The sequence below is a fragment of the bacterium genome, from assembly GCA_036504735.1.
Classification (GTDB): domain Bacteria; phylum Electryoneota; class RPQS01; order RPQS01; family RPQS01; genus DASXUQ01.
On record DASXUQ010000017.1, the window covers coordinates 1 to 115,343 of the forward strand.

Annotated in this window: 71 protein-coding genes (1 of these 71 running past the window's edge); 39 read left to right on the forward strand and 32 right to left on the reverse strand. The window is 58.8% G+C overall.

What is annotated here, in order from left to right; genetic code table 11:
• The first annotated feature begins 157 nt into the window (after positions 1 to 157).
• The 5 genes from VGL38_12790 (at position 158) to VGL38_12810 (ending at position 6,574) form a co-directional block, all read left to right on the forward strand.
• Complete coding sequence (locus tag VGL38_12790) at positions 158 to 1,417, forward strand: MFS transporter (GenBank protein ID HEY3296296.1); 1,260 nt, start codon at positions 158 to 160, stop codon at positions 1,415 to 1,417.
• A 109-nt stretch (positions 1,418 to 1,526) separates the two neighbouring features.
• Complete coding sequence (locus VGL38_12795) at positions 1,527 to 2,075, forward strand: hypothetical protein (protein HEY3296297.1); 549 nt, start codon at positions 1,527 to 1,529, stop codon at positions 2,073 to 2,075.
• Positions 2,076 to 2,116: 41 nt separating this feature from the next.
• Complete coding sequence (locus tag VGL38_12800) at positions 2,117 to 2,950, forward strand: hypothetical protein (protein ID HEY3296298.1); 834 nt, start codon at positions 2,117 to 2,119, stop codon at positions 2,948 to 2,950.
• 855 nt (positions 2,951 to 3,805) lie between these two features.
• Positions 3,806 to 5,473, forward strand: coding sequence for an MFS transporter (locus VGL38_12805; GenBank protein HEY3296299.1), 1,668 nt, complete (start codon positions 3,806 to 3,808; stop codon positions 5,471 to 5,473).
• Positions 5,474 to 5,782: 309 nt separating this feature from the next.
• Positions 5,783 to 6,574 (forward strand): nitrilase-related carbon-nitrogen hydrolase, encoded by a 792-nt coding sequence (locus tag VGL38_12810; protein HEY3296300.1) that lies wholly within the window; start codon positions 5,783 to 5,785, stop codon positions 6,572 to 6,574.
• Between the two features lie 225 nt (positions 6,575 to 6,799).
• On the opposite strand, the gene VGL38_12815 is transcribed toward VGL38_12810, so the two are convergent.
• Positions 6,800 to 8,545, reverse strand: a complete 1,746-nt coding sequence (locus VGL38_12815) for a C10 family peptidase (protein HEY3296301.1) — start codon at positions 8,543 to 8,545, stop codon at positions 6,800 to 6,802.
• A 613-nt stretch (positions 8,546 to 9,158) separates the two neighbouring features.
• Here VGL38_12815 and VGL38_12820 point away from each other — a divergent pair.
• Positions 9,159 to 10,358 (forward strand): hypothetical protein, encoded by a 1,200-nt coding sequence (locus VGL38_12820; GenBank protein HEY3296302.1) that lies wholly within the window; start codon positions 9,159 to 9,161, stop codon positions 10,356 to 10,358.
• 1 nt (position 10,359) lies between these two features.
• Here the strand turns inward: VGL38_12820 and VGL38_12825 are convergent, their stop codons facing one another.
• On the reverse strand, positions 10,360 to 10,854 hold the full coding sequence (locus VGL38_12825) for a hypothetical protein (GenBank protein ID HEY3296303.1): 495 nt from the start codon (positions 10,852 to 10,854) through the stop codon (positions 10,360 to 10,362).
• Between the two features lie 362 nt (positions 10,855 to 11,216).
• On the opposite strand from VGL38_12825, the gene VGL38_12830 reads away from it, so the two are divergent.
• Genes VGL38_12830 through VGL38_12840 form a run of 3 tightly spaced genes read left to right on the forward strand, consistent with a single transcriptional unit; the run spans position 11,217 to position 14,445 of the window.
• A complete protein-coding gene (locus VGL38_12830) occupies positions 11,217 to 12,527 on the forward strand; it encodes an efflux RND transporter periplasmic adaptor subunit (protein ID HEY3296304.1) in 1,311 nt (436 codons plus the stop codon).
• On the forward strand, positions 12,527 to 13,228 hold the full coding sequence (locus VGL38_12835) for an ABC transporter ATP-binding protein (GenBank protein ID HEY3296305.1): 702 nt from the start codon (positions 12,527 to 12,529) through the stop codon (positions 13,226 to 13,228). The genes VGL38_12830 and VGL38_12835 overlap by 1 nt, the downstream gene beginning before the upstream one ends.
• Positions 13,228 to 14,445: an ABC transporter permease gene (locus VGL38_12840; GenBank protein HEY3296306.1), complete on the forward strand. Its 1,218-nt coding sequence runs from the start codon at positions 13,228 to 13,230 to the stop codon at positions 14,443 to 14,445. The genes VGL38_12835 and VGL38_12840 overlap by 1 nt, the downstream gene beginning before the upstream one ends.
• A 131-nt stretch (positions 14,446 to 14,576) precedes the next feature.
• On the opposite strand, the gene VGL38_12845 is transcribed toward VGL38_12840, so the two are convergent.
• A complete protein-coding gene (locus tag VGL38_12845) occupies positions 14,577 to 17,096 on the reverse strand; it encodes a GAF domain-containing SpoIIE family protein phosphatase (protein HEY3296307.1) in 2,520 nt (839 codons plus the stop codon).
• Between the two features lie 803 nt (positions 17,097 to 17,899).
• On the opposite strand from VGL38_12845, the gene VGL38_12850 reads away from it, so the two are divergent.
• The 21 genes from VGL38_12850 to sucB all read left to right on the forward strand — a co-directional run bounded on the left by VGL38_12850 (position 17,900) and on the right by sucB (position 56,530).
• Positions 17,900 to 19,900: a T9SS type A sorting domain-containing protein gene (locus VGL38_12850; GenBank protein ID HEY3296308.1), complete on the forward strand. Its 2,001-nt coding sequence runs from the start codon at positions 17,900 to 17,902 to the stop codon at positions 19,898 to 19,900.
• A gap of 137 nt (positions 19,901 to 20,037) precedes the next feature.
• On the forward strand, positions 20,038 to 23,142 hold the full coding sequence (locus VGL38_12855; protein ID HEY3296309.1) for a TonB-dependent receptor: 3,105 nt from the start codon (positions 20,038 to 20,040) through the stop codon (positions 23,140 to 23,142).
• Between the two features lie 15 nt (positions 23,143 to 23,157).
• Entirely contained in the window at positions 23,158 to 25,623 is a 2,466-nt protein-coding gene (locus VGL38_12860; GenBank protein HEY3296310.1) for a hypothetical protein, read from the forward strand.
• The gene (locus VGL38_12865; GenBank protein ID HEY3296311.1) at positions 25,620 to 26,723 is read left to right on the forward strand and encodes a hypothetical protein; all 1,104 of its coding nucleotides are present in this window, start codon (positions 25,620 to 25,622) and stop codon (positions 26,721 to 26,723) included. Before VGL38_12860 ends, VGL38_12865 begins: the two co-directional genes overlap by 4 nt.
• 2 nt (positions 26,724 to 26,725) lie before the next feature.
• Positions 26,726 to 27,793, forward strand: a complete 1,068-nt coding sequence (locus tag VGL38_12870; GenBank protein HEY3296312.1) for a PorV/PorQ family protein — start codon at positions 26,726 to 26,728, stop codon at positions 27,791 to 27,793.
• A 24-nt stretch (positions 27,794 to 27,817) separates the two neighbouring features.
• A complete protein-coding gene (locus VGL38_12875) occupies positions 27,818 to 29,680 on the forward strand; it encodes a hypothetical protein (GenBank protein ID HEY3296313.1) in 1,863 nt (620 codons plus the stop codon).
• Between the two features lie 266 nt (positions 29,681 to 29,946).
• Positions 29,947 to 33,726 (forward strand): T9SS type A sorting domain-containing protein, encoded by a 3,780-nt coding sequence (locus VGL38_12880; protein ID HEY3296314.1) that lies wholly within the window; start codon positions 29,947 to 29,949, stop codon positions 33,724 to 33,726.
• Between the two features lie 109 nt (positions 33,727 to 33,835).
• Entirely contained in the window at positions 33,836 to 34,387 is a 552-nt protein-coding gene (locus VGL38_12885; GenBank protein HEY3296315.1) for a flavin reductase family protein, read from the forward strand.
• Positions 34,388 to 34,647: 260 nt separating this feature from the next.
• Complete coding sequence (locus VGL38_12890) at positions 34,648 to 38,631, forward strand: PAS domain S-box protein (protein ID HEY3296316.1); 3,984 nt, start codon at positions 34,648 to 34,650, stop codon at positions 38,629 to 38,631.
• A gap of 497 nt (positions 38,632 to 39,128) precedes the next feature.
• On the forward strand, positions 39,129 to 43,274 hold the full coding sequence (locus VGL38_12895; GenBank protein ID HEY3296317.1) for a PAS domain S-box protein: 4,146 nt from the start codon (positions 39,129 to 39,131) through the stop codon (positions 43,272 to 43,274).
• Between the two features lie 49 nt (positions 43,275 to 43,323).
• Entirely contained in the window at positions 43,324 to 45,081 is a 1,758-nt protein-coding gene (kaiC, locus tag VGL38_12900) for a circadian clock protein KaiC (protein HEY3296318.1), read from the forward strand.
• 98 nt (positions 45,082 to 45,179) lie between these two features.
• Positions 45,180 to 45,482 carry a circadian clock KaiB family protein gene (locus VGL38_12905; GenBank protein ID HEY3296319.1) on the forward strand — a complete coding sequence of 101 codons (303 nt, stop codon included), beginning with the start codon at positions 45,180 to 45,182 and terminating at the stop codon, positions 45,480 to 45,482.
• Between the two features lie 15 nt (positions 45,483 to 45,497).
• Positions 45,498 to 45,878, forward strand: coding sequence for a circadian clock KaiB family protein (locus VGL38_12910; GenBank protein ID HEY3296320.1), 381 nt, complete (start codon positions 45,498 to 45,500; stop codon positions 45,876 to 45,878).
• On the forward strand, positions 45,850 to 47,685 hold the full coding sequence (locus tag VGL38_12915) for an ATP-binding protein (protein ID HEY3296321.1): 1,836 nt from the start codon (positions 45,850 to 45,852) through the stop codon (positions 47,683 to 47,685). Before VGL38_12910 ends, VGL38_12915 begins: the two co-directional genes overlap by 29 nt.
• Positions 47,682 to 48,437: a response regulator gene (locus tag VGL38_12920; GenBank protein HEY3296322.1), complete on the forward strand. Its 756-nt coding sequence runs from the start codon at positions 47,682 to 47,684 to the stop codon at positions 48,435 to 48,437. Before VGL38_12915 ends, VGL38_12920 begins: the two co-directional genes overlap by 4 nt.
• 658 nt (positions 48,438 to 49,095) lie before the next feature.
• A complete protein-coding gene (locus VGL38_12925; GenBank protein HEY3296323.1) occupies positions 49,096 to 49,338 on the forward strand; it encodes a helix-turn-helix domain-containing protein in 243 nt (80 codons plus the stop codon).
• A 583-nt stretch (positions 49,339 to 49,921) separates the two neighbouring features.
• On the forward strand, positions 49,922 to 50,713 hold the full coding sequence (locus VGL38_12930; protein HEY3296324.1) for a M48 family metallopeptidase: 792 nt from the start codon (positions 49,922 to 49,924) through the stop codon (positions 50,711 to 50,713).
• A gap of 128 nt (positions 50,714 to 50,841) precedes the next feature.
• Positions 50,842 to 51,738 carry a DMT family transporter gene (locus tag VGL38_12935; protein HEY3296325.1) on the forward strand — a complete coding sequence of 299 codons (897 nt, stop codon included), beginning with the start codon at positions 50,842 to 50,844 and terminating at the stop codon, positions 51,736 to 51,738.
• 18 nt (positions 51,739 to 51,756) lie between these two features.
• Positions 51,757 to 52,314, forward strand: coding sequence for a manganese efflux pump (locus tag VGL38_12940; GenBank protein ID HEY3296326.1), 558 nt, complete (start codon positions 51,757 to 51,759; stop codon positions 52,312 to 52,314).
• A 233-nt stretch (positions 52,315 to 52,547) separates the two neighbouring features.
• A complete protein-coding gene (locus VGL38_12945) occupies positions 52,548 to 55,265 on the forward strand; it encodes a 2-oxoglutarate dehydrogenase E1 component (protein ID HEY3296327.1) in 2,718 nt (905 codons plus the stop codon).
• A 104-nt stretch (positions 55,266 to 55,369) separates the two neighbouring features.
• On the forward strand, positions 55,370 to 56,530 hold the full coding sequence (gene sucB / locus VGL38_12950) for a dihydrolipoyllysine-residue succinyltransferase (GenBank protein HEY3296328.1): 1,161 nt from the start codon (positions 55,370 to 55,372) through the stop codon (positions 56,528 to 56,530).
• Positions 56,531 to 56,779: 249 nt separating this feature from the next.
• Here sucB and VGL38_12955 read toward each other — a convergent pair whose 3' ends face one another.
• Positions 56,780 to 58,099 (reverse strand): peptide MFS transporter, encoded by a 1,320-nt coding sequence (locus tag VGL38_12955; protein ID HEY3296329.1) that lies wholly within the window; start codon positions 58,097 to 58,099, stop codon positions 56,780 to 56,782.
• A 530-nt stretch (positions 58,100 to 58,629) separates the two neighbouring features.
• Here VGL38_12955 and VGL38_12960 point away from each other — a divergent pair.
• From VGL38_12960 to VGL38_12980, 5 genes are all read left to right on the forward strand, one after another.
• Positions 58,630 to 59,085 carry a hypothetical protein gene (locus VGL38_12960; protein ID HEY3296330.1) on the forward strand — a complete coding sequence of 152 codons (456 nt, stop codon included), beginning with the start codon at positions 58,630 to 58,632 and terminating at the stop codon, positions 59,083 to 59,085.
• A gap of 28 nt (positions 59,086 to 59,113) precedes the next feature.
• A complete protein-coding gene (locus tag VGL38_12965) occupies positions 59,114 to 59,575 on the forward strand; it encodes a hypothetical protein (GenBank protein HEY3296331.1) in 462 nt (153 codons plus the stop codon).
• Positions 59,576 to 59,747: 172 nt separating this feature from the next.
• Positions 59,748 to 60,527: a hypothetical protein gene (locus tag VGL38_12970; GenBank protein ID HEY3296332.1), complete on the forward strand. Its 780-nt coding sequence runs from the start codon at positions 59,748 to 59,750 to the stop codon at positions 60,525 to 60,527.
• A 2-nt stretch (positions 60,528 to 60,529) separates the two neighbouring features.
• Entirely contained in the window at positions 60,530 to 63,316 is a 2,787-nt protein-coding gene (locus VGL38_12975; GenBank protein ID HEY3296333.1) for a carboxypeptidase-like regulatory domain-containing protein, read from the forward strand.
• 262 nt (positions 63,317 to 63,578) lie between these two features.
• Positions 63,579 to 66,293 carry a pitrilysin family protein gene (locus tag VGL38_12980; protein HEY3296334.1) on the forward strand — a complete coding sequence of 905 codons (2,715 nt, stop codon included), beginning with the start codon at positions 63,579 to 63,581 and terminating at the stop codon, positions 66,291 to 66,293.
• 95 nt (positions 66,294 to 66,388) lie between these two features.
• Here VGL38_12980 and VGL38_12985 read toward each other — a convergent pair whose 3' ends face one another.
• From VGL38_12985 to VGL38_13035, 11 genes are all read right to left on the reverse strand, one after another.
• On the reverse strand, positions 66,389 to 66,802 hold the full coding sequence (locus VGL38_12985; GenBank protein ID HEY3296335.1) for a bacteriohemerythrin: 414 nt from the start codon (positions 66,800 to 66,802) through the stop codon (positions 66,389 to 66,391).
• A 129-nt stretch (positions 66,803 to 66,931) separates the two neighbouring features.
• A complete protein-coding gene (locus VGL38_12990) occupies positions 66,932 to 67,342 on the reverse strand; it encodes a bacteriohemerythrin (GenBank protein ID HEY3296336.1) in 411 nt (136 codons plus the stop codon).
• 136 nt (positions 67,343 to 67,478) lie between these two features.
• Positions 67,479 to 68,873, reverse strand: coding sequence for a Glu-tRNA(Gln) amidotransferase subunit GatD (gene gatD, locus VGL38_12995; GenBank protein ID HEY3296337.1), 1,395 nt, complete (start codon positions 68,871 to 68,873; stop codon positions 67,479 to 67,481).
• 103 nt (positions 68,874 to 68,976) lie between these two features.
• Positions 68,977 to 69,627: a RibD family protein gene (locus VGL38_13000; GenBank protein HEY3296338.1), complete on the reverse strand. Its 651-nt coding sequence runs from the start codon at positions 69,625 to 69,627 to the stop codon at positions 68,977 to 68,979.
• 66 nt (positions 69,628 to 69,693) lie between these two features.
• Entirely contained in the window at positions 69,694 to 70,827 is a 1,134-nt protein-coding gene (locus tag VGL38_13005; protein ID HEY3296339.1) for an aspartate--ammonia ligase, read from the reverse strand.
• Between the two features lie 213 nt (positions 70,828 to 71,040).
• Positions 71,041 to 72,981, reverse strand: a complete 1,941-nt coding sequence (gatE, locus tag VGL38_13010) for a Glu-tRNA(Gln) amidotransferase subunit GatE (GenBank protein ID HEY3296340.1) — start codon at positions 72,979 to 72,981, stop codon at positions 71,041 to 71,043.
• Between the two features lie 1,077 nt (positions 72,982 to 74,058).
• Positions 74,059 to 75,348, reverse strand: coding sequence for a Ni/Fe hydrogenase subunit alpha (locus VGL38_13015; protein HEY3296341.1), 1,290 nt, complete (start codon positions 75,346 to 75,348; stop codon positions 74,059 to 74,061).
• On the reverse strand, positions 75,338 to 76,117 hold the full coding sequence (locus tag VGL38_13020; GenBank protein ID HEY3296342.1) for an oxidoreductase: 780 nt from the start codon (positions 76,115 to 76,117) through the stop codon (positions 75,338 to 75,340). The genes VGL38_13015 and VGL38_13020 overlap by 11 nt, the downstream gene beginning before the upstream one ends.
• 1 nt (position 76,118) lies before the next feature.
• Positions 76,119 to 76,952, reverse strand: coding sequence for an FAD/NAD(P)-binding protein (locus VGL38_13025; protein HEY3296343.1), 834 nt, complete (start codon positions 76,950 to 76,952; stop codon positions 76,119 to 76,121).
• A 20-nt stretch (positions 76,953 to 76,972) separates the two neighbouring features.
• The gene (locus VGL38_13030; GenBank protein ID HEY3296344.1) at positions 76,973 to 77,428 is read right to left on the reverse strand and encodes a cyclic nucleotide-binding domain-containing protein; all 456 of its coding nucleotides are present in this window, start codon (positions 77,426 to 77,428) and stop codon (positions 76,973 to 76,975) included.
• The gene (locus tag VGL38_13035; GenBank protein ID HEY3296345.1) at positions 77,415 to 78,566 is read right to left on the reverse strand and encodes a 4Fe-4S dicluster domain-containing protein; all 1,152 of its coding nucleotides are present in this window, start codon (positions 78,564 to 78,566) and stop codon (positions 77,415 to 77,417) included. Before VGL38_13035 ends, VGL38_13030 begins: the two co-directional genes overlap by 14 nt.
• 407 nt (positions 78,567 to 78,973) lie before the next feature.
• On the opposite strand from VGL38_13035, the gene VGL38_13040 reads away from it, so the two are divergent.
• On the forward strand, positions 78,974 to 81,499 hold the full coding sequence (locus VGL38_13040; protein HEY3296346.1) for a M14 family zinc carboxypeptidase: 2,526 nt from the start codon (positions 78,974 to 78,976) through the stop codon (positions 81,497 to 81,499).
• A 141-nt stretch (positions 81,500 to 81,640) separates the two neighbouring features.
• On the opposite strand, the gene VGL38_13045 is transcribed toward VGL38_13040, so the two are convergent.
• Positions 81,641 to 84,613: a PEP/pyruvate-binding domain-containing protein gene (locus VGL38_13045; protein HEY3296347.1), complete on the reverse strand. Its 2,973-nt coding sequence runs from the start codon at positions 84,611 to 84,613 to the stop codon at positions 81,641 to 81,643.
• Between the two features lie 94 nt (positions 84,614 to 84,707).
• Positions 84,708 to 86,114 carry an NADP-specific glutamate dehydrogenase gene (gene gdhA / locus VGL38_13050; protein ID HEY3296348.1) on the reverse strand — a complete coding sequence of 469 codons (1,407 nt, stop codon included), beginning with the start codon at positions 86,112 to 86,114 and terminating at the stop codon, positions 84,708 to 84,710.
• Positions 86,115 to 86,789: 675 nt separating this feature from the next.
• Here gdhA and VGL38_13055 point away from each other — a divergent pair.
• Positions 86,790 to 87,653 (forward strand): metallophosphoesterase, encoded by an 864-nt coding sequence (locus tag VGL38_13055; GenBank protein ID HEY3296349.1) that lies wholly within the window; start codon positions 86,790 to 86,792, stop codon positions 87,651 to 87,653.
• A gap of 23 nt (positions 87,654 to 87,676) precedes the next feature.
• Here VGL38_13055 and VGL38_13060 read toward each other — a convergent pair whose 3' ends face one another.
• The 11 genes from VGL38_13060 to VGL38_13110 all read right to left on the reverse strand — a co-directional run bounded on the left by VGL38_13060 (position 87,677) and on the right by VGL38_13110 (position 105,975).
• A complete protein-coding gene (locus tag VGL38_13060; GenBank protein HEY3296350.1) occupies positions 87,677 to 88,360 on the reverse strand; it encodes a hypothetical protein in 684 nt (227 codons plus the stop codon).
• Positions 88,361 to 88,461: 101 nt separating this feature from the next.
• Entirely contained in the window at positions 88,462 to 91,653 is a 3,192-nt protein-coding gene (locus VGL38_13065; GenBank protein ID HEY3296351.1) for a PEP/pyruvate-binding domain-containing protein, read from the reverse strand.
• Entirely contained in the window at positions 91,646 to 93,403 is a 1,758-nt protein-coding gene (locus VGL38_13070) for a PEP/pyruvate-binding domain-containing protein (GenBank protein ID HEY3296352.1), read from the reverse strand. Before VGL38_13070 ends, VGL38_13065 begins: the two co-directional genes overlap by 8 nt.
• Before the next feature lie 149 nt (positions 93,404 to 93,552).
• Positions 93,553 to 94,839, reverse strand: a complete 1,287-nt coding sequence (locus VGL38_13075; GenBank protein ID HEY3296353.1) for a Glu/Leu/Phe/Val dehydrogenase — start codon at positions 94,837 to 94,839, stop codon at positions 93,553 to 93,555.
• A gap of 127 nt (positions 94,840 to 94,966) precedes the next feature.
• Positions 94,967 to 95,224 carry a hypothetical protein gene (locus VGL38_13080; protein ID HEY3296354.1) on the reverse strand — a complete coding sequence of 86 codons (258 nt, stop codon included), beginning with the start codon at positions 95,222 to 95,224 and terminating at the stop codon, positions 94,967 to 94,969.
• 327 nt (positions 95,225 to 95,551) lie between these two features.
• Positions 95,552 to 98,230, reverse strand: a complete 2,679-nt coding sequence (locus tag VGL38_13085; protein HEY3296355.1) for a Ser-Thr-rich GPI-anchored membrane family protein — start codon at positions 98,228 to 98,230, stop codon at positions 95,552 to 95,554.
• 87 nt (positions 98,231 to 98,317) lie between these two features.
• Entirely contained in the window at positions 98,318 to 101,389 is a 3,072-nt protein-coding gene (locus VGL38_13090; protein ID HEY3296356.1) for a C25 family cysteine peptidase, read from the reverse strand.
• A 298-nt stretch (positions 101,390 to 101,687) separates the two neighbouring features.
• Positions 101,688 to 102,392 (reverse strand): hypothetical protein, encoded by a 705-nt coding sequence (locus VGL38_13095; GenBank protein HEY3296357.1) that lies wholly within the window; start codon positions 102,390 to 102,392, stop codon positions 101,688 to 101,690.
• Entirely contained in the window at positions 102,389 to 103,105 is a 717-nt protein-coding gene (locus VGL38_13100; GenBank protein HEY3296358.1) for a hypothetical protein, read from the reverse strand. The genes VGL38_13095 and VGL38_13100 overlap by 4 nt, the downstream gene beginning before the upstream one ends.
• Positions 103,106 to 103,133: 28 nt before the next feature.
• Positions 103,134 to 104,519, reverse strand: coding sequence for a hypothetical protein (locus VGL38_13105; GenBank protein ID HEY3296359.1), 1,386 nt, complete (start codon positions 104,517 to 104,519; stop codon positions 103,134 to 103,136).
• 16 nt (positions 104,520 to 104,535) lie between these two features.
• Positions 104,536 to 105,975 (reverse strand): hypothetical protein, encoded by a 1,440-nt coding sequence (locus VGL38_13110; protein ID HEY3296360.1) that lies wholly within the window; start codon positions 105,973 to 105,975, stop codon positions 104,536 to 104,538.
• Positions 105,976 to 106,227: 252 nt separating this feature from the next.
• On the opposite strand from VGL38_13110, the gene VGL38_13115 reads away from it, so the two are divergent.
• A complete protein-coding gene (locus tag VGL38_13115) occupies positions 106,228 to 107,187 on the forward strand; it encodes an NmrA/HSCARG family protein (GenBank protein HEY3296361.1) in 960 nt (319 codons plus the stop codon).
• Positions 107,188 to 107,342: 155 nt separating this feature from the next.
• Here VGL38_13115 and VGL38_13120 read toward each other — a convergent pair whose 3' ends face one another.
• Both VGL38_13120 and VGL38_13125 read right to left on the reverse strand, forming a co-directional pair.
• Positions 107,343 to 109,235, reverse strand: a complete 1,893-nt coding sequence (locus VGL38_13120) for a S8 family serine peptidase (protein ID HEY3296362.1) — start codon at positions 109,233 to 109,235, stop codon at positions 107,343 to 107,345.
• Between the two features lie 1,267 nt (positions 109,236 to 110,502).
• Positions 110,503 to 110,739, reverse strand: a complete 237-nt coding sequence (locus VGL38_13125; GenBank protein HEY3296363.1) for a hypothetical protein — start codon at positions 110,737 to 110,739, stop codon at positions 110,503 to 110,505.
• 642 nt (positions 110,740 to 111,381) lie between these two features.
• Here VGL38_13125 and VGL38_13130 point away from each other — a divergent pair.
• Positions 111,382 to 112,503, forward strand: coding sequence for a right-handed parallel beta-helix repeat-containing protein (locus VGL38_13130; GenBank protein HEY3296364.1), 1,122 nt, complete (start codon positions 111,382 to 111,384; stop codon positions 112,501 to 112,503).
• Positions 112,504 to 112,574: 71 nt separating this feature from the next.
• Here the strand turns inward: VGL38_13130 and VGL38_13135 are convergent, their stop codons facing one another.
• Together VGL38_13135 and VGL38_13140 are read right to left on the reverse strand one after the other, a co-directional pair.
• Positions 112,575 to 114,014 (reverse strand): PQQ-dependent sugar dehydrogenase, encoded by a 1,440-nt coding sequence (locus VGL38_13135; GenBank protein ID HEY3296365.1) that lies wholly within the window; start codon positions 114,012 to 114,014, stop codon positions 112,575 to 112,577.
• A 64-nt stretch (positions 114,015 to 114,078) separates the two neighbouring features.
• On the reverse strand, positions 114,079 to 115,343 hold the 3' portion of the coding sequence (locus VGL38_13140; protein HEY3296366.1) for a PQQ-dependent sugar dehydrogenase. 247 nt of this gene lie beyond the right edge of the window; 1,265 of the gene's 1,512 nt are visible here — the last part of the coding sequence; its start codon lies off the right edge, out of view — the gene reads right to left on this strand; its stop codon occupies positions 114,079 to 114,081.

A 115,343-nucleotide genomic window follows, 5' to 3' on the forward strand; every position in this document is an offset into this window, starting at 1 on the left:
AAGGATGAAGGATGAAGGATGAAGGATGAAGGATGAAGGATGAAGGATGAAGGATGAAGGATGAAGGATGAAGGATGAAGGATGAAGGATGAAGGAAAGACTGCTCCACATCCTCTGCATTTTCGCTTTTTCGGATTTTTGCTTTTGAGGTTTTACCGTGCCTGTTGAACAGAATGCCGTTTACCGCCGTGTAAGGACGACCGTGTGGCTGCCGCTGGGGTTCGTGTACGCGTCCTATTACATGTGCCGCTACAATATCTCCTTTGCTGCGTCCACCATGACCAGGACGTTTGGGTGGAGCAATCAGGAGTGGGGCTGGATCACGGCGGCGGGGTTCTGGCTGTATGCACTGGGGCAGTTTGTCAACGGGCAGATTACCGACCGCGTGGGCGGACGTAAGGCGATTCTGGTGGGAGCCATCGGCACGATTGCCATGAACTGCGCGATGGCGCTGGGCACGGACATCGGAGTGCTGGGCTACTTTGTGGTGATGTGGGGAGCGAACGGTTACTTTCAGGCCTTCGGCGCACCGTCGATTGTCAGCGTGAACGGCAACTGGTTTGCGCTGAGGGAGCGCGGCACTTTCAGCGGGATTTTCGGGATGATGATTCAGCTTGGCCGCTTTGCGATTACGCTGCTGGGCGGCTGGCTGATTGCGACGTCGGATTGGACGACGATCTTTTATGTTCCGGCGGCGATTACCGCCGTGTTTGCGGTGATTGGCTGGTTTGCGATTCGGGATCATCCCGAAGAGTTCGGCTTCGAACCGCCGGATATGGGAGAACAGGATACAGGCGCGGGCACGCAGCCGCTGGGGATTGCCTACACACTGAAGAAGGTACTTTACAGCCGCGTGTTGTGGATTATCTCTTCGGCGTATTTCTGCACCGGCATTGTGCGGCACGGTTTGGAGCAGTGGTTCCCGAAGTATTTGCAGGAGGTGCAGCATCTCGCGACGGATTCGGCGGCATTTCAGATCCGCGCGCTGGCGATGCCGGTGGCGGCGACGCTGGGAGCCTTTGCGGCGGGCATGGCATCGGACAAACTGTTTGGTGCGCGGCGCGGGCCGCCGACGGCGATTATGTACTACGCGCAGTTCGTGCTGCTGATTCTCTTTTACTATACCAGCGGCCCCACGACGGCGGCGGTGCTGCTGATTCTGCTCTCGTTTTTTGTGAATGGCCCGCACAGTCTGCTGGGCGGCGCGGCGGCGATGGATTTCGGCGGGCGCAAGGCGGCGGGCAGCGCGGCGGGAATGATCGACGCTTTCCAGTACATCGGCGCGGGCATTGCCCAGCCGGGAATCGGCTATGTGATCGACACGTTTGGCTGGAGCGGCTGGCTGGTGAGCCTTTCGGGGTTTGCTTTGATTGGGGGAGTGCTGATGACGGTGTTGTGGAATAAGAGGGCGGGGTAGGAGGGATTGCGCATTCAAGCTTCTTTAAAGATACACAACATTGGAAGGTAGAACCAGGCGCAGCAATGAAAATCGTTTGCTGTGGCCTCACCCAAACAGGAGATTATCAATGACGGACAAACCTAGGAACAAGGAAATCGAAGCCCTTGAGAAATTAGCTGAGGCGTTCGAAAGTCTGGATCCTGCAGCGGCTCTGCGGGTGGTCAAGTATGTTCTTGACATGAAATCAATCTCGCTCGAGACTTTTGCCTCGCCTCCTCAACAGTCAGCGCACAAATCGCCTCCGCTGCCCGAGGAAACGCATGTAGACAAGAACAAACAGACTATCCAGAAACCGAGAGCGAACTCAGACATTCGATCGTTTGCGCAAGAGAAGAGTCCGAAATCTGAGAACGAGCGAGCACTAGTGGTGATGTTCTATCTCTCGGAAGTCCTAACAGGTGAGTCGAAGGTAGACGAGTTCAATGCATCGGTACTGGAACCATACTTCAAGCAGGCGAAGCTACCGGTGCCAAAACACCTGAGGCAGGTTCTTGTAAACACCAAGAATGCGGGGTATATTGACCAAGCCTCAGCGGGCCATTATAAACTCAACGCGGTTGGCTACAATCTGGTTGAACATAAGCTCCCAGCGAATACTGAGCCAAAATCTAAGTAGTTGGTGATCAGTTATGTCATTGACGAGGAGAGACTGTAACCATGCCAGCAGATTACGACAAAGATTGGCGCTCATTTGTAGACGACTTGACTGGCCTTTGGGTCGACATTAAGAAGATGACCTCCAGAAATATTAACTCGAAAGAACTCCGAAATCGTGGTCGATCATTGGTCCAGACCTATTTCAGAACAATACGCAGCGATCTTGACGCCATCGGCATCGCAGACGAGCTTGCGCAATTCGACAGCGACTTTCAACAGCTACTTGTTTTGACCAATGGACAGAATGCTAGACAAAGCTACTTGAAGTGCTTGAACAGACTAAAAGTCTGCACGAAGAGCCTTGACGTAAGTCGCGAATTAGCCATCGCCGCAACTATTCGGAAAAGCAAAGCCGACAATGGTGCTCCGATGTCCGGGGCCGAGGAGGAAATATCGAAGACTCTACACAGGCTCGTGCCTACTGCGGCGCGATGTTATGATCAGGTTGTTGCGGATCTACACGCGACTTCCAGAGTTTCGTGGCGAGGTACGGCATGTGAAATACGAGAGTGCTTGCGGGAAGTTCTTGACCATTTTGCTCGAGACGAAGACTTAACCGCTCAACCCGGTTTCAAGGTCGAACCGAACACATCAGGGCCAACAATGAGGCAGAAAGCTGCGTTCATCATGAAATCGAGAGGCGATCCTGATGCTTTGCGTCGACAAATCACTGGGCAGGCACACGACATTGATGAGATGTTTGCGAAATTGACTCGAAGTGTCTATGAACGTGGCTCACTCTCCACGCATACAGAATCTACACACGACGACGTGAAGCGGCTCAAAAGAAATGTGGACGTCGTAATGGTGGAACTGCTTAAGCTGACATTTTAACGAGGGGAGCGCCAGCATCGCTCCCATGCGCGACAACACCAGTCGGGAGGGTGGCGGAGCCGAATAAAGGATGAAGGATGAAGGCGGAGGGATGAAGGAATGCGAAGAAGGCTCGAACCTGAAGAAGGTGGCGGGCCTTTTTTATGCAGAACCCCCTTCTGATCCCCCCTTTTTCAAAGGGGGAAGGTCAGATGAAGAGCCCGCCAAGGCGGGCGCTACAAGCGCCTTGCCCCGCTTGTGGTGAGATCTCGGCTTCGCCGGACCTTCCGGCACTACATTCAGAATGTGGCGGCGCGGAGGCCGCCACCTAATAGGTGCGGTACCTGTCTCCCACTTTCGTCAGAATGTGGCTTCTTTCAGAATGTGGCGGCGCGGAGGCCGCCACCTAATCGCACAGGCTTAGACAATCCGGGCGGGATGGAACCCGCCGGCTAATCGGTGCGTCTTCCTTTCTATGCCAGAAACAGAAAACCCCATCGGGATATTACTTCGACGGGGCGAAAGCTCTGTGTGGCTTTTTTTCCGCAGTGACGCACGGCGGTAAACTTTTGAACGTCACGTCTGATTGTCGTTGCGTGGCGGAGCTTTTTTGCTCTTATAGTCCGCTTGTTGTTGTGCCGTCCTGCTTGAATCTGAGGCACAATATAAGGGCCGATCTGCTCTAAGTCAACTTGATCAGCGGGAGCACAATCTGGATCGAAGCTATTAGAACTGCATCACGGTGCCGAATTGGGGAGATTCGGCCTCTTAAACAGGGGAAGAGACGGCCACCGGGTTTGTACTTTGAGCAGGATTTGAGTAACTTGAACACGATTGATCCGGCCCCGGTTTGCTTCCGCTAAAGAGTTTAATCCCATGCACTTCGACCGTTCCCACCTGACTCAACCCGGTTTCCGCACGCGGCGCGCTCAGAACTGGGTCTCCCTCGGCCTCCTGTATGCGGCCTATTATATGTGCCGCTACAATATTACCATTGCCAATCCCATCCTGCGGGAGACCTTCGGCTGGTCGAAAGAACAGCTCGGAATGATCCTCACGGCGGGTTTCTGGGTGTATGCCGCCTCGGTGTTTCTGAACGGTCCGATTGCCGACCGCATCGGCGGACGCAAGGCGATTCTGTTCGGCGGGACGTTCGTCATTCTGTTTACGCTGCTGTTTGGTTTGGCACCCGGCTTCTTTGGTGTGCCCAATGAACTGCGGCAGCTCGGCACGCAGTATGAACCGCTGAAGGCACAGGTGTGGAATCAGCCCACCGTGATCATGAAGCGCGGCGCAATTTACAAAGGGAACGCGAGCGAGCATGTGGGGGCGGAGGATTCGCTGGCGCTGCTGGCCTCGGGCGTGAAGAGCGCGGAGATCAAAGACTATTTCCGCGTGCCGACCACTGTTTTGAAGGCCACGCCGCTGAATTCCTTTGAGCGCATTCAGGAATTCCATAAACTGCTGCCCAAGGATTTGCAGAGCGCCGATCCCGCGCGGGTGGCCATGCTGGAAGCCTTCGGAAAATCGGCGACGTTTCTGCTGTCGATCTTTATTGCGCTGTGGATTTTCAACTGCTATTTTCAGTCCTTCGGCGCGCTGTCGATTGTCAAGGTTAATGCGGCCTGGTTTCATGTGCGGGAGCGGGGAGTGTTCGGCGGAATTTTCGGAATCATGATTCAGGCGGGGCGGCTGGGAATCATGACGCTGGGCGGGATCATTGTCACCATGATGGCCTGGGAATATGTGTTTTTTATTCCGGCGATTGTGCTGCTGGTGATTCTGATTGTGGGCAAGTTTGCCATTGCCGATGCGCCGGACCGCGCGGGCTATGCCTACCTTGATCCGGGAGACGGCAGCGATCAGGAGAAGGACGTCAAGGTCGATTACAAATACATCGCCAAGAAGGTGTTCACCAGCCGGGTGATGCTGGTGATTGCGCTGGCGGAATTCTGCACGGGCTTTGTGCGGCACGGCATCGACCAGTGGTTTCCGAGCTTTATGCGGGAAGTGCACCATGTGGCCTTCACCTCAGCGGCCTTTATGCTGACGGCGGTGGGCATGCCCATCGGCGCGATTTTAGGCGGACTTTTAGCGGGAACGATGTCCGACAAGGTATTCGGTTCACGGCGCCCTCCGGTGGCGGCGCTGTTCTTCTTTGGGCAGGCTCTGGCGCTGCTGGGATTGCATTTCAGCCAGAGTTGGGGGCCGATTGCTTCGATCTGGATGTTTATGCTGGTGTCGATGTGTATTCAGGGCACGCACAGTCTGCTTTCGGGTGTGGCCTCGATGGACTTCGGCGGCAAAAAAGCGGCAGCCTCGGCGGCGGGATTTTTCGACGGCATGCAGTATCTGGCGGGCGGCATTGTGGGCTTTGGGCTTGGCTGGTTTCTGGACACTTTCGGCTGGGCCAACTGGACATGGGGGATCATCGGCTTCAGCCTGCTGGGCGGCATCCTGATGCTCACGCTGTGGAATGCGCGTCCCGCCGGACAGCTCTCTTTGGATTTTGCGAAGAAGAAAGCCGCGGTTGTAGAAGAGTAAAGTTGGGCTGAGACGTGAGACCAGAGACTTGGGCCCATGTTCAGTTGCAACAATAGGCCGGATGCCTGCATCCCATAGAATGAGCGGGTAACCGCAGCCCGCGCGCCGCTGAGGAGAGTCACGGCGCATCGCTCCTTGTCGCAAAAGGCAGTTCCTTACCGGGGCTGCCTTTTGTCGGATTCAGACGCTGCCCGGGGCGAGCGCGCCACCGCAGTTTTTACATAGGCGGCCTCCCCACAGGAGGCCGCTTTTTTGCAGGGAAATTGCTATATTAAGCCAAGGTTCTGAGCAACGTGATTAAGGTGGCCCATGCGTATCGGCATCGTTCAAACGTCCCCGGTTTTTGGCAACAAAGCGGCTAATCGCAAAGAAATTGAAGAGCTGACGGCAGAGGTCCGCGCCGACCTGTGGGTGATGCCCGAACTGGCTCTCACCGGATATGAGTATCTGGACCGCGAGGAGGCACGGACGCTCTCCGAAGAGGTCCCCGGCGGCGAGACGTGCCAGTGGCTGATACAGTTTTGTGCGGAGCGGAACTGCCATGCAGTGATTGGACTTGCCGAGCGCAGCCATATGCATGTGTTCAATGCGGCGGTGCTGACTGGACCGGAAGGCGTAGTGGGTCAGTATCGCAAGCTCCACCTTTTCGACCATGAGAAGAAGGTGTTCGATCCGGGCAATATCCCCTTTACGGTGTTTCCGGTGGGATCGGCGCGGGTCGGATTGATGATCTGCTTCGACTGGCGCTTTCCGGAAGCCGCGCGCACCCTGGCGCTGCGCGGCGCGCAGATTATTGCCCATCCTTCCAACCTCGTGATGCCTTACTGTCAGCATGCGATGGTGACGCGGTCGCTGGAAAATGCCGTGTTCTGTGTGACGGCTAACCGTGTGGGCACCGAGCGCCGCGCGGGACGGTGTCTGACGTTTACCGGGCATTCGCAGATTGTCTCCTCGAAGGGAACCGTGCTGGCCGATGCGCCGGGCAATGAGCATGGGGTGGCCGTGGTGGAGATCGATCCCTCCGCGGCAGACAACAAGCGCGTGACCATGTGGAATGATTTAGTGGGGGACCGGCGGGCGGACTTCTATGAGAAAAACTGAGCGTTGTACGCTGAAAGCTGAATAAGGGCGACCCGTGGGGGCCGCCCTCTTCTTTATGCCCAAGGAGTAAGGTCAGGATTTGTTAACGCAGGCACAAAAACACACGCGCCGACCAAAGGGTCGGCGCGTGTGGCCTAACGCGGGCGCGGGGGATGCGCCCGTTTTATCTTGCCCCAGCCTGCGGAACCGGGACCAGAAGAAAAGGCTGAAAATCTGAAAGGCGCTCTACGGCGTGGTTGAAGAGGTGACCGTGTAGTAGCGCAGGTCGAATACGGGATCGGTGGTGTAGGTCGTATCGGACGTGCTGCCGACGAAGGTGGAATAAGGGCCGCCGGCGGCATCACTGCTGTAGATCCGGTAGTAAGCTGAACCGGTATCATGCCAGGCGAGGCGAAGGCCGTCGCTGACCACCTGTGCGGTGATCTGTGGCGGTGCGGCGGATTGGGCGGCGAAATTGGCGTCGGAGGTATCACTGATCGCCGGATTCGTGACGCTGCTGATGCGGGCGCGGGCCGCCTGACAGGTAGGGGCAGTGACCGTCCAGAGGTAGGTGCCGGAATTGGACGTGCTGGCCGTGAGGGTTTCCCAACTTCCCGCAGGATAGTTGCGGTTGAGTTCGATCTTTACATTGCCGGTGACATTCTGGGAGGTCCACTGGATAGTGTGCTGCTCTCCGACTTCCAGCACTTCGCCGCCGTTGGGGCAGGTCAGCGTCAGGTCGGACGGTATCGCGCCTGACGGACGAATATGCCGCACGACATATTCCACGCTGGGGCTGCAGCCGGTCCAGGTGCAATAGAGGTTGTCGACCGTGTACCACGTGGTATGCCCGTCATTCCAGCCGTAATTCAGATGGATCTGATTGCCGCCGGAAACACGCCAGCCGTCACAGACGATGGAGTGGGACTGGATGCGGTACTGCATGGGGCGGCCGATATTCAGATCTTCCTGCAGCATGGTAAACCACGCCGCCGCGGTGCTGTAGGCATTGCGGTATTGAATCTCGATCCCGCCGGCATAGCCGAAGTAGAGCGGCAGAATGCTGGCGACGGATGCCGTGTTAGCACCCGAGCCGCACACACCATAGTCCATATTCAGCGCCACGCCGACTTCGTAGGACAGTTCGGCCACGGCGGTCTGCTCTGCCGCCGTTTCGCTGCCGACATAACTGTCGAGCATATTGCCCCAGTCATAGCTGTCACTGTAGGTGGCCGAGAGAGTCGCTCCCGGGATATTGCTGCCGCAGGACTGGTCGCCGTTCCACGCATAGGAATGCGAGCCTGTGCCCGCGGCGGGATAACCCCAGAAGGCCAGAATCTGCGCGCATGCGGTGGCGACACAGCCGACGGCACAGTGGCCTCCGCCCTGTCCGAGTGGGCAGAGATTATTGAAAGGAGCATTCTGATGCCAGCTTGTGGTGACCAGCGGCTGGATGTCATCGATGCTGTAGCGATGATCGCGGTTGGGGGTCGAGGATTCGGCGCGGCTATTCTGTGCGGCGAGCGATGCGGAAAAGTCGCTGTAGGACGCCGTGTAGGCCTGCCACAGCGAGCGATCATGCTCGATCTCGGCGGTGACTGCCGTCCATTCGACGGGCGGCGTCGGAGTGCTCAGGCAACTGCGGACCAGACCGATCTTGGCGTGGAGTTCTTCCCGCACCAGAGCGGCAAAGCCGCCTGCATCATTCGGCGAAAATGCGGATTCGGACGAGTAGGCGGTTACCGGCGGAAGTTCACGGCAGGCAGGCAGAAGGATGTACCCTCCGGACGGCACCGACAGGAAATAGCCGACGACTTCACCCTTTTCGATAATTTCCTTGGCCGAAGCAGGGTTAAAGTCCGGTGCAGCCTTCCAGCCCCAGTCCATCTCCTGTCCGAGATGCAGCCAGTTGTTTGCCACGGTCACCACGTCGGAGGTCGTTACGGGCGTCTGGCACTTGGCCTCGCGCGGCGCAGAAAAAATGCAAGCCACAATTCCTGTGGCTATCATTAACCGTTGAAACAAAGTCATCCTTCTCTGTCCAACCATTTCATTTGGCCGGGCATCAGGCCGCCCGAGGCACAGTACGTCTCTGATAGGTATCGCGGCGGCTGAAGCATTTTCATACCGCGAAGTCTTTCACGTCCTTCGACTGCCGGACAGTCGCGTTGAGTTGCTGTATGCTGTGCTATGGTGCTTATTCTAAGTTAGTCTGTCAGACAAGAAAGTCAAGGATAAAATGGCCCCTCATCTATTCAATAGACTATGTTCATCCTAATAAACACAAATCGTCATTAGCAATTTTTGTGGAGGAATGCTCACAATCCGCTATAGAGTTGTCCCTGTAGTTACGCAAAAGATTTGTGTTGACAAGATTCCAAGAGACATCACAGGGTCGCGACTGTCCTGAATCGAGATTCTTGCTCTGAATTGAGTGTCGACGCGTTGTAATCTGGCCGCCGCAGGTTGCCGGGAATTCACCTGTTCGCGGTGGGGCTCTGGTAAGTTGCTGATTTTATGGTGATCCGCACGGGCACATCGCTTGCCAATAGAGAGCTGAAGGATTTTCCGAACGGATCATTCGACTCAATGGTGGAAAATAAGCATGCGTAACGTTTGCCGTTGGCTTCTCGTTGCGGTGCTGAGTGGTGCCGAAGGCCTCTTTGCCCAGTCCCCATCCAGCGCGGACAGTTTGAACAAAGTGATTGCCGATCTGAAGATCCGGATGCAGGTCCTCGAAGAGCAGATGGCGGGCTTTGAGGATCAGACCCTGATTGCCGGACGGGATGGCGCGGTCTATTTGCCGCGGCGGAAACTGGCCAAGCTCCGGGTGGATCCCGTTTTGGAGAAGCCTACAGGATTCGAGTCGAAGCTCAATGTCTCCGGATTCATGGACGGCATCTTCACATCCAATCCCGGCAGCAGCCACGAAGGGCATGCCGGATTCAATCAGATCGAACTGGATTTGTCCCATCCCCTGAATGAGCGCACATCCACCGCGCTCTCGATTTGCTATGCGGATGGCAGCTTCGGAGTGGGTGCGGCGACCATCAGCTATACGCTCATCAAAGCGGGAGCAGACGACGGGCATAGAAATAGGCGAGTCACGGGCTGGGATGTCAGCGCCGGACAGTTTGACGTGCCCTTTGGCCTGGACTATCAGGTGTACAGCTCCATGGCCCGCAAAGCGGTAACCATGCCGGTGGCTGTGGCTGAAACCCATGGTGGCTGGAACGACATCGGAATGACGACGACCGTTACGTCACCTTACGGGACGATCAATGGTTACGTGGTTAAGGGATTCGAGTCGCGCCTTTGGCGCGGTGAGGGAGCGGTGCCGGAAGGGCTTGCTGAAGATGACGAGCGGTGGAGTGTGGTTGCTCCCAGCGTGAGCAGCGGCGTACGCCTGAATATCACCCTGCTGCCAGGGTTGGAAGGTGGCGGCTCACTGGCGCACGGCTGGGAAAGTCGGGGCGCGGGAGCGATGAGCATGACCGGACTCCATGTGCAAGACACGTGGAGAAGTCTCTCGGCCAAGGCGGAAGGAATTGTACTGCGCAAGGGCGACAAAGCGAGCGCGCAATACTCGCGCGGCGGCTACGCCGAATGGATGCAGCGTGCGGGCCGTGTGTATCTGCTGGAGAGATTCGATTATGTGCAGCGGGACAATCAGGCCACACGCCGCTATTACAGCGCAGGTCTGGGGGTTGAAGCCGGTGCGGGAATTGAATGCCGCACCGAATACCGCTGGAGCCGAACCGCCGGATTGCGGCAACTCTGCGTCCAGATCGCCGGATCGTTCTAAATTACCGGGGCGTCACACGAATGCGGTTGCCATTCTTCAGGGACGGCAGTTCGCGCAGTCCCGTTGATGCCGGGCCGCGAAGGATTGCGCCGGTCAGAGCATAGTGAGTACTGTCGCACGGGCAGACGAATTCCTTGCCGTGGACGGTCGCGTTGCAGCCGCCCTGAGCACAGCGGCTGTCCAGCGCATAGAATATTTGGTCTTCGATGTGCGTCAAATAGATGGGCCGGCCCAGCGACGATCCCTTGAGGACGACACACGAGCTGTCATCCTGCAGGGTACGGCACTCGTTCAGATCGAGGATCAGGTTGCCGCTATCATCCACCACGTAAGAACAGGTGGGAGCCCCTGCGTGTTCACGCGCTGTAGGAGGGCGTGGAGAGACCGTGCCGGTCTCGCGTCCCGCCCGTTTGGCGTGATTGCAACCGACGCCGGTACACAGGCATATCGCTAAAAAAATCAGCGCACAACAGATCCGAAAGAAAAAACGCCGCATTCCTGCCTGATACATATCCCGCCCGCTGTAAGATCCTTTAGCGCAATCTAAGGCTTTCACCTTGCTTTTGCAAGAGGAACGCCGTAAATTCATCTATTACTATCCCTATCCAAGTCTAATAAACAGCCTTGAAGCGAGAGTCTTTGCTGACGGGCTGGGCGGAATTGTCCAGAATTAGTGTTAACCCCCCGTTTTGTTCCTGCCGCGTGAATTAATCCTTTTTTCCTGTCGGGTGTCAAAGAGTTAAGGGCCCGTATGGCGGGACTTTCGCATTTTTGCGCGGGATCACTTACGGAAACCTTTCACAAGTTCCCGCGTATTAAAACGGCAAAGCAATTTTTCCTTCACCTGAACAGGTTTACATGAATCGCTGGGTTATTATCATCATTGCTCTTGTGGTTGTCGGCGCCGGCCTCTATTTCTGGAGATCGTCCGCTGCCCACGCCAAAGCTGCTACGCCCTATCGCATGGCCGTAGTGGACCGGGGCAATGTACAAACGCAAGTCACGGCTACCGGGACGGTCAGTGCCGTCACCACGGTGCAAGTCGGATCGCAAGTGTCCGGCACGATCAAGAATCTGTATGTGGACTTCAATTCACCCGTAAAAAAGGGCGAGGTGGTGGCGCGTCTCGATCCGACCTTTTTGCAGGCGGCGGTGAACGAATCCAATGCCAATAAGGAGCGCGCGCAGGCGACACTGTCGCAGGCGGAGCGGGATATGACGCGCACGCAGGATCTCTTCGACAAGAAATTGGCTTCACAGGCGGACTTCGACAACGCGAGGACGGCCGTTGACGTCGCCAAAGCCGGCCTGGCGCAGGCGCAGGCACAGCTCGACCGAGCGAAGATAAATCTGACCTATGCCGTAATCACGTCGCCGACAGACGGCGTGGTGATCTCGCGCAGCGTGGACGTGGGGCAGACGGTAGCCGCATCGTTGCAGGCGCCGACGCTGTTTACGATTGCACAGGATCTGCGGGAGATGCAGATTGAGACCGATATTGACGAGGCGGACATCGGCGGACTCAAGGAGGGCATGGAAGCGACGTTCACGGTGGACGCCTTTCCCGATCAGACCTTTCAAGGGCAGATTCAGCAGATTCGCTATGCCGCGCAGACCAATTCGGGCGTGGTCACCTATCCGGTCATCATTTCGGTGTCGAATCCTGATTTGAAACTGCGTCCCGGCATGACGGCGAATGTGACCATCGTCACCGCCGAGCGTGATGACGTGTTGCGCGCGCCGTCGGTGGCGCTGCGATTCCGTCCCGCGGACGCACCGGCAGCGAAGAAGGACACGATGCGCGCGGTAAGGGATACGACGCGAGCGGTCCGCGACACGACCCGGGGCGCGATGCGGGACAGCACGGGCGCGGGACGGGGTGCGGGGGGACGCGGCCAGTGGCGGGGGCGGTCAGGCGATCACGCGGGCGATGGTTCGCGCCGGATGTCGACGCTGTGGGTCAGAGGCAAGGACGGCAAGCCCGAGCCCCGGCAGGTGTCTGCCGGCTTGAATGACGGCAATCATGTGGAAATTATCAGCGGCCAGATTGCGCCGGGCGATTCGGTGATTGTGGGAACGGTCGGCGGCACAGCGGCGACTAATGCCAACAGCAACCGGATGCCGGGCTTCGGCGGGCCGGGTATGGGTGGAGGAGGCCCGCGACGCTGATGGAATCCAACGGCAACTCGGTGATCTCGATCCGCGATATGGTGAAGGTTTACCGTATGGGCGAAACGGAAGTCCGCGCCTTGGACGGCGTATCGCTGGAAGTGACGCCGGGCGGATTTCTGGCGATTATGGGCGCGTCCGGCAGCGGCAAGTCCACGCTGATGAATATCCTTGGCTGCCTGGACCGTCCCTCTTCGGGCAAATACTTTTTGAGCGGCGAAGAGGTCTCGCGCCTCTCCCGCAATGCTCTGGCCCGGGTGCGCAACCGATTTATCGGCTTCGTGTTTCAGGGATTCAATCTGCTCTCGCGGACGTCGGCTCTGGAAAATGTGGAACTGCCGCTGATTTACAACAGCGAGATCAGCGCGCACGAGCGGCATGAGCGGGCGAAGGAAGCCTTGACACGGGTAGGTCTGGGCGAGCGGATGGACCATTATCCGTCCCAGCTTTCCGGCGGACAGCAGCAAAGAGTGGCCATTGCCCGCGCGCTGGTCAACCGCCCGGAACTTCTGCTGGCCGATGAGCCGACGGGAAACCTCGACACCAAGACCAGCATCGAAATCATTGATCTGTTTCACGCTCTGAATCGTGACGGCATGACGATTGTGCTGATCACGCATGAGCCGGATATCGGCGCTTATGCGCGGCGAAGAATCACCCTTCGCGACGGGCAGATTGTGAATGACGAAGGGACGGCCTGATGAATGTACTCTCTCTGATCCGTGTGTCGCTGCGGGCGCTGCTGCGGAACAAAATGCGGTCGATGCTGACCATGCTGGGGATTGTGATCGGCGTGGGAGCGGTGATCTCGATGGTGGCGATTACCACCGGTGCGCGCAACAGCGTGCAGGCGCAAATCTCCTCTCTGGGCGACAATGTGTTCATGATCTTTTCGGGATCTTTCAGTCAAGGCGGATCGCGCCAGGCCTCGGGCAGCCGCTCCAATCTGACGACCGAAGACGTGGACGCGCTGGGCGCGCAGTGCCCGGACGTGCGCGCGATTTCTCCGGCGATCCGCCAGGGCGCGCAGTTGGTGTACGCCGATCAGAACTGGGCGACACAGGTGTGGGGCGTTTCGCCCACCTACACCGACATCCGCAAGTATGACATCGCCAACGGCCGGGGCATGACCGATGCGGACATGCGCGGCGCGGCCAAGGTATGCCTGGTCGGACAGACGGTGGTGGACAATCTCTATCAGGGCTCGGACCCGGTGGGGACGACGATCCGCATCCGCCGCCTGCCGTTTGAGGTGGTGGGACGGCTGGCAGCCAAGGGGCAATCGGCGATGGGGCAGGATCAGGACGACATCGTGCTGATTCCCTTCACCACGGCGGCCAGAATGCAGGGCGGGCAGACGCGCGTGAACATGATTCTCGGTTCGGCCACCAGTGGAGCGACGCTGACCTCGGCAGTGGATGAGATGACCGACGTGCTGCGCACACGGCACCATATCGCCCGCAACGAGGATGACGATTTTATCATCCGCACACAGGCGGACATTGCCAGCACCGTGGAGTCTTCAGCCAAGACGATGACGATTCTGCTCGGGTCCGTGGCGCTGGTCTCGCTGCTGGTGGGCGGCATCGGCATTATGAACATTATGCTGGTATCGGTGACCGAGCGCACGCGGGAGATCGGCATCCGCATGTCGGTGGGGGCGCGGGGGCAGGACATTCTGTTCCAATTTTTGCTGGAAGCGGTGCTGCTGTCCGCGATCGGCGGCCTGCTGGGAATTGCCCTGGGCAGCGGGGTGTCGGCGGCCATCAGCAAGTTTGCCGGATGGCCCTCGGACATCTCGCCGGTGATCGCGTTCATTGCGCTGGCCTTCTCCAGTCTCGTGGGCATCTTCTTCGGATTCTATCCGGCCAGAAAGGCGTCTTTGCTCGACCCGATTGAGGCGCTCAGATACGAGTAAGAAAATGCTGAAATGCTGAAAAGCTGAAAGGCTGAAAAGCTGAAAGGCTGAAAATGCAGAAAACCCCCGGCCATGTGGCGGGGGTTTTCTGTTGGAACGGAGAGGATCAGCGGAAGGCCGTGTGGGGATTGCTACCCGGTCACCTTCGCCGCCAGCAAGGTGAAATCATCTTCGAGCAGATCGGAGCCGGTGTACTGAAGAACGCGGCGTTCGAGGTCGTCCAGAATGGCATCGGGCGGATGCGTGGCGTGTTCCCGCAGCAGAGTGCGGATGCGGTCTTCGCCGAACTCCTCGCTGTGTTCACTCATGGCTTCGCTCACGCCATCCGTGTACATCAGCAGGACGTCGCCCTTTGACAGGGGAACCGTGGCCTGATGGTAAGCAAACCCGAGGAATGTGCCCAGCAGCAGGCCTCCGACATCGAGGGCCTCGGTGACGCCGTCCCGCCGCAAGAGGAGCGGCGGATTGTGGCCGGCATTCACATAGGTAAATTCCATCCGGACCGGGTCGAACATGCCGACGAAGAAGGTGATGAACTGCTCAGGCGGGGTGTTGCGGTGAATCAGCTCATTGATCCGCGAGACGATGTCCGTCAGCGGAATGCCCATGCCCACGGCGGTGCGCAGCGATGCCTGCAAGTTGGCCATGAGCAGAGCGGCGCCCGCGCCCTTGCCGGAGACGTCGCCGACGGCGAGCACCGTTTCGCCCGTAGGCAGCGGAATGATGTCATAGTAATCGCCGGCCACTTCGAGGCAGAAGCGGCAACGGGCGGCAACGTCCAGACCGGGACAGTAGGGAATCTGCCGCGGCAGAAAACCGTGCTGCACGCGCCGCGCCATTGCGAGCTGTTCTTCGAGCCGTTTCTTGCCCACGTTCTCCTCGAGCAGGCGAATGTTCTCACTGGCAAGCGCCACTTGCGGAGCCAGAGAATCGAGCAGCCGCAGCTCTTCGGCGGCGTAGTCATCGCGCTCGGTTTTCATGCCGAGGCCCAAAAAGCCGATCAGGCGGGTATGGGCCAGCAGCGGCAGCACCACGGCAATGCGCCGCTGGGCCAGCCAGTCCGATTCCTCATCGGTGAGCTTCACCCGGGACGTGGCCACGGCCTCGTCCACCATGATCGGCTTACGCTCGCGCTCGAGGCGGTCGGCAAGATCGCAACCGGCATGGAAGGGGGTATGCTCGAAATCCCGGCAGAGAAACGCGCCGTTTTCCTGTGCCCGGACCAGCGGATAGACGCCTTCTACCATCAGGCCGTCCTGCAGATGGACCTCCAACTCTCTCCAAAAGGTGCGGGCATCGGTCATCATGTAGGTATGCTGCAGGAAGTCATGGAACAGATCCCGCAATCGCCGCCGTTCCGGATAGAAGCGGTCGACGATGAATTCCCGTGCTCGCCGTCCTCCCAGCACGAGGCCGAGCGAGACCAGGGTGAGCACCACGCCGCTCCAGACACTGCCCAACGCCGACGCCTGCCGGGCAAAGGCGCTGCCGGCATAGCCTGCCACGGCGAGCACAACCAGCATGCCCGTCATGGCTATCACATAGCGCGTGCCGCGCCGCAAGCGGGCTTCCACTTCCAGCAGGCGGTAGCGTCCCAAGGCATAGACATACGACACGGGTGACAGCAGCAGCCCCAGAAAGGAGATATTGACCACGACCATTCCGCGCTTCTGGTCGGCAATCAGCCACTCGTGGAAGACCTGCGCCACCAGCATCAGCAGAAACAGCAGCGCCAGCCCCGTGCCGGTTCCCCAGAGGACAAGGCGGGTCTGGCGTTTTTCGATGCGTTCGGTGGCTTTCCAATGGCGGATGCCGAGGATGATCATCCCGCCGGCGATCTGCGCGGCCAGCATCAGCAGGGCGATCAGGTTAAGGGGCAGCGCCACTTTCAGAACCACCACCGCGCCGATCGCCGCCAGCAGCAGGGCGGAGGGGACATAGCAAAGGGAATAGGCGAGGACGGGATGTGCGCGAAGCAGGTGGACGGGCCGCGGGAACTGCAGGGTGAGATTCAGCCAGAACGCGCCGAAGAGGATCGAGAACTGATGCAGGATCTGCTGCAGGATCGGTTGATAAGGGATCTGGAAAGTCGCCCAGCGGCCGGAGAGCGTCTCGATGCTGCTGATCATGAAGGCCGTCATGGCAAACGAGAACAGGGCGAGCGCGCGCACTCCCGCCGAATCGGGCCGGGCAAAGAAGGCCCAGAGGGCTACGGACATGAAGAGCAGCGCAATCAGAAAACGCAGGCTCTGCAGCACGGTCAGCAGCAGAAATTCCGCTGTGGTGGGCAGGCGGAGCATGATTTCGGTGTGCAGCCGTTCCCCATTATGGAGATATTCGAGGGGAATCATCAGTCCGGGCGGTTGCGGAGAGTCCATGAAGCGGTACCACCGTTCCATGGTCGCGGCGCTGTCCGCCAGTGTGACTAAGGTGTCTCCTTCGGCGGGCACGGATCCGATGCACTCCGCCGGGTCGGCGTGCTGGAATACGACGATGCCGCCGGATAGAAGCTGTGCGGAACTTTGGCACGTCGCGGCCTGGCGCCAGACGGCGACCTTTTCGGCGGCCTGGGTGATGAACAGGAACAGGTAAGCCACCAGTCCCAGTCCAACGACCGCCGTAAACCTTTTGACGAACTGTTTGTGTGCCAAAGGAGAATCCGATCTACAGAAGGGTAGCCTCAATTTACAAGACGGCGCGGCGAAAAGCAAACGCAGGCACTCACGATTGGGAGTGCCAAGGGCCGCCGAATGTTGCGCTATGAAATTGATAAAGTAAGGTATAGGTTGCGGACCCTCTACAACCATTCCTGAGCGCGTGCCGGAAGCTTTTCCACGCGGCACTCCGCCCATGTGGGCATGGCACAGGCACCCTTAGGCGAGAAGGGACAGATAAGGAAGCGGCAGGAACGCCGGAAGTGTCGGATTCAAGGGGATATAGCCCGGAATCTTCGCCTAAGGTTTCCTCTCTTTTAGAGCGTACTCAACGTAGGGGTTTTAGGAGACGTAGAAGGGAGCACTTATGTTCAGTAAGAAAGATTTGTTAGGCATAGTTGGCTCAACTTAGCTGACATATTAAGAGATACTTAGAATAAACAAGATCAATATCCGTGGATAATGGGACGGATCAGAAGTTGACAGGTTAGACATTGTTTGATATACTTTTCTCAAAGATGAGGCGACCGGAAACGTTAAGATGACTTAATTTTTTGCTTGACAATGAGATGGGTTCGCATTATTTTAATAGTTGACATCTTTTGGCACGGTGGCGGGGGTGTTTTGTGAGAGGCGTGCGGTTGGCCTTGCGTACCCCGCAGAGGGGAGAAGCCGGACCGGAGCTTGACACAAGCGGTCTCGCCGGCAATTGACTTCAAAACAAGGAATGTAATGGACGGGCACTATTGCTGAATGACTGCTTATAGTCGTTGCTAAACCCTTCAAGATTGGAGGACGTTATGCTCTCGAGACGTTTCGTGCGTCTAACCGCGGTGTGGGCGCTTGCGTGCGCTGTTGTTCTCATGGCAGGCATGGTGTATGCGCGGGCTCCGCAGAATGCGGGAGTACAGGACTTGGTGCGTTCGATTCCAAGGCACGGGCATGGAAGCACCTTGGATGAAACGTACGGCCAACTGCGGTATATCAAGACCACCGATTTCGGCGCGACTTGGTCGAGCCTGCAAACCGCGGGCGATTTTGGAAGCATCACGCTCCGGGTAACCAACCAATATCCGGATTTCCAGACGGTTGTTACGAACGACAACAATATCTGCTACGTGCTGATGGATTCCACCACGCATGCCGTGTACTCGGTTACAGGGCCGAACTTTACGCCTGTCGTGGTCATGCAGGAAGGCAATAACGACCTTCACAGCGTGGGTGGGACCAATCCGTCCGGCTGGACCAGCGTCGGCAAGACTCCCAACGGCGACCTGTTCGCCATCATCTGGGGGCGCAACGCTTCGGGCGCCAACACCTTCTGGGGCGCCAAGTCCACCAATAACGGCGCCTCGTGGGGTACACCCTTCATCGTCGCCAGCACGCCGCAGATCGACTCTACGGCCCAATATCCGCATCTTTCGCAGGTGAACAGCGCCACCAACGTGTTCATGATCTTCCAGCAGATCGGCACGAGCGGATATCCCCAATATCTTGGGCGGATTCCGGTCGCGGGCGGCGCGGCCACCATCACGCAGATTGGCATCTCCGGCGAACCGACCCGTAACTACTATGTCGGCGCCAGCGAGCCCATCGCCTATGACGACGTCAACAACTGGCTGATTTGCACGTTCTGGAATCAGGCCGCCTCGGGCGATATCGTCTACTACTCGAGCAACCAGGGACAGAGTTGGTCCTCTTCCAACATCGCGTCCGCGGTTCGCTATCCCTCCGTCGCCGTAAACACGGCATCCCAAACTCCCTATGTTGTCAGCAATACCGGTCCGCCGGCCCCCGGTGCGGTCCACCATGCGTGGTTCAGCTTTGACCAGCTCGGCTATGGGGGTGGAAGCTGGGTTGTGCCTCCCCAAAACCTGGCCGACGCTCCCGGTCCGTATGACGGCTCGCGTCCGATCCTTTACATCAACGAGATGTACTGGTGGGATGCCAACCGCGGTGTGGCTTCGAACAACATCTGGGGCGCTGTAACGCCGGAAGGTTTGATCACCGAGCGCTCCACCGACGGTGGCACGACGTGGATCGACCAGACGCAGCAGTGGGATTCCCGTGTCGACAGTATTGCTTCGACCACCGCAACCATGAACCAGCTTGCGGGCGGCACCAACGGCGTGGCCTACATCACCACCAGTTTCCGCTATGCTCCGGTGGACACGATGCCGCCGGATATCCAGAACCCCGTGCTGCTGACTCCGGTCAGTTCCCACGGTCCGTTCGTGGTCAGCGCCGTGATTACGGATCCTTCGGGCATTGGGGCCTCAACGATGAACTACCACTGGGTGCCGGCGGATGCCGACACCGACCGGGTGCTGCCACAGGACAGTATTGTCGGCGACACCTATTACTACCATATCCCCGATTCGGCCAGCAACGGACACCGCTGGGCCAATGGCGATACCATCTGGTTCTACGTGGACGCGACGGACAACAACAACAACTACGGCGCGCATTGGATGCAGGCCATTGTTGTCGGTTCGGCGTTCCTTGGTGTGAGCGATCACCCGATGAACAGCGTCAACAGCTTTGCGCTGCTCGATAACTATCCCAACCCCTTCAACCCCTCGACCCAGATCAGCTTCGACCTTCCCGCCATGTATCACGTGACGCTGAAGGTGTTCAACAGTTTGGGCCAGCAGGTGGCGACGGTGGTCAACGGCCAACTTTATGAACAAGGCCGGCATACGCTCACCTTCGACGGATCCCAGTTAGCCAGCGGCATCTACTTCTACACTCTGTCCGCCGGGCCCTACTTCGCTTCGCACAAGATGGTGCTGCTGAAGTAGTCGCGGATCGATTGCTTTTGCCCCGGAGGCGGCGCAGGCCGTCTCCGGGGCGAAGCCCTGCCTGCCCTGTGATAATCTCCACGAACTTGTACGATAAGGTGTGACAAACGGCCCTTGTGAGGGTCCGGAGGTAAACCGTGAAACGGATTTTATGGCCACTGCTCGTGGCGATGTCCGTTTGTTGGTCCGCATCGGTGCTGCTGGCAGCGACCACCGGCAAGATCGCCGGCAAAGTGACGGATGCGGCCACGAATGAAGCGATTCCCAGCGTCAATATCGTGATCGTGAATACCACGACCGGAGCATCTACCAACGAGAACGGTGAATACTATGTTTTGAACGTTCCCGTGGGCACTTACGAACTCCGGGTGACCGCGCTGGGGTACGAAACGCAGAACATCACGGGCGTTCAGGTCCTGGCGGACCAGACGCGTACGGTGAACATCGCCCTCAAGCAGTCGGTGATCCAGGGAGAAGAAGTCACCGTGGAAGCCCAGCGGGATGTCATCCAGCGCGACGTGGCGACGACCGTGAGATCTGTGACTTCCAACGAAATCACGCAATTGCCCGTGACGACCTACCGGGAAGCGCTGACGCGCGAAGCGGGTGTGGTCGGCCAGGGCAACAATATCCATATTCGCGGCGGACGTCCCGACGAAGTGCTCTATCTGGTGGACGGCATGCAGGTGCGCGACCCGCAGTTCAATGTGCGCAGCCTCGACGTCTCCGATCAGTCTATCGGCGAAATGCAGGTGTTGACGGCAGGTTTCAACGCGGAATACGGCGAAGCCCAGTCGGCGGTGGTCAATTTGATCATCAAGGAAGGTGATCCGGTGTATCACGGCCATGCACAGCAGGTCAATGATTTCCCGGGGCTGTCCGGCTCGCACACCCTGCCGCAGACCTATGATCCGCAGACGCGCGCGCTGGTGGTGGACCCGACCAATCCTCCCGGGCATAAGATTTCCAATTACCAGGGCTATACGTATTCGGAAGCGTCGCTCTCCGGGCCGGAACCGATTACGCAGAAACTGCTGCCGCGGCTGGGGATGCGCATTCCGGGCTCCATGTCCTTCTTTGCCTCGGGCGCGGCGTGGGGGCAGAACACCAACGATAACGGGGTGATGATCAACACCGATTCGTGGTACCGGCATCCGCTGTGGAACCTGGGAAGCTTCGATGTCCGGCGCAATCAGTCCTACACCAATTCGGCCATCAAGCTGACGTATGCGCCTCAGCCGAAGTTCAAGTTCAACCTGCTCTGGAACCAGGATCAGAGCTGGGTCAACCCGTACTCGTACCGCCTCTCGCGGCGTTTTCCGCAGGACTACACTCCGGAGCAGATCTCCGCGGGCATGCATCAGTTGGCGGCCATTCAGGGGCTGCGATCCGACGCCGGCTCGTTCGCGCAGAATTTCGGCAAGGATGATGACGGCGACGGACGGGTCGACGAAGAAGCGCTGAACTGGGTGGATGACGACGGCGACGGTCTGATCGACGAAGACTTGCAGCCGTATTCCTTCAATGCCAACGATGCGGTGCGCACCGATCGCGGCCAAAACCAGCAATTTGCGCTGACCTTCAACCATGCGGTCAATCAGAAGACCTATTACACGCTGCACTTGAGCGCGTACGATACCCAGCGCTCCCGGCAGGGGCAGAACAAGGCGCCCAGCGGATACGGATTGGCTTCCGAGCCCTTCACCGATCTGCCGGATGCCACGGGCCGCAAGAACGGGCGCTACGACATCGGCGAGCCGTTTGTGGATCAGAACGGCAACCACATGTGGGATTACAACAATCCGACCAATGCCTATCCGAGCGTGGACGGCTTCCACATCGGCGGCACGGGGCTGGTGGGCACCACCGGACAGCTCGTGCCCGACTGGGCGCACTTCTCCTCGCGCGTCTACTCTTTCAAGGGGGACGTGAGCAGCCAGGTGACGCTCCGCCATCTCGTGAAGGCCGGTCTCGAGTACAACTACTACAACACGGCTACGCAGGATCTGCCCTATCCGTCGGTGTCTACCAACGGCGGCGGCATCTATACGGACATCTACCGCTACTATCCGTCGGCGGCCGCGGCCTACGTGCAGGACAAGGCGGAGTTCCGGGACATCATCGTGAACGCCGGACTGCGCATGGACTACTGGGTGATTCCCGGCGACTTCCTCCAGCATCCGTTCGCCCAGCAGGGTGCGCAGAGCTATATCGATTACATTCCCCCGAAGAAGAGTGGCGAGACCTACCTGTCGCCGCGCCTTGGCATTGCGTACAGTGTGACGGAGAAGGACGTCTTCCACTTCAACTACGGCTACTTCTACCAGCGTCCCGCGCAGGACTTCTTCTTCACCGGAGTCAACCAGCTTCAGACCGGCGGCACGCCGATCCTCGGCAATCCCAGTTTGAAGCCGCAGCAGACCATCGCCTACGAGTTGGGCGTGCGGCACCAGTTCGGCGCGGACTTCCTGCTGGATGTCTCGACGTATTACAAAGACATCAATAACTGGATCAACACGGCGTCGGAAAACGAGCTGTTCTACGCGCTGTACCGCCGGATCATCGTCGGCTCGAACGCCGCCATCTATTACAACGCGGACTATGCGTCGACGCGCGGCATCGAGTTCAACGTCTCCAAGCAGTATGGATCGCATCTGGCGGGACGGTTCACCTACACGCTGGCGTTCGCCAATGGCCGCAACTCGTATGACATCGGCTCGCAGGTGACGCGGTCCAACTATTCGCCGCCGCCGCGGGAAACGCCGCTGGCCTGGGATCGCCGCCACCAGCTCGTGTTCAACCTTTCCTATGACACTCCGCTGGCGGGCCAGCCGTTTACGACGAAATGGCTGCAGTCGGGCTGGAACGTCAACCTGATATCGCAGGCGCTGTCGGGCCTGCCGTTCACGCCGACCTATTCCAACGGCTCGGATATCATCGGACAGGAATTTTCGCAGAGAAGCCCGTGGAATTTCCAGACCGACGTCAACGTGACGCGGGCGTTCAAGCTGGGCGGCCTCGGGTGGAGACTGCTGCTGCAGGTGCGCAACCTGTTTGACAACGTGAATGTGCTGGGCTGGGACATCAACCCGAACACACTGGATACATTCTATAATGGCAATCCGGGCTATGTGAACGACCCCGTGTCGCCGAACTTCGGTCAGAATCCCAAGAGCGGGCCGAACCCTGATGCCTACGGCTTTCGCCGGGAAATCCGGGCCGGCTTAGCCGTAGAGTTTTAAGGGAAGAAGGCACATATGAAAGGTACATTCCGCAGACCTTACGGCGCGCTGACCGCACTTCTTGCAGTGGGACTGCTTTGCGCCGCGCTGATGGCCCGTACCGTCGTGGACATGACCACCACGGACTCGCGCCCTCCGGCGCCGAGGTTCCTCGATGACGGTGGTCAGGGGACCAATATCGGGCGGCCCAACGGCGTGGATCCCAACGCAATCCCGAGCCTGATCGAGCATGATGTGGGCAACGTCCGTACGGCTCTGTCCAATTCCGGCGCGCTGGGCAATCCCGAGCAGACCACCACCTATCATGGTTGGGAGTGGCCCATCCGGAGCGGGAATAACTTCCTGTTCGGCGCCGGTCTGTGGGTCGGCGCGGAACTCAACGGAGTCCACCGCGTTTCGACGACTAACGACGGCGATAATGGAACGAACGAATTCTGGAACGAGCATATCGGGACCATTCCCGCCTCGCGTCTGAGTATCAATAACGGCGATTGGTTCATCACATCCAAGAGTTTCTCCACGTTCAACGGCAAGGATTACCTCCAGGGGGCGAAAGGCGCGGATGATGACCGTGACTGGAGCCAGGCTACGGATGATTGGGACCTGAATGGGCGGGCATCGGACAACTGGGATCTGGGCGGCGGCTACATCGGCTTCAACGACGACGGCGATGCGTCGACGGATGAGGATAGTGTGGTGGCCGTCAAATTCCACGTCCCGCAGAACATCGACGTCGATGCCGACTCCAACGGTGTCGGCGGCAAGGTGTGGGATACGGGGCGGAGCGGCGATTACAACCGTGACGGCAACGCCGGCTACGATCCCGAACCGCACGTGGACGAAGATCCCGCGGGCGACATTTCCCACGACCGGATCGACAATGATCACGACGGCCTGGTGGATATGGATGATCCCGATTATGACGGCGACCTGAACGTGGGCTTCCTCGACGACGACAACGATGGCCACGATGATGAAGACGGCAACGCCCGCGGCGCCCAGGAATATTTCTGCGCCTACCATGATATTATCGACCTGAACCACGTGCGGCATCCCGACGGCGACGGTCACACCCCGCTGAACATCGAAATTCTTCAGCGCTCGTATGCCTTCCCCGAGGCCTATGCCCAGGACTTCATCCTCGTGGATTACCTGATTCGCAATGTCGGACAGTTGCCGCTGCAGAATGTCTACATCGCCATGTTCGCCGATCCGGATGTCGGAGCGGCGGGCGAGGGCGGCGACCTGGCCTCGGCGCACGACGGCAACTTCTACGACACGCTCAAGATCACCGATACCGAAAAGGTGCCGATCATGCTGCAGGGCAAGTTCGGCTTCTGGCACGGCGCGCCCACACCGGGCGTGTTCGGCATCGAAGTGGTCAAGACGCCGATTTCGCTGGGCGAACTGGATGTGACCTTCCAGAACTATGACCGCCTGACCGGCGGCGACCCGGCGACGGATGCCGACAAGTACACGGTCATGACGTCGGGAGTCATTGCCGACACATCGTCAGCGGCGGGAGACAAGCGCATGATGCTGTCGTTCGGCGCGCGTGGCGGCGGCTTTACGATTCTGCCGGACAGTACGCTGCCGATCACCATCGCGATGATCAGCGGCCGGGATCTGGCCAGCGTGAAGGCTGCGGGACGGTCCGCCTACAGCATGTACCTGCACGACTTCACCGGCCCGGCGGCGCCCGATGTGCCGCAGTTCACGGTGGATGCCTACGGGACCTTCGCGCGGATCCGCTGGTCGAACAATTCGGAAGCGTCGGTCGATCCCTTCTACGGCGTGCCGAATTTTGAAGGCTACACCATCGAGCGCTCCACCGACCAGATCAACTGGCAGACCATCGCGTCCTACGACCTTATCGACACGCTGCCGCCGCCTTTCGAGTGGTCGAATTTCAACCTCGGCATGCCGCGTGACACGCTGTGGCTGGACTCGGCTCACACACATTTCCAGTATTTCTTCATCGACAACAACCTGATTCCGGGGCACACCTACTATTATTCCGTGCGCGCGTTCAGCAAGGGCGCGGCCGGCGCGGGGATTCTGTCTTCGGGACGCACCGGCAATATTCAGCAGGCGGCCATCGCCCGCACGGCACAGACCGGCGCACCGGCGGATTTGAAGCAGATCTACGTGTTCCCCAATCCGTACCGAGGCAGCCATCCGGGCGAATCGGGCGGCCAGGTGAACACGGCGCGGCAGATCACCGAGTATCCGCGCAAACTCTTCTTCATGGGTCTGCCGGCCAATACGATTCCCGGCCATTGCAAGGTCAAGATCTACTCCCTGGCCGGAGACTTTCTGGCAATGCTGGACCATTACAATGGCACCGAGATGGAGCAGTGGAACCTGAATACCTTTAATCAGCAGGAAATCGCAAGCGGGATCTACTACTACATCGTCGAGTATACCAAGCCCACCGGCGGGACCGACCGCACTATCGACAAATTCGTGGTGATCAAATGAACGACACGCGATATACCTCTCCGCCCTTCCGCCCGCGTTGGCGGGCCCGAAGCGCACGCCGGATTCTGGCGGCTGCGGCCGTGCTCGGCGCCATCAGTCTGTGGGCACTGAACTGGGGATGCAGCGACCCGCGGCATGAGCCGCTGGCGCCCGCCGAACCGGGATACACCGAGACGATCAATCTCTGGAACAACACCTCGACGGGTACCGATGGCGTGGCCCCCGCGACGTTCAGCGTGGCGCAGCAATTGGCCACGGTCAATGTTCCCGGCGTCAGTTCACCCGCGCGGCTGACCGTGGCAACGTACATCCAGCCGGATTGCCAGATCTACCGCCGGTTGCAGATCATGCAGGATTCGGTTCCCTACATCCGCGACAGCCTGATTGTCCCGGCCCTGGTGGCCCTGACGAATTTCAAGACTCCGTTGATTGCGGACACGGTGGTCAAAGCGCGGATCGACTCCGTTGAAGCGCAGATGCGAGTTCTGACCGGCACCATCGGCGTCGCCGTCAGCACCACCGATTCCCTCACGCAGTTCACCTATCACGGACGGACTACGCAGTGCGACAGCGCGCTGTACCGGGTCGACATCGCCAATGCGGCATCCGTGGATTCCGCGCTGGCGGCCCTCCGCGCCGGGTTTGCGGCCGTGAATGACACTCTGGCGCAATTGGAAATGCAATTCGAAGCCTTTGTGCTGGATACGACGCGGCTGGGTCAGGAACTGGTCTACCTGAATACGCTGCTGGACAATCGGTATATTCTATCCGTGGCACTGGACAGCACCAGCACCTTCTACGTTCCGAATGCCGTGTACGTGGATTCGGCGGGCCGCCTCGGCGGTCAGGCGATTTACGCCGCGGCGATTGATTCGGCGACCGGCTACATCGGGCGGGGCTTTACGCTGCCTCTCGACCGGCTGCCCGCGGCGGATATCTCGCATTTGGGACGTACTTTCGAGGTGAACTGGGCGGTGTGTTTCCCCGGATCAGACCGGCCATGTCTGAGCCCCGGGCCCCATACCCTCTACGTGCGGATTCCCGGACGGAACGCGCGGGTCACCGGAACCATTGTGCTTGTCTATGCGCAGAGGACCTAACCATGATTAGTCCGAACCTACTCCGCCGCACCCTCGTGCTTACGCTTGCGGCCGTCTTCGTCCTGTCGCTTCCGGCCCTCGCGATTACCAAGGTAGGCACCACGTCCATGCAGGTGCTCAAGATCCAGATGGACGTGCGTGGAATTGCCATGGGCAATGCGATGGTTGCTTCGTCCTACGACGCGCAGAGCGTGTGGTCCAATCCCGGCGCTCTGGCAGACATGCGGAAAGGCCAGTTTGTGGCCACGCAGATCAACATGCCTGCCAATATCGAGCTGATGGGCTTCGTGCTGGCGCACCAGTGGGGCGACTACAGCGCCGTCTCGCTGCACGCGATAAACCTCTTTACCAACGATATGATGGAACGCACGTGGGAGCACCCTGAAGGCACCGGGCGGAAATTCAACGCGTCGGACGTGGCCATCGGCGCCAGTTATGCGCGGCGGCTCACCGACCGGTTCAGCCTCGGCGCCAACGTGCGGTATCTGCGCAGCGCTCTGGCCGACAACACCTTCAACGGCGTGGCCGTGGATCTGGGCACGCTGTACAAGACCAGCCTGCGCACCCTGCGGCTGGGCATGTCCATTCAGAACCTTGGCCCCAACGTGCGTTACTCGGGCAGTTTTGCCGATTACCGCAACGCGGTGGTCAACGGCGGCAACATCGTGAACGTCAAGTACACGAGCGCCAGCCTGCCGGCGCTGTTCCGTCTGGGCGTCGCCTTCGATCCGTTTGTGATGTTCGGCCTGTCTATGGACTCGACCTACAGCGGGGAATTGTCCGCTGAAATGAACCACCCCAATGATGCGCGCGAACGCGTGAACCTGGGCGCGGAGGTCGGTTACAAGAATATGTTCTTTATCCGGGCCGGCGGCAAGTTCGACTATGATGAAGAGAGTTTTGCCGCGGGTTTCGGACTGAAGATCCCGGTGGTGGACGGATACAAAGTGACCTTCGACTACGCGTACGCCTACTTCGGACGGCTCACACAGGCCGTGCAGAGCAGTCAGTCGGGCTGGGACGCAATTCAGGGTCAGCCGCACCGTCTGGCCATCGGATTCCAATGGTGACCTTCAAGCCGTGAGGACCTCATAATGAAAAGTTTGAAAGCACTACTCATCGTAGCGATCGGACTGAGCACATGGCTTGCAGGTTGCAAAGTCAAGAATCCGGGAAGCGCGATGGGGAACAATCCACCGACGACGACCTTGTCGGTTGCCCCGCGCGACAGCGCGGTGGTCAATTACTTCATAACGCTGGCCTGGTCGGGCAACGATCCGGACGGCAATGTGGCCTTCTATCGGCTGTATGTGGACAGCGTGCAGATCGGCACCACCACGGCCCGGGATACCACACTGGCTTTTTTCTCCCCCCAGGACTCCACTCCCACGCTGCACAGTTTTTCGGTGCAGGCCGTGGATGACCAGGGCCTCGCGGATCCGAATCCGCCGCTGCGGCGTTTCTTCACGCTCAACCGGGCGCCGACCACGACCTTCGGGAGCGTGGGCATTGCGAATCACGACACTCTGGGGACGAATTTCCGGGTCAGCGTAAGGTCGAACTCGCCGCGTCCGTCCAGCACACAGTACTCCGTCAGTGTGGACAACCAGACGGACTGGTCGGCGTGGACGGCGGATTCGATCTTCGCCTTCGCGTCTCCCGATTTGCTCACCGATCCGTTCTTTCCGCCGGGAGTCTTCGGGATCTCCAACGCGTCACTGGCGCCGAATCAACAGCATATCATTTATATACGGTCGCAGAATGCCGGTGGCGCGGTCAGCAACGTTGCCGCAGACACCGTCTATGTGGGGTCCGGCCCGGCGTTCCAGCCCGTCATGGATCCCACCCTGTCGGCCACGTATGGAGGGAATGCCTTTTATCCGGACGGATCCGAGTATTATGTCCAAGCCACCGGACAGACGGTCAGCATCGGCTTTGTTGCCCATGCCCCGTACAAAGGCGAGATCAATGCTTACCGTTACCGTACCGGACAGTTTACCGGCGGTGACGTTTCGTGGAACAACTGGAGCAATTGGCAAACTCGCACGACGATCGACACGACGGACCTGCTGCCGGGCGACTACCCGTTCCAGTTTATGGCCCGTGATCTTTCCAATGACTTCACGGACACCCTGACCTACGTCGTTCACCTTGTCCAGCAGGTTTTGTCGGACAGTGTGATTATTGCGGCGGACACGCGGAACGGAAACGGCACGCAGGGTCAGCCGACGCAAAATCAGGTCAACACTTTCTACGCGTCGATTCTGGACGCGGGCAACGTGACCAAGCACCGGGTGGTACAGGTAACGGTGGACGCCGCGAATCCCGATCTGTCCCGCCAGAACCGTACCTATCTCTCGCCTTACGACGTGCGCAATGCCGGACTGGTGCTGTGGCACATGGACGATCCGGGCACGGCGGACACGACCGTCGGAAACGCGCGCCAGCGGATCCTCAATGACTACACGGCCAAAGGCGGCCGAATAATCCTGTCCGGCTGGAACATTCTGGCAAAATTTCAGGAAGATCCGGGCGACACGGTGGCTTTCAGCGCCGCATCGTATGCCACCACACGGCTGAAGATCTTCTCCGGCTGGCGGACGGGATCGCGCCCGAACGTTGTGGGAATGGACGGTGCAAATGGCTTCCCGGGTGTGCGTTTCGACTCCACGAAGGTTAGCTCCCGGTTGGCCGGAAAACTGCCCAACTGCTGGACGTTTGATGTGCAGGGCCAGGACATCGTGACCGGCCTCATGGCCGTGTCCGATTCGACGTCCAACCCCCGCTATCACCGGCCGTCGGCGTACATTTACAACCTGAGCTTCCGCATTGCCGTGTATGGGGTTCCGCTCTATTTCTGTTTTGACAGCGACGTGCAGAACCTCTTCTACAACCCGAATGATCCGACGCATAGCGTGCTGACGATCATGACACAAGGTCTGCAACCGGCCATGTGAGGCTGAATCAGAGGCAATTTTCTCAAGAACCCGCAGGAACATGGCGGGTTCTGTTTTTTAGACAGATGAGTCGTAAGTATAACCGATTGATAATTAAGCATCGTGACCCACCGATGCAAACCGTATCCGCGAAACTGCACTCTTTGCAATTGTAGAGTGCCTTATGTATATTTTTTTGTCGGCCTTAGGATAGCCGAAGGCATAACATTTGCAGCATCACGCATTGAACAAGGCGGGACCTTGGGCTGAAACTAAAAGGAGAACGTATGAAGACGGTTGTTCGAAATGTTGTGATCCTCGCACTGTGTATTCTGGCGTTGACCACCCTTGCGGCGGCGGCGGACCAGGCGGGATCACACATGATTACGCGCCAGCACAACGGCGCTGCGGAATCGTGGATCCAGACCGTGGATCCGGCGGTTCCTTGGACATTGAACGCCACGGCTTACCCCGGTCATGCCGGTGGACGCCGCGCGCTCGATGAGACGGGGCAGATGCTGTGGGAAACTTCTCATCCCACAGGCCTGATGGACAACGTGGCGTTATCCGATGACGGATCCGTCGTGGCCATTGGCGTGACTCTTAACGAGTTTCAATTGCAGGTATACGACGGCGTAAGCGGCTCGATGGTCTACAGCAAGGCCGGAGTCGACGGTGCGGGATCCGTGGCCGTGTCCGGCGCGGGTGACGTTATTGCCTATGCCAATGGGCATTCTTTGTACCTGATGTCGGCAACGGATTCCGTGCCGATCTGGACCGCGGACATGGGCACGCAGGCGCTGGCGGTGGTCGGCATGTCGCGTCAGGGCGATCACATTGTCGCCTGCGAAGCGCAGACCACCCAGAATCAGGACAGCGTCCGCGTTTGGGCTTTCGAGCGGGCGTCCTCCACGCCGCTCTGGACGCACGCGTTCCCGATCGCCGCGGTTGGCGGCTGGTACGGCGTGAGGTTCTCCAGCGATGGATCCCGCGTCGTAGTGACGGGAAATGCGCGGATCTGGGTGTACGACCCGACCTCCGGCGCGCTGGTCTGGACAGTGGAAGCGAACAATACCCAGTATCCGGCAGAAATTTCCGGCAATGGCCGTGTGATTACGACCGGCAGCAACGGCGGCACGTTCCGCGTGTTTGGCTGGGATACGGGTGCAAACACCTACGTGATGCTGTTCCGCTATGCCTTTACGGGCGGTTCGTCCAACTGGGCGACGGCATCGGCCGTGTCCGGTGACGGCTCGACCGTGGCTTGCGGTTCGCTGCAGTTCATCGGCGCCGGTTATGCCGGTTACGTGGCCGTGTTTGACACCTACGGCGGGGGCATACCGATTTATCTGTCGCCGACAATGTATGACCTCGTCGCCGATGTCGCGATTTCCGACGACGGTCTGACGATTGCGGCTTCCTCTTGGGGCGATTTCGCCAATCCGGCGAACCCCAATATTCTGGTGATGGACAAGTACAATCCGACTCCGTTCTTCAGCTATGCGCATCCGGGATCTCCCAATGCCATCGCGATCAATCCGACCGGAACGCGCGTCGTTGCGGGCGGCAAGGCTGTGCACAACCGCCAGTTCGGCAACGGCGGCCATGCCTACCTGTTCTCGGCGGATCTTGAAGGCGGCACGGTGACGGGTACGGTGACGGTCAACCATTCGCCGGTCTCTGCCGGTGTTATCGTGGAAGCCGTGGGCCAGCACCGCATGGCGCTGACCAACGATGCGGGCGAGTACTACATTTATAACGTTCCCGCCGGAACCCACACGATCTCGGCGCACAAGCTGGGCTTCACCAGCGCGACGGTCTCGGACGTGGTGGTGACGGATGGCGGCACGGTCGCTGACATAAACTTCACGCTGGATACCGTCGGCGTGGCTCCGGCCAACCTCTCGGCGTCGCAGGCGCAGCTTACCAGCGTCCACCTCGCATGGAATCCGATGACGCTGCGCGGACACCAGCAGCGCGATTTCGATCATCGTCTGGCTGTCGGCGACGAGCCGCTGGACCCGACCCGCGGACCGGTGGCTTCGGCCAAGTCCGGCCCGAAAAACGCCACCAAGAGCGGCTGGCAGAATGCCCGCCATTCCGCACTGGATGACGCTCTGGACGAACCGGACTCGATCCGCGTCTGGCGCGGCACGACACAGGGTGGACCGTATGTCCCCGTAGCGACCATTGATGGCGCCTCCGTTGCCTACGACGACAGCTTCCACGTGTTCCCCACGATCAACTACTATTATGTGACGACCGCGATCTACCCCACCGGGGAGAGCGTCTATTCCAACGAAGCACAGGGCCGTCTTGACGCGTCCTATCTCGTGTACAATCCCACAGTCCCCCCGCTGACCACGGCCGTGACCTTTGACGGTGTGCTGTCCCCGAACGAATGGGCGGATGCCATTCGCATCGACGCGTCGGACGTCTTCGGTTATGACGGTCCCAATCCGCCGCACTCGGTCTACCTCTATATGAAGTACGACGACACGACGGACAAGCTGCTCATCGCCTGCGAAGACCACAACCAGGCCACGCTGGATGACGGCGAAGGCTTTGGTATCTATGTGGACGACGACAACAACAACGCCTGGAGCTACAACAACGTCGGCTCCGAAGGCAACTACTGGGCCTACTATTACAGCTCGGGCGCGACGCTGCGTTATCGTTCGCTCTCCGGTGGCCCCTACGGCTCCAACTACTACGTGTTCCCGAACCCGCAGATCGGTTTCTCCGCGGCGGCCGGCTATGTAACCGGTGAAGTGGCGATCCCCATGGGATTCCATCAGCCCTATGAAATCGCGCTGTACGGCCCGAACCGGACGGCAGGTATCGGTTTCTTCATCACCAATCGTCAGGGCGGCGGCACATTGTTCGACGGCTGGTGGCCGCAGAATATGCCGACCGTCGTATCGAACCCGGATTACTTCGGCAACTGCTCGATTCAGGCGACTCTGTTTGTTCCGCCGGTTCCGCCGAGCGCTATCAGCGTTGCAGCGTCCGGCCCGAACCTGCGCATTTCCTGGACCGATCCGACGACGGGCATTGACAGCCTTCCGCTGCACCAGCAGCTCGACGGCGTCAATATCTACCGCAACGGCGAGTTCCTCGACGTGGTAGCTCCCGGAACGCAAACCTACCTCGACGCGGACGTCGTGTTCGGCGCGTGGTATGAGTATTCGCTGGCGGGCTTCATTCCCGAAGCCGACAGCAGCTTCGTCGGACCGCATTCGCTGCCCGTGGGCGGCTTTGCCGGCACCGAGCCTCCGGCCATCCAGAATCTCGTGCAGGATGACGGCGTGTTCGACACGTGGACCTACGTGACGTATCCCGATGACGGCAACCGCATGGGTGAGAAGTTCGGCATGCCGGCCACTCACTCCAAGGTGTACACCATCGAACTCTACTTCAACAACACTCATCCCATCGGCGTCGGCATCAATTCCAACGATGCCAGCATTCCGGGCGATGCGCTGGCCGGACCGTACACGATTACGCCTCCGGTGGCCAACCAGTTCTTCACGTTCCACATTCCGGGTCTCGATCAGCCTACCGTTCAGTCCCTCGATTCCTTCTGGGTGACGCTGAACTGGCAGCCCGATTCTCCGCTCGATCCGTATATGGGCGTGGACAACACGCAGCCGATTCAGGGCCAGAGCTACTACTACACGAACACATCCAACTGGATGCCGATCGCGTGGGGCAACTGCATGATTCGCGCGGGCGTCGGCGATGCTCTGATCAACGGCACGAAGGGCGACGGCACTCCGGCAGTGGCGCATCAGTTCCGTCTGATGACCAACTATCCGAATCCGTTCAACCCGGAGACGATGATACCGTTCGAACTGGCGGAATCCGGCCAGGCGTCCCTGACCATTTACAACGTGATGGGCCAGAAGGTTGCCACGCTGATCAGCGGTGTGCAGCAGGCGGGTTATCACGTGGTGCAGTGGAAGGGGCATGATGATCTGGGCAGTTCCGTCGCCAGCGGCGTCTACCTGATGCGCCTCGAAGCGGGCAACCACGTCGCGACGCAGAAGATCATGCTGCTTCGCTAATCATCTGCAGGTAACTCAGAGGGCTGAGGGATAAGGGATGAACAAGATCCCTTGGCCTCAGCCCTCTTCTCTTTTCAGGTCGACGGCAACCTATTCTGCGAAAGGCCCCATGAAAACATCCTTGCCGCCCTTTGTGCATTCCTTTCCGGCCCCGGCGGTGCTGGTAGGATGCGGAACCGTGGACCGGCCCAATCTGATTACGATCTCCTGGTTTGGAACGGTCTGCTCCGAGCCGCCGATGATCAGCATCTCCATCCGTCAGTCGCGGCACAGTTACCGTCTTGTGCATGAGAGCCGGGAGTTCACGGTGAATATCCCGCGGGCCAGCGATCTGAAAGCGGTGCATTACTGTGGCGCGGTTTCCGGCAGAAGCCTCAACAAGTTCGACGAGCTGGGCCTCACGGCGGTGCCTTGCCCGCCGCTGGAAAACGCGCCGATGATCGCCGAGTTCTTTCTCGTCCTCGCCTGTCAGGTGAAACATGAGATTCACCTCGGCTCGCACCACATGTTCATTGCCGACGTCGTCGGCATACACGGAGAACGGCAGGCAGGTGATTTGCCGCACAGACCGCAACTCCGCCCCCTCGAGCAGATTGCCTATCTGGACGGCAAGTATTGGGGCCTGAAAGCCATTGAGCAAAGTCCGCTTAAGAAGGGTTGAAAAGAAGATAAACGAACAGCCGGCTTGAAAGGCCGGCTGTTTTGTATGGACACATTGAACATATGGATAGGTTATCATGGATATTCCGGTCAGAATATCCAGCAAATTTGTGGATGGATTCTTGCTTCGTGAACGAGAGTATCCTGTGCGGTCAGTTGCCCTACGGCAACCTCGTACACTAAAAACTTAATAGGTAAGACTTTATGGGTGCGTTGCGACGGTGGGTTACGCAGTGGGCGGACAAAGAAGGTTTCCGGCCAATGATCATTTTGTGGCTGGGGGTCAGTGTGACTTTGCTGTTCTTTGTCGCGGCTGGAGTGAGCGTTTGGAAAGCGAACTTCAGCATGATCCACGCCGAAGCCAGTGCGAGTGCCTTGCATGATCAGCTAAGGAGCCTAAGCTCCGACCACGAGCGGCGCTCCAATCTTCTCATGGATGCGGTGGAACAGCGTGATACCGTGTCCTGGGCAGATACCCCGCCGGATATGGCGATTGGTGTGATCGGCGCGCTGACGTTGATGGATGCGAGCACAGCCCTTACTTCGGCACGCAGCTACGTTGCGCCACTTCGGCTGGCAGCCGTACAGCTGCTTCACATGCAGGACACTGCCGTGCGTCTGCTCGGCAGCGGGAACTATGCTGCGGCACGCACGCTCATGGAGAGTGCGGCGTATGTCGCCGAGTGCCGCACTCTGCATGAGAACGTGCGCGCCATCATGCGCATCGCGAACGCACAAACGGATCGCGCCAACCGGATTTTTACGGCGCACCTGATGTGGATCAGCGTGGTCGCCAGCATCTTCTTCCTGGCGTTGACTACCGCCTGGCTGGCCGTAATGCGCCTGATGAGCAGCCATCTCGATGTGCGCAAAAAAACGGAAGCGGACCTGCGGGAGAGTGAGGAGAAGTACCGCACGCTGATCGACGCGCTGCCGCAGGCTGTGCTGATCGCCAAGGACGGGATCTTTGTCTTCTGCAATCCGCGTGCCGCCGTCATCTTAGGCGCTACCGGCGCCGGGAGTCTGATCGGCCTTCCCGCGGAAACGATTGTCCGTGAAGAAGACCGGGAGGGGCTGCTGGCGAACGTTGCGGCGCAGGCGCGACAGGATAGCGATCTGCCGGACCATTACACCGTGATGCTGCGCCGGCTGGATGGCTCCGAGTTTCCCGCCGAAGTGTTTGTGCGCTCTGTTTTGTACAAGGGTGCCGTGGCGGCCCAATACGTGCTGTCGGATATTACGGAACGCCAGCGTGGCGAGTCTGCGCTGCGCGAGAGCGAAGAGAAATACCGCACCCTGATCGACTCCCTGCCGCATTCGGTGGTGATCCTGCAGGATGGCAAAGTCGTTTTCGCCAACAACGCAACCGCGGCGGCGCTGGGCTTTCAAAGTTCACAGGACTTGATCGGTCTGGACCGGGATGCCTTTGTGGCGCCGCGGGAGCGGGAACGCCTTAACAGTTATACCACACGGCGTGTTGGCGGCGAGGGCGGGGCGCCCGATCACTACTCGGCAACTCTGCGCCGGCGCAATGAAGAAGAATTTCCCGCCGAGGTGTTTGTTCAGACCGTGGCGTACGGCGGAAAGCCGGCGTTGCAAACCGTGATTCTGGACGCGACGGAACGGCAACGGGCGGAGCATGCGCTGCGGGAGAGCGAAGAGCGATTCCGCAATCTGTCGGATACCGCGCCGGTATTGATCTGGATGGGCGGCGTCGGACGTCATACCTTCTACTTCAACAAATCCTGGCTGCGGTTTACGGGACGCTCCGTCAGTCAGGAATATGGCCACGGCTGGAAGCAGGACGTGCATCCGGACGATCTGCCCCGCTGCATGGCTGCCTATGAAAGCGCCTTCGAATCCCGCACCGCGTTCACCGTCGAATACCGCCTGCGCCACATGGATGGCACGGATCATTGGGTGCTGGACACCGGCGTGCCGCGTTTTACGATCGACGGCAATTTTGCGGGGTACGTCGGATCCTGCGTGGACATCACCACGCGCCGGGGAACGGAAGAGGCGCTGCGCGAAAGCGAGCGACGGTTCCGCGAATTGGCGGATCTGCTGCCGCACACCATTTTTGAATCGGATGATCACGGTGCGCTGACGTTTGCCAACCGCAAGGCCCTGGAGGTCTTCGGCTACAGCGTGCAGGACATTGAGCGTGGCCCGAATCTTCTGGACATGTTGATTCCCGCCGACCGCGAACGCGCGCGAGAGAACATGTCGCGGATCATGCGCGGCGAGACCCTGCAAGGCAGTCAATACATGGCCCGGCGCAAAGACGGCCAACCGTTCCCTGTGGTGATCGATTCCAACGTGCGCATCGAGGACGGCAGGCCCTGTGGTCTGCGTGGCATGGTGATCGACGTTACCGAACGCCAGCGAACGGAAAATGAACTTCGGCACCTTAACCGCGCGCTCAAAACCACCGGTGAGTGCAGCCAGGCAGTGGTCCATGCTACGGACGAGGCCGCATTGCTGCACGACATCTGCCAGATTATGGTCCAGAGCGGCGGCTACCGCATGGTCTGGGTGGGCAAGATCGACCAGAATGGCGACAAGACCGTTAAGCCGGCCGCGTTTGCGGGCAAAGAGCAAGGGTATCTGGAAAGCATCACCATTACGTGGGACGACAGCGTGGCGGGCAACGGGCCGACCGGCATGGCGATCAAGACCCTGAAGCCCTGGGTCAACCGGGACGTCGCCGGCACGGACTTCAATGCGTGGCAGGAAGAGGCCTTGAAACGCGGCTATCGCTCCTCGGTGGCGCTTCCGCTGGTCGGCGATGGGCGCTGTTTCGGTGTGCTGAGCATCTACTCGGCCCAGACCGACCATTTCGATCCTGCAGAGGTGAAACTGCTCAGCCAGCTCGCCGACGATCTGGCGTACGGCATCACCGCGCTGCGGGTGCGGCAGGAGCAGATGCGCACCGAAACCGCCTTGCGGGAAAGCGAAATCACGCTGCGCCGCACCTTCGATCAGTCGCCCATCGGCGCGGGCATTGTTTCTCTGGAGGGCCACTTCCTGCGCAGCAATGATACACTCTGCCAGATGCTCGGCTACACCCGCGAGGAGTTGGAAACGCTGACCTACGTCGAAATCACTCACCCGGATGACTCGCCGCGCGACATGCGTAACGTGGCGCTGCTGGCGACGGGTGACCTCGAACTGTACGAAACCGACAAGCGTTATATCCGTAAGAACGGCACGGTGATGTGGGGCCATCTCTCGCTCAGTGCCGTCAAGGATCCGGCGGGCAAGGCCGTCTATTACCTGCCGATGGTGCAGGACATCACCGAACGCAAGCGGGTAGAAACCGCCTTGCTCGAGAGCGAGGAACATTTCCGCACGCTCTATGATCAGGCGCCGGTGGGCTATCAGTCGCTGAATGAAGAGGGCTGCCTGATTGACGTCAACGAAACCTGGCTCAGCACTCTCGGCTATTCCCGCGAGGATGTTCTGGGACACTGGTTCGGGGACTTCCTTGCCCTGGCCGACAAGGATCTCTTTCGTCAGCGCTTTCCCATGTTCTGCAAGATCGGCGAAGTGCACGGCGTGGAATTCGACATGATCCGCAAAGACGGCTCGCGCATGACTGTCTCCTATGAAGGCCGCATCGCCCGGAACATAGACGGCGGCTTCAAACAGACCCATTGTATCTTCCATGACATCACACGGCGCAAGGACGCGGAGAATCTGCTGCGTGAGCAGGCGGCGGCGTTCGACGCGGCCATGGACGGCATGGCGATTCTCGACTCGCAAGGCCGCTATCTGTATTTGAACGGCGAGCACGCGCGGCTCTATGGCTATGACAGTCCCCAGGAACTGGTCGGCAAGAGCTGGATGGTGCTGTATGATGACGAGGAATTACGGCGGATGAAGACGGACGTGATCCCCGAGGTGTGGCGCAAGGGATGCTGGCACGGCGCGGCGGTTGGCAAACGGCGCGATGGCAGCCGGTACCGTCAGGAACTCTCCCTCTGCCGGACAGAGACCAATGGACTGGCTTGCGTGGTGCGCTACATCAGCGAGCGGGACGTCGCCGATCTTGAACCCTCCCCGCCTTCCGGCAAGCAGGAACGCGCCGTATCGCCCGAGGAGATCGAGTATCTCGCCGCCAAAGTCCTTCGGCAGCTCGAAGCTTTCGGCGGCTACCCCTGCAAAACGGAAGATCCTAACCTCCCGGCGGCCTCTCCAGAGGCACCGTCAGCGCAGGACGCCGCGCCGCCGACGAAAGAGTGAGCGCCGCAAGCGGGTGGGAAACCGGGCAACTCCTGTGCGAGTTGGTCATAATCCACCAATAGACCATAGAAAAGCCGCTCTGACGGATTCGAGCGGCAAAATCAAGGAACATTTGTCAGGCAAGCTCACCGCTTGCCTGACTTTTTTGTGCAAAATCATGTTTGCCTTCTACCGCTTCACCCTTGCTTTTCCCCCTGTCAAACTGTAGATTTCGAAGTCGTTAATTCAGCGAACGTTGGCCCACATTTTTTGATATAGTTAGAATAATTGGAGCCGCGTTGAATCGCCGAATTCACTGTTCCTCCATCCGTTTTGAGCCGTGGGTAACCTTGCGATTCGAGGAGCCATCCGCAGCCCTCTTTCCTTCCGTCCGAGTATGGAGTTGATGACTCATGAAGATGAAGCCGAAGACAATGCCAAACACTTTAGTCAGGAAACCGCGCAAAACAGCAAAGGAAGCCAACACAGACACTTCAGACTCGTTGCTCCGGAATGTTTTGGCAGATGCGCCCGTCGCCTTGTGGGCGGTGGACAAAGACGGGCTGTATACGGTTTTTGAGGGGCGGGCCCTGCAAGAGGTCGGGCTGAACCCGGAGGAGCGCATCGGGCAGTCGATTTTCGAGATTTTTGCAGACCGCCCCGATGTTCTGGACCCGGTGCGCCGCGCTTTGGCTGGAGATGAGTGCTCCGCCGTGCTTGAGAATCGCGGCGCTGTGAGTGAGACTCGCTTTTCCCCGCAGAGGGATACTGCGGGCAACATCATTGGGGTGGTGGCTGTTTCCACGCTGATTACCGAGCGGGTGCGGGCTGAAGCCGATTTGCGCCGCGTGAACCGCGCGCTCAGGCTGATCAGCGAATGCAATCAGGCCTTGGTGCGCGCAACGGATGAAAACACTCTGCTGCAGGACATTTGCTACCTGCTGGTGGAGCACGGCGGCTACCGCTTTGCCTGGGTGGGGTACGCCCAGCGTGACAGCGGGAAAACCGTCTGGCCCATCGCGCACGCCGGGGTGGAAGATGGCTACCTCGATACGGTGAATATTACCTGGTCCAACACACCGCATGGGCGGGGGCCAACCGGCACGGCGATCCGCACCGGCAAGCCTGTGGTCTCACGGTTCATCGCAACCGATCCGGTCACGGCACCCTGGCGCGAGAACGCGCTGAAACACGGTTACCAGTCCTCCTTTGTGCTGCCCCTTGCCGTCCATGGCGAGACCTTTGGCGCTCTCACCATCTTTTCGAGTCAGCCGGACGCCTTCGACGAGTCCGAACAGCGTCTCCTGTCCGAACTGGCGGGCGACCTTGCTTTCGGCATTATCGCGCTGCGTGACCGCGTGGCGCGCGAGCGCGGAGACGAACTGATCCGGGCCGCTAATGAGCGGCTCGAGCAGGATGTGCAGGAACGCACCGCCGCGCTGGAAGAACTGAATACCGAACTCGAAGCCGAAGTTCGCGAGCGGATCCGCACCGAGGATGCGCTCCGCGAATCCGAGCTGAAATACCGCATCGTCGCCGACAACACCTACGACTGGGAATTCTGGCTGGACGCCGAAGGCCAGTGCATCTACGTCTCGCCGTCATGCGAACGCATCAGCGGCTACAGTGCGCGGCAATTTGCAGCCGATCCGCAGCTGAACACGAGCATCGTACATCCTGAAGACGCCGCCGCATTCCAGCGTCACTGCAACGCGGCGCTGCGGGGCGAGAGCACGCCGCCGATAGAATTCCGGATTATGCGGCACGATGGCGAGCTGCGCTGGATCGAGCAGGCCAGCCTGCCCGTGTTCGACAGCGGTGGCAGGTTTCTGGGCACGCGCGGCAGCAATCGGGATATCACCGAGCGCAAGAGAGCGCAGGACGAACTGGCCAGCGTGGCGCTGTTCCCGGCGGAGAATCCCAGTCCGGTGCTGCGTATCGGGCGCGGCGGACAGTTGCTCTACGTGAACGCCGCCGGCCAGACGCTGCTGCGGGAGGAAGGCTGCACCCCGGATGAGCCCGTAACGGATCGTCTGCGGAACATGGCAAAGCAGGCACTGGAACAAGAGGAGAAACGGGAGACGGACTATGTTTGCCGCGACGGGCATTTCCTGATTATCTCCTGCATGCCCGTGCCGTCTCGCGGCTACGTCAACCTGTATGCCCGGGACATCAGTGAACGGCGGCGGATAGCGGAAAAACTGCGGGAACGCGAAGCCGCATTGCGCGTCGCCCAGCGTGTCGCCCACATTGGCCACTGGTTCTGGGACCCCGCTACCGATGAAGGGTTTTGGTCCGAAGAACTGTTTCGGATTTATGGCCGTGATCCCAACACCGGAACTCCCAGCTATTACGCGGAAGATGTGCGGCGTTCCTACGCTCCGCAGAGTCTGGAGGCCTTGAATGCCGCCGTGCAACGCGCCCTGCAGAACGGATCGCCGTGGGAACTCGAACTGGAGTTGGACACTCCGGACGGCCGGCATAAATGGCTGGACGCACGCGGGGAAGCCGACCGGAATGGCGAGGGCAAAATTGTCCGGCTGTATGGCACCGTGCAGGATATCACCCAGCGCAAACAGGCCGAAGAGGCGCTGCGGGAAGCCGAAGAACGGCTCAAACTCGGACTGGAAGCCACCAATATCGGCATGTGGCATTGGGATGTTCCGAAGAATGTGGCTACCTACACACCCACCTGGTACACCATGCTGGGTTACGAGCCCTATGAATTGCCGCAATCCACCGAAGCGTGGGAAAAGCTGCTTCACCCGGACGACCTCGGACCAACCAATGAAAAGGTGGCCGCGGCCTGGCGCGGAGACGTCAAGGAATTCGAAACAGAAGTTCGTATGAAAGCCAAGTCGGGAGAGTGGCGCTGGATCCTCAGCCGCGGCAAGGTAACGTCGCGCGACGCCGGGGGCAAGCCGCTGCGGATGATCGGCACTCACACGGATATTACGGCACTGAAGGAAACCGAGAACAGCCTGCGCTGGGAGCTGCAGGTGAACGCCGCGCTGGCCAATCTGCATTCGCCGCTTGTCAGCGCGTCCACTGCCGTGCGTGACATCGCCGACGCCGTCCTCAAACAGGCTCAGGACCTCACAGGCAGCCGTTTCGGCTTCGTCGCGACGATTGATTCGCTTACCGGCGAATGCCGCACCCACGCCATGACCGGCGACGCGCGGAAGGTGTGTGGAATCCGCACGGAACCCGGCTCGCTGATCTTCTCGCGCGGCGCGGACGGCCAATATCATGGATTATGGGGACACTGCCTGAATACGCGGCAGGGCTTTCTGACCAATGCTCCGGCGTACCATCCGGCTTCCGGCGGTGTGCCGGATGGCCATATCGCCATCAAGCGCTTCATCGGCGTGCCTGTCCATCTGGAAGGGAAACTGATCGGCGCGCTTTGCCTGATCAATTCCGACCGCGATTACACGGAAAGGGATCTGGTGGCGATCCAGCGGCTCGGCGACGTCTATCTGCTGGCGGTGCAGCGGATGAAGTCCGAGGAAGCCTTGCGGGAGAGCGAAGACCGCTACCGGAGCCTCGTCGAAACCGCGCCGATTCCCATGATCATGAGCAGCAAAAGCCGCATTATCCTCGCCAATCGCGCCTTCCATACGCTGATCGGCACGGATCAGATTGAGGATGATCTGGATCTGGAGATGCAGCGTTTCGTCCACCCGAAAGATTACGACAAACTCGCCGCCATTAAGCAGACGGTCCTCTCCCGGCGCGCGAAGACCGGCGTCGTCGAATTCCGCATGAAGCGGCTGAACGGCGCGATCCGTCATGTCGAAGCCGTGGCGCAGCCGATTGACCGCAACGGTGTGAACAGCACGCTGGTGGTCTTCCGGGACGTCACCGAACAGAAACACGCCGAGGACCTCATCCGCAAACATGCCATAGAGCTGGAGCGGCAGGTGGCCGAGCGCACGGCCCACATTCAGAAACTCGAACGACTGCGGGTAGAGGCCGAAAAGCAGGCGGCGATTGGCCGCATGGCGGCGCGGATCGCCCACGAGATCAACAACCCGCTGGCCGGCATCAAGAACAGCTTTCTGCTGGTGAAGAAGGCGATTCCCCCCACCTTCAAGCACTACGAGTTTGTGGGCCGGATCGACAAGGAACTGGACCGCATCGCCCGCATCGTCCGCCAGATGTTCGAAGTCTACAAACCCGAACGCAGCGCTCCTGCGCCGGTAGACGTTCCCGAGGTGCTGCGGGACGTGACGGCGCTGCTCCAAGGCAACGCGCGCGCACAGGGCGTCACGCTGGAAATGGATGCGTCCGGTGTGGACGGCACGGTTCACCTCCACGAAGACTCGCTGCGCCAGGCGCTCTTCAGCATCATCCAGAACGCCATTGAAGCGTCCGGGGCCGGCATGGTCGTCCGCATCAGTGCCACCGCGCGAGATCAGGTGCTGTCCGTTTCGGTTGCCGATCAGGGCTGCGGCATTCCGCCGGAAGTGGGCGCGCGGATTTTCGAACCCTTCTTCACCACCAAGGATGATCTGGTGTCGGGCGGGCTCGGCCTGGGCCTGTCCATCACCAAGGGCGTGGTCGAAGCTATGGGCGGCGTGCTCAATTATGAAAGTGAAGTGGGCAAGGGCACCACGTTTCAGGTGATCCTGCCCAATCAATCTGTCCAAAGGACCGCATAATTTTTCGCGGCGCCTGCCGCCGCAATTTATAAAGACGGAGTCAATGTTCATGGCGAAGAAGAAGATTGAGGCTGACCGCACCTTGGGAGCACTCGCCAAGCTGCCGACAGGAATTTCGGGATTCGACGAAATTACGGGAGGCGGCCTGCCGGAGGGGCGCATCGCGCTCATCACCGGCGGACCGGGAAGCGGAAAGACGCTGTTCAGCATGGAATTTCTCGTGCACGGCGCGGTGGATTTCGGTGAGCCCGGCCTGTTTGTGGCCTTTGAAGAGACCGCCGAAGAGCTGGAAAAGAACGTTGCCTCGCTGGGCTTCGATCTGAAGGACCTCGAGCGGCGCAAAAAACTGCTGGTGGATTACATTCCCATCGAACGCAGCGAAATCGAAGAGACCGGCGACTACGACCTCGAAGGGCTGTTCATCCGGCTCGGCATGATGATCGATTCCATCGGCGCCAAGCGCGTGGTGCTGGACACGCTTGAGGCGCTGTTCTCCGGCTTTCCCAATGAACTGATTCTGCGCGCCGAACTCCGCCGCCTGTTCCGCTGGCTGAAGAGCAAGGGTGTGACCAGCATCGTCACCGCCGAGAAGGGCGGAGGCGCCCTCACGCGCCACGGGCTGGAAGAGTATGTGTCCGATTGCGTGATTGTGCTCGACCATCTGGTGAAGGAAAACGTCGCTACGCGCCGCCTGCGCGTCGTCAAGTATCGCGGCTCGCGCCACGGCACCAACGAATATCCGTTCCTTATCGGCAGTACCGGCCTTTCGATTCTGCCCATTACGTCGCTGGAACTGAACTACAACGTCTCTTCGGAGCGGATCTCCAGCGGCGTGCCGCGTCTCGACACCATGCTGGGCGCCAAGGGATTCTACCGCGGCAGCAGCATTCTGGTATCGGGGACCGCTGGCACCGGAAAATCCAGTTTCGCCGCCACCTTCGTCGATTCCGTCTGCCGGCGCGGCGAGAGCTGTCTCTACCTTGCCTTCGAGGAGTCTCAGCATCAGATCATTCGCAACATGCGCTCCATCGGCATCGACCTCGAACAGTGGGTCAGGAAGGGACTGCTGCACTTCCACACCGTGCGTCCCACGCTCTATGGTCTGGAAGCTCATCTGGTGTCCATCCACGATCTGGTGGTCAAGTTGCAGCCGTCAGCCGTGGTGTTCGACCCCATCTCCAATCTGATCAGCGTGGGCGATACCACCGAAGTGAAGTCCATGCTCACGCGGCTGATCGATTATTTGAAAATGTGCCAGGTGACGACCTTTTTCACCAACTTGAGCATTGACGCAGCGAACCACGAGACGGCGGATGTGGGGGTTTCCTCCCTGATGGACGCATGGATTGTGCTACGCGATACGGAGAGCGAAGGCGAGCGTAATCGCGTCATTCATATTATGAAAGCGCGGGGTATGCCCCATTCCAATCAACTCCGCGAATTTCTGCTCACCGACAACGGCGTCGTGGTCAAGGACGTCTATATCGGTGAAGGCCGGGCGTATACCGGATCGGCGCGAGTCAAGCAGGAGGCGCAGGATCTTGCCGATGAGATCCGGCGCAAGCAGGACGTCGAGCGCAAGGTGCGGGAAAATGAGCGTAGCCGCAAGGTGATCGAGGCTCAGATTATCGCGCTGCAGGCGCAACTCGAACGCCAGGCGGACGAAGCGGAGCAATATATAGAGCAGGAGAAGAGCACCGAGCGCCTTGCAGACGAGAATCGCCGGCGGCTGGCGGCTTCCCGCCACAGCGATGACTCGGAACCGGCGCCGGAAGGACGAAGGAAAAATGGGAGAAGACAAGTATGAGTAAATCCGCCGCGACCACAGACGCCAAGAGCAGCGGCGCCAAAACCGGCAGCCGTTCTTCGAACTCATCGAAAGCCAAGTCCCCCGGAACGCCTATTATCAAAACCGAGTTGCCAAGTAAGGAAGACTTCTGGGAACTGCGGCTCTATGTGGCCGGACAAAGCACCAAGTCCCTGACCGCCTTTGCCAATCTCAAACGGATGTGCGAAGAGCATCTCGAAGGCAAATACCGCATTGAAGTCGTTGACCTGCTCGAAAATCCCCAACTGGCGAAGGGAGACCAGATCCTGGCCATCCCCACCCTCGTGCGCAAATTACCCGAACCCCTGAAGAAGATTATCGGCGACTTATCCAATACCGAGCGCACCTTGGTCGGCCTCGACATCCGTCCGCGTTCGTAAGGAAAGACCTGACTCATGACAAAATCCATCAGCGCGGTGACCCAGCAGTTCGAGGCTGCCCTTAAGAAAAGTACTCGCGAGGGAGAATCCTATGTGCTGCGGTTATACGTGGCCGGAACCACGCCCCGCTCCACGAGTGCCATTCGGAACATCAAAGACATCTGTGAAGCGCACCTCAAAGGACGCTACGACCTCGAAGTGATCGACATCTATCAGCAGCCGGTGCTGGCCAAAGGCGAACAGATCATCGCCGCGCCCACGCTGATCAAACAACTGCCTATGCCGCTGCGCAAGTTTATCGGCGATATGTCGGATACTGAAAAAATTCTGGTCGGTCTGGACTTACGACCGAAAAAGGATACCGCAAGTGCTGGAAGAAAAGAAGAAAATAGCTAAACGGGACCTCGACGGCGGAAGCGATGAGATGGCCGAACTTCGCGCCCGGCTCGAGGAGGCCGAGGAGACATTGCGCGCCATTCGCGAAGGCGAAGTGGATGCGGTGATCATGTCCGGCGCGCGGGGCGATCAGGTCTACACCCTGATGGGCGCCGATGCGCCCTATCGCGTGATCCTGCAAACCATGAGCGAGGGCGCGTGCACGCTCGATGCTGCCGGAACCGTGATGTACTGCAACCGCCGCCTGGCCGAGATGCTCAAGCTGCCCATCGAACAGGTCATCGGCTCCGATGTGTTCCGTCATATCCCACAGCAGGATCGCGGAAGCTTTGGCGCGTTTCTCAGTCAGGCGGGCAACCAAGCGGTTCACCATGAGGCCTCGCTCCGGCTGGCTGGCGGGGACACGCTGCCGGTGCTGTTGTCCGCCAGTCCCCTCGCGTTGGATGGCACGCGGCATGTCTGCGTCATTGTGACGGATCTTACCCAGCGGAAACAGATCGAGGAAGAACTCCGCTGCGCCCGCGATGAACTGGAACTGCGCGTGGCGGAGCGCACCGCCGAGCTGACCGAAACGAATTTCCGGCTCGAACAAGAGATTCAGGAGCGCACACAGGTCGAAGAGGAACTCCGCCAGAGTGAAGATGAACTCCGCCGCAGCGAACACAACCTGATTCAGGCGCAGCGCATCGGCCACACGGGAAGCTGGGAGTGGGACGTGCGCACGAGTGACGTCTTAGCGTCCGAGGAGTTTCACCGCCTGTTTGGCATGGGAAAAGAGGCCGCGCTCTCGCTGCCGACGCTGCTGGCGCGTGTTCACCCGGAAGACATGGACCTGGCGACGAGTATGCTGGAGAAGGTGCGTGCGGGTCTCCCTCGGGTAAATGTTGATATCCGGCTCCCGCTGCCGGACGGCGCGGTGCGGATCCTCAACGTCGAAGGTGAAGTCACCGACGCCGATGCCGCTGGCAAACCGCGCTGCATGGCCGGTACCGTGCAGGATGTCACCGAGCGCAAGCGCGCTGAAGATCAGATCCGCCGCTACAACGAAGAGCTGGAGCGGCAGGTGGCCGAGCGCACGGCCCACATTCAGAAACTCGAACGGCTGCGGGTGGAGGCGGAGAAGCAGGCGGCGATTGGCCGTATGGCGGCGCGGATCGCCCACGAGATCAACAACCCGCTGGCCGGCATCAAGAACAGCTTTTTGCTGGTGAAGAAGGCGATCCCCCCCACCTTCAAGCACTACGAGTTTGTGGGCCGGATCGACAAGGAACTGGACCGCATCGCCCGCATCGTCCGCCAGATGTTCGAAGTCTACAAACCCCAGCGCAACGCCCCGGCGCTGTTCAGCGTGTCCGATGCCGTGCGCGATGTGGTGGCGCTGCTCCACGGCAATGCCCACGCCAAGCACGTCACGCTGGAAATCGGAGCGGAAGCCGCTTCTGCCGTGGTGTATCTGCACGAAGATTCGGTGCGCCAGGTGCTGTTCAGCATCATCCAGAATGCCATTGAAGCGTCGCCGGAAGGCGGAACTGTTCGGATTGGCGCCGAGTTGCAGGATCATATGTTGAAACTGGATATCGTGGATCAGGGCTGCGGCATTCCGCCGGAGGTGGGAGCGCGGATTTTCGAACCGTTTTTCACCACCAAGAATGAACTGGCCTCCGGCGGTCTCGGCTTGGGTCTGTCGATCACCAATGGCGTGGTGGAAGCCATGGGCGGCCATCTCAGTTACGAAAGCGCAGTCGGCAAGGGGACGGCCTTTAAGGTCACTCTGCCGCTCAACCATACCAACAAGGAAGTCCAATGATGACCAACGGAAAAATCCTGATCGCGGATGACGAAGAAACCTTCCTGATTTCGACATCCGCGCTTCTCACGGATGAAGGGTATGAATGCGCTACAGCTTCCAATGCCGCCGATGCGGCCACGCTGCTGCGCGACAATGAATTCGATCTGCTCATCGCCGACATCAAGATGCCGGGCAATGCGGAACTTGAACTGGTGCACGAACTGCCGATCCTCGCCGAGGGTATGCCCGTGATTCTCGTCACAGGCTATCCCACGGTCAATACCGCCATTCAATCCATTCGCCTGCCTGTGGTGGCCTATCTGATCAAGCCGGTGGACTTCGGAGAGCTTCTGGCTATGGTTCACAGCGGCGTAGAATACACCCGGGTTCACCGCGCCGTCAAGAACACCCGCAGCCGTCTCGGGCAATGGGAGGCCTCTCTGCATGATCTGCAGCGGGGATATGAGGTATCGCCCAAGGTGAACTCCGCCGGATCGGTGGACAGTTTTCTCAAACTGGCTCATGATAACATCATGCGCTCGTTCGGTGACCTCCTCAATGTCTCGCGGGCTCTTGCCAATCAATCAAAAGTGCAGTTTGTTTGCCACCTCGCCAACTGCCCGAAGCTTCAGATGTACGAGCAAGCCATTGAAAATACTGTAAAGACCCTTGAACGTACGAAGTCCGCATTTAAGTCTAAAGAATTAGGAGATTTACGGAAGAAGCTTGAGGAGCTTCTGGAGAGCGAGAGGCGCGCCGAGAGTGTCTAAGTGGCAGAGCCTCGTGCCGCTTTGCCTCCTCCAACTGCTTCCCACGTTCGCCAAAACGTCCTAAACATCTATTTAAACACAGTATTTACTTATATTAATACTGTGTTTGAGAGCCCACTCGAACTCTCTTGGAGTACCACGACCCGCGCAGGGGTCAACCGAACTTTTTTAGATTTTCTTGTTCAAGCTACTTGACAAAGTGCTGGTAGGTCTATTATATTGTGTCAGCATACGGTTTGACAAGGTTCGCGGCTCGCGCGGACCGCCTTGTCGAGTAGGTACAGGCCTGCAAGTCGAAGGCGCAACCCTCCCCATTTCTGCCTCTAAGGGCATCCGACATGGGTTGTAGGTTGGGCCTTTTTTGTTGTCTTTAAATTTCTGTAAAGTTGCATTATTTAAATAGATAAAGCCCCACTTAGGGCGATTGGAACTTGCGCTGGCCGGAGGTAGTTATGCTAAGACAGGAATGGGAATATATTACTCGAGTATTCGGATTTACCGGTGTGACGCTTGGTGTGATCTTAGCCCTGCTCCTTCTTGCAGTTACCAAGTAGCTGGCGCACGTCAATGGCGACCCCAAGCCGTATCAGGCCTTGGGGAGGACTTCTAAGGTGTTCACAAAATCAGGGCTGATATACAAAGCAGGAAGGGTAGTACCATGGCTTCTTTCAACGAAGGACTATTGACACTGGAAGATGCAGCGCGTCTGCTCGGCGTATCCAAGATTACATTGCGTCGCTGGACGAGAAGCGGGTCGCTGGGTTGTGTTCGGGTTGGCCAGAGAGGGGATCGTCGCTTCCGTCGGGAAGATCTCGAAGAATATGTTTCGACTCGCGTGCGTTCCAGTTCCATGATCTCCGAGAACGTGCCGCGTACTGATATTACGGCGGTGGCTGGATAAGCAGAGGAGAGGGAGAAGAGGGGATTTACCGGCGGGAGGGAATTTCACCGATGGGATGGGATGCGGCCAATCTGGTATCCCCCGTCCCATCGGGAAAATACCCGCCGCAGCGCAGGATGCCCGGACTGCGGAGCCGGACATCCACACCATCGAACCGGTTGACCTGCTTTCCTATGAAAGCGGTTCTGGATATCGGTGGTTGAGGCTGGTGGTGGGCGGAGATTCACGTGAAGGCTGTATGCAGGTAGCTTTTTCTCGTATAATAGCAATGGTCGGATGGCGCTTTCTTATCGGTCCGGGTCAAATAGGTTCCTTATGATTTCCGCCCGCCGCAGCCGTTGAATCCTGACTCTTTACATCCATCGTTGATCGGAAGCCGCCACACCTAAGGGTGGGGCGGGAAATAGGCAAGGTTCGAAGGGCTTGGGACAATCCTGAGCCCTTTTGATTCCGCGCGGTGCATGAGTTCGTCATAGTTGACTTTGTTGACGGGAAGGCCTATCTTGTTGTTCGAAAGAACAACCGAACATTTTGAGGCCCGCCTATGTTGATTTCCATTTATTCAGCCATAGTAAAGACCATCATGAAACGTGCACATGTCTTGACTGTGATTGCCACGCTACTTGTAATCAGCGTGATCGTAGCCGCCTGCTACACCAATCCCCTGACCAAGCGCAAGGAGTTCATGCTCTTCAGTCCCCAGGAAGAGGTCAGCCTTGGCATTGCTACGTTCGATACCCTGAAGCGTCAGACTCCGATTTCGACGGATCCCCAGCAGGTCGAGGCCGTGCGGCGGGTGGGCCAGCGCATCGCTTCGGCGGTCACGCTGCCCGGCGCCCAGTGGGAATTCGTCTGCTTTAAAGATGATAATACGGCTAACGCCTTCTGCCTCCCCGGAGGCAAGATCGGTGTCTACACCGGCATTCTGCCTCTTACGCAGGATGATAACGGCTTGGCCGTGGTGCTGGGCCATGAAGTCTCCCATGCCGTTGCGCGGCACGGCGGAGAGCGCATGAGCCAGCAGCTTGCTCTTCAGCTCGGCGGGGTAGGTTTGGCCGTGGCGCTGCAGCAGCAACCCCAATTAACGCAGCAGCTCGCCATGGCCGCCTACGGAGTCGGCACCACCGTGGGCGTCGCCCTGCCCTTCAGCCGGCAGGAAGAATCCGAGGCCGACCATATGGGCCTGCTGACCATGGCCAAGGCTGGCTATAACCCGCAGAATGCCATTACGTTCTGGCAGCGTTTCAAAGCCTACAGCGATGCTCACGGCGGACAGCCTCCCGCATTTCTTTCCGACCATCCGCTGGACTCGAAACGCATTGCCGATCTGCAAAAGGAACTGCCCGAAGCCCAGAAGCTCTATACCGGGAGATAGTGACGGCTCCATGCGTGGATGCTAATCCTGAATTTTCCCGAAGACTAAGTTAATCAAGCCTCGCTCCAGTTGGTCATAAGACCGCTAGGGCGAGGCTTCGACACATTATCGCTCCTCCGATCCGCCCCATGCTGTCTTCCATCCCTCATTTTGGTGAAATCCTCTCCCTGTCCACTGCCGTGGTCTGGGCCTTTGCGGTCATCCTGTTTAAGAAGAGCGGCGAGACGGTCCATCCCATCGCCCTCAACCTGTTCAAGAATACACTCGGCGTACTGCTGTTCATTCCTACGCTGTGGCTCGCCGGCGAGGATTTCTTCCGTCCCGTTCCCGTGCAGGACTATCTGCTCCTCCTGCTGAGCGGCGCGCTGGGCATCGGCATTGCCGATACCTTCTTCTTCATGAGCCTCAATCTGCTGGGCGCGGGCCTCTCGGCGATTGTAGACTGCCTCTACAGTCCGTTCGTGATTGCCACGGCCATGCTCTGGCTGGGAGAGCGGCTCAAGCTGCTGCAGATTGTCGGCGTGTGCCTGATCGTCTCGGCGGTGCTCGAAGCGACGCTGCGCCGCCACTCGTCACATATTTCCCGGCGGAATTTGTGGCTGGGTATCCTCTTCGGCGCTCTCTCCATGGCCATTATGGCGGTGGGAATCGTCATGGTCAAGCCGCTGCTGGAGCAGTCGCCGGTGCTCTGGGTTACGGAGGTGCGTCTGATCGGCGGCGCGCTGACGCTCTGCATCGTCCTGCTCTTCCATAAGCAGCGCCGCGACATTCTGAAATCTGCGCTCATCTCCCGGGGTTGGGGGTATATGTTCAGCAGCTCTTTCATCGGCGCCTATCTGTCGCTGATGCTCTGGATCGGCGGCATGAAGTACGCCCAGGCCTCCGTGTCCGCCGCGCTGAACCAGACCAGCAATGTCCTTGTCTTCGTGTTTGCCGCGATCTTCCTCCATGAACGCATCACGCGCCAGCGAGCCTTCGGTATCCTGCTTGCCGTAGCCGGCGTGTACTTGGTGACGTTCGGATAATTACACCGATGCCTGACCTTGCAAATTCTTGAAATTCTCATCCTCTCGTTAGCGTTGTCCGCTGATGCCTTCACCGTGGCCACCTCCATCGGCGTCCGGCATCGCAGTGCGCGGCAAATCTTTCGCCTCGCCTTTCACTTCGGCCTCTTTCAGAGCCTGCTGGCGTTAGCGGGCGCGCTTGCGGGCACGCTGTTCGTTTCGCTGATGTCGAACTTCGACCATTGGATCGCCTTCGCCCTGCTGGCGCTGATCGGCCTGCACATGATTTACGCTGCCATCAAGCACACGCCCGAAGAGTACGCCAACGTAGATCTGACGCGGGGCTTCTCTCTGGTTGGGCTGTCTCTTGCCGTCAGCATTGACGCGCTGGCCGCTGGAGTGGGCATTCCCGCCGCCGGAGGCTCCTTCTGGCTGGCTGTAGTGATGATTGGCCTCACTGCCGCCGCCGCGACGCTTCTGGCCATGCTGGTTGCCGGACGCATTGCTGACCGCGTGGGCAAAGGACTGGAAATCGCCGCCGGACTGGTGCTCATCGGCTTAGGCGTCTGGACCCTCTACACCCATATGACACCATGAGGAAGATAGCGTAATTTAAGCAATAATAGCGCGCTATGATTTCACCCAAATCCCTGTTTGTTATCCCGGAATCCCATACCGTTTATGTCAGTATAAAAGGCAGACAATCTGGATGCCCTCTTCATACTCCCCTTTCCCAATTCTATGGGGAAAGGGGCGGAGGATAGAGGTCTTCCCTTTAACCCATTAGCCGGCACGCTCCTGCGTGCTGGATTCCCGATGTGCACTACTCTATGACGAACGATTTCTCTTTTATCGGCAATGCGGAACCTTCGGTCATTGAAGGGTTCTACGAAGACTACCTGAAGGATCCGGCATCCGTCGACGTAAGCTGGCGCTCTTTCTTCGAGGGCTTTGACTTTGCGCGCCGCACCTTCGGCGACGGCATCGCACAGGCGCCGGAGATGTTCGTCAAAGAGTCCCGCGTGCTGAGCCTCATCGGCGCCTACCGCACGCGCGGCCATCTGTTCACGCGGACCAATCCGGTGCGCACCCGCCGCAAGTATGAGGATCCGCTGACGCTGGAGAGCTTCGGCCTCGCCAAGAGTGATCTGGGCACCGTCTTTCAGGCCGGACGTGAAGTGGGCCTTGGCCCCGCGCCGCTGAGCGAAATCGTGGCGCTGCTGGAGCAGACCTACTGCCGCAGTGTCGCCGTGGAATTCCGCTACATGCGGGATCCCAAAGTCGTGAGCTGGCTGCAAACCCGCATGGAGTCCTGCCGCAACACGCCGAACTTCAGCCATGAAGAGCGGCTGCATATTATCGAGAAGCTTACCGAAGCGGAGGTCTTCGAGAAGTTCATGCACACGCGTTTCGTCGGGCAGAAGCGGTTTTCGATTGAAGGCGTGGAATCTGTTGTCCCGGCCATTGACGCGATTGTCGAAAAGGGCGCGGACCTCGGCATCGAAGAGTTTATTATCGGCATGGCGCACCGCGGGCGGTTGAATATTCTGGCCACCATTCTGGACAAAAGCTTCGCCCGAATCTTCGCCGAGTTCGAAGGCAAGGGCTACACGCTGTCCGAATACGCGGGCGATGTCAAATACCATCTCGGGCACAGTTGCGAAAAACTGACCCGCGGCGGCAAACGCGTACGGCTCAGCGTGGCGCCGAATCCGTCCCATCTTGAAGCCGTAGACCCCGTGGCTGAAGGCATCGTGCGCGCCCGTCTCGATCAGGAATATCGCGGCGACGTACGGCGCATAGCGCCCATCCTGATTCACGGCGACGCCTCGCTGGCGGGGCAGGGAATTGTCTATGAAGTGTTGCAGATGTCACAGCTCGACGGCTACGGCACCGGCGGCACCATTCACATTGCCCTGAATAATCAGGTCGGCTTTACCACCAACTATCTGGATGGCCGCTCCAGCACCTACTGCACGGACGTTGCCAAGGTCACACTCTCTCCGGTCTTTCATGTCAACGGCGACGACGTCGAAGCGGTGGTGTATGTCATCAACCTCGCCCTCGAATTCCGCGAGGCCTTCAAGCGCGACGTCTTTGTGGACCTGCTCGGCTACCGCCGCTACGGCCACAATGAAGGCGATGAGCCGCGCTTCACGCAGCCCATCCTCTACAAGACCATCGCCCAGCATCCGCACCCGATTGAAATCTACGCCAACCAACTGGCCGAGTCCGGCGCGCTGGACATCAGCGTTTCGCAGAAGCTCGACGAAGAATTTCGCGTCTATCTGGATCAGCAGTATCAGGCTTCGAAGGACCTGACGCTCGTTCCCGATACGACCTTTCTGGCCAGCACATGGAAGCCGTACCGCACCGCCACGCACGCCGACTTTCAACAATCGCCCGAGACCGGCGTCGAGCTGAAGGATCTGAAGCGGATCGCCGAACGCATGAACACGCTCCCTGAAGGGCCGAAGTTCTTCGCCAAAATTCAGAAGATCTTCGATGAGCGCCAGCGGATGATCACTGAAAACCGTCTTGACTGGGCGTTGGGTGAACTTCTCGCCTACGCTACGCTGGTGGCGGGCGGTGTGCCCGTGCGCATTACCGGGCAGGATACCGAGCGCGGCACCTTTTCCCATCGACATGCCGTGGTGAAGATCGAGGACTCGGAAGAAGAATATATTCCGCTGGAAAACGTCAGCGAGAAGCAGGCCAGTTTCCGCATCTACAACTCGCCGCTCTCCGAATACGGTGTGCTGGGTTTCGAATACGGCTATGCCCTTGCGCTGCCGCGCGGCCTGACCGTCTGGGAAGCGCAATACGGTGACTTCGCCAGTGGCGCGCAGACCATCACCGATGAGATGATCTCCAGCGGCGAAACCAAGTGGCAGCAGATGAACGGCCTCGTGCTCTTTTTGCCGCACGGTTATGAAGGCCAGGGGCCGGATCACTCCTCGGCGCGCATGGAACGCTACCTCTCGCTCTGCGCCGATGACAACATGCAGGTCGTGAACATCACCACGCCCGCCAATATGTTTCACGTGCTCCGCCGCCAGGTCTACCGCCCCTTCCGCAAACCCTTGGTGGTGATGACTCCCAAGAGCCTGCTCCGCCATCCGCAAGCCGTCAGCCCGCTGGAAGATTTCGCCGTGGGCACGCGCTTTCAGGAACTGCTGGACGACGTCACCGCGGATCCCGCCGCTGTCAAGCGCGTGCTGATGTGTTCCGGCAAGATCTACTATGAACTTGTGGACAGGCAGCAGAAGCTGAACCGCAACGATGTCGCCATAGTGCGCATCGAACAGCTTTATCCCCTGCCGGAAGACCAGATCCAGGCCACTGTCAACCGATACAAGTATGCTCGCGAGTATTTTTACGTTCAGGAAGAGCCTGAAAACATGGGTGCCGGGCCGTTCATGCATGACTACCTGAATGTGCCGTCCCTGAAAATCATCGCCCGCCGCCGCTCAAGCACCACGGCCACCGGATTCCCCGCGCAGCATGTTGCAGAGCAGCAGGCCATTCTGGAAAAGGCATTTGCATAGCGCCGGATACGTTTGTCATCCTGCATTTGAAGACAAATGCAGGATGACAACTAAGTGTCTGTTTCTCACGATGAGTTTAGAACATCACCACAACGGACATACACATGATCGTTGAAGTCCACATACCCAGTCCCGGCGAATCCGTCAATGAAGTTACGCTCTCCAGTTGGCTGAAGAAGAGCGGCGACATTGTGCGCAGGGATGAAGAACTGTTCGAAGTGGAATCGGAAAAGGCGACGCTCTCCGTCGCCGCCTCCGACGCAGGCAAGCTGGAAATCCTTGTGCCCGAAGGCGAGACCGTAAAGGTCGGCGCGGTAGCGGCAAAGATTGATACCAGCGTCGCCGCGCCCGCAGGCGGTGCCGAACCGCCCAAGCCGCAATCCGGCAGCGCTCCCACTCCGAAGCAGGCCGAGAGCGGCAGGAAATCTTCTGCACCCACTCCGGTTGCCGCAGCCGCCGCGCCCAAGCCCGCGCCCAAACGCGAGGCCGCCTCGCCACCTGTTGCCACGGGCAATGGCAGCCCGCCGCCACCGGTTGAACATGAGCCGGTGATCGTTGAAGGAGAGCGTGGTATTCGCCGCCAGAAGCTTTCTGCGTTGCGCCTTAAGGTCGCCGAGCGGCTGGTCGCCGCCAAGAACCAGACCGCCATGCTCACCACCTTCAATGAAGTGGACATGAGCGCCATCATGGCCGCGCGCGCCAAGTACAAGGAGCAGTTCCAGAAGGAATACAATGTGTCTTTGGGCTTCATGTCCTTCTTCGTAAAGGCAGTCTGTGAAGCCTTAAAGGATTCCCCGCCGATCAATGCCATGATCGAAGGCGAGGAGATCGTCTATCATGATTACGTGGACATGGGCATCGCCGTCAGTGCGCCGCGCGGTTTGGTGGTTCCCGTCATCCGCAACGCGCAGTCCCTGACCTCGGCCCAAATCGAAGCCGAGATCGCCCGCCTCGCCGACCGCGCCCGCCGCAATCAACTGACCCTCGATGAGATGACCGGCGGCACGTTTACCATTTCCAACGGCGGAGTGTTCGGTTCGCTGCTGTCGACGCCGATTTTGAATCCTCCGCAGAGCGGCATCCTTGGAATGCACAATATCGTCAAGCGCCCGGTCGTCGTGGATGATCAGATCGTGATCCGTCCCATGATGTATCTGGCCTTCTCCTATGACCATCGCATCATTGATGGCCGCGAGTCCGTCACCTTCCTCGTCCGCGTCAAACAATTGTTGGAAGACCCGATGCGGCTGCTGCTGGAAGTGTAAGCGCCAAACACAGCAAAATACAAAACGGCTCAGGAGTACTCCTGAGCCGTTTCCGTTTCTCGCGGGAACGGGGTCTGTCCCCATCCCCCAACAAATACTAGCCAGCACGCTCCCGCGTGCTGGATGCCTTGGTGGTCGCGGCCCTCGGGCTGACGGCCGGAGGCCGCCGCTAGGGTTCATCTCGGAAGGGACCGCGCGTTCTCCACATAAAACTCCTAAGACGCCGAGCAGGCGACCCGGGTGCAGGCGTCACGTCTGCTGCGCCATTTCTCTTTCCATCTGTTCCGCTTCCGAAATCGTGCCGTGCAATTTGCGAAGCACCAGCATCAGCACCGCAAAGGCGGCCAGAGATGCAACCACGAGGATCAGGAAGAACGTGCTATGGTCCATCCTATCCCAGAAGCCGCCAATGAGCCCCGCCAGATAGCTTCCCAGCGCCGTGAAGGCGAACCACGTTCCCATCAGCATGCCCGCCATGCGCGGCGGCGCCAGCCGCGACACCAGCGACAGCCCCATGGGTGACAGCAGAATTTCCGCCACCGTAATCACCCCGTACGTACCCACCAGCCAGCCCACGCCCACCCGGCCATGGTCGCCCCCCGACCATCCCGCCAGTGTCATCACTCCGTAGGCCGCCGCCGTCAGCAGCATGCCCAGCGCAATTTTCGTCGCCGTTGCGGGCTCCTTGCCGATCTTCCGCAACCGGTTCCAGAACCACACTAAAAGCGGCGTGAGCAGCAGAATGAACACCGGATTCACCGACTGGAAGATCTCCGGCGAGATCGTCGTTTCGGTGTTGTCACGCGCCCAGAAGGTCAGCGTGAAGCCGTTCTGCTCAAAGACCATCCAGAACACCACCACCACGGCAAAGATCGTCAGCAGGGCCACGATGCGGTCCTTCTCCTGCCGTTTCGTCAGTTGCACCGCTTTTCCCGTAGGCTGATTGGCCCGCTCTGCGGCGCTGATCTCCCCGCTGGCTACCGTCTTGCGGAAAATCGTAAACACCGCCAGCGCGATAATCATTCCCACACCCGCCGCGCCGAACGCATAATGCCAGCCGAAGTTGTTCCGCAGATAGGAGGCCACCAGCGGCGAGAAAAACGCTCCCAGATTGATGCCCATGTAAAAAATATTGTAGGCGTCATCGCGTTTCTCCGGCATGTCGCGGTACAGGTTGCCCAGAATCGTCGAGACATTCGGCTTGAACATCCCATTGCCCGCGATCAGAAACGCCAACCCTGAAAAGAAGAATGTCAGCGGCGTAAACGCCAGGCACAGATGCCCGATGCCCATCAGCACACCGCCGATCAGAATCGCCTTGCGGAAGCCCAGATAGCGGTCCGCCAGCCAGCCGCCGATCAGCGGCGTGAAGTACACCAGGCCGATGTACGCGCCGTAAATCTGGCCGATGGTGCCCGTGCTGAAATGCAGACTCTCATCCATGTAAAGAGCAAGAATGGACAACATGCAGTAAAAACTGAATCGTTCCCACATTTCCGTGAAGAACAGCACCGCAAGGCCGGGGTGGTGCCGGCGGCGCACTGCAACCGCAGGAGGGGCAATGGTCATTAGAGGCATCCGCAAATGATGAGGTTTTGAAACAGGACAAAATACGTCCTTGAATCTATGAAGTCAAGTGACCAAGGCGATAAACTATACTTCATATACCCCTTATCGGAGCAAGGGCGCAACGATATGCTGTAGCATCTGTGCTCATCGGCCTTCGCTGACCGCGATTCTCCTGGGAGCGTAACTCTTTACCGACGAAAGGAAACCTTCGGTATTTTTTGCACAAAGTGGCCGATTCACAACCTCTCCGGCACCGCAATTTGCAAGGGTCGTCAGAACCCCGATCCTCCCTCCCCCGGCTAAGTGCTTGTTGCTTGGCGGAGTACAAACCATTTTCTCAACTGTCATAACCCGCAGGCCGATAATGTGAGTAGCTGGAGTGGAATTTGGTAAACCGCATTGCGCACTCAATGTGGTTTGCTCGCACCTATTTCTGCGGGATCCGGCATCATCGGTGTGGTATGGCCGGAAACTGCGTAACCCCCAAACAACATTACGGGAGGCAAAGAATGAAATCGTATGCAGCATTCTTGACGAGCATTGTATTGATCTTTGGTTGCGTCGGGCTGGTCACAGCCTCCAACACATCCAATCATCAAGTGACCGTACACGTAGATGCGATTAATGAAGCGGCGGTAACCGGTGGTGATATTACTCTCACCATTAATGCCGCCACTGCAGGTTCGCAGCCGAATAACGCGACGGACGCCACGTGTCATCTGAACTGGACCACCAACGAAGCGGGTAAGAAGATCACCGTCGAGACCGATCAGGCCGCCCCGGTGTACACGCTCAAGGTGACCGCCACGGCGATCAGCGGCGGCACCGCTGCCGCCCAGGTGACCGTCAGCAATGTCGCGCAGGACTTCGTCACCGCCGTGGCCACCACGATTGGAACCTGTACTCTGAGCTATGTGGCCTCGGCCACCGCCGCGCAGGGAACGGGTGAGGATGTCCACGTGGTCACCTATACCCTGACCAACTAAACTTGAGGACGGAAGCGGATACCCAGCGATGAAGATCGCCTTCCATAGCGTTTCCGTGCTGACCGCTATTCTGCTCTTGACCGCCGTGGTTCGAGGAGCCGACCTTGCCGTGTTAAACGGTGACGTCGAGCTAACGGTCTCTTCGGCCACGGCGGGACAGCAACCCATTGCGGCAACCAGCGAAACCTGTCAGCTCCAGTGGACGACACTGGTGGCCGACGCCACGAAGAAAATTACCGCGCAATCCAGCCTGGCCACTCCCAGCTTTGTGCTGACTGTGAACGCGGTAAGTATTTCCGCCGGGGATGGAACGGCGGCTGGACCTGTCACACTGAGCACTTCGGCCGGGGATTTGATTGTCAACATCCCGGCCGGAGTGCTGGTGTCGGACCCCGGAACCTGTACTCTGCGCTATACGGCCTCTGCCACTGCTGCGAACGGCACCGGATCGGACAGCCATACAATTACTTTTACAATCGTCGATCAGTAGGAGCACGGTGTACATGCGACGGCTACAAACTGCATTAAGTGTGGGAAACCAGACGTCCCCATTCGTCCTCCCTCTGACAAGGGGGTTCTGCTCTCGTCTCCTTCCCCTGCTTCAGGGGGGGAAGGCCGGGGTGGGGGTGGGGGAAGGCGGACGGGGGTGGCTTTTTAGCTTTTTGGCTTTTTGGCTTTTAAGCTTTTGCCTTCCCGCTTCCGCCGGCGTCGTCATCGGCTCGCTGACTCTGGAGCGGGAAGCGCGGGCGGGTGAGACCTATCAGGGTTCGGTGGTGATGACCAACAATGAGGACACTCCGCAGGATGTTATCATCTACCAAACCGATTACCTGTTTGCCAGCGACGGCAGCAACCAGTACGGCAAACCCGGAACACACACGCGCTCCAATGCCAATTGGATTACCTTCAGTCCCCGGCAACTTCAGGTTCCGCCGCACCAGAGTTCACAGGTCAGTTATGTGGTGCATGTTCCTGTGGATAGCGCGCTGACCGGCACCTACTGGAGCATGATCATGGTGGAGGAAGTGCCGCCGCCGCTGCCCGACAGCATGCTGCAACTGGCGCGCAACGTCGCCGCCGTGCGGCAGGTCATGCGCTATGGAGTGCAGTGCGTCACCCACATCGGCGAGAGCGGCGCGACCAAAGTCACCGTAACCGGCGCACGGCTGGAAGAACTGGAAAACCACAAGCGCGAACTGCAGGTCGATGTCGAAAACACCGGCGAGCGCTGGATCGTCCCCGCCGCGTGGATGGAACTGTATGATACCGAAGGCCGCTATGTAGGCCGCTTCGAAACATCGAAGAAACGAATCTTCCCCGGGACGTCGGTCCGCTTCCACATCGAGTTGGACGGAACCTTTTCCGGGAGATATAAGGCGCTGGTGGTGCTGGACAACGGCGACCAGAGCGTCTTTGGCGCGAAATACAATTTGGAATTCTAAGTGTGTTGATGCGACGGCCTTATCTGATTGCGTATCTTCTGCTGCTGATCTCCGCCGCGGTGTGCCAGGCACAACCGCCTGCGGTGTCCGCAGCAGATTCCGCGCGTCTGGAGATCGTCGCTCCCAAGCTCCTCACCCGGGCTTTTGTCGTATCCAATCCTTCGGAAAACCGCCGCAAACTGATCGAACAGCTTGAACTGCCCGAAGGCTGGCGCACCGTGGCGCAGGACAACTCCTTCACTCTGCTGCCCGGCGCACAGGATGTGCGCCTCGTTGCGATCTCGGTTCCCCTTAGCGCGCTGCCCGGTCCCTACAAGGTCACCTACATGGCGCAGGACAGCGCCGATGCAACTCAAAGCGCGCAGGCCCAAACCGAAGTGCTCGTGCTGCCGGTCTTTAAACTGGAAATTGCCACACGTGAGACGCCGCGCCGCGTGATTGCCGGTCAAGACTACACCGTACAATTTGCGGTTACCAGCCGCTGCAATTCGCCCACTCCGGTCTCTGCCGTACTGACCGGCAGCGGCGGCTCAACCTTCGTGCTCAGTGACAGCGTCTGGCTGGCAAACCCCGGCGAATGCAAGTTGCTCACGGCCGTCGTGCGAACCGATCCCCGCTGCACCGCCGCGTTCACACAGCGTCTGACCCTTAAGCTGAGAATCTCCGATCATGAAGCCCGGCAGCGGGAATCCACCGCGCATTCGTTCGTGGACGTGATTCCCCGTGGCACGCCTGCGGGAGATTTCTACCATCGAGTGCCGTCTCTGATTGCCGCCCGGTTTGTCAGCGAAGCGGGACGCAGTGGATTTCAGGTGGAGTATTCGGGCAATGGCTCGCTCGATTCCCGCGGCGCCACACGCATCGGCTATCTGCTTCGCGGGCCGCGCGACCTTACGCAGCACACCTACGGCCTGCAGGATGAGTATTATGTCTCGGTGGAAAACCGTATCGGCGAGGCGCGGGCCGGAGATCTGTCGTTCAATCTGTCGCCGTTGATGGAGCAGAACCGCATGGGCCGCGGCGCCCGCGCGCGTGTCAGCAATGGCCCGTTCACCGCCGGCGGCTATGCCTTCCGCATGCGGCCCAAGTATGCGGATCTGCAGGAATCCGCCGGATTCATCGGTTTTTGTCCCAGCCCGCGCCTGAGCATCTATGCAAATTACCTGCAAAAATCCTCCCGCGCACTCAATGGGCAACTGCTGGGGCTGTCCTCGAGCATTTCGCCTGTTCGCGGCATGAATCTCGATCTGGATTTCAGCGCCGACGCCGCCGCATCGAAAAGTGTGAGCCCGCAGAACAGCGCCCTCTTCGCGCGCTTCAATGGCGGCCTTGGCGGTCTGCGCTTGTCCTTCGAGCGAGTCTATGCCGGACGCGATTTCTCCGGATACTATCACGATGAAAACCACTCGGCTCTGTCCGTGTCTTTCCCGGTGGCTCCCGGAATGCAGTACCATGCGTCCTACCGCTCTGTCGCGCAGAACCTGAGCCGGGATACCCTCCGCGCGACCGCGCTGCGCGAGGCCGATGTTCAGTCGGGCATCAGCGCCACCTTGCCCCTCCGCATCGCCGCGAGCCTTGACGTCGAGAAGCTCACGCGCACCGATGAATTGCAGCGCACCGATCTGGATTATGACGAACGCGCCGCCACGATGCGGCTGCGCCAATCTTTCGGAGTGGTGTCGCTGACCGGCTCCGCCAAGCGCGGCCTGTGGAACAACCACCGGCTCAGCCTCTCGGGTGACGTCGAGCGCTACGGTCTTGGCGTCACTTTCGCGCCGGATAAGCGCCAGACTTACAGCGCAGGCTTCCAGACGGGAAATTCCAGCGTGGGCAGTGGCGGGCATCGCAGCCGCTCGCTCAATCTTGCCTCCACGCTATGCCTTGCGAACCGGCTGACCTTCAGCGCCAACTTCCAGACCACAGGCTTCGACGATCCGGCGGCATTCCAGAATGACCAGTTCTCGGCGGAACTGCGCTGCGAAACCTTCCGGCGGCAGGCAATTACACTGCGCGCCCGCAAGGTCAACTATGGGCCAACCGGCATCCGCGACGGCTTCTCCTGCATGGCGGGCTATGAGATTCCCATCGGCGTCCCGGTAAGCAGGCAGAACGATGTCGGCTGTCTCAGAGGCAAGGTTTTCGATTCGGAAGATCCCAAACAGAAGGGCGTGGCCAATATCGTGCTGATCCTCGACGGCCTCACCGCCATCAGCGACAGCCGGGGATACTATGCGTTCCCCTCCGTCAAGCCCGGCGTACATTACCTTCAGGTGGATCATGCCAGCATGGGCTTGCACCGCATTACCACCCAGCCCGTACCGGTGGAACTCAAGGTGCGCGGCGGGAAGACGGAAATGCTGAACATCGGTATCGAACGCGCCGGGTCCGTCAATGGCCGGATGACGCTGCTTTCCAAGGGAGGAAACAGTGCCCGCGGCTACCTCCTCGAAGCCGATAGCGCCGCTTCCTCCAAGGCCGAGCCCACCCTGCAGGTCGCAACGGGTCTGGCCAATGTCGAGGTCCTGCTCTACCGTGACGGCGAATCTTTCCGCGCCGCCAGTGACCGCGACGGCAATTTCGCCTTTACCGGCCTGCGCCCCGGCCGCTGGCTGCTGAAAGTCACCCCGGAAAGCCTGCCGGCCTTCCACCAGCCCGAACGCAGCAACTACGAGGTCTTCGTCCAACCCGGCAACCCCGAAGACCTGACCGTCCGCGTCATTCCCCGTACCCGCTCTCTGATCATCGTGGACCAAGGCACCGTTCCCATCACCACCTCTTCCCGCAAATAGCCTCAAGGTTCACCCAACCCGAATCGGCGCTTTGTGATCGCCGAGCCGGGTTGAGCCGGATCGCGTGTCCACATCGACCATGTACACAACCCGGCCGAAACCCCGTGTCACTGCCTATTGTACATAAATTCAAATGACTGCGCACTTCTCCCTCGTGACTTCTACCGAATTTATCCGTAAATTATGGTCCGATCTGCAACTTTTCCCTCCGGAATCGCTCCTACTTGTAATACCTTTTTCCCTAACACGTTCGAGGATGTGCATGAAGAGTCTCTCCTGGGTTGTGGCCGCTGTGCTGATCTTCGCACTGGCCGCCGCCGCGCCTGCCGCCAAGCTTCCCGAATTGAAGTTTGTCAAGGACACCCTGTCCAACGGCCTGCAGGTCATCTACTATGAAGACCACACGCTCCCCACGGTGGCCATCAACACCTGGTACCACGTCGGTTCCAAAAACGAAAAGCCGGGCAAAACCGGATTCGCGCACCTCTTCGAGCATCTGATGTTCGAAGGCTCCGAGCATCGTGCCGGCGATTTCAGCTTCGAAAAAGTCGGTGGCTCGGACAATGCCTCGACCAGCGAAGACCGCACCAACTACTTCGAAGTCATTCCGTCCAACTATCTCGAGTATGCGCTGTGGATGGAATCCGACCGCCTGGGATTCCTGCCTCCGGCCATCACGCAGGAGAAGCTCGATATCCAGCGCGACGTCGTCAAGAATGAACGCCGCCAGCGCATGGACAACCAGCCCTATGCCAAGGCCGAAGAACTGCTGTTGACGGCGATCTATCCGCCCAGCCATCCCTATTCCTGGCCCGTTGTCGGCAGCATGGAAGATCTTTCCCGTGCCAGCCTCGATGACGTCAAGGACTTTTTCCATACCTACTACACACCGAACAATGCGTCGCTGATTATCGGCGGCGATTTTGACCTTGCCGCCACGCGCAAGCTCGTCGACAAGTATTTCGGATCGATTCCCGCCGGACCGCCCATTGACCGTACGACCGGATGGATTCCGCAGATTGACGGCGTCAAGCGCGTCACCGCCGAAGACCGCGTCAACCTTCCCCGCTACCACTGCGCGTGGACCAGCCCCGCCAACTTCAAGCCGGGCGATGCCGAACTCGACATGCTCTCCAGCGTCCTCGCCGCCGGCAAGACCTCGCGCCTCTACAAGGCTCTCGTCTACGACAAGCAGATCGCGCAGGACGTCAGCGTCTATCAGTCCAGCAATGAACTGAACGGCACCTTCGACGTCGAAATCACCGCCAAGCCCGGACACAGCCTCGAAGAGATCGAAGCCGCCTCCGATGCGATCCTGAAGGACGTCATCGAGAAGGGCATCACCGCCGAAGAACTGCAGAATGCCAAGAACGGCTATGAGACCCAGTTCATTCGCCGCCTGCAGCGCATTGGCAGCTACTACAGCATTACCGACATCGCCAATGAGTACAACACGTACCTCGGCGATCCGAACAAGTTCCAGTGGGATCTCGACCGCCACATGAATCTCACTCCCGCGGACCTTCAGCGCGTGGCCCGGCAGGTGCTGGATTTCAACCGCCGCGTCATCGTCAATATCGTTCCGCAAGGTGACTTCAAAGCCGCGACGGACGAGCTTGACCGCTCCAAAGCTCCCGCCGCCGCTGCGGAACCGTCCTTCGCTCCGCCGCCCATCCAGACGGCCACGCTCTCCAACGGTCTGAAGCTCTATCTGGTTGAGAAGCACACTCTGCCCCTCGTGCAGGCCAATATCGTCATCAAGGCCGGCTGGGCCGACGATCCCAATGGCAAGCTCACCAGCGCCCGCCTCACCGCCGAACTGCTCGATGACGGCACCACCACTCGCAACGCGCTGCAGATTTCCGAAGATGCCAAGAAGATCGGCGCCACGATGGGATCGTCCAGCAGCATGGATGGCTCGTTCGTCAGCCTGAACGTGCTCAAGAAGAACCTCGATCAGGGTCTTTCGCAGATGACCGACGTGCTGCTTCATCCCAATTTCCCCAAGGAAGAACTGGAGCGCCAGCGCAAGACCTATCTGGCCCGCCTGCTGCAGGAAAAGAAGGAGCCGATGTCTCTGGCCAGCAAGGCCTACGCCAAACTGCTCTACGGCGCGGATCATCCCTATGCCCAGACCGGTTCCGGCACCGAAGCATCGCTGAATTCGATTACCCGCGAAGACCTCGTCGCCTTCTACCAGACCAACTACGTGCCCAACAACGCCGCGGTCGTGGTCGTCGGTGACATTACCATGGCCGAAGCCAAGGACAAATTCGAAAAGGCTCTGAAAGACTGGAAGCCCGGCAAAGCCAACGTACGCGAGATTCCCGAGCCGCAGGCTCTGACCTCCACCAAAATCGTTCTGGTGGACAAGCCGCGCGCTCCGCAGAGCGTTGTGATCGTCGGCAATCCCGGCATCAAGCGTTCGGATCCCGATTACGTGGCCTGTGACGTCGTAAACAACGCTCTCGGCGGCACATTCGGCAGCCGTTTGAACACCAACCTGCGCGAGCAGAAGGGCTACACCTACGGTGTGCATTCGCAGTTCGCCGCCCGTCGCGGCACCGGCCCGTTCCTTGCCAGTGCGATGGTCAAGACTGACGTCACCGACAAGTCCGTGACCGAGTTCATCAAAGAACTGCGCGACATCACCGTCTCGCGGCCGCTCTCCGATGAGGAACTCACGGCGAGCAAGGACAATCTCATCAAGGGCTATCCGCAGGATTTCGAAACCTTCAATGCCCTCGCCGGACAGCTCAACAGCATTTTCCTCTACAATCTCCCCGCCGATGAATGGACCTCGTACGTCGGCAAGGTGAAGACGGTGTCCTCGGATGTGGCCTCCGGCATTGCCAAGAAGCACATCCATCCCGACAACCTGCTGATCGTCGTCATCGGCGACCGTCAGAAGGTTGAAACGGAATTGAAGAATCTCAAGCTGGGTGACGTCACCGTCCTCAAGCCCGAAGACCTGTAAAGAGAACAGCGCAGCGCCGCCTGGCGGTGCGCATTAAAAATCAAAAGAGGCTCAGGATTCGTCCTGAGCCTCTTTGCATGGGATAAGGGTGGAAATTACCGGCGGTTCATTTCCGCCGTCTGCAGGGTCAACTCCCTGTCCATTCCGCCGATATGGTCAATCAGCCAGTCGCATAGCATGGTCTGCAGCTTCAGACAGACGGTCTCGGAGGTGCCTTCACTCTTCACGAACTCGTCTTTTAGGGCGAAGTATTGGCGCACAAAGTCCGCATGGGCGGCGTGGTGCGCTTCGAAGTTCGGCATGTGCTGCGCTTTCATGAAGCGCTCCTCGTTGCCGAAATGCTTCAACACGTAGTCTTCAAGAAACGAAAAAATGTCGCCGAGTGACGACGTCCCCGGTTCTTTCATTATCGCATCCAGCAGCACATTGACGCGGTTGAACAACTCCTGGTGCTGGATATCCTGCCATTCCAGCCCTGTCGAGAGCCGCGGATTCCATACTAAGCTCATAGGTCGTCTCCGTGTTCACATAGTTTGTCAGCCTGACTCTCGCAAAATCCGTGCTTCAACGTTCCCGACACATAAAAGACGGCTCAGGATTTCTCCTGAGCCGTCTTTGCCTCAGCCGGAATCGAGGGATTACTTTTTTCCCAGCGCGACCGTCTGGTCCGCCAGCTCCTTATCGAGGGTCCCGATATGGGTGGTCAGCCACTTGCTGAGCATCGTCTGCAATTTCAAGCAGACGCTGTTTTGCGACGTGCTGGTGTTGAATTCCTTCTTCAACTCCGTATAGGTGCGGATGAATTCTTCGTGTGCCGCCTTGTGTTTAGCGTAGCACGTGAGACTATTCAGTTTCATAAAGCGCTCCTCGTTGCCGAAGTGCTTTACGACATATTCTTCGAGAAACGTAAATACTTCGCCGACGGAAGTTACTCCCTGCCCGTTGAGCATCGCATCCAGAAGCCTGTTCACGCGTTTGAAGAGTTCCTGATGCTGCGCATCCTGCCAATCCAGTCCCGTCGACAGGCGGGGATTCCACACTAAGGCCATCTGCTGACTCCGCTTTGGTAAAAGGTGTGCTCCCGCTTTTGCAAATTGTGTGCTTGAACCCTATGAACCCGCGTCACCCTTTAGCAACAAAAAAGCCGCCTTCGCAGGCGGCTTTTCCACAGGCCGTTTCCCGGGCTCAGCGCCGGTTTTTAAGCAGATACTGCTCGATCTCCGGCAGGCCGCCCTGCATAATCATATAGCCGTCAATCGGCTCGCGCTCGGTCAGTTCGCCGCAGATCGGTGTCAGCATCAGCTTCTTCACCTCTTCGCGGTCGTGGGTATGTCCCAGCGCCCAGCCGAGCTTCACATACGCCGTTTCGGGAATCATGTTCCCCGCGGGGATGACGCCGAGGTCCATGATGTCGCGCCCGGTGTCGTAGACATACATCTGCACATAACCCCACAGCGTCTCCACGCACATGTAAATATGCACGCCCGCGTCTATCGCGCGTTTGATGGACGGGTAGAGGGGCTTGTTGAAATGCCCCAGGCCCGTTCCCGCGAACACGATGCCCTTGTAGCCGTTGTCCACCAGCGAATCGATCATGTCCGGCTTCATATTCGGATAGTAATACAGAATCGTCACCCGGTCATCGAACACCGCGTCCAGCTTCAGTGTGCGGCTCTTGTCGCGCTTGCGGTAATCGGTCTTGATGTGCCGGATCTCGCCGTTGCGCACCGTGGCCACGGGAGTGTCGGAAATGGTGCGGAAGGTCGAGCGATACGACGAGTGCATCTTGCGCACGCGCGTGCCGCGGTGCAGCAGATCATACTGGTCCGATGTCGGACCGAACATGCACACCAGCACTTCGGCGATATCCCCGTGCGCGGCGGCGTACGTCGCGTCAATCAGGTTCAACGCTGCGTCCGAGGAAGGACGGTCCGAGGAACGCTGCGAGCCCACCATCACAATCGGCACCGGCGGATCCTGCACCATGAACGTCAGCGCCGCCGACGTGTAGTGCATCGTATCCGTGCCGTGTCCGATCACAATCCCGTCCGCGCCGTTCTCGATCTCTTCCTTGATCGCGTTCGCCGTGCCGATCCACGCTTCCGGAGTCATGTTCTCCGAAAAGATCGCATAAATTCGTTTTGTCGTCAGGTTGGCGATGTCCGCCAGCTCCGGCACCGCGCCGTACAGTTCTCCGGGCGAGAACGCCGGAATCACCGCGCCCGTACGGTAGTCGAGGCGGCTGGCAATCGTGCCGCCCGTTCCCAGCAGCGTCACGTTCGGCTTGACCGGATCGTAGGGGAATTCCTTCTCGGGAATCTTGTAATTGGCCTTCTTGTAGCCGGTCTCTTTTATCGTGCGGACACGGTCCACATTGATGCCGACATTATACCCGGTGCACAATTTGAGCACAATGTGATGCGGATTGCCCGTCTCCGCGCGCGGCAGAATCAGCCCTTCAAAATGCCCGTCGAGCGTCTCGATCTGGACATCCGACCACACGCGCACCTTGTTCTTTTTAAGCACGCTGAGTGCCGGATCGCGATAGCCCGGATAATCCTGTTGCTGTTGTTCAGTCATGGTAATCTATAGTCTCGTAGAAGAAAAATCAAACAGTCGCCGTCATGCCGCCGAAACTCTGTCGTAGGGGTACGACATGTCGTGCCCGCGTTTCCAAAGTATCCTACTTCTCCACCCGGTACCTCACCCACACCACGCCGCCCGGCAGCTTCTCGCTGTGCGTCAGCGTCACCGGCAATTCGCTGTGCACCGTGCGGAACAGCGCGCGCGCCCCGTCCCCCGCCAGAACCGGACTGATCAGCAAACTAATTTCGTCCACCAGCCCTTCGCGCAGCAAGATACCGTTCAGCACCCCGCCGCTGTCCACGCGCACGGTCCTTACGCCGTACAGATCGTGCAGCGTCTCCAGCGCGCTCTTCAAATCCACCTGCTCTTTGCCCGCAATCACGCACACCACGTTCTTCTTCGACAGGTATTCGCAGTGGGCAGGAGGTGTTGCCATGGACATCAGCGCCACGCCGCCGCGCCAATAGGACTGCTTCAACAAATGCTCCCAGCAGCGGACTCTCCCTCTGCTGTCAGGGATCACCAGCAGCGGCCGTTCGTCATGCGCACCGCTCGCGCGCGGTGTCACCTTGCGCGGATCGTCGACATTCGCCGCACTGGGCGAGGCCAGAATGGTCTCGCTCCCCGCCAGCGTCGCGTCTTCCTTCCACGTCCCCGCGAGTTCATAGAACAACCCGACGTCGGGCGTAAAACCATCGATACGTCCGTCTAAACTGACAATATTATGCAGAACAATTTTGGGTAGCATAAGAATATGAGCACAGGGGCGGGCACTTCGGCCCGCCCCTGTCTGGGATGAACCGTTGTGTATCTCCTATTCGAGCACAAAGATATTGCGCTTGGCGCAGAGGTCCTTCAGAACCTTCGGCCATACCGTGACGCTGACTTCGCCCAGGTGAGCCTTTTTCAGAATGGACATCGTCGTGCGAGCCTGGCCGATGCCGCCGCCGATCGAGAGCGGAATCTCATCGTTCATGATCGCCTGATGGTACGGCAGCTTAAGGAAGTCAAGCTGGCCCGTCGCTTCGAGCTGCTGCTTCAGGGTATCTTTGGTGACGCGGATACCCATCGAGGTCAGTTCGTGGCGGCGCTTCGTCACATGGTTCCACACCAGAATGTCGCCGTTGAGCCCGTGCATCAACTGGCCATTCTTGGTGACCGTCGGCGTAACCCAATCGTCATAGTCCGCGGCGCGCATTTCGTGCGGGTAGCCATCCTTCAGCGTCCAGCCGATGCCGACAATAAATACGGCGGGATACTTTTCGGAGAGCACCTTCGTTTCGCGCTGCTTGCGCGGCAGATCGGGATACATATCCAGCAATTCTTCGGCGTGCAAAAAGACCAGTTCCTTCGGCAGGTTCGGCCACTTCGGGTCCTTCAGTTTCGGGAACTCGCTCTGCACAAAATCCTCGGCGTCCGTCAGAACTTTCCATTCCTTGCGGACGATGTCTTTGAGAAACTCGAGATGGCGATCCTTGTCTTCGATCACGCGCTCCCAGTCCCACTGATCGACGTATGCGCTGTGATCGTGGTCAAGGAAATAGTCCTTGCGCACGGCGCGCATGTCGGTAATAATGCCTTCGCCCACCTTGCAGTTGAACTGCTTCAGGGCGACCCTCTTCCACTTGGTGGCGGCTTGAACCACCTGGGCGTCAATCGGGTTCTTGTTGTAATCGTTGTTGATGTGGAACTGGATCGGTGTGCGGGAGCCATCCCGATCCAGATAGTCATTGACTCCGCTCTCCACATCTACGATGAGCGGAACTTCCACGTCGAACAGATTCAGAGCCTTGCACATCCCGTCCTCGATGAAGCGTTTCAGCTTCGAAAGGGCGATCTGCGTTTCCTTGGGATCCAGCAGCGAGCGGTAGTCCGTGGGAAGAACCTTTTCCACGTCCTCATAGGTACCAATACCTGGTCCAGCGAGATCAGCTTTCTTGTCTGCCATTGTTTTCTCCCAAAAGATTGTGTGAATGAGGGTACGTTAACTATCCGCAAGCCGATCTCATTTAGCCGGCGGATGAAAAACAGTCATTCAGAAATCAGTCAGCGATCAGTAAGCATTCTCCTTTCTAAGAGTCCCTTCCCCTTTCAGTGGGAAATGGGATTCCTTTCCTATACTCCGCAGTAGGGGTACGCCATGCCGTGCCCGTCTTATCTGTTAAACGTGTCCGTTCGCTTCAATCTTCTTCTTCAGCATCTCCGCCACCTGCTTTCCGGGGATCCGTCCTGCCGGCCTCTGCAATTGGCCCATCAGCCAGCGCACACGGCCCTCGATGGTCTTGGCGCGCGAGGGTACCCGCAGCATGCCGTCTACCATCGACGTCCATTCGGCTTCATCCAGCGGAACCAGATGCTGCTTGGCGGCAATGGTCATCCATTCGGTGCCCGAACGGCGGCTGCGATACTGAATCAGCAGCGGCACCGCTTCCCACAGCAGTTCGCCCTTCCGCAGATGCTCGAACAGCTTGCGCCAGGCGTCTTCGGGAATCTTGTCCGGATTGCCGCCGCGGCGCTTGGCCGAGCGGATATCCTGCACCAGCACGCGCGCCACACGATTGGCGGGAATGCGTCCGTCCTCTTCGATCTTCCAATACAGTCCGAAATACGGCGACATCACGAGCTGCTCGGCCAGCACCGCGCTCATGCCCGTATCCAGCAGGCGCTTGCGCTGATCCCACCGCGTCGCGGGCAGATGCTCGCGGATGCGGTTGACGCGTCCGGTGGAAATCACCGTCGGCGGAGTGTCCGTATCGGGATACATGCGGTTCGGTCCTGCCAGCAGTCGCTCGAAATCCGTCCAGCCACCCTTGCGCGCCTGACGGGTCTCCGACGGCACTCCCTGCGTAGCTTCCCGAATGCGCCCCACGATCTCGTTGATCGCTGTCGTCACGTCCTCATCCGGTCCCCACACCACGATCACCGCGTCATCGAGCCGCGCATTGGTGATCGAACGCACCGCGGTGCGTTCTTCGGGGAAGAGCGAGAACTCGCCGTCCGTGTCCGTGTGGAACATGTTCGGCTTCTCATCGAGGCAGGCAATCACGCGCACGCGCCCGGCGACTTCATGCGCGAACGTCCGTCCCGGCTGCACATCGGTGGACAGCAGTCCGGCAATGCCCATTACCTTCACCGCTACCATACGCTGCCCGGTTTCGTGGGCCTTGGCCAGCTTGGCCGTGCGGAAATGGATCTGCTCCTTGGGAAGCTCGTACACGGCGTACTCGAGTGTGCTCTCCGTGATCCGCCGCTGCTTCAGCATCTCGCGGATGTCCAGCAGCCGCTTCTGGCGGAAGGCTTCCACCGAGACCAGTCGCGGAAACATGGGAATGCGCGGCACGCCCTTGATCTCGACTCGGGTGCTCCCGTTAATCGAGACATTCACATCCTGCCGCACGCTGCCGATGCCGCGCCGCACCTTGCCCGTCGACCTCAGGATCTGCGAGATGATGTGTCCCGCTTCGGCTACCTCGTAGGGATGCCTCATCTCCGCCTCGGTCACCACTTCAATCAGCGGCATGCCTAAGCGGTCGGTGCGGAACTGAATCGTGTGCCGCTCATCGGAGACTTCCCGGCACGAATCCTCCTCAAGGCCGAGCTGGACAATACCCAGCCGCCTGTCCTTGAAGGGAATGTTGCCGGTGACGCCCACCAGAGTGGTGCGCTGAAAGCCCGTGGGAATGGAGCCGTCGAGGTACTGCTTGCGGGCAATATGGGCCTCACCCACGATCTGGCAGTCGAACAGCATCGCGATTTCCAGCGCGATGTCCACCGCTTCCTGATTGATCGGGAAGGGCGGGGTGTCGTCCATCTCGTAGGTGCAGACCGACTCCTTGTTCAGGAGGTAGACGATCTCTTTTTTGGTTTTGAACTCCATCAGCGCGCAGGGATCGTACTCTCCCAGTTCGCTAAGGGTGGGACGCATGTGTCTCAGGACCTGTGCATCCACTTTCTCGGAATAAAGTCCTGCGGGGCAATTGCAGAACAACTTACGCTGTGTCAGAATCTGATGATGGACTTCAAGCCCGCAGCGAAAGCCCAAGGCCTTATAGTCTAAATCGAGGATCTGGTACGGATTATCGGAACCGCCGGAAGATTGCATGAAGATGGGGTCTAAAACGCCGAAGCACGTGGATTAAGGAAGGATTTCACATCTATCAAGATGCGAAAATTCGAGCAGAAAATCAACTTAACCGGCACAAATTCCCGCCAATCGGCCATTCGGGGTGATTCCGGCACCCCCCAAAATACGCAAGGCGGCCATAGGGCCGCCTCCGTTGGAGGGCACATTCTTATTCTGCCGGGTCGTAAAAAGCGGTTCTGAGGGGCGGATGTCAGCCCATCTGGCGCTTCAGGCGCAGATGGATGCAATAGGCGCGGTAGCTGCACACAAACGACATCAGCACGAGTCTCCACCACGGCGTGCGTCTGGCAAAGCCTTGGTTCACTGTCGGACTCCGTTTAATACCCGTTCCAGTACATACGGTATAGTAAGTATACCGTATGTTCCGGGAAAAGTCAATATAGAGTCTGCAACATTTTGAACAAGGCAGATTTTCTAAATTTATCAAATAAAAACTGTTAAAACCAGACCAGACACGAATGATATGGAAGGATCAAGCACTGAGAGGAATGCCTCTTGCAAAACCCTTCACCTGAATACCCCGCACCGCAGCCCAACCCTTCGCGGCGGCAGGCCTCTTGGGACTCGGGCCTGCCCCGCTTGACCCCATCTAAGAAGAGGGACGGCCCGCCTTGGGCGAGATCTCGGCTTCGCTGGACCGTCCGGCACTCCCCATCCGGATGCCGCGCACCCTCCTGCCATAGCCGGGCATGCGAAATTCCAAGACGCATACCGCGGCGAAGCATAGGGCAACGGTGATGCACAACTCTTATGCTCCCCTTTCCCTATTTCATGGGGAAAGTCCTTAGACCTCGACGAAGGCGGGGGGCCGGGGGATAGAGGTCTGTGGGCACAAACACAAAAAAGATAAGGGTGTTTTTCGCCTTTTTTCAGCCTTTCAGCGTTTCAGTATTTCAGCATTTTCTTAAACTTCCCCAGTTCGTTCGGTACAAAAACATTTTCCTGTTAAGACAGCCGGTTTTTGAACTCCAAACAAAGCAAGCGCCCGCATTTGCATGCGGGCGCTAAAGTCCGTCGGATACACGATCCGGCTGCTCAGTCTCTCAAGATATCCAGGCGGATGGCGTGAGTGGCGCAGGAGATGCAAGGATCATAATTCCGGATGGCTTGCTCACATTGCCATGTCAGCTTGTCATGCGGCTGATCCAGGTTCTGCTCGACATAGGCTCGCAGATCGTCTTCCATCTGCTTCTGATTCTGTGATGTGGGAGGAGTAATTTTCGCGTCGAGCACGTAGCCGTTCTCATCCAGACGATACCGGTGATACAGAATGCCGCGCGGAGCCTCGCTCATGCCGCTGCCCATCGAAGCCTTCGGCGTCATTTCGATAAACGGCTTCTCGGGCACTTCATAGCTCTCGCAAATCCGCAGAGCCTCTTCAATCGCCCACAGCAACTCTACCGCGCGAACCACGATGCCCTTGAAGGGATTCTTCACGACTTTTTCCAGCCCGGCCTTCTTCGCCTCGGATTGGGCCAGCGGCGTCAGACGGTCGTAGTTCAAGGCATAGCGGGCCAGCGGACCAACCAGATACGCGCCCGTGCCCAGCATCTTCGAATGCAATGCGTTGGCGTGCGGGATATGCTCTTCCTGGAAATGCTTCTCGTAATCGGAGACGGGGATGTTGAGCCCGTTGGACGAGACCACATTGCCTTCGCACAGCGGGTATTCTGTCGGATGCCGCAACGACACGAACACATAGTCCTGCTCGAAGTTGGGGAACTTCAAAGTGGCCATGAGCCGCAGCGTTTCCACCGCTTCATCGCGCGCCTTCTTCAGCGGCTCAATGTAGGCGCGGATGTCCTTCTTGGACGGCGACTTATAAAACCCGCCGACACGCACGTTGATCGGATGGATCTCCCGTCCGCCCACCGTGGTCATGATGTCGTTGCCCAGCTTCTTGATCCGCAGGCCGCGTTCCACTTCCTTGGGGAAGTCCTTGGCCATCGCCAGCGCGTCCTGGTATCCCAGAAAGTCCGGCGCATGCAGCAGGTGAATGTGCAGGGAGTGGCTTTCGATCCACTCGCCGCAGTACAGCAGGCGGCGCAGTTCGCGGATCATGCCGTCCGGCTTCTGGCCGAAGGCACTTTCAATCGCGTGGCAGGAACTCATCTGGTACGCCACCGGGCAGATGCCGCAGATGCGCGCCGTCAGATCCGGCACTTCTTTATACAGACGTCCCCGCAGCCAGGCTTCGAAAAAGCGCGGCGGTTCGAAGATGTTCAGTTTGACTTCCGTGACCTGATCGTCTTTGACCTTGACCAGGATTCCGCCCTCGCCTTCCACGCGGGCCAGATAATCGACCTTGATGGTTCTACTTTTCATGGGCCTCGCTCTCCTTGCGGAACGGGTCCGCGCAGGCGTTGAAACTGCGGAACGCGCGCACGATGTCATCATCTTTCAGTCCCATCTTCTGGAACTGGCTGCTCATAGAGGCGGTGTTGGGAGTCTCCTTCGGACCGAAGCAGCCGAAGCAGCCGCGGGCAAAGGACGGACAAAGCGCGTTGCAGCCCGCGTGGGTGACCGGGCCGAGACAGGGCATACCCTGCGCGACCATCACACACGGCGTGCCGCGCATCTTGCACTCCATACAGACACTGTGCGGGAAGATGTTCGGCTTGCGGCCGTTCAAAAACGCGTTCAGCACTTCAAGCAACTGCATCTTGTTGATCGGGCAGCCGCGCAGTTCATAATCCACGCGCACGTGATCGGAAATCGGCGTGGACTTGGCCAGCGTCTCGATGTAGTGGGGCGACGCGTACACGGTATTGAAAAAGTCCTTGACGTCCTTGAAATTCCGCAGCGCCTGAACACCGCCCGCCGTGGCACACGCCCCGATGGTGATCAGCACCTGCGAATCGCGGCGGATCTTGTGAATGCGCTCGGCGTCGTGCGGCGTGGTGATCGAGCCTTCCACCAGAGACACCGTGTACGGCCCGGGCTGCATCGCGCGCGACGCTTCAGCGAAGTTGGCGATTTCCACCGTGCCCGCTACGGCCAGAAGTTCATCTTCACAGTCCAGCAGGCTGAGTTGGCAGCCGTCACAGGACGCGAACTTCCAGACCGCTATTCTTGGCTTGGATTGTTTTGCCATGTCAAATTTCCCGCTTTCTCATCCAGTCCCGGATGGTCTCGTAAGAGTACACCGGTCCGTCCTTGCAGACGAAGCTCGGCCCGCACTGGCAGTGGCCGCAGAGGCCGACGCCGCACTTCATGTTGCGTTCCATCGAGACGTAAATGTCCTTGTCGGCCATGCCGGCCTTCTGCAGGTCCGCGATCGTAAAGCGCATCATGATCTCGGGGCCGACCAGCATCGCCACGGCATTCTTCGGATCGAATACGGCCTTGGGAATCAGGCGCGTGACCACTCCCACATTGCCCAGCCAGCCGTCCGTCGCCCGGTCCACGGTGATCGTGACGTCCATATCGAACCGTCCGCGCCACTGCTCCAGCTCCTTGGGGAAGAGCAGATCGTCGGGAGTGCGCGCGCCGTAGAGCAGTACGAACTTGCCGTACTCTTCCCGATTGGCGAGGATCTGATAAATGGCCGGGCGTAGCGGGGGAAGCCCGATACCGCCGGCGACGATGACCACATCCTTGCCCTTGGCCTGTTCTACCGGCCATGCGGAGCCGAACGGGCCGCGCATACCCAGCACATCGCCCTTCTTGAGCTTCTGCAGGGCCTTGGTGACCGTGCCGACCGCTCGCGTGGTGTGGATCAGCGGCAGTGGATCCGTCGGATCGCCGCTGATGCTGATGGGCACTTCGCCCACACCGAAAACATACAGCATGTTGAACTGTCCGGGAGCAAACGTAAATTCTCCGCTGCCCGCCGGCTCCAGTTCCATGGTAAACGTATCGTAAGTGTCCTGCGCCGTTCGCCGGATGCGGAACGGACGCATGGTCATGGAATCCTGATTAGTCGCCATAGTTGCTACTCGCCTTGAGGTCAGTCGGAATAGACATCGAGCAGTTGCATGGTCATCGCTTCCACCCGGTCCACGATGATCGGCACAAACCGCTTGTAAAGTTCGAGTTCGAGTTGGGGATCTTTGGTGCACTTTTCGCGCAGGCACTTGGCGTCAATGCGGATCGCCCGCGTGATCTGAATCGCCCGCACGTCGCCGTGCACCCGGTAGGGGGAAACCAGCCAGGACCAGCCGACCACTTCGCCTTCACGCAGCGTCAGATAGGTGATCTCGCCCTTGGTGGGGGAGTACACGTCCAGCGCCACCGAGCCGGCACGGATCAGATAAAACTCGTCCGCCTGATCGCCGTCCCGCGTGATGAATTCGCCCTGGTTGAAACGGACGTTGGACGCGCAGCCGACCATCAATTTGATATACTGCGGATCCAATCCCTTAAAGACCGGATGTTCGGCCAGGATCGGTTCAAGCGTTTCCATGTTGAGGCTCCTTGACTGCGGGTTTGACGCGGAGAGCGGCGGCTTCTTCGGTGATGTCGATGCCGACCGGACACCAGGTGATGCAACGGCCACAGCCGGTGCAGCCCATCTCGCCGAACTGATCCTGCCAGGCCGCGAGCTTGTGGGACAGCCACTGGCGATACCGCGACTTGGCGCTGGTACGGATGCTTCCGCCGTGGATGTAGGAGAAGTCCAGCGTGAAACAGGAATCCCAACGCTTGACCCGCGAGGCCGTCTTGCCGTGCAGATCGGTGTGGTCTTCCATGGTCGTGCAGAAGCAGGTCGGGCAGACCATGGTGCAGTTGCCACAGGTCAGGCAGCGGGAACCGACGTTATCCCAGCGCGGATGCTCGGAATTTTCATAGATCACTTCGCGCAGGCCGTCGGTATTGAGCTTGCGGCCCATCTGCTTTTCGGCTTCGGCAACGACGCGTTCGGCGGCGGCAAGATCTTCCGCCGTGGCTTCACGGTGGGGGATCTCTTTCAGCACCTCTTCACCGCGCTTGGAACCGGTCTCGATCACAAAGCGGTGTTTGCCTTTTTCCACGATCTCGGTCAGGCTCAGGTCAAAGTCGCCGGTCACCTCCGGTCCGGTCTTCATGGAGGCGCAGAAACACGTGCCGCCGGCCTTGCCGCAGTTCAGTGCGACAATAAAGGTCCGCTTGCGCATCGCGGCATAGCCGGGATCCACATACGGCCCTTCGAGCAGCACCTTATCCTGAATGGCAATAGCCCTCAGTTCGCAGGCGCGCACACCCAGCAGGGCATAGCTCGGCAGATCATGATTCGGTGCGATCGGCTGAAGGCCTTCCCGCTTACCCTGCCACACGGTGACGTGGGGTGGACGCAGAAACTGCTTCCACGAGTGCTGCGGGACGGTGTAGCCGAACAGGGCATCATCGGGACGCTTCTTGAGCGCATACTGGCCGTTGGACTGTTCATCGGTCCATCCGGCAGGCAGTTGCGTCGCGTCATCCAGCTCATCATAGACAATCGCCCCATCGCGCACTTGCGGTCCGATGACGCGAAAGCCTTTCTTTCTCAGAGCTTCAATCAGATGAGAGAAATTGCCGCGGTCAAGTGCGGCACGGGTTGGTTTAGATGCAGCTTTGGCCATTGTATCCAATACGTTTCAATTCTGAGGCTCTGCACCGAAAATCGGCAGAGCAGAGGGAGGAAAGCTGACTTGTGAAAATATACGCAAAAGGCGTGACATTGTCAAGCGTACTTTTTCACGTGCCTTTCGGTCTTTTCCGGTGCAAAAATGCTCTACAAAAATCGTGCTAATGATTCTGACCACAGCCTTTGCTTTTCAACGGCCCGGCGGCGGAGGCATGGTGCAGGAGCGTTGTCCGGTTTGTCTGCCGGGAATCCGCAGGTTGTCAAAAATCAGTGCCCAGCGGCTTTTAGCGGGTCATGTTGCCACGGGAAGTGACCCTTGATGGATGCCGAAAGTTGTGGCAAAGGGGTGCCTGTCGATAGTATATTGATGGATTACCTGCCGGCCCATCTTTGAGGACACCTATGCGCCTGAATAACGTCATTTTCTGTATGATTCTGCTGGGGCTGATGCTCACCTTGGGCTCTGCCTCGGCTGTGCCCCGCCACAATAGTAGTCTGGTGGGAGCAGAATATTCGAAGATCGTTATCAAGTCGAAAGTAGATTTGCCGCAGATTGATGAAGTCGGCGGCATTATCGATAATGTGGCGGGGGACACGGCCTGGGTCTACATCCGGCCCGACGCGGCGAAGATCCTGAAGGCGCGTGGCTTTGTAATCATCAAGGTGGAGCAGCCCCGGGGCGGGCGCAACACGCTGGACGATTATCACAATAATGATCAGATTCAGGCACAGTTCGACGCCTGGCAGACGCAGTATCCGACGCTGTTTTCTTATGAGTCCATCGGCACCAGCGCGGGCGGACGCAGCTTGTGGGTATGCAAGCTTTCCAATGGCATCGACAATGACAGCGGTAAAATTGAGGTCAAGTACATTGCCGCGATACATGGCGACGAGAGTGTGGGCACGGAAAACTGCCTGCGCTTTGCCGAGGAACTGCTGACCACTTATCAGACGGACTCGGCGCTGGGCGTGCTGATGAACAATTATGACATCTACCTGCTGCCGCTGATGAATCCCGACGGCAACGCAGCCAGCCCGCAGACGCGCGGGAATGGGCACGGCGTGGACATGAATCGCGCCTTTCCCGACCGGATCGATGACTCCACCAATAGCACGGTAGGCCGCGAGCCGGAAATCGCCGCGGTAATGAACTGGACGGCACAGCACAATTTTATTTTGTCCGCCAATTTTCACGGTGGCGCCGTGGTGACGAACTATCCGTTCGATGGGAGCTACAGCGGGCAGAGCGTGAACACTCCCACGACCGAAGACGCGCTCTTACGCTACATTTCGCTGCGCTATTCCCAGTACAATACTCCCATGTATAACAGCACGGAGTTTGCGCAGGGGATCACCAACGGCTGCGCATGGTACAATATCAACGGCGGAATGCAGGACTGGAACTATGTGTGGATGGGCGACCGGGAAGTGACGATCGAACTCAGTACCATCAAGCATCCGGCGGTTTCGACACTCGAAGGGTTCTGGCAGGACAACCGTCTCTCCATGAGAAATTATCTGTTGGAGGCGCAGTACGGTGCGCGAGGGGTGGTGACCGACAGCGTGACCGGGCAGCCGCTGCGGGCCAATATCAGCTTGAACGGCTCCACCTATTTGACCTACAGCGCGGGCGCGCATGGCGAGTATTTCCGCATGTTGCGGCCTGGAACCTACACCTTGACGTTCTCCGCGCCGGGCTATGTGACCAAGACGTTCAACAACGTCACGGTGACCGGCAGCACACCGACGATGCTGAATGTGCAGCTTCTGTCCGCACCGCGACCTGACATTGCGGTCGTGCCGGCGGCCATCAACAGCACCATCAATCCTTGCTCACAGCAGGACCTGCCCTTTGCCATCAGCAATACCGGAGAAGTCGCGCTCACATGGTCGGCGGCGGAAGCATATGAGAATCACACGGGCTACGGCAGTTCGACCGGCGGCGGATGGAGATTTGTGGACAGCGACCATGCCGGCGGTCCGACCTATTCCTGGGTGGACATTTCGGCCAGCGGCACGGCGGTGACCTTTGCCGGTGATGACCAGACGCTGGGACCGTTTCCGGTGGGCTTCACTTTTCCGTTCTATGGACAGAACTTCAGCACGTTCCGCCTGTGCTCCAATGGCTGGATCTCCTTCAGTTCGGCCTCTACGGCGTATGGGAATACATTTCTGCCGTCCAGTGCATCTCCCGAGAATCTGATTGCGGCATGGTGGGATGATTTGAGTCCGCAGCGCACGGGAACGGTGATTCGCCGCTGGACCAACAATGTAGACAGCCTGGTGGTTTCGTTTGCCAATGTGCAGAGCTACAGCGGCAGCGGCGTGTACACGTTCGAGATGATTCTGTTGTCCTCGGGCAAGATTGTCCTCCAGTACAACAGCATGGGCACGAACCGCTTGACCTCGGCGACCATCGGTTTGCAGAACAGCGACCGCACCAAGGGGACGACAGTGGTGCAGGACGCGGCGTATATTCATAACAGCCTGGCGGTCTCCTTCTGCCCGAGTTCAATGGTGGCACTGGCGCCATCCTCCGGAACGGTGCAACCGCACAGTTCGGTGAATGTGGTGGCTCACCTGAATTCCTGCTGCGTGCCCAATGGAGCCAGTGGGGGCACACTGGCGATTGCTTCCAACGATCCGACGACGCCCGTGCTGAATGTGCCCGTAACGCTCACCGTGACGACGGTGCCGCCGGATGCCGTGGCGGACCTGACGGTTTATCCGGTTGGCGACAACTACCGTTTGGCGTGGAGCGCGTCTGTCAATGCGGCGGGGTACAAGGTATTTCGAATGGATGGCTTTGCACAGGATTATACCACGGGCGCACTGCTGACCGCCGTGCCGATTACGAACACCTTCTTTGTAGATTCCACGGGCGGAGTGACCGCGACCACGTATTATCAGGTGGTGGCCGTGCAGTGAGCTGACGGTCTGTCTTTTCACCTATGCGACACACGAAGAAAGGGCACCCAACGGGTCGCCCTTTCTCATTATCCCAGCGCGGCAAAGCCGATACGGGTGCAGGGCTTAGCCCTGCCGGCGAAGCCGATACAGGTGCAGGGCTTAGCCCTGCGGTTTGAGGATTACGCCCTGGTTGCGGTGGCCGTTCATGCGCACCGTGAGGGGAGAGCCGAAATGCAGATGCCGGACGAAACTGGTTTCTTCGACGGCGGGCTGCTCCTTCAGCCATTGCCAATCGAGCAAACCGTCGCCGCTATCGGGATTGACGGTGAAATAACCGATGCGATAGGCGATGATGTTCTGAAAGAAATGCGCGCCTTGCGAGGGCTCGACTTTGAAATCTTTGAAGCCGGATTCGATGATGATTTTTGCTCCGGAGAGTTGGTCCCACGAGGCGGGAATGCCCAGCCACGGATCGGCACTCCCCCAGCGGCCCACGCCGATCAGCAGATACGGAATGTCCTTCTCCAGCAGCACGGCATTGAAATGCCCTACGTCGCGCGCGACGTCATGGCTGCGGCTGCGGTCAAAGCTGTCGATGTCCACCACCACAATGTCCCGCAGATCATCGACTTTGCCGACGCCCAGCACGCGCGAACTGTGGCAGAGCAGAGTCTGCGGTTCGTGGTCGCCGATCTCCAGTTCCTCCAGTTCACGGCTGAGGACGAAGGGCCGTACCTGCAGGATGCCGAATTCCCGCGGAGTGTCGCGTGGCACAGAGAGATTGACGGCGAACTCGATCTCTACCGGGCCATTCATTCCCCACGTGCCCATCTCCAGAACCCGTGTGGCGATTTCCGGAAGCGGAAAGAGTTTGTGCTTGAGGATCGGTGCAAAGTTCACCAGACGCATGCCTTCCCGGCCAAGGCCATCGTGCATGGAATCATCTTCCACACAATATGTGGAGCCCACGGCATGCAGCGTGCCATCCCGCTCGGCGGTATCCAGCGTGTACTGCTCCAGATCGATCTCCTGTGCGGGATCGTGGCTTTCGGTGCTGTCGCAGACCTTCAGAGCGTAAAAGGACTTTTGCGCGTATTCGAGCAGATCCTGCGTGGTGGAGAACTGCATCAGGTGGCGCGGATATTTGGGGCAGAAACGCATGGCGGAGCCGCCTTCGACGACGGTTTTGCCCAGACCGAGCGCCACCACCACGACGCCATCTTCAGAGGTGAGAGGTGGCGCGGGATAGAAGTTGTGGGAGCGCGCCACGCCGGAGACATCGGGGTAGAAGCGGGAGCCATGACAGGCGCCCATGAGCTTCTGAATGATGACCGCCATCTTCTCTTCTTCGAGACGGTAGGGAGTGGAGCGGATGTAACGCCGCGCTGCCGGGGAAAAGGTAGAGGCATACACGCGCTTGATGGCGGCTGCGAGCTGCTCCAAACGTACATTGGAATCAGGATCGTTGTTGGGCAGCATGAAGGTACGGTAGACGCCGGCGAAGGGATGGAATTGCGAATCTTCGAGCAGGCTCGAGGAGCGAATCGCGAGCGGGTATTGCGCCACATCGAGCAGCACCGCCAGTTCGGCCAGCAGGCCGGCGGGGAGGTTGGCCTCGAGGAAGCGGCGTTCGATATCTTCCTCTTCGAGCGCCGAGAGTGCGAATTCCCGCAGATGATTGTCATCGAGGAAGCGGTCGAAGATGTCGCTGCACAGTACGACACAGGGCGGTACCATGATGCGGATGTGGTCGAAGTTCTGGCCGAAATCGTAGTGATGCAGCACATGATTGGCAAAGGCCAGTCCGCGCGCCTTGCCGCCCAGAGAGCCGCTGCCGATGCGGGCAAAGCCGTCCGCAGGATCGAAGACTTCCCGGCTGAAATCCGATACGTGCCCCCGCGCGCGTTCGATGCGGAAGTTGCCTATCGACTGAACCAGATCGTTGCGCAGGTCTTCAAGGGTCGGATAGTCGGAAACCTTGCGCGGCTTAAGCATGTCGGCGAGTTCGAATTCGGTGCGCGCCTTCAGCCAGTTGGAGAAGTGATCGCGTTCGGCATGGTAGCGGATGCTAAGCGCGTCCACGGTGCGGAGTTTCTGCTCCAGTTCCCGCATGTCCCGGGCACGGGCGACCTCCCGCCCATCGGGCAGATGGAAGACGAAATCCCCGAAGCCGAAGGCGACTTCCATGAAGTGCCGCAGATCGAGCAGTAAGGTAGGCGAGGATTTGAGCGCGAACTGCACGCCAAGCTTGCCGGCCAGCGCGGCCGTGTTCGGATTGGATGATTGGAGCAGGACTGGAATATCGGGCCGCCGCGCTTTAAGCCGCTGTACGAATTCCGCTCCGGCTTCGGGGTTGAGCTTGCCATCTTTGGGAAATTCCACATCGGAGATGACGCCGAGCACGGAGTGCTCATAGCGGGAATAGTAGTCCCACGCCTCTTCGAAGTGATCGCAAAGCAGAATCTTGGGCCGTGCGCGCATGCGCAGCAGCTTGTGGTAAAGGTTGACACTTTCGGAAATCAGGCTCTGCGAGTGCCGCATCAGCTCCGTGTAGGCCATGGGCAGATAGGAGGAGTAGAAGCGGATGTTGTCCTCGATGAGGAGAATCGTTTGCACGCCCATCATCGACGCATCATGCTCGACATTCCAGCGGTCTTCGATGTATTTGACGATGGCGAGCAGAATTCGAAAATCTCCCTGCCAGATGAAGACGCGTTCAAGCAGCGGTTCCGTGCGGATGCGCAGCAGCTCGCGAAACTCGCGGTTGTCGAAGGCCAGCAGCACTACCGGCATGCCCGGCCGCAGGTCCCGCATGGCGCGCACGAAGTCCAGCACGGGCAGATCCCCGAGATGCATGGTGGTGATCACCAGATCGAAGCACGGATTTTCGGCGGCCAGTTGCAGCGCCTGTGAGGCATGGGAAACGCGGGTGAGATTGGGCTCGCGGCTGAGGTTCAGCTCCATGAACTCGGTGGTGAGCTGCTCGTGAAGCTGCCCGTCCTGCGCAAGGAGGAAGGAATCATAGAGGCTGGACACGACGAGAATCTCCTGCACACGGAGGCGCATGAGATTCTGAAAATCGGTGGTGCGGTTCTGGGAACCGAGCGGTGGAAAACGGTCAAGATCGGTCATGGGGGAAAAGGTGTTGTTCCGCTAACCCTGTGCATACACCACGGCGCGGAGGGTTGCCCCTCCGCGCCGCTCGCACTGACCCGTCAGCATACAATTAGATGAGGCCCTGATCCATCATGGAATTGGCGACCTTGATGAATCCGGCAATGTTGGCGCCGTTCACATAGTTGCCGGGCGTGCCGTATTTCTCGGATGCGTCCACGCAGGATTTGTGAATGCTCTTCATGATTTGATGCAGGCGCTGGTCCACTTCCTCGCGCGGCCAGCTTAGGCGCATGCTGTTCTGCGACATCTCGAGACCGGAGGTGGCGACACCGCCGGCATTGGCGGCCTTGCCGGGTCCGTAGAGAATCTTCTTGTCGATGAAGAGTTCCACGCCGTCGGGGGTCGTAGGCATGTTGGCGCCTTCTGAGACCACGTAGACACCGTTCTTGAGCAGATTGGCGGCGTCATGGGCATTGATCTCGTTTTGCGTGGCGCTGGGGAAGGCGCAGTCGGCCTTGTGATCCCACAGCGGATTGTAGTCCAGCTTGGAATCCACCGGGGTGTAGGTGGCCGTCTTGAACTTGGTGGCATACTCCTGAATGCGGCCACGGCGCACGTTTTTCAGATCCATCATGAAGGCCAGCTTGTCATTGGTGATGCCTTCGGGATCATAGATGCTGCCGTTGGAATCGGAGCAGGTGACGACCTTTCCGCCGAGCTGGTTGATCTTCTCGATGGTGTACTGCGAGACGTTGCCGCTGCCCGAGACGAGGCAGATCTTGTCGCGCAGCGTCTGGCCCTTGGTGGAGAGCATTTCCGCCGCGAAGTAGACCGCGCCGTAGCCGGTAGCTTCGGGACGAATCAGCGAACCGCCCCAGCCGAGACCCTTGCCCGTAAGCACGCCGGTGAACTCATTGCGGAGTTTGCGGTAGGTGCCAAACAAAAAGCCGATCTCGCGCCCACCCACACCGATATCACCCGCCGGAACGTCCGTGTCGGGGCCGATGTGACGGAAGAGTTCCATCATGAAGCTCTGGCAGAAGCGCATCACTTCATTGTCACTCTTCCCTTTGGGATCGAAATCGGAACCGCCCTTGCCGCCGCCCATGGGGAGCGTGGTGAGGCTGTTTTTGAAAACTTGCTCGAACGCGAGGAACTTGAGAATGCCGAGGTTCACCGAGGGATGGAAGCGCAGACCGCCCTTGTACGGGCCAATGGCGCTGTTCATCTCGATACGGAAGCCGCGGTTGACATGCACATCACCCTGATCATCCATCCAGGGGACGCGGAACATGAGGACGCGTTCCGGCTCCACGATGCGCTCGACGATCTTTGCCTTGCGATATTCGGGATGGCGCTCGATAACGAGTTCCAGAGACTCGACGACTTCCTGCACCGCCTGATGGAATTCGGGCTCGGCAGGATTCTTGGCCTTGACCATGGCCATGATTTCAGTCACGAAACCGGACTTTTTCTGGGTCCCGGTCTTGGTTGAGACTTCGGAAACGGTAGGCATGAACTACTCCTTGCTTCTGGTGTTAACTTATCTTAACGACAAGCAAAAAAACACAGAGATCAGACTGCCGTCTGAATAAGGCGTCCCGCTTTTGGGGTCACTTCCGTCGCCCGCCAGCAGTCCGTAGAGTAGCCGTTTCCGGGGTCATATTCCGTCGCCCGTTACGGCAGATAGAAATCTATCGAGAGATTCTACTGTCCGTGAGGAGGGAGGGGCTTCCGCAGTCGGGGTCTTTTCCGTCGCCCTTTGCGGTCAGCAATTTTGCGCCGACGGGGTCTTTTCCGTCGCCCGGTGCACAAATGGTAGGGTCCGTGGGTTAGGCTGCTACTGAACACTCCTTCTGATTGGGCGGCGCGGAGGCATAATCCTCTAAGATTCTGCCGGTTGCCGCAGGTGATACGCATTGTGAAAAAATGCGCATTTGGTGTAAAAACAGAAACTAAGTCTGCCGCTACGGCGAGCGTAATCGGCCCTGATGCGGCAGTTTAGCTTGACAGTACAATATGCGAAATATAAGGTAACTTGTCAAGTGATAAAACTATATCGTCCATAGGGAGTCATGATAAACTCAGTTCACGAAAAGCAAAGACGAATCTTCGGCACGGCACTTGCAATATTGCGGGACAATGCGTTTATTAACAAGTACAACGCACATTTGATGGGCATAGCATAAGTGTGATCAACTCATTCTTCACGTCGGATCTGCATGGCCACCCGCATCGCTATGAAAAACTCATCGCGGCTATCGAGCACGAGACGCCCAAGGCGGTCTTTCTGGGAGGCGATTTGCTGCCGCATCATCTGGCATCGCCCGCTTCGAGAGGCATTGTAGATCAGGACTTTATTGTCGACTATCTGGTGCCGCTGTTTGCCGAACTGCGGGGGCGACTCGGTGAAGCGTATCCGGCGGTGTTTGTGATTCTCGGCAATGATGATCCGGGCTTTGAAGAAGAGATGATGCTGGCCGGGGAAGAGGCCGGGTTGTGGAATTACGTCCATAACCGCTGCTATGAACTTGAAGGCTTCCCGGTTTACGGCTATGCCTTTGTGCCGCCGACGCCGTTTCTGCTGAAGGACTGGGAGCGGTATGATGTGTCGCGGTATGTGGAGCCCGGATCGGTTTCACCCGAAGAAGGAATCCGCACAGTGGCCGTTTCGGACACGGAGAAGAGATACGGCACCATCTGGAGTGATCTGGCGGCGCTGGCCGGCGAGAGCGATCTTTCCCGCGCGGTATTTCTGTTTCATTCACCGCCGCACGACACGCCGCTGGACAGAGCCGCACTGGACGGCAGAAAGGTGGACTATGTGTCCATGGACGTCCACGTGGGCAGCATCGCGATTCGCCGCTTCATCGAAGAGCGCCAGCCGCTGCTGACTCTGCACGGGCATATTCACGAATCGGCGCGGCTGACGGGATCGTGGCGCGAGCGGATCGGCACCACGCTCTGCTTCGGCGGTGCACATGACGGGCCGGAGTTGCCGCTCATCCGGTTTGATCTGGAGAATCCGGAAGGGGCGACACGGGAACTGCTTTAGCGCCCGGCTTGCCGGGCGACGTTCTATTCGCCCACCACAAGCCGCAGAGTGTCGCGTCCCGGTACACCGCGGCTGTCGCAGACGCTGGCCCAGACGAGGTTCTCGCCGGAGTGACGGAAGGTATAGCTGACGCGATAGAGCCAACGACTCATATAATAGAGCGTGGTGTCAAACCCCGCATAAAAGATATAGCCATTCCCTTCGCCGGCGAAGGTGAAGGTGGAGTCCACCATGCCGTATGGACCGGGGTACGTGTCCACCATCAGCGTGCATGGCAGCAGGGCGCGGACCGAAGCGGATTGCACCTGTATCCGTAAGTCCGGCGGCGGGTCAAGGCGGGCTCCGATGGTGATTTCATGGGTTGCAATCTGTGGTTCGGACATGCCATCGCCGATCCGCGCCGTTACGAAATAGGATCCGGTCTCATAGAAGCAGTGGGGCAGCGAAAAGGTGCGGGGGCGCAGTTCCGGGAGCGAGGTGTCCACATGCCCGGCGTCCTCGAAACAGATTTCGAACAGACGCACGGGATTTGTTCCATTGGTGACAGTGAAGGTGAAACTCACGGAATCGTCGGGATAGGCGAGGTCAGGTCCTGAGATCTCTACCGTGGAGGGAGTCGCGTCCATACGTCCGCGATGATCGGCGCAACCATAAAGTATACTCATCGCCAGCAGCAGCAGTCCGGTGAACGTCCATCGATTACGCATTTTTACATTTCCTGTGTGTGCAAAGTTCACGGGGCCACACCCCAAATGGTCGTGATGCAAGCGGGACCGATACGGATCCGGTTCCGGTCTTCCTTCATCCCTCATCCTTCCGCCTTCATCCTTCTCTTCAGGGGCAGAGGCCGGGCGGCATCGGTGACGGCGCCGATTTTGGCGGCAAAGGGGCCGCGGGCGGCAATGTCCTGGTCGGTGACGATGTGGGCGTCGAGCAGTTTGCCGCTGCGGTATCCGGTGCGCAGGTAGTTCATCTCATCGAGGCAGAGGCTCCAGCCTTCCAGCCATTCTTCCAGCATCTGCCGCTGGCAATCATCACCCGCAAAATGTACCAACAGATCAATGTCACTGCCGGGTCCGGCGGTGGCATTTTTTGCGCTGCCGAAGACATACAGGGCCTTGACGCCGAAGCGGTCCGCGTCGAGGTGCTCGGCAATCTTCTCGGCCATCTGCAATCTCCAGCGCCAGTGCTCTTCGGCGGGCTGTTCCGAAGCTGGCGGCATGTAGCCGCTGCGCGATTCGACCGTGGCGGCGGGGCGCGCCAGAATGCCCACGGCCTGCTCCAGATCGGCGTTCATCAGAATGCGCAGGATGCGTCCATTGGCGACTTTCGGCACATCGATCACGCGGATGATCGGTGCCAGGTCCGCGTATTCGGGAGCCAGATCGGCCAGCATGTTCGGCGAGCCGCTCAAGAACTCCTCGTTGAACACCACGTCCGGATCATCCGGGTAGAGCGGCAGATAGCGGATGGAAGATTCCACCAGATCCTGAAAGAAATGAGTGCCGAAGGAGAGGTCGGGAATGTAATTTCCCTGTTGGCGCGCGATTTCGATCAGCATTGCGGTGTTGGAAATATCCGAATAGGTGACACTGACGCCGAGCTTGACATCGCCGCGGCTGCCCCAACGGCCCGGGCCCATCAGCACGAACTGGCGTTTGGGAAGAGTCTTGTTCAGAAATCCGACGGCGCGCCCGACGGCGGTCAGTGTAGCCAGGTCGCGGATCTCGCTGTAACGCTGTGGGTCGACGTAGACAAGGTGAGTGATGTCGGGAGTCTTGCCGTTGGAAACATAGCGATTCGCCGAGAAGATCATGCTCTGGGGTGGAATGTCGGTGGGGATCACCGCCGGAACGGCATCCTCGCTGTAGCTTTGCGGGCGGCACTGCAGCAGATAAAAATCCTTGCCGTCGTGGGCGAATTCGATGTCCACCGGAGTGCCGAGTTTGGCTTCAAGCGCCCGGAGGATGGTTTGCATCTGCTTGATGAACGGCGTGCGGGAGATCAAGCCGTCAAAGGTCACTACACACTCATCGCGCCGGGGATTGAAATACAATCCTGTCGGAACCTGCAGCGTGTGCTCCTTGTAAATGGATACGAGCTGATTCAGCCAGGGAATTTCGTGACCGTATTCGCGGACGAAGCGGCGGACGTCCACGGTCTCGAAGGAGTTGGTCTCGAGATTGATGACGTCCATCTTGTTGGGCGAATAGCGCACCACCTCTTCGGGAGAGACATTGACTTGCAGGCCGGGCTGTCCGGGGGCAATGAGCACCGGGTAATCATCGCTGAGGCGGTCGACCGCACGCGTGCCGAGACCCGGCACCATGCGAATCAGGCCATCCTTGCGGCGGATGCGCGGCGACCAGCGGAACTCATTATTGCTGAAGGCGACGCCCGCAAAGGCCGGCAGAAAATACTTGCCGATCTGAGTGCCGACCACCTCTTGAATCATGATACCCATTTCTTCGCGGTAGTCGAGCAGGCCGCGCTCAGCGCGGTACTGAATGGGATCGGGACCGAAGGTAGATGAGTAAACCTCGGCGATGGCGTCCATCAGGGCATCGAGCCGCTCGCGCTTGGTGCCCTGATTGGCGAGAAAGAGGCTCTTATACTTGCCGGAGAATGCGCTGCCGAAGCGGTCTTCGAGCAGGGAGGAGCTGCGGACAATCAGCGGACGGTTGCCGAAATCATCCAGCGCCATGGAAAGCCCTTGAACGATCTCCGGCGTGAAGGTGGAATGCTTGAAGACCTGCACGATCTGGCTGTACTCGCGGCGGATCTCATCGATCTCTTTGTACTTGTGCTCGACCAGTTCCTCGAGATTATTGTAGGTGACAAAGCTCAGGAGCGTGTCGGAGGTGATGTACCACGTCTTGGGGGTGCGGATCTCGCGGAGAATTTCGGCGTCCTGGCTGATCTTGCGGATAATGCGCGAGGCCAGAAACAGTCCGGCGCTCTTGCCGCCGAGCTTGCCGTGGCTGCCGGCGGGGAAGACCAGCCGCTGCAGCAGCTCATAGAAATCCCCGACGTCCACAAACTGCTTGGCGACATTGATGTATTCGAGCTGATCGGTGAAAAAGCGGCGGATGAGGGAGACGCGCACCTCCTTCTCGGTGGTGTCGGAGAGTTCGATGCCTTCCGAGGAGAGGGCGGTGAAGCGGCGGATGGCGTCGGAAATTTCCGTGAGGGACGTGCCGAAGCTTTCGAGGGCGGTAATGAGGAAGTTGGACTTGTCTTCCTGAATCCATTTCTGAATCCAGGAGAGAATCTCCGGATCGCTGTAGTATACAGAGGCAATGTCGAAGACTTCCTCATTCAGCCGCGCCGACATGTCCAGGGTTTTGCGCATGGGACGGTTCTCATCGGGCGCCTTGCCGTCGTTGCCCCGTTCTTCCACCAATCGCTCCTGCAAAGCCTGCGCCTCGCGGATGCCGCTGGAACAGAGCCGCACGAACATCTTGCGGGAGATGCGGCGGTAGAGGTTCTGATCGGTGCGCCGCAGCAGATCCGCCACCACGCGCCACTCTTCCTTGCGGCTGTGCGAGAGGTTCTCCTTGGCGGATTCCCAGTCCTTCTTGACTTGCCGCAGCGTCAGGTACTGGATGAAGTGCCCGATGCGGTCGGCGATGGTGGCAATGAGCTTGGCCTCCTCTTTCAGGAACGGCCCGATGTCCGCCGTGGGCATCTCCCGCGTGTAGTAGACCTCCACGCTGCCGACAATAGTGTCCTGCAGAGAAATATCGGAGCATTGTCTCCACGGCGTTGGCTGGAAATTGACCGGCGCGTAGACGGAATCGTTGCAGATGATCCGCGTCTGACAGACATCCGGGTACTGCCAGCCGGGTGGAATCGCGCGGATGATCCCTTCGAAGACCGCGTGCACGTCGGCCTCGGGATCGGTGAGCAGTTCCTCGATTTTGTACAGGCAGTTCAGCTCCTTGGCCCGCTCCTGCAGCGCCCAGAGCAGTTTGTCAATCGGCCTCGTCTGGTCACTCATGATAGATCACTCCCCGTCCGCTTCGACCGTCTACAACGATGCGCAAGGGTTTCTCCAGATGCACGTGCCTGACGAACGGTGTTTGGGCCACCGTATGCTGCTGATCCAGCCAATCCCAATCCACGTGATACATGCCGTCATGCCGCACGGCAAAATAGCTCACCTGAAAGCTCGAAAGATTGTGGAAGAAGTGGGAGCCCTGACTCAGGTCCACATTCATCTCCGGCAGAGTGGCTTCCACAATCGCTTTGGCTGCGGAAATATCGCTCCAGTTCACAGGGATCCCCAGCCACGGATCGCTGCTTCCCCAGCGACCGAAGCCGACTAAGAGATAGGGACGTTTAGCGTCAACAAGGGCGCGATTCATAGTGGCGATCTGTGCGGCAACCTGACGGGTGTGACGGGCTTCAAAGACCTCGGGCCGCACGTAGATGACGTCGCACAGGGTGTTGACCGTGCCGTTGCCAAGCACCGTGGAGGAGGCGGCGAGAACATTGGGGCCTTCCAGGTTCTCTTCCTCCAGATCCACCTGCTCATGGGAGACCATCATGGGCCGCACCTGTAGAAAACCGAAACGCGGCGGCACCCGGCGGCGGGAATCGAGCGTCATGGCGAACTCGATCTCGACGGGCGCGCCGATGGCCTCTTCGCAGCGCTTCAGCAGGCGCTTCAGCAGATTGTTCAGTGGCACTTCGTTCAAGTCGAGAATCGGCGCAAAATCGAGCACACGCGGGCCATCCACGCCCGTGCCGGGGGAGAGACGGTCGGAGGCGGCGTCATAGGTGGAGGCCACAAAGCGCAGCGCGTCGTCTTCCTCGGCTTCCCGCAGTCCGGGTTGCAGCATGTATTCGGTTTCTTTGATCGGGTCGAAGGCCGGCGGCTTGCCCATATTCACGGCCCAGAATTCCGACTGCGTGAGCTTGACCATATCCCGCGCGGAGGCGAACGGCGGCCGGGTGCGGGGAAAGGCGGGAGAATAGGTCCAGACCACGCCGCCGTCGACGATGGTTTTGCCGAGGCCCAAAGCCAGATCCACCACGCCCTGTTCCGGTTTGGCGTGTCCCTGCGGATAAAAGTTGTAGGAGCGCGCGACACCGGAAAGGTTGGGATAGAATCGCTCCCCGTAGCGCTGGCCGACGACTTCCTGAATGATCACCGCCATCTTTTCGCTCTGGATGGACTGCTCGGTGCTGCGGATGTAGGCCTTAGCTTCCTGAAAGAAGGTGGACGCCCACACGAATTTCACCGCTTCCACCAATCGGCGGAACCGGGCATCGGGATCAAACGGGTTATTGGGAATCATTTTGGTGGCGTACACCCCGGCGAAGGGATGATAGAGCGCGTCTTCGAGCAGACTGGAGGAACGCACGGCCAGCGGCTGATGCACTTTGCGGATGAGGGCCATCAGGTCGCCGACGAATTCCGAGGGGAAATCGGCCTTCTGAAAGGCATGGGCGATGCGGTCATCAGGAGCGTCCGAGAGAGCAACCTCATAGAGCCGGTTGCGGGACATGAAGGCGTCGAACACGTCTGTCGTGACCACCGTAAGGCGCGGGATGTTGATCAGCAAGTCGCCGAAGTCATCGGCACTGAACCCGCTGGAGAGCAGAGCGCGCGCGAACGCCAGCCCGCTGGCTTTGCCGCCGAATTCTCCCGATCCGATGTAAGTGAAGTCCTCACTCGAATCGAAGAACTCGCGCTGAAACCGCGCGGCGTGATGTGGGGTGGAAAATTTGCGTTGCTCAGGCATTCGAATCACCGAAGGAAGAAGGAAGACGGAACAAGGATGAAGGAAGAAGGAAGACGGAACAAGGATGAAGGAAGAAGGATGAAGGATGAAGGATGAAGTGAAGAATGAGATCACCTCTCATCCTTCATCCTTCCGCCTTCATCCTTGCCTTACACCCATCCTCTATCTTTGCAGGCTTGCGCGACGCGGCTGACGGCAATCACATACGCGGCGTCGCGCATGTAGAGTTTGCGTTCGCGGGCCAGTTCACTGACGGCGATGAAGGCGCTGGTCATGGCGACGTCGAGCTTGCCCAGCACTTCATCCTTTTCCCAGTAATAGTTCATGTTGGACTGCACCTGCTCGAAGTAGGAGCAGGTCACACCGCCGGCGTTGGCCAGAAAATCGGGGATGAGGAAGATGCCACGCTGCTTGATGATCTCATCGGCCTCGGGAGTGGTAGGTCCGTTGGCGCCTTCGGCAATCAGACGCACGCGCTTGCCGATCTTGCCGACGTTTTCGGTGGTGATCTGGTTTTCGATGGCGCCGGGAATCAGAATGTCCACGTCCTGCTCCAGCCAGGCATCGCCGCCGAGGACTTCATAGCCCAGTGCGCGTGCCTGCTCTTTTTCGATACCGCCGAAACGGTCGGTGATGTCGAGCAGTTGATCAAGGTCAATGCCGCCGGCCTTGCGGAAGGAGTAGGAGGTCTGATCCTTCTGATCCCAGCAGGACACACAGATGACCTTGCCACCAATCTGCTGCAACAGGCGGATCGCGTACTGCGAAACATTGCCGAAGCCCTGCACACTGGTTTGGGTTTCCTCGGGCCGCATGCCCAATTCTTTCAGCGCCTCGCGAATAGTGAAGACGACGCCGAAGCCGGTGGCCTCGGTGCGGCCCAGCGAGCCGCCCATGCCCACGGGTTTGCCGGTGATGAAGCCCGGGAAATGCCCGCCGTGAATGTGCTCATACTCATCGAGCATCCAGAGCATGTGCTGCGCGTTGGTCATGATGTCCGGCGCGGGCACGTCGGCCAATGGTCCCACCACCTTGGCAAGCTGCCGCACCCAGCCGCGACAGATGCGTTCCTGTTCGTGCGGGGTCAGGTTGTGCGGATCGCAGATGACGCCGCCTTTGCTGCCGCCGAGGGGAATGTCCACAACCGAGCATTTCCACGTCATCCACATCGCCAAGGCGCGCACGGTGTCAATGGTCTCCTGCGGGTGAAAGCGGATGCCGCCTTTTCCCGGGCCGCGCGCATCATTGTGCTGGACACGGAAACCGCGAAAGATGCGCATGGTGCCGTCATCCATCCGCACGGGAATGGTAAAATGGTATTCGCGCAGCGGCTGACGGAGCATTTCCCGCGTGGCGCTGTCCAGCGAGAGAAGATCCGCCACCCTATCGAATTGCGTTTGAGCCATTTCAAACGGATTGAAAGCACTGCTGCTCATAGGGCACCTTCTGTATGTGTGGGAAGGGGAAAATGCTGAAAGGCTGATAGAAAAAGAAGAGGCTACGGGATGGGAGATAGAAAGCCGGGTCTGCACTCAAAGAGGAGCACGACCCGGCTTTTACGATCTACCGAAAATCCGCGCAGCGCCAGACGCCGCTTTCGGGACGCACCCGGGTGCAAACGCTTTCGGCGTCGCACTGCGGACACAATCCCATGTCCGTGACCTCATGCCATTGCAAAGATTCGTGCACGGTTCGGGAGGGCGCATAGGCGTAGCCTTCGAACTGCGCGCAGTCCATCACGGCGGCGCCGTGATGATTCGAACATTGCGGCCCGTACTTGCAGGAAACACAGATGCCGCGAATCACCATCGCTTTCGACATACCATGGCCTCCTTACAACGAATCCGGCTTTTTAGTCCACTTGTAATCTAAGAAGAAAGTCCTGAAAATCAAGTGAAAGTCTCCGCAAGATCAATCTCTGCCTGACCCTGTCTAAAGCTACCAGCGAATCCCATTGGGCATCGCGAAACCTCTCGAAACCGTAAAGATTCAAGAGCTTATTCCACACGGATAACGGCATTTGCCGCTGGAGGAGGCATGTCTATTTGTTCAAAGCGGATCGACGGCGGGACATGAAAACGGCCACGCGAACTCGAGGTTGCCCTCTCCGCGTGGCCGCAATCCGACCTGCTGGCTGCAAGCGGTGGTCTAATTCGCGATGGGCGACACCTCGTAAAAGCGAATGGCGTTGGTATTGGCCCCATTGACAATCGTGTAACTATTGGTCGCAGCGGTCCCTTCAAGCGTGTTGAACGGCCCACTGGGGGTGGCTGAACTATAAACGCGATAGTGGGGCGCACCCAGATTCGCCCACCGCAGCACGACGTCATTTCCGTTGCGATAGGCGGTAAGGCCGAAGGGAGCGCCGTTAGCCCGGATCATCCGGTTGCCGGGATGGGCATTGGTGCTCACCACGCTGTCATCTTCGCTATGCCAGTGATTTTCGCAGGCATCGAAGAAGTAGGAGCGGTGATTGCGCGCGCCGTTGGCGTCGCGGCCAAAGGCTTCATAGCTGCCGAACTCATTGTTGGCCACCGCAATGTAGAACTCCGGAACGCGAATAATGGGCGCGGTGCCCAGCGTGTCCTTGAAGGTGACGGTGGTCCAGTTGGTGCCTGTGGGGAGTCCGCCAACGACGTTGCCCACGGATCCGGCAAGGCGGCTGTAGATCACCGTCCCGGGCAGGCCGCCGGGGCCATCGGCGGCGTAGATCGTCACCTTAATTGGCGTGTGGGTCTGTTCGGGAAGGCGGCGCGAAATGGCAATCTGCGCGCCGCACAAGGCGTAGGGAGTGGTGACCGGACCGAATTTTACCGCCCACTGATAACGCAGGCTGTCGGGCGCGGTCACCCAGTTGAAGCTCTCCGCCGTGCCGTCGTCATAGGCCAGAGTCTGCGGACCCGGTGAATAGACATTGAAGCGGTAGAGGCCCGTGGGGGCATTGGCCGGCACAAACGCGGTCAGTCCGCCGTCATCGGCAGCGCGCAGGTAGTAGTCGTAGGTGCCTTCGGTCAGCGACGCGAGGCTGGCCGAATATTCCTGATAGTTGGCTGTTGCAGGAAGCAAGAGAGAATCGAAAGAGGCCAATCCCCGTTTCCGGTAGAACATCTTCACGGAAGCGATGGACAGCGTGGCTCCCGGATCGTAGGCGTTTGCCACGACGGTTCCGGTATGCGGGGTGATGTCGTGCAGCGGCGTATGGCGGAGCACCGGGGCGAGGTTGGGCTCCTGAATCACGAAATTGGTGGCGGAAAAATCCATCGCGGAAGGATACACTTCACTGGTCACGCGAATGCGGGCCAACACGCTGCCGGGAGGCAGAACGTGCCAGGCATAGGAGCCGCTGTCGGGAAGGTTGCTGCCGATCAATTCCCATGATCCTGTCGGATAGTTGCGGTTCAGATGAATATCCACCGAACCGGAAAGATTCAGCGACGTCCAGCGGATCATGCCGGTCTGCCCCGCGACGTACGTCTCACCGCCATTGGGTGCGGTCAGCGTAATCTGCCGTGCGGTGAGGGTAAAGCTTGCATTTGAGGTGTCGCCGGCCAGAGGATGTACCGTGCCCTGGACCCGCAGGCGCGCGGCAGTGGAAAGCGGCGTGGTGACGGTCCAAGGGAACATGCCGCTATTCGGCGTACTGGCGGCAATGGTCTCCCATGCTCCGCCCGGATAGGTGCGGTTCAATTCCACGCGCACGGCTTCGGTCATGGCGGGCGCAAGCCAGCGAATGGTGTCGACATCGCCCGCGGTCCAGGTTTCTCCGCCGTTCGGCATTGTAACAGCCACGCCGCCGATGCTGAAGACCGCAGCAGAGGTGTCGGCCACCAGCATCTGTGTGGCGCCGGACAGGCGAATCCGCGCGGCAGCACTGCCCGGGGACGTCACCGTCCAGGTGTAGCTGCCCGTATTGGGCACATTGGCGGCGATGGTTTCCCAGGCGCCGGTGGTGGAATCCCGGAGCAGCTCGATGTTCATAGTCGTCGTAAGACCCGACGTCCACGTGATCGTGTGGGATTCTCCCGCGTACCACTGCTCGCCGCCGTTGGGAGCCGTCAGAGAAATCGTACCGGAACTGGAGCCGATGTGCTTCCATGTGGCTTGCAGAATTTCCCGCGTGGAGACATTCTGCACATAGGCAATCACGGTGCAGTTCCCCAGCGGCCAGAAGGAGTTGGCGTTGAGCGTTCCCGCCATGTGATAGGTCTGTCCGGCAGCAAGGGAAAATCCCTGGCCGGTGCTGGCATCGGGATACACATCCCGGAACGGCTCGGGAAAGGATAGCTCGCCATTGGGTCCGGGAGGCGTCGAATAGGTGATCACGTCATTGACCAACGCTACAAACAGGCGGTTGTCACTCCCGGTCATGGCTTCATCGGCAGTCACTGAGGCGACGAAGCGAAAGGTGTTGCCGGTGCCCATCGCTGCCGCCACGGAGAGGGTGCAAGGCGACGACACGGCATAGCGGGCGCGAATGGCGGCGCTCAGTGAGTCGGCTTGAGACATGTCCGGTTGCAGCAGATAGTCCACAAACAGAGCCGGAACATCCCAGACGCCGTAATAGTTGGTCCGGGCCTGTGCTTCCGCCGCATTCCATTGGTAGAATGGATCGTCGGTGCTGGGCCACCACGCATGGTAGTTGATGCTTACACAGGTGTCACGCGTCATCGCGGTGATCACCGTGCGGATCCCCGGATTGTACAGCGAACAGGCGGAGCATCCCGAGTTGGTGAACTCCTCAACCAGTACGCACTGGCGCGGTGCGGCTTCTACGGTCAAAACGCCAAACCACAGAATCAGAAATAGCAGCCCAAAATGCAGTTTCATATATCTTCCAGGGAAAGCAGAAAACAAAGGGCCAAAGCGAAAAAGCGAGAACGAAAAGCGGGCATGAATCTTGAGCATCCATCCGGATCAGGGGAGGGAGGATGCCACCACGAAGTAGAAGCGTTGCAGTTGGTGCGCGGGCATGGCGAAGCTTGCCGCGGAGGTGGTTCCTTCCAGGTCGGTGAAGGGTCCGCTTGCGTTCGCCGCGCTGTAGATCTTGTAGAATGGCGCGCCGGTGGGGGCCCAATACAAGGTGGTGTTGGCCTCGTCCGTAACGATGGTCAGATTGGTCACCGCGCCGGGGGTTTGCGGTTCAGGCGGCATCCAGAGCAGCGCAACGTCATCGATGTACCAACCTTCGCGAGCCGTGGCATTGTCACTGCCGAAGCGAAAACGCAGCCGCACCGAATGGCCGGTGAACGCCGCGAGGTTCATACTCACCTGTGTCCAGTCGAGGCTGTCCGAGTAGACAGGTGTGCGTCCGGCAAAGGGACCGGAATAGGAGGATGTGCCGCGCGTGTATTTGTTGTAGCCGGGGCTCAGAGCGGTTAATTGCTGCCAGGCCGCGCTGTCCACGGAAATATCCACCGCGCCGCCGTCGTAGGCGGAATCGGCGTACGTTGCCGAGCGCTCGGCGCGGATCAGGTGCCAGAAAGTGAGTGTGGCATCTCCCGCAAGGAAGATGGCCGGGCTGACCAGGCCGCCGTAAGCGTGACTGGCATAGCCCCCCGTTCCGGTGTCACCGAACTTCCAGGCATGGCCCGCGCTGTGACTGCGCGCAGCCGAAACATGCCACTGGTCCATCCAGCCGGTCTGAATCGCGCCGACAGTCCACTCACCCGCGCCCGATTCCATATTGTCGGAAAAGAGTACGCCGAGCACGGAGAACTGATAAACTGGGCTTGTCGCCGGATTGTGGTTTTCCGACGAGTCCGTGGCAGTGACATAGTAGAATAGACGGGTTCCCGCCGGATAGCCGCCGCAGCTTGCCGTCCAGGAAAAGCCTGTGTCACGCACCATGGGCTGGGTGTTGAACGTCGTGCTGTCGAAACTGTAATGGAAGATGGCGCCGGCGATGCCTGAATAGTCACGAATGGTGGCGCGCAGCACGTAGGGACCGGCCGCATCGCTGGTGGTCGGCAGTGGCACGAAGGAAATCGTCGGCGGATACACATCGGGACCGGAGGCGATGACCGGTATGTCGGCAAGGAACGTCAGCTTGTTGAAGGCGGTGACGGTCAGGACGACATTCTGGCCTGTCGGCAGGTCGCCGTTGATGGTGATGACCGCACTTCCTGTGGCATCGGTGTAAGCCGCGCCGTACAGCACTCCGGCCAGGGACAGGGCACAGAGCGCGCCCGGCACGCCATTCACGGATACGGCATAGGAGGGTTGCCCGAAGGGGATCTGTCCATCATGGGAGACGGCCATAGCGACGGGAGTCGCCGTGCGGATCTGCAGTGACGGATCTCCGAAAATCTGCCACGTGTTGAACATGTCCGCGCCGTCGACGCCCGGGTTCAAATCCATCATGCGGCAGGAAGAATTGTAGCACAAACCGCCGACGGTGGTCTTGGCGCGGGCGAGGAGCAGATCGGTCTCTTCATCCTGCGCGTCCATCGGGGGATTCCACGACTGGTTGATGGACGACATGTAGGTGGCAATTGCGCCGATCGGCTGACCGCCGCGGGTCGAGCGCATCCAGGCTTCTGCAAAACAGGTTGCGCCCGCAAATTGTCCGTTCACACAGGCAACGCTGAAGATAAACGGCAGTAGGTTATCATTGGTCAGCGCGGCCACATTGCTGTTGGAGAAACCTGTGGTGCCCCAACTGGTCTGGCTGCCATGTCCGGTATAGTTGATGATGCTGCGGCCCGCATTCAGCGCGGCGCTGACCTGCGCCGCTGTGGCGCCCGGATCGAAGATCTGGTCGATGGCGGTGTAGGTGAAATTCAGCAGATCGGCGCGCAGGTTGCCTTCATGCACGTAATCATATTCCCCGCCGTTGTGCCCAGGTCCCTGATCCGATCCGATGCAGGTTCCGGCGTGGTACCAGGCCGCGCCGGCCTGGGCGTCGCGTTCATATTCGACGCTGCGTTCCACCTGCGTCTGCACATCCGCCACACTGGCCGCAGAAAACCGCCCGACAAACACGTCGGGATAATCATCGCTTCCTGCCAGTTTGGAGTATGTCGGATCGGAGGAGCCGGTGGAGGCGGTGGGGGTCGCAATCTGCTCGGCGTCTCCCACCAGCAGCACGTAGCCGAGGTCGTGTGTGTTGTAGAAATTCTGAATGTACGCCCGGATCGCCGTGGCGGTGTTACCGATGGCGGACACGTTCACAATGGTTGTGGGGATGCCCTTCTGAATTTTCCAGTTGGCAAAGGGCACGATGGCCGTGCGGAAGGCGTCGTAGCAGATGATCAGCATCTCGCCGTTTTCCGGCACCGGAGTGTAGAGCAGCGCCGTGTGGTCGTAGTTCAGGAAGTGGCGCTGATAGATCCTTTCGAACTCGGGATCCACCTTGCGGAAGGGGCGAACGCGAGCGAGCATGTTCTCGCCGCCATACCCTGCGGCGCTGATTTCCACCGTCACCGAGGTGTAGACGCGCAGCGTCTGCAGAGCGGGATTGTACTGGAAAGCATTGAGGTCGATTACAGCGCCGCGCAGGTCCCGCAGGACATAGGGTGTGCGCAGTGAGGCGAGATCCCGGGGATACCATGCCGCCTGCTGATAGACCGGGCCGAAGACATACGCCACTGTGGCGGGATCCACCGTCCGCAGCAAATTGCCCTTGGAAGGCGCAACGGGCGTGCTGGTGTAGTCCACATAGTCGGAGGAGATCATGCGGATCTGCATGTCGGCATCATCGGGAATTACGATGCTGCGGGACAGGCGCGGCAGAGCAGGCGCTCCGGCCTCCAGTCGCACCGACTCATGCCCGCACGTCAGAGTCACGTAGTCCTGCCCGGCGATCTGGATGTCATCCCGCGTGAAGCCGTCCACATCAAAGCGCACTACGGTGCGGGCGGCGCTGGATTCGAGCACCGTCACCGTAACGTCCTGTGGCCGGGTCTGACCGGTCAGCACGTGTTGGGCGGCCATCAGCAGCATCGGCAGGCACAAAGTGAGCACCACAGCGAGAGAAAAACGCTTCATGGGCAGGTCCTCAGGCGGGTCGGGGTGTAGCGTATCGGTGGGCGAAAATGAGGTGAATTCCGGACAACGCGGTATACAGTCCTTGGCGGAACGAGCAGTTCCACCGCATGAAGAAGAATTTAATTCAATTTCAATTGTTTAACAAGTGGAAAATCCGCATCACCAAAAAAGCCGGGCGAGCCTCCCCAAGGAAAACCCGCCCGGCTACAGGCTGCATAGAGCTATCTGTCAAGTGCTTAGAGTTAATGTGACTCGACGTGTACGATTACAATTTTCCTTTTTGCCGAGGCAAGGATCCTCATTGTGTGGAGTATTCGGCGGTGACATGGTAGAAGCGTTTGGCACCCTGTGGCGTCAGATCGTAGCTGTGCTGCGGTGCGGGGATGGTGGCTTCAAGGGTCTCGATGGTGCCGGGCGTGGATGAGGAGTAGATGTAGTACTGGGTGGCGCCGAGGTCGGGCCAGGCCAGGTGGATAAGATTGCTTTCGGGGATGAAGCTGCAGGTCAGCGCCATCGGGTCCGGCTGGGCGGTGGTGTAAATATTTACCGTATGCTCGTCCGGCACCCATGTCATGAATTCCGCCGGATGCATCGGGCGTTTGATAATGGACTGCAGCACTCCCGTGATGCGGGACGTACTGTCTATGAATGAACCATCCGAGGCATCATAGACGCGGAAGCGGTTTGGAGATGCGCCGTAGACCAGCAGCCTTTCATTACCGCATCCCCCGATGGTTCCGGTGTAAAGGCCTCCGTGAAGGATGGAATCCTGCCACAGCAATGCATGGGTGGTGGCATCGAACGCCAGCGCTCCGTCGCCGCTTCGTCCAAGAATGCGACCGGTGCCGTCTCCGTCCTGCTGGGCAAGCGCCGTCAGGCACCCGACACTGTAGTCACGGCTGGTCAGACCTGAGGCGCGGTCATATCCATTCACCCAGCAGGAATCGTAACGTTCGTTGCCGCCGTCGCTGCTGGTCCACAGATAGTGATGCTGGCCGGTCACGACGAAGCGGTTCTGGCCGGGGCTGACGAAGGGGGAGATATCAATTCCTGAGCAGATGGGTGATGGGCCGAAGCCTCCGCTTGACACGTTGGCTCGCAGGACTTGTCCGTACGATTCGTTGCTGCCGGATACTCCGCACCACCGTCCCAGCGATCGGCGTCTGTCTCACGGTAAATGACAAATATGTCTTGCGCGGTTTCGGGGGGCGGCGGCCACGGAAGAATCTTGTCGAGGGTGCGCATTTCGCTGTAGCTGTACATGCCATAGTCCTCCCAGCGGCTTCCGGTGCAACTATACGCTCCGCGGACTTGGCCTGTGGTGAGATCAATCAAGAAGAGGTACAGTAATCGAATGACCCCAAATTCGTCCTCCGCTTGGCTGTGCAATACGACATACAGATGGTCCGGTTGGACATTCAGGCGCAGCAGTTTGACTGCATTGTGCTGTGGATGCAACGGAAGTCCGCTATAGGAGAACAGGCTGTCCGATATGAGCCATCTTCGGATGGAGTCGCCCACTGCCGGGCAGTACACTATCGTATCCGCATTGAGGGCTGCCCAGCCGAAGGTTGTGTCACTCACCCAGTGTTGGACGTCGAGACCCCACGCCGACGGAACATAGAAGGAAGCCTTCAGGTTCAGGGGGATCTCTGCGCGGGCGGTAAGGCAGAGTGTCACCTCGATGATCAGCAGCAGTGCTAAGGTTCGTCTCATATCTGGCGGTCCTTGGTTAGTGGGCGGGTTACTCCGCCGTGACGAAGTAGAAGCGCTTGTTGCCCTGTGGGGTCAGATCATAGCTATGCTGCGGTGCGGGCACAATGGCTTCGAGGGTTTCTGTGGAACCGGGCGTGGGCGAGGAGTAGATGTAGTACTGGGTGGCGCCGAGGTCGGGCCAGGACAGGTGGATGAGATTGCTTTCGGGGATGAAGCTGCAGGTCAGCGCCATCGGGTCCGGCTGGGCTGTCGTGTAGACGCGGACCGTCATGGTGGCCGAATCACAGGTCACGAACTCGGACAGGAAACCGGGGCGCTTGATGAGGTATTGCAGATTGCCGAGCATGTTGGCGGTGCTGTCCAGAAACAAGCCGTTGGCGGCGTCATAGACATGGAAGCGGTGCGTCTGTGCCTGATAGGCCAGCAGACGCTCGTTGCCGCTGTCGCCCAATCGCGCCGAATAGAGAGAAGTGGCAACCGTAGTGTCCTGCCATAGAATCGAGTAGTCATCCGGATCGAGCGTTTGCACGCGGTACGGGTAGCCCTTGCTGTAGACAATCACGCGCTCTGTGCCGTCCGCATCCTGTTGCGCAATCGTCCCATCACACCCTAAGGCGTAATTCGGCGCTCCCTGCGAATTGACCGGAATGAGCGTATTCACGAGGCAACTGTCGAAGCTGTGTTCGTAGTCGTAATCCGTGCTAAGGTGGTGCGACCCATTGTAGACAAACCGGGTGGGGTCGGACTCCATGAATGCGCTTACCTCGTCGCCACAGCCGGCATTGAATTGGGGGACGTCAAACGAGGTCGGATTGTAGAAATAAAGCGAGCCGTAGGACTCAGTTCGCGAACGTGTCCAGTGCCCGCCATCGCTCTCGGAGTGTTCGCGGTGCATCACGGTTACGGCGACCGTTCCGGAAGGGGCGGGGGGCGGCGGCCAAGGGAGCAACGACGCAATGGATTCGCCGTAGCTTTCCCAGTACATGCCTTGCCCAAACGACCCGGAGTAGCCGAAGGAGAGCGCATCGAGCAACTGACCGGCGGTGAGATCGAAGGAGGCGAGGAGCGTCTCATCATCATCCTCATACGATTGGTAGTTTGCTCCGATGACGCATGCATGCGTCGAAAGGCCGGGCACCCGAATCAGATGCAGGTAGTAATGAGGCCAATGTGTTTGTCCCGGAAGGATGCATGTTATGACCGTGTCCCCAAGTTGGGGGCAGTACAGTACTGTATCATGTCTGGAATGTACCCAACCGAAGGTGGAGTCGCTCATCCAGTGCTGAACATCCCAGCCATCAGCGTAGTCCATTTGGGGCAGTTGGATCGTGGCCTCCAGCATGAGGGATATTTCGGCGTGGGCCGCAAGGCAGAAGGAGAATAGGATGATCATCAGCAGTACGGTGCGTCTCATGCACATGGTCCTTGGGTTAGCGTGAGGGGTACTCGGCGGTGACGCGGAAGAAGCGCTGGGTATCCTGCGGTGGGAGATCATAAGACAGCACACCGGTGGCCACCTGTGCGATCTGCACATAGTCTCCGTCGGCGGACTCTGCCGCGTAAATCCCGTAGCCTTGAGCCATGGCTACGGCACGCCAGCGCAGGCGCAGCAGATTGCTTTCGGGCAGATAGTAACAGGTCAAAGCAGCGGGGAGAGCCAGACCCGAGGTGTAGACCCGCACCGTGTTGCCCTCACGGGTGACGATCTCTGCGAGATGATCGGGGCGCTTGATAAGATGGTCAAGGGTGCCGAGGACCGGAGCGGTTTCATCGAGAAAAGCGCCGCTGGCGGCGTCATACACGCGAAAACGGTGCGCTGTGCTGTCAAAAGACAGCAGGCGTTCATCGCCGCTGCCCGCAAGTTCTGCGGTGTAAATATCGCCTGCGATCGTATTGCTTTGCCAGAGTGGCGCATACGTTGTGGCATCCACAGCCCAGACCCGGTTGTCATCGCGCGCGATGATGCGCGAGGTGCCGTCGGCATCTTGCTGAGCGGCAATGCGCGCTGTGGCACATATGTCCGTCGTCAGGTAATGCCGTGGGCTGGCGCCCGGCACTGATCGATAGGTATTGACCCAACACGTGTCTGTTGCGGTGCCTTGACCTTCTTCATTCTGGAATGCATGCGCTGAACGGCCAAACAAAGCTAACCGGGAAGGGCTTGCCGGGACAAAGGGGACAGCGCGATCCGCCGGTGTTACGGATACTAGAGCCCGTGACGGGAGGCTGTTCACGTCCGCATAGACGAGTCCGCCGAAGTGGTCGCCCCAAGAATACCCTCCGGGCGATTCGCCATTGGTAGTCTGAATAGATGTGAAGGACAGGACAGAGGAGAACGTTGGCGGGGGCGGCCAAACGCTCAGATCTTGAATCGTGACAACGGTTTGGTGATACGCTCCTCCCATGCTGTATGTCTGGTTGCCCGGTGTCCAGAATGTGTCCATGGCTTGCCGGGTCGTAAGATCAAAGAGTGAGAAGACACAGTACTCATTGTCGGGCATGACCACAAGATACCCGCGGCTTTCGAGAAGCACGTACGCGCGGTTGGAATCTGTGTCCATGCGGAGCAGGCGAAGTTCGCGAGGTGTAATGGGGTAGGGAGTGAGAATGTCTGGATAGGCGTTTGGATCCCACGCTTGCTGCGGGGCGGGAAATTGCTGCATCGAATCTCCCAACTGCCGAACGTAACAGATCGTAGTTCCGGCAATGCACGCCCAGCCAAACGTGGAGTCAGTCATCCAGTGCTGCACGTCCCAGCCGCCGGAGGCAGGAAGTTGGATGGTGGCTTCAAGGGTCAGCGGAATCTCGGCATGGGAAAGGGTCAGGCCAGTTAATAAAAATATAATTAATAAAATAGAAGACTGCTTCATGGTGACTCCAAGGCGAACAGGCTCTTTTCCCAAGATCCTTTAAGATAGTAAGGCTCCGCACCGATTGTCAAGAGTTTTCGATAGATTATGCACGGCACTTCATACTTCAATGGACATCAAGGTGTACATAGCGTGCCGCGCCGCGCCGCCTCGAAAGAGAGTCTGCGGAACCGGGAGCGGTGCGTCTGCGTAGAATTGACACATTTGGTGGTTGGTAGGAATCAGTCGGTACGAATTCATGAAAGGAATCTTATGGCCCAGAAGAAGATTATTGCGGTTATCAGAGCCACCGGCGCACAGGGCGGCGGACTGGTGCAAGCGATTCTGAATGACAAGAGCGGAGAGTTTGTGGCGCGGGCAATCACGCGCAATGTGAACTCGGACAAGGCCAAGGCGCTGAAGGCGGCAGGAGTGGACGTGGTGGCGGCCGATCTGGATGATGTGAACAGTCTGACGGCGGCCTTCAAGGGCGCGTATGGCGCGTTTTGCGTGACCAATTTCTGGGAGCATTTCTCCGCCGAGAAGGAGATTGCTCAGGTGAAGAATATGGCCACGGCGGCGAAGGCCGCGAATGTGAAGCACGTTATCTGGTCCACGCTCGAAGACACGCGCAACCTCGTGCCGCTGAGTGACAACCGTATGCCGACGCTGCATGAAAAATACAAGGTGCCGCATTTCGACGGCAAGGGCGAGAGCAATCATTTCTTCACCGACCTCGGCGTGCCGACCACCTTTCTCAACACCTCATTTTACTGGGAGAATTTCATCTACTTCGGCATGGGGCCGGTTCGCGGACAAGACGGCGTGCTGGGCATCACCTTCCCCATGGGCAGCAAACCGCTCCCCGGAATCGGCGCGGAAGACATCGGCAAGAGTGCCTATGGAATTTTCAAGCGCGGCAGCGAGTTCATCGGCAAGACCGTGGGGATTATGGGTCAAGCCCTCACCGGCGCCCAGATGGCCGAAGCCATGAGCAAGGCTCTGGGACAACCCGTGCGCTATAACGATGTCCCGGCGGATGTATTTCGCAGCTTCGGTTTTCCGGGCGCGGACGATCTGGGTAACATGTTTCAGTACAAGCGCGATTTCAACGAGCAATTCGTGGGCGGACGCAGTCTGGCATTGACGCGGACGTTGAATCCCGAGGTGAAGACATTCGACGCGTGGCTGGCCGAGTACGGCCGCATGATTCCGGTACCGGAGATGGCGTGATCGCCTGCTGGATGATTGAAATGCAGCGCGCGAGGCAAGAGCTTCGCGCGTTTGTTTTGTGGTTGAGTCCATCATAAGAAAGAGCGCGACTTGCGCCGCGCTCTTTTGAATTCAGCCAAAGGGCTAAAGCCCCTTGCCCACATGCAGAGTGTACGTTACTTCGCAGCCATGCCGGCCAGAAGTTCGAAAGACTTCTTGGGGTTGATGAGCATGATCTTGCGCTCGCCGGCCTTCTTCTCGTCGCAGCCCTTGATGATCAGGTCTTTGGCTTGCGCGACGGTCAGATCGGACTTCTTGGCAAAGAGCTTCGCCGCGAGGTTCATGACGTTCGGGGAGGACATGGACGTGCCCGAAAGCTTCATCTCATCGCCGCCGGGGACATAGCTCAACACTTCAAAACCGTTGGCGTACACGTCGGTGCGGCCAAAGCTGGTGAAGCTGGTTTCGTCGCCGGCCTGATCCACCGCGCCCACCGTCAGCATGTTGGGCAGCTCGAAGGAGCTGGGATAGAACTCGTCGAACTTGACGTCGTTGTTCTCGTTGCCGGCCGCGGTGACGAACAGAATGTTCGGCGCGTTCTTGATAGCATCGAACAGCGCGACGCGGGTGATCTCGAAGATCTCGCGGGCTTTAGCCTTGCGCTCTTCGGGAGTCTTGCCCCAGTTGTTGGCTTCAAGGGCGCCTTCGACGCTGGCCAATGAATTGCCCCAGCTCATATTGACGACGCGCACGTTGTGCTTCTTGAAATACTCCACCGTAGCCTTCTCGGCCTTGGCTTCCTTCTGGGCCAGTTCCGCCGTCGGCAGTTCGGGCATCATGTGATAATCAAAGGTGATGCGGGCGGCAAGAATCTGCGCCAGCGCGTTGCCGCGGGAGGCGATACCCGCCACGTGGGTGCCGTGGCAGTAGTTGCCGTACTTGCCGATATTTTCGAACACGGGCTTCATCGAATCGGGCGGCATGGACTTCATCAGTTCCTTGACTTCCTTCGCTTCCGGACTGTCAATGTTGGAGCCGATGTCTTCCAGACCCTTCATCCGGCGCTGCAGCGTGGGGCGTTCGGTCTTCACATCGCCCACGGGATAGAGCAGGGAGGTTTCCTTGTCCGAATGCAGACCCCAGGCGATACCGTGCACGTCATCCACGAAGCCGTTCTTGTCGTCGTCCTTTTTGTTGTTCGGGATTTCCTTGGTGTTGGTCCACATCTTGGTCTTGAAGATGTCGGCGTCCACACCGCTGTCCCACACGGCCATGACGACAGGTTTACCGTCTTTTTCGGTCAGCGTCACGTCGCGGTCAGCCCAAATGTCCGGCTTCGGCGCGGCGGCCTTGGCCTTCTCGTCGATGTAAGCGGTATAGACGGCGGCGGCATCATCTTTGAGCGGCAGAATCTGGCGATAGGTAAACGCCGCGCCGATCAGACCGAGGGCCATATCCTTGCTCATCTCGCCCTTGCTCTTGTCGAGGACGGGCTGCACACCGGCTTCCATTCCGCCGATGGTCATGTTCTTGGACATCATCTCATAGCTGCCCTTGGCGGACTTGATATTGTCCTGCACGAGGTCATAGGGCAGGGGATCCAGCAGTTTGCGCAGTTCGGTGCGGAAAGCGGCGGGCATATCGGGATTGCCGCTCTGCTTGGCCTTGACCATCGCCACCGCGACCATGCCCATCGTCAGCTTGATGGGTTCTTTGATCTCCAGTTCCTTGCGCTTGGCGAGGTAATTAAGGTAGACATCATACTTGCCCTGCAGCAATGCCACGGTGCCCAGCGAGGCATAATAGCCCTGGAGCGTGGACTTGTCCTGAATGTCGTACTTGGAAAGATCGTCTTCCAGATCCTTCTTGACTTCACTCGCCAGTTTCATGATGGCCGCGCTGTCATCCAGAAACTGCACGGCTTTCATGCTGATCTTGTACGTATGACGGGGCAGATCATCGGCCTTTTCGACCTTGATCTTATCTCCCGCCAGAACCGGTTGACAAAATGCGGCCAACAGCAACGCGGCCATGGCCAGTGCCGTGCAGGCAAACGCAAAGCGTTTCATACCAGAGACTCCGGAAAAGGGCTTGTTTGGAGAAAAAGGTGATACAATCGTCTCGTGTCGAAGCAAAAATCTTAGAGACTGAAAATAGTGCCGTTACGCTTCTCCGATACGTAAACGGCGAACAAATGCAAAGTATCTTTTCATCATAATGAAAATTATGGAGATTGTCAAGTCATCACGCGCAATGCGACGCACTTGGCGGGCACCGACTAACTCGGAAACCAAAAGAGAAATCCTGCCGTACTAAATAGGGACCGTGGCCGTTCCGGGCATTGCGAACAGCCTGCGGTTCAATGTACTTTTTCAGAAAGAGGGGGATTTATGGACCACAGCTACGGATCAGGAGGACGCGTCATGCCAAAACGTGCGAAGAAGAAGTCGAAAGGCCGTAACACGGGCGGTACCAGTAAGAAGATGCGCAATCGTAAGTTGATAGAGGAGTCGGACGAAACATAAAGGGCTGCTGAGAGCGAGTTTTCAGAACATGGAGCCTGCAGAGTATAAGCAAGATCTTTGAAGCGGGAAGCGAGGGTAGTTCTATGGTTGCCATAAAACAGGGCACTCGAGAATGCCATACTGAGAATCAACCGCAGCGGACATTGCTTCTTTTTGGCCTGTCCCCCGCACATGGACCGTCCAGCGGCGGAGGCCGGGTTCCGTCAGGCGCATTTCTTCACTGTGACCCGGATAGACTTCTTCTGCCGGTCATGACAGAGCATATGATCACGTCGGATGACTTGGCCTCCTTCGAGGTCTCCTCCGCCGCGCGAGACAGTCTTCTGCAGTAACGCGGTCGGATCGGGAGATTGAGTAACGCCTCTCTTATTTTCGAGTTGTGATTCACTTTCCCGTTCTGAACGGATCAACCCCTTCACACGCCCTTCCGATGAGGAGGGGCGTGGCTTTTTTATAAGTCATGCAGACTCGCATTCTTATGTGCCGCGTAGTACGTAAGAACAAAATTTTGCCGTTGGAAACCTGAGCAAAAGGCTATGCGTTTTATAATCGTATACATTAGGTCCTATTGCTTAGATGCAAGTGCGTTGATGTTGGAATAGGTGAGATCAAGCAATGGCTTGAGACTGGGCGCGCTTGTAGTAGAGAGAACGGAAGGAGATGCCATCATGCCGCTTAAACGAGGCAAGGGTAAAGAGACGCAGCAGGAAAACATCCGCGAGTTGGTGCACGACTGGGAGGATACCGGCACAATCGGCACATCCCGTCCGCCGAATAAGAAGAAAGCCGTCAAGCAGGCGGTCGCGATTTCCTACAGTGAAGCGCGGCGTTCCGGCGCGAAGATCCCCAAACGCGGTGCCAGTGCTCCCCGTCTGTCGAAGGGGTCGACCGGCAATGCCACCAGTTCTTCCCGCAATTCGGCGGGCAAGAGTTCTTCAACCAGAAAATCCTCCAGCACAAAGGACAAGCCCGTGAGCCGTGCGGCAGGCCGTTCTGCCGGCAGCCCATCGACCACAACGTCGAGACCCAAATCCAAATCTTCAACCACGCGTGCTCCGCGTAAGACAACGTCTGCGGCGCGCAGTGGCGGCACGAAGAGATCTACCACATCCGGCGGGGCAAAGAAGGGCGGCCCCAAGAAAGGGACCAGCCGCAGCAGCCGGAGTGGGAGTTAAGCTCACACGCAGGCGTGTTTATTCAGGCACGCCCTGCTTTACATAAAACACCGCGCCGTGTCCCACGCTATCGTGGCCGCACGGCACGCAGCGGCGAAGGCCGTTGCGAGGGTCCGGTTCGGGCGATATACACCCGGGCCGAACCCGCCGCACCTTATTATTTACTACTTTAGTTACTATAAAATGCCCGGTGCAGCGAAAGCCGAAATTCGTGAAGAAAACAACTCGATTATTGCCTGTCGTTTTCATCCTCTTTAACCGCCGGCTCAGGAGAAGTCAACAGGGGCGTCGATTTCCCAGATGAGTGTTGCGCACGGGGCCCGGCTCGGGACGCAGTGACGTTCGGACGGGCAGATGCGCCATGACATCGGCTGGCATTATTATCCCTTTGGGGTCTGAATACTCGCGGCACTTGCAATTCTGGACAAAATGACATACCTTTTCAGCCTATGCTGAAAAGGTATGTTTTTTTATCCCTGTTTGTAACAGGACTCGCTCTCAGTGCCCAGGCCGATATGTCTCTGGTCAGCGGCGATTTGCAGCAGGCGATCAACACGGCGGCGGATGGCGACACGCTGATTCTGACGCCGGGCCGCTATGTGGCCGAAGCCCATGCGTACACCGAGACATTGTGCGGCAATTGCCAGGAACAGCAGACCGAGGTGAAGGCCACATACGGTTTTGTGATTGACGCCAAGCGGCTCTATCTGCGCGCTCAGAAAAAATCCAGTCAGGTGATTCTGGACACACGCGCAGGCTACGGTATGCTGGTGCTGAACTCGCAGGGGACGGTGATCGAGAACATGACGATCACCGGCGGCGTGCGCGATGCGGACGGGCGGGCTACGGATGCAGCGGTGGTGGTGAAGGGATCCGCCGTTACCTTGCGCCGCTGTCTGATCGGACCGAATAAAAATTTCAAGGATTCCACGATTATCGGTATCTGTGGCGTGGCGGTGCGGGAAGGCGGCGACGCGCGCATCGAATATTGCATGATCAAAGGCAACTCGTGGGATGGCGTGGCGCTCTATCGCGGCGCAACGGCGCAGATCCACGATTGTGGCATTGATTCGGGGCGGGGAGTCGGCATTGGTGTGACGTGGGATGCCACGGCTATGGTGCTGCGCAACCGGATTTCCCACTACTGGAAGGGCATCGGTTCCTTCGGCACCGCGACCGTGATTGCACGGAACAATACGGTGGTCGATAATCTCGGCTGGGGAATCATCGCCAGCGGAGCGAGCACGATGATTGCCGAGAACAACATCTCGGTCCACAACGGCAACTGCGGCATGGCGGTGTGGAACAAAGGCGCGCGCGGCCGCATGGTCAACAACATCTTAGCCTTCAACGGCTGGCGCAAAGAGTGGGTATGTCCTTGCGTCGGCTTCTGGAATCAGGAGAGCGATACCGCCGGCTGGGTGATCTCCCACAACATCGTCTGGGATAACGGCGCGGGCAATGTGCGCAGTGTGGACTCGGCCATGTTCATAGCGGCGGATCCGCAGTTCGCCGATTCCGTGAAGTACGTCCCCAGGGCGGCGGCAATCAAGGACGGCGATCCGGATCTTTCGAATCCGGATGGCACGCGTTCGGTGATCGGTATTTATGGGGGACCGCAGGCGAAGAAGCCTTGAAGGATGAAGGATGAAGGATGAAGGCAGAGGTGTGCGGGCGAACCCAAGGTTCGCCCGTTTCTTGTATCGCTCTATTTGAGCAGCAGCATTTTTTGGATGGCGGTGAAGCGGACGGCGCGGAGGCGGCAGAGATAGATTCCGGAAGGGAGCTGGCTGCCGTCGAATGTCACCGCGTGATGTCCGGCGGCTTCGGCGCCATGCGCGAGGGTGGCGACGCGCTGCCCGAAGATGTTGTACACTCCGAGGTCTACCGGTCCTGTTGATGCGAGGTCAAAGGAAACTTGCGTAACGGGATTGAAGGGATTCGGATTATTGGCGTAGAGCCGGAAGCCTGTAGGCGGATCGTCCCGCGCCGATCCCGTCGATGTGGCGCGGGGAACAATCTTGAACACGCTCCCTTGATTCAGATCACAGATGTAGAGTTCGCCCTGCGCATCCTCGCCGAAAGAAGAGATCGCCTGAATGGTTTGTCCACCTCCCGGAGCAAGTTCCGCGGTGCGTTCCTGAAAGTCGGACTGCTGACCGTTTTGATAACGGAAGGACCAGATGCGGGCGGAGCAGTAGTCGGCAAAGAAGTAGGTGCCGGCAAGATCGGGGATAGCCGAGCCGCGATAGACATAGCCTCCGGTGATGGAGCAGCCGACATTGTGGCCGTACTCATGGATCGGATGCACCAATCCACCGGGATCGCAGTTCTGCGGCGGATTGTAGCAATGATTGCCTTCCATCAGCCGCCAGCCATAATTTTGCAGGCCGCGCACATTGGCCGGCTGAACATCCACTTCTTCCCAGCGGTCTTGTCCGACGTCGCCGATATACAGATCGTGTGTTTGCCGGTCGAAGCTGAAGCGCCACGGGTTGCGCAATCCCTTGGCCCAGATCTCGGGGCGACCTTCCTGCGAATTGGCGAAGGGGTTATCCGGCGGGATGGCATAGGGCGAGCCTTGATGCACATCTATCCGCAGCAGCTTACCCAGCAGCGTGGTATCGCTCTGTGCACGGTTGCCGGGATCGCCGCCGCTGCCGCCGTCTCCGGTGCCGAAGTAAAAGAAGCCATCGGGACCGAAGGTGATCATGCCACCGTTGTGGTTTTGATAGGGGTGGGGAATGGTCAGCAGAATTTGAGCGCTGGCGGGGTCGGCGTTGTCACTGTTGGTGGCATGATAGCGGGAAATCACAATCCAGCCATCGCCGCCGCGAGTGTAGTAGATGTAGAAAGTTCCGTTGGCGGAAAATTGTGGATCGAAAGCCAGACCCAGCAGTCCCTGCTCCACGTAGCCGGTTTCAACAAGCGAACGGACATCCAGAAAGGTCCCGCTGATCTGGCCGTTCTGCAGGACTTTGATTCGGCCTCCGCGTTCCACGATATAGAGACGTCCCGCATCTCCGGGAGCATACGTGATAAACAGAGGCTGCTGCAGTCCGGTTGCCACGCGAACCGTCGTAATGGCACTGGCAGTGGGTGCCAGAAGCCAAGACGCCAGAATGCCCAGAAGCCAAAGTGAAGGCATAAGACTCATGGCGTGAAACTTGAAAGACCTAACAATCGGGCTTCTCGGATTCATGGCTTCTCCTTCACGGGCAGACGGCGGTAACGAGGTAAAAGTAACGGTCAGAGGCGGCAATGGCACCGGAATCGGCAAAGGATGCAGCAGTCAGACCGGCTGCGATCTGCGCCCAGCCCGGACCGGGGAAGGGTGCGTCGACGGAGGTGGCTCGATAAACCGTGTAGGTCTCGAGTCCGCCGCCGACTGTCCAATTCAGCAGCAGGTCATTTCCCGATGGCTGCGCCGTCAGGTCCTGCACGGTGGCAGCGACACATTCGCATTCATCGGGGATGCCGTTATGATTGGCGTCACGGCTGAACCCTGCGGCAATATCGCAGGCGTCGGCGCGGCCATTGTGGTTGCAGTCGACAGGGTTGTCCGGCAGGATTTTGAAAACCTCACCGCCGTCTAAATCGCAGATGTAAAGTTCTCCGAGGGCGTCTTGCCCAAAAGAAGAGATGCTGGTGATGGACAGGCCGCCACTCGGGGCCAGTTCTGCCGTACGCTCCTGAAAATCGGTGACTGTGCCGTTCACATAGCGAAAACTCCAGATCTGGTTGCTGCAAAAATCCGCAAAGAAATAGGTGCCCTGCAACGCGGAATCGGCGCAGCCACGATACACATAGCCTCCGGTGATGGCGCATTTGCCGCCGCTGTGGTCATAGTTGTAGATAGGCAAGGTCAGCGCGGGATCATTGCAGGTGCAGCCGGAGAGTCCGGTGCAGTGCAACCCCTCCATGCATCTCCAGCCGTAATTTTCCCCGCCCGGGCTGCCGGCCGCCTGCACATCAATCTCTTCCCAGGCTCCCTGTCCGACATCTCCGATGTACAGATCATGGGTGGCCCGGTCGAAGCTCCACCGCCAGGGATTCCGCAACCCCTTGGCCCAGATCTCATGCCGCACGGCCCACGGATTTGTCGGCGGAATGGCATAAGGGAAGGCGCTGTCCACATCGATTCGCAGCAGCTTGCCTAAGAGCGTCGTATCACTTTGGGCACGATTCCCCGGGTCATTGGCATCCCCGCCGTCTCCCATGCCGATGTACAGGTAGCCGTCATTCCCGAAGGCCAGATTCCCGCCATTGTGATTGGCGAATGGCTGAGGTATGGTCAGGATCGTCTGTCCGCTGGCCGCGTCGGCGCTGTCCGGGTCGCTGGACACATGAAACCGCGCAATGACCGTTGCGCCGTCGCTGCTTCGGGTATAGTTGACGAAGAAGTAGCCGTTTGTAGCATAATTCGGATGAAAGGCCAGCCCGAGGAGGCCCTGCTCGCTGCCTGTGGCAAGGTTGG

Coding starts and splice junctions, on each gene's coding strand:
- VGL38_12795 (HEY3296297.1), top strand. CDS start 1,527: ATGACGGACAAACCTAGGAACAAGGAAATCGAAGCCCTTGAGAAATTA.
- VGL38_12800 (HEY3296298.1), top strand. CDS start 2,117: ATGCCAGCAGATTACGACAAAGATTGGCGCTCATTTGTAGACGACTTG.
- VGL38_12805 (HEY3296299.1), top strand. CDS start 3,806: ATGCACTTCGACCGTTCCCACCTGACTCAACCCGGTTTCCGCACGCGG.
- VGL38_12810 (HEY3296300.1), top strand. CDS start 5,783: ATGCGTATCGGCATCGTTCAAACGTCCCCGGTTTTTGGCAACAAAGCG.
- VGL38_12820 (HEY3296302.1), top strand. CDS start 9,159: ATGCGTAACGTTTGCCGTTGGCTTCTCGTTGCGGTGCTGAGTGGTGCC.
- VGL38_12825 (HEY3296303.1), bottom strand. CDS start 10,854: ATGCGGCGTTTTTTCTTTCGGATCTGTTGTGCGCTGATTTTTTTAGCG.
- VGL38_12830 (HEY3296304.1), top strand. CDS start 11,217: ATGAATCGCTGGGTTATTATCATCATTGCTCTTGTGGTTGTCGGCGCC.
- VGL38_12835 (HEY3296305.1), top strand. CDS start 12,527: ATGGAATCCAACGGCAACTCGGTGATCTCGATCCGCGATATGGTGAAG.
- VGL38_12840 (HEY3296306.1), top strand. CDS start 13,228: ATGAATGTACTCTCTCTGATCCGTGTGTCGCTGCGGGCGCTGCTGCGG.
- VGL38_12850 (HEY3296308.1), top strand. CDS start 17,900: ATGCTCTCGAGACGTTTCGTGCGTCTAACCGCGGTGTGGGCGCTTGCG.
- VGL38_12860 (HEY3296310.1), top strand. CDS start 23,158: ATGAAAGGTACATTCCGCAGACCTTACGGCGCGCTGACCGCACTTCTT.
- VGL38_12865 (HEY3296311.1), top strand. CDS start 25,620: ATGAACGACACGCGATATACCTCTCCGCCCTTCCGCCCGCGTTGGCGG.
- VGL38_12870 (HEY3296312.1), top strand. CDS start 26,726: ATGATTAGTCCGAACCTACTCCGCCGCACCCTCGTGCTTACGCTTGCG.
- VGL38_12875 (HEY3296313.1), top strand. CDS start 27,818: ATGAAAAGTTTGAAAGCACTACTCATCGTAGCGATCGGACTGAGCACA.
- VGL38_12880 (HEY3296314.1), top strand. CDS start 29,947: ATGAAGACGGTTGTTCGAAATGTTGTGATCCTCGCACTGTGTATTCTG.
- VGL38_12885 (HEY3296315.1), top strand. CDS start 33,836: ATGAAAACATCCTTGCCGCCCTTTGTGCATTCCTTTCCGGCCCCGGCG.
- VGL38_12890 (HEY3296316.1), top strand. CDS start 34,648: ATGATCATTTTGTGGCTGGGGGTCAGTGTGACTTTGCTGTTCTTTGTC.
- kaiC (HEY3296318.1), top strand. CDS start 43,324: ATGGCGAAGAAGAAGATTGAGGCTGACCGCACCTTGGGAGCACTCGCC.
- VGL38_12910 (HEY3296320.1), top strand. CDS start 45,498: ATGACAAAATCCATCAGCGCGGTGACCCAGCAGTTCGAGGCTGCCCTT.
- VGL38_12920 (HEY3296322.1), top strand. CDS start 47,682: ATGATGACCAACGGAAAAATCCTGATCGCGGATGACGAAGAAACCTTC.
- VGL38_12925 (HEY3296323.1), top strand. CDS start 49,096: ATGGCTTCTTTCAACGAAGGACTATTGACACTGGAAGATGCAGCGCGT.
- VGL38_12930 (HEY3296324.1), top strand. CDS start 49,922: ATGAAACGTGCACATGTCTTGACTGTGATTGCCACGCTACTTGTAATC.
- VGL38_12935 (HEY3296325.1), top strand. CDS start 50,842: ATGCTGTCTTCCATCCCTCATTTTGGTGAAATCCTCTCCCTGTCCACT.
- VGL38_12945 (HEY3296327.1), top strand. CDS start 52,548: ATGACGAACGATTTCTCTTTTATCGGCAATGCGGAACCTTCGGTCATT.
- sucB (HEY3296328.1), top strand. CDS start 55,370: ATGATCGTTGAAGTCCACATACCCAGTCCCGGCGAATCCGTCAATGAA.
- VGL38_12955 (HEY3296329.1), bottom strand. CDS start 58,099: ATGACCATTGCCCCTCCTGCGGTTGCAGTGCGCCGCCGGCACCACCCC.
- VGL38_12965 (HEY3296331.1), top strand. CDS start 59,114: ATGAAGATCGCCTTCCATAGCGTTTCCGTGCTGACCGCTATTCTGCTC.
- VGL38_12980 (HEY3296334.1), top strand. CDS start 63,579: ATGAAGAGTCTCTCCTGGGTTGTGGCCGCTGTGCTGATCTTCGCACTG.
- VGL38_12985 (HEY3296335.1), bottom strand. CDS start 66,802: ATGAGCTTAGTATGGAATCCGCGGCTCTCGACAGGGCTGGAATGGCAG.
- VGL38_12990 (HEY3296336.1), bottom strand. CDS start 67,342: ATGGCCTTAGTGTGGAATCCCCGCCTGTCGACGGGACTGGATTGGCAG.
- gatD (HEY3296337.1), bottom strand. CDS start 68,873: ATGACTGAACAACAGCAACAGGATTATCCGGGCTATCGCGATCCGGCA.
- VGL38_13000 (HEY3296338.1), bottom strand. CDS start 69,627: ATGCTACCCAAAATTGTTCTGCATAATATTGTCAGTTTAGACGGACGT.
- VGL38_13005 (HEY3296339.1), bottom strand. CDS start 70,827: ATGGCAGACAAGAAAGCTGATCTCGCTGGACCAGGTATTGGTACCTAT.
- gatE (HEY3296340.1), bottom strand. CDS start 72,981: ATGCAATCTTCCGGCGGTTCCGATAATCCGTACCAGATCCTCGATTTA.
- VGL38_13015 (HEY3296341.1), bottom strand. CDS start 75,348: ATGAAAAGTAGAACCATCAAGGTCGATTATCTGGCCCGCGTGGAAGGC.
- VGL38_13020 (HEY3296342.1), bottom strand. CDS start 76,117: ATGGCAAAACAATCCAAGCCAAGAATAGCGGTCTGGAAGTTCGCGTCC.
- VGL38_13025 (HEY3296343.1), bottom strand. CDS start 76,952: ATGGCGACTAATCAGGATTCCATGACCATGCGTCCGTTCCGCATCCGG.
- VGL38_13030 (HEY3296344.1), bottom strand. CDS start 77,428: ATGGAAACGCTTGAACCGATCCTGGCCGAACATCCGGTCTTTAAGGGA.
- VGL38_13035 (HEY3296345.1), bottom strand. CDS start 78,566: ATGGCCAAAGCTGCATCTAAACCAACCCGTGCCGCACTTGACCGCGGC.
- VGL38_13040 (HEY3296346.1), top strand. CDS start 78,974: ATGCGCCTGAATAACGTCATTTTCTGTATGATTCTGCTGGGGCTGATG.
- VGL38_13045 (HEY3296347.1), bottom strand. CDS start 84,613: ATGACCGATCTTGACCGTTTTCCACCGCTCGGTTCCCAGAACCGCACC.
- gdhA (HEY3296348.1), bottom strand. CDS start 86,114: ATGCCTACCGTTTCCGAAGTCTCAACCAAGACCGGGACCCAGAAAAAG.
- VGL38_13060 (HEY3296350.1), bottom strand. CDS start 88,360: ATGCGTAATCGATGGACGTTCACCGGACTGCTGCTGCTGGCGATGAGT.
- VGL38_13065 (HEY3296351.1), bottom strand. CDS start 91,653: ATGAGTGACCAGACGAGGCCGATTGACAAACTGCTCTGGGCGCTGCAG.
- VGL38_13070 (HEY3296352.1), bottom strand. CDS start 93,403: ATGCCTGAGCAACGCAAATTTTCCACCCCACATCACGCCGCGCGGTTT.
- VGL38_13075 (HEY3296353.1), bottom strand. CDS start 94,839: ATGAGCAGCAGTGCTTTCAATCCGTTTGAAATGGCTCAAACGCAATTC.
- VGL38_13080 (HEY3296354.1), bottom strand. CDS start 95,224: ATGTCGAAAGCGATGGTGATTCGCGGCATCTGTGTTTCCTGCAAGTAC.
- VGL38_13085 (HEY3296355.1), bottom strand. CDS start 98,230: ATGAAACTGCATTTTGGGCTGCTATTTCTGATTCTGTGGTTTGGCGTT.
- VGL38_13090 (HEY3296356.1), bottom strand. CDS start 101,389: ATGAAGCGTTTTTCTCTCGCTGTGGTGCTCACTTTGTGCCTGCCGATG.
- VGL38_13100 (HEY3296358.1), bottom strand. CDS start 103,105: ATGAGACGAACCTTAGCACTGCTGCTGATCATCGAGGTGACACTCTGC.
- VGL38_13105 (HEY3296359.1), bottom strand. CDS start 104,519: ATGAGACGCACCGTACTGCTGATGATCATCCTATTCTCCTTCTGCCTT.
- VGL38_13110 (HEY3296360.1), bottom strand. CDS start 105,975: ATGAAGCAGTCTTCTATTTTATTAATTATATTTTTATTAACTGGCCTG.
- VGL38_13115 (HEY3296361.1), top strand. CDS start 106,228: ATGGCCCAGAAGAAGATTATTGCGGTTATCAGAGCCACCGGCGCACAG.
- VGL38_13120 (HEY3296362.1), bottom strand. CDS start 109,235: ATGAAACGCTTTGCGTTTGCCTGCACGGCACTGGCCATGGCCGCGTTG.
- VGL38_13130 (HEY3296364.1), top strand. CDS start 111,382: ATGTCTCTGGTCAGCGGCGATTTGCAGCAGGCGATCAACACGGCGGCG.
- VGL38_13135 (HEY3296365.1), bottom strand. CDS start 114,014: ATGCCTTCACTTTGGCTTCTGGGCATTCTGGCGTCTTGGCTTCTGGCA.